Annotated in this window: 76 protein-coding genes and 3 pseudogenes (1 of these 79 running past the window's edge); 30 read left to right on the top strand and 49 right to left on the bottom strand. The window is 41.5% G+C overall.

Annotation, left to right across the window (positions count from 1 at the left end; genetic code table 11):
- The 14 genes and pseudogenes from BN2628_RS03830 to BN2628_RS17720 form a co-directional block, all read right to left on the bottom strand.
- Positions 1-1,724: glycoside hydrolase family 2 TIM barrel-domain containing protein (locus tag BN2628_RS03830; protein WP_317614738.1), on the bottom strand; the 1,724-nt coding region annotated here is incomplete at its 3' end.
- Positions 1,725-1,735: 11 nt separating this feature from the next.
- Complete coding sequence (locus BN2628_RS03835) at positions 1,736-2,497, bottom strand: HpcH/HpaI aldolase family protein (protein WP_052431572.1); 762 nt, start codon at positions 2,495-2,497, stop codon at positions 1,736-1,738.
- Positions 2,494-4,059 carry a putative Ig domain-containing protein gene (locus tag BN2628_RS03840; RefSeq protein ID WP_052431573.1) on the bottom strand — a complete coding sequence of 522 codons (1,566 nt, stop codon included), beginning with the start codon at positions 4,057-4,059 and terminating at the stop codon, positions 2,494-2,496. Before BN2628_RS03840 ends, BN2628_RS03835 begins: the two co-directional genes overlap by 4 nt.
- A 10-nt stretch (positions 4,060-4,069) precedes the next feature.
- Positions 4,070-5,932 carry a T9SS type A sorting domain-containing protein gene (locus BN2628_RS03845; RefSeq protein WP_052431574.1) on the bottom strand — a complete coding sequence of 621 codons (1,863 nt, stop codon included), beginning with the start codon at positions 5,930-5,932 and terminating at the stop codon, positions 4,070-4,072.
- Positions 5,933-5,957: 25 nt separating this feature from the next.
- Positions 5,958-7,892: an exo-alpha-sialidase gene (locus BN2628_RS03850; protein ID WP_257606382.1), complete on the bottom strand. Its 1,935-nt coding sequence runs from the start codon at positions 7,890-7,892 to the stop codon at positions 5,958-5,960.
- A gap of 105 nt (positions 7,893-7,997) precedes the next feature.
- Positions 7,998-9,272 carry a bile acid:sodium symporter family protein gene (locus BN2628_RS03855; protein WP_044229886.1) on the bottom strand — a complete coding sequence of 425 codons (1,275 nt, stop codon included), beginning with the start codon at positions 9,270-9,272 and terminating at the stop codon, positions 7,998-8,000.
- Positions 9,273-9,283: 11 nt separating this feature from the next.
- Positions 9,284-10,897, bottom strand: coding sequence for a beta-N-acetylhexosaminidase (locus BN2628_RS03860; RefSeq protein WP_055096078.1), 1,614 nt, complete (start codon positions 10,895-10,897; stop codon positions 9,284-9,286).
- A gap of 10 nt (positions 10,898-10,907) precedes the next feature.
- Positions 10,908-12,671: a sialidase family protein gene (locus BN2628_RS03865; RefSeq protein ID WP_044229889.1), complete on the bottom strand. Its 1,764-nt coding sequence runs from the start codon at positions 12,669-12,671 to the stop codon at positions 10,908-10,910.
- 41 nt (positions 12,672-12,712) lie between these two features.
- A complete protein-coding gene (locus BN2628_RS03870; RefSeq protein ID WP_044229891.1) occupies positions 12,713-14,494 on the bottom strand; it encodes a glycoside hydrolase domain-containing protein in 1,782 nt (593 codons plus the stop codon).
- Positions 14,495-14,502: 8 nt separating this feature from the next.
- A complete protein-coding gene (locus BN2628_RS03875) occupies positions 14,503-16,236 on the bottom strand; it encodes an SGNH/GDSL hydrolase family protein (protein WP_257606383.1) in 1,734 nt (577 codons plus the stop codon).
- A gap of 19 nt (positions 16,237-16,255) precedes the next feature.
- Positions 16,256-17,848 carry a RagB/SusD family nutrient uptake outer membrane protein gene (locus BN2628_RS03880; protein ID WP_044229893.1) on the bottom strand — a complete coding sequence of 531 codons (1,593 nt, stop codon included), beginning with the start codon at positions 17,846-17,848 and terminating at the stop codon, positions 16,256-16,258.
- 12 nt (positions 17,849-17,860) lie between these two features.
- Complete coding sequence (locus tag BN2628_RS03885; RefSeq protein WP_074023934.1) at positions 17,861-21,076, bottom strand: SusC/RagA family TonB-linked outer membrane protein; 3,216 nt, start codon at positions 21,074-21,076, stop codon at positions 17,861-17,863.
- A 70-nt stretch (positions 21,077-21,146) separates the two neighbouring features.
- A complete protein-coding gene (locus BN2628_RS03890; protein ID WP_044229897.1) occupies positions 21,147-22,157 on the bottom strand; it encodes a LacI family DNA-binding transcriptional regulator in 1,011 nt (336 codons plus the stop codon).
- Between the two features lie 209 nt (positions 22,158-22,366).
- A pseudogene (locus tag BN2628_RS17720) lies at positions 22,367-22,625 on the bottom strand (ABC transporter ATP-binding protein); the annotation flags it as partial.
- Positions 22,626-23,139: 514 nt separating this feature from the next.
- Here BN2628_RS17720 and BN2628_RS03895 point away from each other — a divergent pair.
- A complete protein-coding gene (locus tag BN2628_RS03895; protein ID WP_055096082.1) occupies positions 23,140-24,693 on the top strand; it encodes a sensor histidine kinase in 1,554 nt (517 codons plus the stop codon).
- A 393-nt stretch (positions 24,694-25,086) separates the two neighbouring features.
- Positions 25,087-26,337: a hypothetical protein gene (locus BN2628_RS03905; protein WP_055096304.1), complete on the top strand. Its 1,251-nt coding sequence runs from the start codon at positions 25,087-25,089 to the stop codon at positions 26,335-26,337.
- 78 nt (positions 26,338-26,415) lie between these two features.
- Here the strand turns inward: BN2628_RS03905 and BN2628_RS03910 are convergent, their stop codons facing one another.
- Positions 26,416-27,462 (bottom strand): linear amide C-N hydrolase, encoded by a 1,047-nt coding sequence (locus tag BN2628_RS03910; protein ID WP_055096306.1) that lies wholly within the window; start codon positions 27,460-27,462, stop codon positions 26,416-26,418.
- Positions 27,463-27,809: 347 nt separating this feature from the next.
- Here BN2628_RS03910 and BN2628_RS03915 point away from each other — a divergent pair, with 347 nt between their 5' ends.
- From BN2628_RS03915 to BN2628_RS03925, 3 genes are all read left to right on the top strand, one after another.
- Positions 27,810-29,210 (top strand): arylsulfatase, encoded by a 1,401-nt coding sequence (locus tag BN2628_RS03915; RefSeq protein WP_082430136.1) that lies wholly within the window; start codon positions 27,810-27,812, stop codon positions 29,208-29,210.
- 255 nt (positions 29,211-29,465) lie between these two features.
- The gene (locus BN2628_RS03920; RefSeq protein WP_044229905.1) at positions 29,466-31,148 is read left to right on the top strand and encodes a putative transporter; all 1,683 of its coding nucleotides are present in this window, start codon (positions 29,466-29,468) and stop codon (positions 31,146-31,148) included.
- A 158-nt stretch (positions 31,149-31,306) separates the two neighbouring features.
- On the top strand, positions 31,307-32,236 hold the full coding sequence (locus tag BN2628_RS03925; RefSeq protein WP_044229908.1) for a DMT family transporter: 930 nt from the start codon (positions 31,307-31,309) through the stop codon (positions 32,234-32,236).
- Between the two features lie 54 nt (positions 32,237-32,290).
- Here the strand turns inward: BN2628_RS03925 and BN2628_RS03930 are convergent, their stop codons facing one another.
- The 3 genes from BN2628_RS03930 to tilS form a co-directional block, all read right to left on the bottom strand.
- Positions 32,291-33,805, bottom strand: a complete 1,515-nt coding sequence (locus tag BN2628_RS03930) for a WG repeat-containing protein (RefSeq protein ID WP_154668392.1) — start codon at positions 33,803-33,805, stop codon at positions 32,291-32,293.
- Between the two features lie 541 nt (positions 33,806-34,346).
- On the bottom strand, positions 34,347-36,467 hold the full coding sequence (gene rho, locus BN2628_RS03935; RefSeq protein ID WP_055096085.1) for a transcription termination factor Rho: 2,121 nt from the start codon (positions 36,465-36,467) through the stop codon (positions 34,347-34,349).
- 234 nt (positions 36,468-36,701) lie between these two features.
- Positions 36,702-38,042, bottom strand: a complete 1,341-nt coding sequence (gene tilS, locus BN2628_RS03940; RefSeq protein WP_055096088.1) for a tRNA lysidine(34) synthetase TilS — start codon at positions 38,040-38,042, stop codon at positions 36,702-36,704.
- 209 nt (positions 38,043-38,251) lie between these two features.
- On the opposite strand from tilS, the gene BN2628_RS03945 reads away from it, so the two are divergent.
- Positions 38,252-38,650 carry a hypothetical protein gene (locus tag BN2628_RS03945; protein ID WP_055096090.1) on the top strand — a complete coding sequence of 133 codons (399 nt, stop codon included), beginning with the start codon at positions 38,252-38,254 and terminating at the stop codon, positions 38,648-38,650.
- A gap of 421 nt (positions 38,651-39,071) precedes the next feature.
- Here the strand turns inward: BN2628_RS03945 and BN2628_RS03950 are convergent, their stop codons facing one another.
- Positions 39,072-39,314 carry a hypothetical protein gene (locus BN2628_RS03950; protein WP_044229919.1) on the bottom strand — a complete coding sequence of 81 codons (243 nt, stop codon included), beginning with the start codon at positions 39,312-39,314 and terminating at the stop codon, positions 39,072-39,074.
- Positions 39,315-39,632: 318 nt separating this feature from the next.
- On the opposite strand from BN2628_RS03950, the gene pheS reads away from it, so the two are divergent.
- The 3 genes from pheS (at position 39,633) to BN2628_RS03965 (ending at position 41,968) form a co-directional block, all read left to right on the top strand.
- Complete coding sequence (gene pheS, locus BN2628_RS03955; protein ID WP_044229921.1) at positions 39,633-40,652, top strand: phenylalanine--tRNA ligase subunit alpha; 1,020 nt, start codon at positions 39,633-39,635, stop codon at positions 40,650-40,652.
- Positions 40,653-40,758: 106 nt separating this feature from the next.
- Entirely contained in the window at positions 40,759-41,406 is a 648-nt protein-coding gene (gene nth, locus BN2628_RS03960) for an endonuclease III (protein WP_044229924.1), read from the top strand.
- Positions 41,407-41,410: 4 nt separating this feature from the next.
- Entirely contained in the window at positions 41,411-41,968 is a 558-nt protein-coding gene (locus tag BN2628_RS03965) for a pentapeptide repeat-containing protein (protein WP_044229927.1), read from the top strand.
- Positions 41,969-41,984: 16 nt separating this feature from the next.
- On the opposite strand, the gene ybaK is transcribed toward BN2628_RS03965, so the two are convergent.
- The 6 genes from ybaK to BN2628_RS03995 form a co-directional block, all read right to left on the bottom strand.
- The gene (gene ybaK / locus BN2628_RS03970) at positions 41,985-42,476 is read right to left on the bottom strand and encodes a Cys-tRNA(Pro) deacylase (protein WP_044230009.1); all 492 of its coding nucleotides are present in this window, start codon (positions 42,474-42,476) and stop codon (positions 41,985-41,987) included.
- A 296-nt stretch (positions 42,477-42,772) separates the two neighbouring features.
- Positions 42,773-43,462 carry a 2,3-diphosphoglycerate-dependent phosphoglycerate mutase gene (gene gpmA, locus BN2628_RS03975; protein WP_044229929.1) on the bottom strand — a complete coding sequence of 230 codons (690 nt, stop codon included), beginning with the start codon at positions 43,460-43,462 and terminating at the stop codon, positions 42,773-42,775.
- A gap of 497 nt (positions 43,463-43,959) precedes the next feature.
- Positions 43,960-44,733, bottom strand: coding sequence for a LytR/AlgR family response regulator transcription factor (locus tag BN2628_RS03980; protein ID WP_044229931.1), 774 nt, complete (start codon positions 44,731-44,733; stop codon positions 43,960-43,962).
- Positions 44,734-44,750: 17 nt separating this feature from the next.
- On the bottom strand, positions 44,751-45,812 hold the full coding sequence (locus BN2628_RS03985; protein WP_055096092.1) for a sensor histidine kinase: 1,062 nt from the start codon (positions 45,810-45,812) through the stop codon (positions 44,751-44,753).
- Between the two features lie 50 nt (positions 45,813-45,862).
- The gene (locus tag BN2628_RS03990) at positions 45,863-46,768 is read right to left on the bottom strand and encodes an efflux RND transporter periplasmic adaptor subunit (RefSeq protein WP_044229938.1); all 906 of its coding nucleotides are present in this window, start codon (positions 46,766-46,768) and stop codon (positions 45,863-45,865) included.
- A gap of 18 nt (positions 46,769-46,786) precedes the next feature.
- A complete protein-coding gene (locus tag BN2628_RS03995; protein WP_044229940.1) occupies positions 46,787-51,121 on the bottom strand; it encodes a CusA/CzcA family heavy metal efflux RND transporter in 4,335 nt (1,444 codons plus the stop codon).
- 432 nt (positions 51,122-51,553) lie between these two features.
- On the opposite strand from BN2628_RS03995, the gene BN2628_RS04000 reads away from it, so the two are divergent.
- The 3 genes from BN2628_RS04000 (at position 51,554) to BN2628_RS04010 (ending at position 54,488) form a co-directional block, all read left to right on the top strand.
- The gene (locus tag BN2628_RS04000; protein WP_044229942.1) at positions 51,554-52,315 is read left to right on the top strand and encodes an exodeoxyribonuclease III; all 762 of its coding nucleotides are present in this window, start codon (positions 51,554-51,556) and stop codon (positions 52,313-52,315) included.
- 6 nt (positions 52,316-52,321) lie between these two features.
- The gene (gene dinB / locus BN2628_RS04005; RefSeq protein ID WP_044229943.1) at positions 52,322-53,398 is read left to right on the top strand and encodes a DNA polymerase IV; all 1,077 of its coding nucleotides are present in this window, start codon (positions 52,322-52,324) and stop codon (positions 53,396-53,398) included.
- A gap of 547 nt (positions 53,399-53,945) precedes the next feature.
- Positions 53,946-54,488, top strand: a complete 543-nt coding sequence (locus BN2628_RS04010; RefSeq protein ID WP_021930736.1) for a recombinase family protein — start codon at positions 53,946-53,948, stop codon at positions 54,486-54,488.
- Positions 54,489-55,001: 513 nt separating this feature from the next.
- Here BN2628_RS04010 and BN2628_RS04015 read toward each other — a convergent pair.
- The 5 genes from BN2628_RS04015 to BN2628_RS04035 all read right to left on the bottom strand — a co-directional run bounded on the left by BN2628_RS04015 (position 55,002) and on the right by BN2628_RS04035 (position 59,670).
- On the bottom strand, positions 55,002-56,123 hold the full coding sequence (locus BN2628_RS04015; RefSeq protein ID WP_044229946.1) for a glycosyltransferase family protein: 1,122 nt from the start codon (positions 56,121-56,123) through the stop codon (positions 55,002-55,004).
- Positions 56,124-56,196: 73 nt separating this feature from the next.
- Positions 56,197-56,985 (bottom strand): UDP-2,3-diacylglucosamine diphosphatase, encoded by a 789-nt coding sequence (locus BN2628_RS04020; protein WP_044229949.1) that lies wholly within the window; start codon positions 56,983-56,985, stop codon positions 56,197-56,199.
- A 152-nt stretch (positions 56,986-57,137) separates the two neighbouring features.
- Complete coding sequence (locus BN2628_RS04025) at positions 57,138-58,418, bottom strand: ammonium transporter (RefSeq protein WP_270569028.1); 1,281 nt, start codon at positions 58,416-58,418, stop codon at positions 57,138-57,140.
- Between the two features lie 193 nt (positions 58,419-58,611).
- On the bottom strand, positions 58,612-58,959 hold the full coding sequence (locus tag BN2628_RS04030; RefSeq protein WP_055096094.1) for a P-II family nitrogen regulator: 348 nt from the start codon (positions 58,957-58,959) through the stop codon (positions 58,612-58,614).
- Between the two features lie 12 nt (positions 58,960-58,971).
- Entirely contained in the window at positions 58,972-59,670 is a 699-nt protein-coding gene (locus tag BN2628_RS04035) for a hypothetical protein (protein ID WP_074023961.1), read from the bottom strand.
- Between the two features lie 523 nt (positions 59,671-60,193).
- Here BN2628_RS04035 and mutA point away from each other — a divergent pair.
- The 8 genes and pseudogenes from mutA (at position 60,194) to BN2628_RS04075 (ending at position 73,364) form a co-directional block, all read left to right on the top strand.
- The gene (gene mutA, locus BN2628_RS04040; RefSeq protein ID WP_055096098.1) at positions 60,194-62,059 is read left to right on the top strand and encodes a methylmalonyl-CoA mutase small subunit; all 1,866 of its coding nucleotides are present in this window, start codon (positions 60,194-60,196) and stop codon (positions 62,057-62,059) included.
- Between the two features lie 18 nt (positions 62,060-62,077).
- Positions 62,078-64,219, top strand: a complete 2,142-nt coding sequence (scpA, locus tag BN2628_RS04045; RefSeq protein ID WP_021930743.1) for a methylmalonyl-CoA mutase — start codon at positions 62,078-62,080, stop codon at positions 64,217-64,219.
- Positions 64,209-64,571 (top strand): N-6 DNA methylase, encoded by a 363-nt coding sequence (locus BN2628_RS04050; protein WP_055096100.1) that lies wholly within the window; start codon positions 64,209-64,211, stop codon positions 64,569-64,571. Before scpA ends, BN2628_RS04050 begins: the two co-directional genes overlap by 11 nt.
- 66 nt (positions 64,572-64,637) lie before the next feature.
- Positions 64,638-65,414: pseudogene (rhuM, locus tag BN2628_RS04055) on the top strand (RhuM family protein); the annotation flags it as partial.
- 1,156 nt (positions 65,415-66,570) lie between these two features.
- Positions 66,571-68,820 carry a BACON domain-containing protein gene (locus BN2628_RS04060; RefSeq protein WP_055096102.1) on the top strand — a complete coding sequence of 750 codons (2,250 nt, stop codon included), beginning with the start codon at positions 66,571-66,573 and terminating at the stop codon, positions 68,818-68,820.
- 369 nt (positions 68,821-69,189) lie between these two features.
- The gene (locus tag BN2628_RS17200; RefSeq protein ID WP_154668394.1) at positions 69,190-69,579 is read left to right on the top strand and encodes a hypothetical protein; all 390 of its coding nucleotides are present in this window, start codon (positions 69,190-69,192) and stop codon (positions 69,577-69,579) included.
- A gap of 448 nt (positions 69,580-70,027) precedes the next feature.
- Positions 70,028-72,349: a translocation and assembly module lipoprotein TamL gene (locus tag BN2628_RS04070; protein WP_055096106.1), complete on the top strand. Its 2,322-nt coding sequence runs from the start codon at positions 70,028-70,030 to the stop codon at positions 72,347-72,349.
- 97 nt (positions 72,350-72,446) lie between these two features.
- Complete coding sequence (locus tag BN2628_RS04075; protein WP_055096108.1) at positions 72,447-73,364, top strand: hypothetical protein; 918 nt, start codon at positions 72,447-72,449, stop codon at positions 73,362-73,364.
- Positions 73,365-73,817: 453 nt separating this feature from the next.
- Here the strand turns inward: BN2628_RS04075 and BN2628_RS04080 are convergent, their stop codons facing one another.
- Positions 73,818-74,627 (bottom strand): Fic family protein, encoded by an 810-nt coding sequence (locus BN2628_RS04080; RefSeq protein WP_055096110.1) that lies wholly within the window; start codon positions 74,625-74,627, stop codon positions 73,818-73,820.
- 595 nt (positions 74,628-75,222) lie between these two features.
- On the opposite strand from BN2628_RS04080, the gene BN2628_RS04085 reads away from it, so the two are divergent.
- The 6 genes and pseudogenes from BN2628_RS04085 (at position 75,223) to mnmA (ending at position 85,009) form a co-directional block, all read left to right on the top strand.
- Positions 75,223-77,238: a TonB-dependent receptor domain-containing protein gene (locus BN2628_RS04085; protein ID WP_055096112.1), complete on the top strand. Its 2,016-nt coding sequence runs from the start codon at positions 75,223-75,225 to the stop codon at positions 77,236-77,238.
- A gap of 39 nt (positions 77,239-77,277) precedes the next feature.
- Positions 77,278-79,443, top strand: coding sequence for a S46 family peptidase (locus BN2628_RS04090; RefSeq protein ID WP_055096114.1), 2,166 nt, complete (start codon positions 77,278-77,280; stop codon positions 79,441-79,443).
- Between the two features lie 223 nt (positions 79,444-79,666).
- The gene (locus BN2628_RS04095) at positions 79,667-80,479 is read left to right on the top strand and encodes a helix-turn-helix transcriptional regulator (RefSeq protein ID WP_055096116.1); all 813 of its coding nucleotides are present in this window, start codon (positions 79,667-79,669) and stop codon (positions 80,477-80,479) included.
- A 512-nt stretch (positions 80,480-80,991) separates the two neighbouring features.
- A complete protein-coding gene (locus BN2628_RS04100) occupies positions 80,992-81,585 on the top strand; it encodes a sugar O-acetyltransferase (RefSeq protein ID WP_055096309.1) in 594 nt (197 codons plus the stop codon).
- A 49-nt stretch (positions 81,586-81,634) separates the two neighbouring features.
- Positions 81,635-82,794, top strand: a pseudogene (locus BN2628_RS04105) (aldo/keto reductase).
- 1,141 nt (positions 82,795-83,935) lie between these two features.
- The gene (mnmA, locus tag BN2628_RS04110; RefSeq protein ID WP_055096117.1) at positions 83,936-85,009 is read left to right on the top strand and encodes a tRNA 2-thiouridine(34) synthase MnmA; all 1,074 of its coding nucleotides are present in this window, start codon (positions 83,936-83,938) and stop codon (positions 85,007-85,009) included.
- A gap of 10 nt (positions 85,010-85,019) precedes the next feature.
- Here the strand turns inward: mnmA and BN2628_RS04115 are convergent, their stop codons facing one another.
- From BN2628_RS04115 to ilvD, 6 genes are all read right to left on the bottom strand, one after another.
- Positions 85,020-86,084, bottom strand: a complete 1,065-nt coding sequence (locus BN2628_RS04115) for a L,D-transpeptidase (protein ID WP_055096119.1) — start codon at positions 86,082-86,084, stop codon at positions 85,020-85,022.
- A gap of 691 nt (positions 86,085-86,775) precedes the next feature.
- Complete coding sequence (ilvC, locus tag BN2628_RS04120; protein ID WP_055096121.1) at positions 86,776-87,822, bottom strand: ketol-acid reductoisomerase; 1,047 nt, start codon at positions 87,820-87,822, stop codon at positions 86,776-86,778.
- 45 nt (positions 87,823-87,867) lie between these two features.
- Entirely contained in the window at positions 87,868-88,629 is a 762-nt protein-coding gene (locus BN2628_RS04125) for an acyl-[acyl-carrier-protein] thioesterase (RefSeq protein WP_055096123.1), read from the bottom strand.
- Entirely contained in the window at positions 88,613-89,167 is a 555-nt protein-coding gene (gene ilvN, locus BN2628_RS04130) for an acetolactate synthase small subunit (RefSeq protein ID WP_087880369.1), read from the bottom strand. The genes BN2628_RS04125 and ilvN overlap by 17 nt, the downstream gene beginning before the upstream one ends.
- A 5-nt stretch (positions 89,168-89,172) precedes the next feature.
- The gene (ilvB, locus tag BN2628_RS04135) at positions 89,173-90,882 is read right to left on the bottom strand and encodes a biosynthetic-type acetolactate synthase large subunit (protein ID WP_021930783.1); all 1,710 of its coding nucleotides are present in this window, start codon (positions 90,880-90,882) and stop codon (positions 89,173-89,175) included.
- A gap of 43 nt (positions 90,883-90,925) precedes the next feature.
- On the bottom strand, positions 90,926-92,752 hold the full coding sequence (gene ilvD / locus BN2628_RS04140; RefSeq protein WP_044230940.1) for a dihydroxy-acid dehydratase: 1,827 nt from the start codon (positions 92,750-92,752) through the stop codon (positions 90,926-90,928).
- A gap of 587 nt (positions 92,753-93,339) precedes the next feature.
- Between ilvD and BN2628_RS04145 the strand changes: the two genes are divergently transcribed.
- Positions 93,340-94,380: a helix-turn-helix domain-containing protein gene (locus BN2628_RS04145; RefSeq protein WP_055096124.1), complete on the top strand. Its 1,041-nt coding sequence runs from the start codon at positions 93,340-93,342 to the stop codon at positions 94,378-94,380.
- Positions 94,381-94,493: 113 nt separating this feature from the next.
- Here BN2628_RS04145 and BN2628_RS04150 read toward each other — a convergent pair whose 3' ends face one another.
- From BN2628_RS04150 to thrS, 7 genes are all read right to left on the bottom strand, one after another.
- Positions 94,494-95,012 carry a methylated-DNA--[protein]-cysteine S-methyltransferase gene (locus BN2628_RS04150; RefSeq protein WP_055096126.1) on the bottom strand — a complete coding sequence of 173 codons (519 nt, stop codon included), beginning with the start codon at positions 95,010-95,012 and terminating at the stop codon, positions 94,494-94,496.
- A gap of 942 nt (positions 95,013-95,954) precedes the next feature.
- The gene (locus tag BN2628_RS04155) at positions 95,955-96,404 is read right to left on the bottom strand and encodes a cupin domain-containing protein (protein WP_055096128.1); all 450 of its coding nucleotides are present in this window, start codon (positions 96,402-96,404) and stop codon (positions 95,955-95,957) included.
- Between the two features lie 526 nt (positions 96,405-96,930).
- The gene (locus tag BN2628_RS04160; protein ID WP_021930777.1) at positions 96,931-97,398 is read right to left on the bottom strand and encodes a copper resistance protein NlpE; all 468 of its coding nucleotides are present in this window, start codon (positions 97,396-97,398) and stop codon (positions 96,931-96,933) included.
- A gap of 651 nt (positions 97,399-98,049) precedes the next feature.
- On the bottom strand, positions 98,050-98,394 hold the full coding sequence (gene rplT, locus BN2628_RS04170; protein ID WP_021929317.1) for a 50S ribosomal protein L20: 345 nt from the start codon (positions 98,392-98,394) through the stop codon (positions 98,050-98,052).
- 112 nt (positions 98,395-98,506) lie between these two features.
- Positions 98,507-98,707 carry a 50S ribosomal protein L35 gene (rpmI, locus tag BN2628_RS04175; RefSeq protein WP_055096129.1) on the bottom strand — a complete coding sequence of 67 codons (201 nt, stop codon included), beginning with the start codon at positions 98,705-98,707 and terminating at the stop codon, positions 98,507-98,509.
- The gene (infC, locus tag BN2628_RS04180) at positions 98,704-99,204 is read right to left on the bottom strand and encodes a translation initiation factor IF-3 (RefSeq protein WP_246469199.1); all 501 of its coding nucleotides are present in this window, start codon (positions 99,202-99,204) and stop codon (positions 98,704-98,706) included. Before infC ends, rpmI begins: the two co-directional genes overlap by 4 nt.
- An 83-nt stretch (positions 99,205-99,287) precedes the next feature.
- Positions 99,288-101,228 carry a threonine--tRNA ligase gene (gene thrS / locus BN2628_RS04185; RefSeq protein WP_021929314.1) on the bottom strand — a complete coding sequence of 647 codons (1,941 nt, stop codon included), beginning with the start codon at positions 101,226-101,228 and terminating at the stop codon, positions 99,288-99,290.
- Positions 101,229-101,690: 462 nt separating this feature from the next.
- Between thrS and BN2628_RS04190 the strand changes: the two genes are divergently transcribed.
- Entirely contained in the window at positions 101,691-101,945 is a 255-nt protein-coding gene (locus BN2628_RS04190) for a hypothetical protein (RefSeq protein WP_154668395.1), read from the top strand.
- Between the two features lie 73 nt (positions 101,946-102,018).
- Positions 102,019-102,876: a SecDF P1 head subdomain-containing protein gene (locus BN2628_RS16995; protein WP_154668396.1), complete on the top strand. Its 858-nt coding sequence runs from the start codon at positions 102,019-102,021 to the stop codon at positions 102,874-102,876.
- 655 nt (positions 102,877-103,531) lie between these two features.
- Here BN2628_RS16995 and BN2628_RS04200 read toward each other — a convergent pair.
- The gene (locus BN2628_RS04200; protein ID WP_044230934.1) at positions 103,532-105,643 is read right to left on the bottom strand and encodes a tetratricopeptide repeat protein; all 2,112 of its coding nucleotides are present in this window, start codon (positions 105,641-105,643) and stop codon (positions 103,532-103,534) included.
- A 474-nt stretch (positions 105,644-106,117) separates the two neighbouring features.
- Between BN2628_RS04200 and BN2628_RS04205 the strand changes: the two genes are divergently transcribed.
- Entirely contained in the window at positions 106,118-107,182 is a 1,065-nt protein-coding gene (locus BN2628_RS04205; RefSeq protein ID WP_246469162.1) for a metallophosphoesterase, read from the top strand.
- A gap of 103 nt (positions 107,183-107,285) precedes the next feature.
- On the opposite strand, the gene BN2628_RS04210 is transcribed toward BN2628_RS04205, so the two are convergent.
- The 4 genes from BN2628_RS04210 to BN2628_RS04225 form a co-directional block, all read right to left on the bottom strand.
- Positions 107,286-109,736 (bottom strand): alpha-galactosidase, encoded by a 2,451-nt coding sequence (locus BN2628_RS04210; RefSeq protein ID WP_021929264.1) that lies wholly within the window; start codon positions 109,734-109,736, stop codon positions 107,286-107,288.
- 211 nt (positions 109,737-109,947) lie between these two features.
- Positions 109,948-112,002, bottom strand: coding sequence for an FG-GAP-like repeat-containing protein (locus BN2628_RS04215; RefSeq protein ID WP_055096133.1), 2,055 nt, complete (start codon positions 112,000-112,002; stop codon positions 109,948-109,950).
- A 204-nt stretch (positions 112,003-112,206) separates the two neighbouring features.
- Entirely contained in the window at positions 112,207-113,904 is a 1,698-nt protein-coding gene (locus BN2628_RS04220; RefSeq protein ID WP_021929262.1) for a RagB/SusD family nutrient uptake outer membrane protein, read from the bottom strand.
- Positions 113,905-113,924: 20 nt separating this feature from the next.
- Positions 113,925-115,343 carry the end of a SusC/RagA family TonB-linked outer membrane protein gene (locus BN2628_RS04225; protein ID WP_055096135.1) on the bottom strand. It continues 1,776 nt past the right edge of the window, so 1,419 of the gene's 3,195 nt are visible here — the last part of the coding sequence; its start codon lies off the right edge, out of view; the stop codon is at positions 113,925-113,927.

A 115,343-nucleotide genomic window follows, 5' to 3' on the forward strand; every position in this document is an offset into this window, starting at 1 on the left:
TGATGTATCAAATCCCAATATTCTTTCATGTTCCCAGTCGAATTTCCCATAGAATGCGCATACTCGCACATAAAGACGGGTTTATTCCCTGTCTCAGGAGCGGAGAGGCTATCTATTGTTGAAATATCAGGATACATACGGCTAACAAAATCTTGAAAATCGTAAGGATCATGTCCTATTATGCCACTGCATCCTTCATAATGTACAAGACGAGTAGGATCGTATACTTTTATCCATCCTGCCGCTGATGCAAGATTGGCTCCGTATCCAGATTCATTACCTAACGACCAACTAAATATAGACGCATGATTTTTGTCTCGTTCTACCATATTGATAATACGAGACATAAAAGCAGAGTTCCACTCCGGTTTCAATATCAATGTCCCCGTCCATTTACCATGATTTTCTATATTTGCCTCGTCCATTACATAAAGTCCGTATTTGTCACAAAGTTCATACCAATATGTATCATTCGGATAATGGCTTGTTCGTACGCAATTGATATTGAATTGTTTCATCAACTTGGCATCCTGCTCCATTTCTTCTCTCGAAACATATTTTCCGGTATACGGACTATGTTCATGTCGATTCACGCCATATAGTTTTGTAGGTTGTCCGTTTACCAAAAATTCACCATCAGAATTTATTCGATACTCTCTGAATCCTATCTGAGCGGAACGACATTCCACAATCTTACCATACCGGTCTCTAAGAGTGAGGACCAAGGTGTATAAATACGGGGTTTCTGCACTCCATTTTATAGGTTTCTCAATTTTCTTGCTCATTAATGCAAATGGTTGTGCATAGCGCACTTGGGATAAAGGATTCATCGCCATACGTCCACCAACCGAGAATGTATCAGTCACCGCCACACCTTCTTTATTATACAATTGAGCTACCACAGACCACTTCCATAGATTTGCATTATCAGTTGAATATAGTTCGGGACGAATTTCCAATATTGCATCGTTATATTTATCATCAAATACAGTCCGTACAAAAAAATCATATATTCCTGTTTTGGGAGTGGCCTCTATATATACATTCCGAGTAATTCCGCTAAGCCTCCAATGGTCTTGATCTTCAAGATACGACCCATCACTATAACGAAACACTTGTATTGAAATGCTATTTTTCCCTACATGTGCCACTGATGAAATATCAAATTCTCCAGGGAGACAACTATCTTCTTTATAACCAACAAACTTTCCATTAACCCAAACATAATAGGCCGAATATGCACCACCGATATGTAATACAAGTCGTTTGTTTTTATAAGAATCGGGCAAGTCAAATGTACGTTTATAAGAACCTACATTGTTATTGTTGATTTTATGAGAGATATACGGAGGGTTAAAGTCAAACGGATAGGCTGTATTTGTATAAATAGGTTGTCCATACCCTGCCCTTTCCCAATTACATGGGACTTGAATAAGTTTCCAGTTAGAGATATCAAATGTATCACAATAAAAATTTGCAGGTCGAAGTTCAGGCTTCTCTGAGTACATAAAACGCCACTCTCCGTTCAACGATTTTACAGTCGAAGGGACATTTCTTTCCAAGGCTTGTTTTATATTAGGGTAAGAGTATGTTATCACTCGTGCCGGCAACACATTTATATAATTTATCTGCTCGTTTTCCCAATATTTACTATCCTCATTTTTAGCATGTGATAATACAAAAGCCATACTTAAGAGCAAAGCCATAAACTTCATTGATTTCATATCTTTTACGGTTAATCAATAATCGAGGTAAATTCTTTTGATTTTTCCAGCAAAAAAATAGTATCCATACCACAAGCAATAAAACGCATGCCACTATGTATTAGATTTTTTATTTTTTCCTGCGTAGGATGTACCTCATGATACCCCATGGTTACATTATGTTGGACCGCTTTCTCTTGTATCAGGTTTATAACCTTTTTAAATTCCGGATTATCAAATTGCCCGGGGATATTCATAGAACCAGACAAGTCATAAGGACCAACAAAAACAGCATGGATATCTTTGCAAGAAAATATCTTATCTAAATCCAATATTGCATCGATGTGTTCTATCATTATAGCTATAAAGATCTCTTGGTTTGCTGTTTCAAAATAGTCTTGCGACCACTCGCCATATCCCGTACATCGAGGTAAAGCAAAAGATCTATTCCCTTTAGGAGAATATTTGATATAAGAAATGGCTTTTTCTACATCTTCATAAGATTTTATCATGGGAATAATTATTCCCCGCACTCCCATATCCAAAAACTTTTTTATCTCTACACCATCATTACTACTGATGCGGACAAATGGTTCTGCTCCATACATTTGAATACTTCTGGTCATGTTGAGAGCTGTTTCTTTAGAAATTTGAGAATGTTCAGCATCAACACATATCCAATCAAATCCTGCTTGAGCCATGATTTCAGCTGCAGTTATACTATTTGACATAACCCACCCACCAAGAGAGGGCTTTTGTTCTGCCAATTTTACCAATACTTTATTTTTTTTCATTCTTTAATAAACGTTTTTGAACCTACCCCTTCGACTTTAACGATATACACATTCGATGTTAATTCCTGATTTATATCTACTTTATCATCTTTTATCTGATGTATATTGGTATATATTATTTTTCCTGAGGTATCGGCTATTGTTATTTTCTTTTTCTCTAAATTATGGTTGGGGATAGATATTGTAATCCTATTGTTTTTTGAATGGGCAGAAACATAAAATAAATTATTCAAAGTCAAATTATCCACTGAAGTTACTTTATGTATCTCCATGGTAAACTTGGCTTTATCACACCCATATTTATTATAAGCGGTTACACAATACTCTTTGCTTTCCGATTCAAACAGCGGTTTTCCTGAAATCATTCCGGTCGACGAGTCAAATACTAATCCTTCGGGCAATTGAGGATGTATGGTATAACCGGTAGTCGTAATCTTACGTATTTTATGATTCCCGTAATCGGTTACATATACATAACCTTCACCATCCACAGCAACATCTGTCGGGGAATTGAAAAGAGCTTTTGATCCTATTTCATCTTTACACCCACTCTCTCCTGAGCCGGCCAAAGTGGTTACATCTCCTAACGAATTGATACGACGTATTCGATGTCCTCCATAATCTGCTACAAAAACATCTCCATCTATCCCATAAGCCACTCCATAAGGACTACGAAATCCGGCCATAATCCCAGTCTCATCATCATCCCCTCCACAAAAACATCCGGCTAAAGTCCGCACATATTGTTGGGTTCCAATTATACGTATTAAATTATTACCATAGTCTGCCACCGCAATTTCTCCATTTGAAGATACTGCAACACCTGTTGGCAAATGGAATGTCGCCATTTCTCCTTGGGAGTTGATTCCGGAGGCCTCACTATTCCCTGCAACAGTTGATACATCACCTTCCGGTGTTATTTTTCTTATCCGATTATTATACCGATCTCCGACATAGAGATTATCCGCTGAATCGATAACTATCGATATGGGGAAATTAAATTTGGCTTGATCTCCCTTTCCATTTACATATCCGACAGTGCCCACTCCGGCAAATGTACTTACATTCCCATCTGGAGTAATTTTACGGATAGCATGATTTCTAATCTCAACGACATATAAATTTCCATTTGAATCCATAACCACATCCCCCGGCTCATTAAACTTAGCAGAATCAGAATTTCCATTAACGAACCCGATTCCACTACCACCGGCAATAGAGATCACTTCCCTATCCGGAGTAATTTTACATATTCGGTGGTTATTACGGTCTGCCACATAAATTATTCCATTCTGATCGACAGTAAGTCCTTGAGGAAATTGGAATTTTGCCTTATCTCCTTGTCCATCCGCCATTCCTCTGGTACTTCCTGCAACCGTAACTGTGGTACCATATGCCTCTACCGGGATATCTCCTCCTACATTTTGAGGGATTATCGGCTCTATCATTTCTCCACAGCTCAAATTATAATGTTCACTGTAGATTATTTGAGGAGTTTGAGCTTTTATTCCGGCAAAAGCCGGAACAAAAGCCAGACAGAATATTTTGAATAATTTATTCATGTTTTTTATTTTACTTCTTAATGATTTTGCAGCAATCCACCCCTTCCGCTTTTACGAAATAGATTCCAGCCGGAAGATGAGCGACTGAAATAGCAGAACTATCCATAACATTACGAGTTATGACTACATTCCCGGCTATATCATAAATATTTACAACAACCGAATTTCCTTCACCAAGTTCTACGTTGATTACGTCCGTCGCATAAGTCGGGAAAACTCGAACCGGAAGAAGTTCTTTTTTAGATAATCCTGTACTTAACGATTCGAATGTTACCTCAATCGTATGATCTGCGGTTATATTTTCAAATGTATATGTATCTCCTTCAACAGCTGTTACAGTACCATCTACTTTTACTTCATTAACAGCAAATCCTTCATTGGGTGTGATTTTAAAGGTTGCATCTTTTCCGCTTACAACCTCTTTTGAACGAGTTATCTTCCCATTTTCTCCTGCCGTAGAAGTAATCGTATATACATCTGTGGTAGCTTCCACTACCTCTATATTCAGAATAGTAGAGTTAGTTGCATCAAAATTGAATCCTTTAATCAAATAATCGGTTGCCGGAGATACTGCTGTCGGAGTTCCATATATTTCGGCATTAAACATATTCATACCGATACCTGCCGGGAATTGCGGAGAATTGTTAAACCCGGTCAAATTGATTTTACGAATGGCATGGTTGTTAAAATCAGCTACATATAAACAACGATTTTTAGTATCATAGGCTAAATTTGCCGGTTGTTTAAAAAATGCTGCTGTACCAAGGGTGTTGTCAACAAAACTTCCACCGCTTTTTCCCGCTAAAGTAAACACAATGTTTTCGGGTGATATTCTACGAACATTATGTTTATTGAAATCAGCTACGTAAATTTCTCCATATTGGTCACAAGCCACACCGATAGGCATGGTAAATCTGGCCAACAGCGGGTCTCCATCCTTAGATCCCTCTTCTCCTGCTGCTGCAGAATTATCTCCGGCTACAAGCGATACTGTACTGGCTGTAAGATCTACTTTACGTACACGGTTTCCTCCTGCTTCTGTAATAATAAGATTTCCATCTTTATCTATAGCAATTCCTGCCGGATTATTAAATGTTGCCTGCGTCAAGGCATCCCCATCTACTGCAGAAGCACCTCCTCTTCCGGCAATAGTCGTAACCGTTCCGGTCGGAGTCACTTTACGTATACGATGATTACCCCGATCGGTTACATATAAATTATCTTCCGCATCTATAGCCAAGCCAAATGGGTTATTGAATTGGGCGTCGGCCAAATCACCATCGGCATACCCTTTAGTTCCACCCACAAATGTGGTTACCGTTCCCTCCGGAGTAATCTTACGTATACAGTTATTTCCCGATTCAGCTACATAAAGATTACCTTTGCTATCGACGGCAATATCCATCGGATTATTAAACCTGGCCTCTGTCCCGGTACCATTTACCAACCCGGCTGCTCCTGCAACGGCCGATATGTCTCCAGCTATAGTAGACACTTTACCGGTCTCGAAATCGACCTTTCTGACACGATTTCCATAACGTTCTGTTACATATAAATTCCCGTTATTATCTATACATATACCATGAGGAGAATTGAATTTTGCTTGCGCTATATCTCCATCCTCATAACCCGCAGCTGACGAAGTTGATGCGGGTTTATAAGTCACAGTCGTTACGGTAGAATAACGGTTCGTACTGGTAGCGGGTATCTCTTCCGGGTTATATATCGGTCTGAAATTTGTCATTTTCACTCCTTTCTTGAATACTCTTGCAGAAAAGCCGAATTCAAAGTCTGATATTTGAGCCTTCACACCATGTATAACTCCAAAAGAAAGAATAGCATAACAAATGCCACTTAGGATAATTTTTTTCATATTAGTATAATTTAAAAATGGTTAATTAGTTCATATCAAAAAATGTCTCATATCTATAATGTCCAATAGCTTCCGAGGTCGTCAGATAGCGATTGTATATCTTAAATTTTATAATTTCTCCTGAAAATGAAGGAGACAATACTATTTTTCGAGAGGAATTCAGATCGCCAAAATGTTTATCAAACCGGCACCATCCCCATTTACGGGTGATACCTCCGTCACAAAACTTTCCATTTACTACAGAAGTAATAATATTAGATATTCCATCAATAATAAATACGATATGTTGAGGTGTATTTGTTTTCAATAAACCGGAATCTATATCCCATTCTTTCAGTAACCGGCCTTGTCTCATAGAGAATCGAACAGTCTGTCCCGATGTAACCGATATCCAAAATCCATCACCGTTTTCATCTCTATTATCGGCAATGATATCTCCCCCATTCCACTTTTCTGACCGAATTAACATCTCTATTGAGAATGCACCGCATCCTAATTCGGGAAGATTTTTCAAATGCCAAACTTTATGATTATAAATCAAACTATCATTCATAATAATACCATTATCTGAACGCAAATAGTTAGTGTGCTGATTCCATATACCTTGTAATAATTTTTCAGAAACTTTATGTACCCCACAAACTGTCTTTTGTGTCTCGGTCATCCAATAATTACCATTTTGTTTTATCAAATCCGGATAACTAATTTTTTCGGTTGTATCATTTGAATAAAATAGAATTTCAGGATAAGACCATTCTATTTTATTACCAACCGCAATGCCTCCTATTATCCATACAGGATTTCGATAATTCCACCATTCAATTTTATCGGTATTATGTATCCACATCAGATAACGCCCATTGTCACATTGAAACAACCGCGGGCATGCTCTTGGGTTTTTTATTTTACTCCCATCCCGATAACAAGCATATTGAGGAGAACTCCAAGTATGCCCTCCATCATGGCTATAACAACATCCTACATATCCGTTGTTTGTACGAAAAGACATATATAAACTACCGTTTGGTAAGCTAACCAAAGTATGTTCTTCTTGCACTTTTCCTAAAGTATCATTACGGATGCCCTCATCTCCATCCGGCAACATTTCCCATATTATTTTATCAGGATTAGAAATCGTATCAATATTCGGGGAACGCAACAGCCAACCTTCTCCGAAATCCATATTTTTAAAGGCATACTTGGAAAAAGATAGATAAAGACAACCATTTAAAGAAATAGGCTTGCAAACACTCCAAAAGTATTGTTGCTTACCAGGAAGGTCATTTCTCTTATCTACGTCTGTATACCGTATTGGTATTTCATACCTGTTTTTACTCCAAGTAAGACCTCCATCATCACTATATTTAAAACAAAATTTCCTGTTTCTATTATAAAATACATATATTCTTCCTGCCGGTGTAATATAAGGTATAGCCCAAGCTGTACTTAAAGTCTTATTATCTACAGGTTGCATAGATGTCCAACTTTTACCTAAATCACAGCTAACAGATGATACAATATATTTAAATCCGCTCTCGGAACCTGGTCCTGTAGTCATGACTGATACCCATTTCCCGGTCGGTGTCACTACGACATATCCTTGGTCACAATAATTATCATCAGGAATTGTACCTATCGAATTATCAATATCTCGACTATCAACAATCTTAAAATTCATTATCCCAATACTCTTTTTTCCATTTCCTCTATCAGCTATAACCGTATAATTATCAGACTCGGCAATACAAAGCGGAGTTCCACTTATTATACCGGTAATACTATCCAATACCAAACCTGCCGGCAATTGAGGACTTATCGTATATCGAGTTATATTATCAGTAAAATACGTTTTACTTTCCGAGGCTATTACAGCAGGTTCATACTGTAAAATGTTTTTTCCTGTGTTTACAGGTATGAAAGCCTGTATCGGCTCACCTACATTGAAAACCCAATTCTTCACACTTCCATCTTTAATGGAAGTGTGAAAGCTATATGCCTGTGAGACATAGCATACAGTTAAAATCAATAATTTTATTTTTCGTAATTTCATCAAAGAGAAAAATAGTTATTCTTTTACAGGTCTTTTTTTGAATATATTCACCAATGCCGAACCCGTCAAATTTTGCAACGGACCAAAAATAGCCGAAGCTAAACCTACCGTTGCAACTTTACCCATCGCTAACGCCAATCCTGTAGCTACACCTCCATTTTGCATACCTACTTCAAAAGCGATAGTACGTCTGTCTTTTTCCGGTAATTTGGCCAATTTGGCGGCAGTATACCCCACAGTATAGCCAATAATATTATGCAAGAAACAACTGAGTATCAACAAAAGACCTACCTGCCTCAAACTCTCTTGTCCCGACGCGGTAATAATGACTGTATTGATAACAATACCCATCATGGCGATAAATGCTAAAGCCGAACTGATGGTTGAATAGGATATAGACTTCATGTGACGTAAAATAATAGCCACAATCATAGGTGCTAAATAGAACCATGTAGTAGCCATAAGCAAAGAGTACAAACTGTCACTCAATGTATTTTCCTCTGATGAAAAATGAAGGATAAGATTTGTGACTAATATAATGGAAAAGAATGATCCCATTTGCACCAATTTGCTCCGCGTCGATTTTTCATTAAAATAGAACAAATTAAAGATAAATCCGGCGATAATAGGTACAATAATCATATTGGTAATATCTACCATCATCCCGACAACATCAACTTCAACATATTGTCCACCTAACAACTTCATCAATTGCGGTGTCAAAAACGGAGCAAGTAATGTTGCTGTAGCACCAATGGTAACGGCAAGGGCAAGATTGGCCTTTGCCAAATATGACATCACATTAGAAGCCGATGCACTGGGAACACACCCTATCAGTACAACTCCTCCGGCTATCTCCGGCGGGAAATGAAAAACCTTAGATAGAATAAAACCCACTAAAGGCATTACGGTAAACTGACAGAATACACCGGTAATGACCCCCTTAGGCATTTTTATAACCCCCTTGAAATCATCTAATTTCATTTGTGCACCCATTCCCAACATGGTTACTTGTACAAAAGGAACAATAAGTCTTTTTAGTTCAAAATCTCCCCATTGGATAAAACTATGAGGATAAAGCATACCCAAAGATATGGCTACAAGAATCCACATGGTATAGGCAAATCCTTTCAATTGGACAAATCCATTGAAAGAGATAGCCAATGCAGCCATTCCTGCAGTAAAAAAGAATGCACTATAACCTTGCTCTCCTTTTACTAAGTTTATAATCATTAGCAAAAAGAATACTCCTGCTATATAAGCAAAAGATCGAAAAATCTTTTGTATCATAATTACATTTTTTATTTGTAGTTAATAAATAATCTCGAATAATTTACACCCCATCGGTCGAGGAATTTGATGTTTGTCATGAGTCTACGATAAAAATCATCATAATTTTTACGTGATGACGGAGTCCATGCAACTTCAGCAACCGCACATAATCTCGGATATGTGAGCGACTCTGCTTGTGCCGGAGTTTTACAATATTCGGTCCATAAAGATCCTTGTAAACCAATAATATGTTTTTTTTCTTTATCATTTAAAGATTTAGGGAAAGGCGTATACTCATATACCTTGCGCAGGGGCAATGCATGCGTATTGGCCAAAGGCTCCAATTTGTCTTTTTGATCGGTATTATAAAAATTAAGATACATATATGCGCTGGGTGTCATAATAACATCATTTCCCAAGCGAGCGCCTTTTATTCCTCCTCGTTCTCCCCGCCATGACATAACGATGGCATCAGAAGGGAGACCACATTCCAAAATTTCATCCCAACCAATCATACGACGCCCTTTTTGAGCCAGATAATCGCGCATAAACTGACTAAAATATCTGAGTATCCCTTTTTCATCGCCCAAATTATTTTTCTGAATAAAATCCTGACAGAGCGAAGATGATTTCCATCGGTCCATTTGAACCTCATCCCCTCCAATATGGATAAATGAGTCTGGGAATATCGTCAAAACTTCATCAAATAAATTTTTTAAGAATTCGAATGTCTCTTCTTTAGGACATAATATATTATTGTCATATCCCCAAATTCCGGATACGGTATAGGTTGTATCTTCTACACACCCCAATTGAGGATAAGCAGCCAATAAAGCATGAGTATGCCCCGGCAAATCTATTTCAGGAATAATACGAATAAATTTCTTTTTTGCATATTCTACCAATTCTGAAAGTTCTTTTTGAGTATAATATCCACCGTGCCTTTCTCCATCAAACTTATGGGGGACATCTGTTCTGTGTCCTATTTGCGTTTCACTTCTCCAAGCCCCGACCTTATGAAGTTTCGGGTATTTTTTACTTTCAAAACGCCATCCTTGGTCATCGGTCAGATGTAGATGCAATACGTTAAGTTTGTAAAAGGCCATTCGATCTATGGTTTGCTTCAAATATTCAAAAGGCATAAAATGACGTGCAACATCTATCAAATGAGCCCGATAACCCAATGTCGGATAATCTGAAATTTCAACTGCAGGAATTACTATTCTGTCAGTCTCCTTTTCTATAGGGAAAAGTTGCCTGAGAGTTTGTACCGCATTAAATGCTCCGTGAGGAGTGATATAACGTATTTCTATATTCTCCCTTCCGATAGATAATTTATACCCTTCCGGATGAGAAATCGCTCGATCTACATAAAACGATATTACATTTTCCCTTTTCTTTTTGCTCTCTTTAAGCACTATCCCTGATTGACTTTTAACGGCCTTTTTTAATTCTGTTAAAACGTCAGTTATTTTCATCGTATTGTCAGCGACCAATATGGTCGTAGCTTTATTTATCTTTACTTCCCCCTCTTTAGGAGTCAATTCTGCCGGTAAAGGGATAAGCGGATAGCGGCATGTATCTGCTATTCCATTCCAAAACAAACTACAGAAGAAGCATATTACTATAAGTTTTTGTTTCATGATTCCTATTTTACTTATTAGACAAAAAACGGTAGTTTGCAATACATTCTGAAGTTCTAAGATATCGTCCGTATATGCGCAACGTCTCTATAGAAGCATCACATTGGGATAAAATATGTAATTTCCCAAGAGAATTTATATTTCCCAAAGAATGTGAATATTTCCCCCAACCGTATTGTCTATCTTTCCCACCATCACACAAACGTCCATCGATAATCGTAGATAGGACATGTGCCTTCCCATCGACGACGATTGATATATAATGTTCTTTTTGGATAGTCAACATATTTTTATCCGTTATCCACGAGTAAGAGTTACCAGCATTATCGATTAATGTTATCTGTAATGCATTATTTTCTGCAGTAGCTATGTATATGCCTTGATTATTTTCGGAACGAGAATCCAACAATACTTGTCCGGGAGCCAATGATTCGAACTTGACTTTCATTTCTATAGTCATTCCATTGTCCGAGATAAGAGGCAATCGCGGCAATCGAACCGACATTTTTTTCCGGATATTTGACTTTGACCATATCAAACCTTTCGACGTCAACGTATTATTATCCGGTTGTCTCCAGAGTCCTTCCAACAAGGAAGGGTCAATCATATGAGTACGAGCTGTTTTTTTCTGAGTCTCCGTAATCCAAAAGTTCCCATCTTTTTCAATCAAATCGGGATAACTCATACCATTCACATCGGTATCATGTGTATATAGTAATATTTCCGGCTGCATCCATTCGATGGTTCCGTTCTTTTCAACACCTCCGGCTATCCACACCGGCGATCTTTCTTTAAAGTCTTTTCCTCCATGATTGTGATACCACAAAAGATATTTTCCATTACTGCATTTGAAGAGTCGAGGACATGCTCTGGGATTTTTTATTATATTGGGAGCATCTGCCGCATAGCGTAACGTATCAGGATGAGTCCAACTTTCTCCATTGTCACGACTGACAGTATATCCCAAAAAACCTAATGCCGTACGAAATACACAATAGATAGAACCATCTTCCAACACTACCGTATTATGCTCTTCCTGAACGGAATAGAAATCAGCATTACGTATACCATATTCTCCATCGGGCAACATTTCCCAATTTACTTTCGAAGGGTCACTCTCTGTATCAAGATTATCTGATTTTAACAACCAACCTTCTCCTTTTCCTTGAGGAAATTCTCCCAGTTTGGAAAAAGCAAAATATACAGCTCCATTGAAATAATGGGGCTTATCTATTCCCCAAAACATCTGTACCTTGCCGTAAAATTCATTATATATATCGGCCGCAGTCACACGAATAGGAATTCGGTATCTTTGATTGCTCCAAGTATTGCCATTATCATCAGAATATTTATAACAATACCATCCCAACAACCCGGCTTGTTTTATGCTTTTACCTCTCACAGTAGATACATTATCTCCGTTGTAATTATAGAACACATAGATACGACCATGGCTCGTTCTATACGGAATGGCCCAAGAAGATATAGGGCCCGTATTTTGTTCTATCTTTACCGGATTGCTCCATGTCTTCCCGTGATCAAAACTTTTGATTGCAACAATATGCTGACCGGGGCGACTTTCACTTTCAGCCCCTGTTGTAAACACACACAACCAGGAATCATCGGGCAATTGTAATACATAAGGCTGGTCTATATAAGAATTTTTATATATGACATCCCCTAAATTTACGTTTCGCAAATCAATACTATCTTGTGCTATTCCTACCTTTACAACAAAAAATAAAGCAAAAACAATAAGGATTCTAAACTTCATACTTTCTATTTTTATATTTAAAATAAAATTTCATTTCAAGGCTATTGTTTTATTTGATCCAACATTTCAAGAGTCTCTTTCCGATTATGATGATAATTACTTGAAATTAATTCATATCCCCGTTGTACATCATCCGCTATATAGGGATAATCTTTCCAAGGTCTGTCTTGTCCTTCTTCTATTTGCGGCCATATCAGCTTATCCAACTGTTCTTTCGTTTTGTCCGGATAAACTTCAGACAATTCTTTCAATAAAGCAACATCAATAAGCCCCTCTTTAAAGCTTAACATTCGCATAGATCCTATCAGGCCATTCGTTACACGATAGTAAAACCAAGCATCTCCCGGACAATGTTTCTGCGTACCATCCGGCAATGGGCCTAACGAAGTGGCATATTCATCGGGAACTCCTCTATATGTATTGACAGCCCAAAATAGATATCCCGAAGCATTGTATTTAAGAGCGAGTAATGGCCATAACCTATTTTCCGGCAAATATCTATCTAAATGACGATTGGGATAAGGTGGAAAAGGGCTGGTTGTATTATACAACCACACCGGTCGACCCGACTCGATTCGACTTTTTACTTCACCATTTTTATTCCTTATTATACCATTCAGATTATATACCTGAAAATCGACCATCGGACTGAATTGTTGTGGCGAAGAATTAGTAGCATCTATAGTCTTTATCCCGGGCATAAATCTATTTACCATACCCTGATAATGTTTGTATTCATCAAGATATCGGGGATAAGAGGGTTCATCTATTACATGCATGAGAAATTTATTCTCCCAACCCTGTTCTACTAAATGACTATATAAATCTTTCAAAAATTTTTCAAGGAAACATCCGGTATTGGGACTAACCTGCAATATGGTTTTAGTAGTATTCGTAGATTCATCTATGATTTTTGTATTAAAAGTCAAACTTCTCAAATGGCTTCCTGCAAAATACCGGAATCCTATATTTGAAAATGAAGTTATCCACTTATCAAACAGAGAATAATCAAATCTCAAATTTCCATTTTTATAATATGTTTGTATCAACGGATGATCTCCTCCGCATAAAGGAGTAAACATCATATTATTTCCATCATCATATAGACGTTTTGCGGCCTGTTCGAGTAACTGCCAATGCTCTTCTCCCCACCATTGTACCGTGCTACCGTTTCTGCATAAATCCTCGGGAAAATAAGAAAGCCAATGTGCACAATCGATAAAATTTTCTCTCTTGACAGAAGTCTTGTGCAGATGTACAGTAAATGGCAACACTACCGGTGCAAGATTATTCTCGACAAATTCTATTTCAACACGTCCATTATATGTCCCCGGAATACAGCCCTCAGGCCAATCGATACGAATAAGAGTTCCTGCCGTTATATCAGGAGAGACCGTAAATATATGATTGTTGCTTACCGGCATCAGTGCTTCCAATATCTGAAAAGGGGCTTTTCTTACTAAATAAGGAGTCCACGATTCTGGAAAAGATCCACCAGGAACATTTATCATAGAACCTTGCGTATTACCTTCGACAGTTACCGGCAAGATTGAAAAAAAATTCATCTCGTTTTCAATCTTATTCCCATCTTTTTCAATCAGTACCTTTACCTTATAAGAACATTCTGTATCATGCCTTACAGCAATAGGAAAAGAAAGTTGATAGTTCCGAGGAATATCAAATGTTGCATTATATTCACCGACAGGAAAACTGTCGGTGAATATTCTTTCATATAAATCTATAATCTTTGCTTGTTGAGATTGAACCGATACAGACAAAGACTGCAATAAGATGGCGATGATTGTCAAACAGACAGTTTTCATGTAAACTCTTATTTACGGTTACAACATAAAGCTTTGGCAATAGTAGGTTCTACTGCAACAGCATAACGGTACATACCCAAATCTGAAGGATGCGATCCATCGACCGTAGCTTCAGTATCTTCTCCTAACAGAGATTCGCCTTCTATGTAGTAAAGATTGGGAATCTCTTTAACTAAAATATCATACGCTTTTTTCATCGCAATACGACGTTCGTTAACAACCGGAACTCCTGAAAGATTAGCATATGCATGAGTTCTGTCTTCTATAAGAACAATAGGGACATCAGGTCTCTTTTTATGCAATTCCCTTGTTAAATAGAGCGTGCGATTAGTAATTTCCGTAGAGGAGAATATAGCCATATTGGCAAGACAGTCAATCACATATACCGAAGCATCTATCTCGCTTAAAATATCTACAAAGACAGAGTCCATCAGGCCATTCCCGGAAAATCCAAGATTAACGACCGGAATATCGAATCGTCTGCCAAGTATTGATGTAAATGCCATTCCCGCACGGGAAGCACTGCATCCATGAGTAATAGAAGTACCATAAAATACCAACGGTTTTTTTACCGAAGGTTGAGCTGCTTCTACTTTTGCACCTGGAGAGAATCCTAATTTTAAAGATGTTATCCCCGAATACAACGGCAGATATACCATACATTCATACGTTTTAGCTTGAGAAAAGCCACCCTTAAGAGAGTTAACTTGTTGCAATCCATCTTTAGTAGGTTTACCGACACCGGCCCATACCCATTTGCCATCCAGTTTCACATATAAATCAAGGCCATTTACCCCTTGAGGTGTCATGTGTGCCATATACCCATTACCTCTCAAATTCCAATCGGCATTGATAAATGCAGTTCCACTAACAGTAAAGCGGACAGATACTCCTGCAGAATGTCTACTTAGAGCCCATATCTTAGAGCCTACACCATCTCTATATTTCTCAGGAATACGGGTATAATCCTCTATACCCTCTTTCCAACCGATACCTTCAATAGTCAAATCTTTGGCATCTACCCATAAAGTGGAATTGTCTACCTCTTTTTTCAAAGCCAATTCTTTATCTAAAGTCTCTAAAGATTGTACGAGATCATTCTTTTGCAGCTTTCCCTTATAAACAAAATTCTTTAGCTCACCTTTAAAAGGAACGGTTTTGGCATTATCAAGCAAGGGTTGTGCTCCTATGTAAAATATGCGGCCCGATTGTTGATCCATTTTATTGTCATAAGTCGTTGTATATCGGTATTTGTCGATAATCAACTCCATTTGATTTCCTTGAGGATTCCAAGACACTTTAAAACGATGTTCTTGACCATCGTCAAATTCACGAGTAGCACTTAACAATTGTTTGCTTTTCCCATAGCTGTCAGATACATAAAAACGCATTACTCCATTTCGTAGCATGGTTACATCCCAACCAGAATAAGCCGATTTTTTTGACCGGGTACCGGCAAGTACCATAACACTGTTTGCCTCTCCATTTGTCTTAAAGACACCTTCTAACGACCAAGGTGAATTCCATTCGTCAAAGGTTTTCCAATAACTTTGAGCCCAGCCCGAATAACACCCATTTGTAAATGCGACATATTGGGTCAAATTAAATTTTTTCTGAGTATCTGAAATTACCTGTTGGCCGGGAGTATCTCCCATAGGCCATTGAGCGATAATTTCCTGAGCCTTCACACTCACAAGGCTCACCAGTAATAAAGCAATGATTATCAAATTTTTCCTATTCATTTTTTTATATTTTTTTGAGTTACCATCCATTATTTTGTTTCAGATTTTTGTTAAATCCTCGTTCTTTTTCCGGAATAGGCCAAAGCGTATCTCTCGCTGAGGCATTTGTAAAATACGCTCTGCGGGCATTTGTTCCCCAGCCCGGAGCACGCGACATCTCTTCGGCTGTAAAAGCCATACGTTCGGTAAAAATTCCCCAACGTACAATATCTCCTTTTCGAAGAGCTTCATAACATAATTCCCGAGGTCGTTCATCTCTAATTTCTTGTCGTAACTCCTCTTGCGACTTTCCTTTAGGGATATCTACAAATGCATCATCTTGATCTACCGGTATGCTCATTCCTCTTCGACGAACCATGTTCAAACACATCAACGTGGAATCTTCATTTCCTCCGATTTCATTATTTGCTTCGGCAAACATCAATAAAACATCAGAATAACGAAGTATCGGGAAATTCTGTGGACTGAAAACACGTACCCTACTGGTTGCCGACTCGTCCCTACGATCCCACTTACGGGCAGCCCGTCCGTATGGAGTAATATTACTTCTATCGATAAGTTCTCCGGTCTTTGTATTAAATGCATAATTTGCTATGTTTCTATCTCGACGGACATCCCCTTCAGTATAAGAATTATGTAACCAAGCAACCCCATATACCCAACCATACGAAACTCCATATGTCGCAGATTGGTCCTTATGATATAAAGGTCCTCCTACATTGAGACCGACTTTTCCTCCACTTGTATAAGGAGGCTCATTGTTCCCATAAAATTCCACTTCAAAAATGCTCTCTTTATAATCATATTTATCTTGTGCATAATTTCTAAACACCTGTTCATAATCCGGATTCAGCTCGTGAAGATGGCTATCTATTACTTTTTGAGCCCATAATTTAGCCTCTTTCCATTTGCTCTGATCCTGCAACGGATGACCGGCCATAAACAATGAAACCCGGGCCAAAATGCCCTGTACAGCCGATTTACTTACACGTCCTCCATAACCTACTTCATCAATTGGGCTCACCAAAGCCTCTGCATTAATCAAATCTTCTCTAATCTGAGCATATACATCCGCAATAGGAGATTGGAGTTCATAACCATCGTCTGCAGTCTTACTGGATTCTAATTTCAAAGGAATCTCGCCAAAATGCTGGACCAATAGAAAATAGAAATACCCTCGCAGAAATAATGTTTCTCCTTTAATTTCATTCCTACGTTTCTCATCCATATCCTTTGGCCGATGAATATTTTCAAGCAATACATTCGCCATATCAATACCTTTATACAATGTTTGCCAAAAATTATAAATATCTTTATCACTTGCTGACACGTTATAATGGCGCACATTTCCCATAGGTGAAGCATTGTAGTTGAATCCTTCATCGGCTTGTAAAGCAAGCTCCGATTGCATTCTGTCTCCATATAAAGAATAAGAAGCGAGAATTTGATACACCGAACGTAAAGCTGCATCAAGCTGGTCTTCTGTTTCATAAAAAGTTTCCGGACTCAAAAAATCCTTAGGATATGTCTCTAAAAAGTCTTCACATGATCCCCAAAACAAAGCGGATATAGAGACAAAGAATATTTTTATATATTTATATATCTTTTTCATGGGTAATGTTTTTTATAACGTTAATTTCAGATTTAAAACAAAAGTCATGGCCCTTGGATAAGACGAATAATCAAATCCGGGAGTAAGTAAAGTATTACGCACCGACACCTCAGGGTCAAGACCCGAATATTTGCTCCAAGTAAATAAATTTTGTGCCGATACCCCGACAGTGAGACCTTTCAAATAGATTTTCTTAATCTTTGAATATGGAATCTTATAATCTAACGATACAGTTTTTAACCGCAAATACGATCCGTCTTCAATATACATAGATGAGTAAATGCCATTAGGTCCTGCACCTGATTCAGACCCACCCTTACCGGCACGGAACATTTTGTTAGTTTGATTTTCCGGAGTCCATCTGTTTTCATATGAAGCAAATTGGTTCTGTAAAGGTCTTATATTATATCCTCCTTCAAAGAAAAGACGATTAGCGTTGAATATATCATTGCCATAAGACCATTGGAAAAATATATTTAAAGAGAAATTTTTATATTTAAAATTATTACCAAATCCACCAGTATGTTTCGGTATAGGATTACCTATAACTGTCCTATCTTCACTTGTAATATTTAAATCCCCTGTAATATCTTTATATTTAATGTCTCCGGGCTGTATCTTTTCCCGAGGATTTCCGTTTGCCGCAATATTTTCTTTCAATACATATTTATCTCCAACTTTATCGAAATCACTATATTGATAAATTCCGTCCCATATAATACCCCAAAATTGGGTAATCGGTTCTCCAACAGCAGTTCTATATAAAGGCGTTTTATTATAATTAGCATCCCAATTTACGTCACTATACCGATATGGTTCTTCTCCGTTTAATGCCAACACTTCATTACGATTAAAACTTATATTAAAATCAGTGGTCCAACTAAAATCTTTAGTCAAAATATTGGTTGTCGAGAGAGAAAGTTCCAAGCCATCGTTACGTATAGATCCAATATTTTTGTATGCCGATGCAAATCCACTAACAGCCGGGAGATCAGCATTCATTAAAAGATCGACAGTTTTTCTTCTATACAGATCAAGTGTAAAATTGAGTCGTCCTTTGAACAACATCAAATCCAATCCCAAATCGGTCTGAATAGAGGTTTCCCACTTCAAATCCCGATTTCCTAAAGAAGTCCGGTTCGCACCTCTTTTCGGAGTCTCATTCTCAAAAGAATAATATCCCTCATATGGAGAAGAAACAGAAGCAAAATAGCTAAAATCTCCTACCCGATTGTTTCCGGACAATCCATAACTTGCCCTAATTTTTGCATCATCAATAAATTTTGCTCTCTTCAAAAAGGGTTCATCACTGATGCGCCAAGCAAATGCTGCCGATGGGAAATATCCCCAACGATTTCCTTTAGCAAATTTAGAAGATCCATCAGCTCTGAATGTGGCCGTAAATAAATATCGAGAAAGTAGGTTATAATTGACCCGACCAAAATAAGATGCTGATTTCGATTCACTTAACACAGAAGATGAGGGAACCGGTACACCCAAATCTATACCACTTAATCCCAACTCTTCATAAGGTATTTCTTGATATTTAAGTCCATGAGCACTCGTGTTTATTCCTTGAACACTCATTCCCAACTGAGCTTCCAATTTATGTTTTGAGTTAAATGTTTTTTTATAAGTAAGAATATTTTCATTATTCCACATACGATATTTATTGAAATTTACACCTCCTTGTACTCCTGCATAAATAATACCGGGGCGTTCTATACCGATACGGGTTTTAGTATTATAAAAATAATTATATTCTCTTACCCGAACATCAGCTCCTCCTCTAAGCAACAATGACCAATTCTTATTGAAATTAATTGACAATGTCATCGATGGTACAAAAATGGAAGTGATCGTATTCTTTTCTTCATTTTCAGCCATTATTTTGGGATTTAACCTATAATCGGTACCCAAGTTAATATTAGGATTATCATCTATAACACTATTTTCCAATTCCCAATTTGCTTGAGGATTAAGTCCGGCTGTAGGTCTATATCCATAAGCGCTAAAAAACAGCGAGCTACTTGCCGTACTATTAAGAGAAGCATCTGTAGGAACAATTCCAGAAGAATGGTCTTGCGTGTACATAGCACTAAGTTTCAAATTCACCTTTTTATTGATTGCCTGGTCAAGTACCATACGTCCCTGCAACTTATTATATTGAGTATGTATAATAATTCCTTCTTGCTTAAAATAAGAAAGTGATGCAAAATATTTAGAATTAGCCGTTCCTCCATTTATCGAAACATTATGAGTATGATTAAATCCCGAGCGCAAAATCTTATCTTGCCAATCTATAGTGGGGGCATTACGATATACCTCCGGATCCATAGGTTCGTTTGGAGCCAAATCAGGGAAAAAAGCATATCGTGCAGATTCAGGGAATCGTTCTACTTGCAATTTAACGAACTCATAAGAATCCATCAATTCCATACGCTTTGTTGTAACATTAAGCCCGAACGTGGCATTGTAATTTATTGTAGGTTTACCTATTTTCCCGGCTTTGGTTGTTATCACAATAACCCCATTTGCCCCTCTTGCTCCATATAATGCTGTAGAAGAAGCATCTTTTAAGACATTGATCGACACAATATCTTGAGGGCTAATAGACGCCGGATCAAAATCGTCAAAAACAAATCCGTCTACAACATACACAGGAGCCACTGATTGAGTAAGAGATCCGACACCTCTGATAACTATATTCGATGCTGCTCCCGGTTGTCCGTCCGGAGTAGATACCTGCACTCCGGCAACCCTTCCAGCCAAAGCCTGATCAAAAGAGGCCACAGGAGCTTTCTGCATATCTTCTACACGAACCGATCCTATAGCTCCGGTCAAATCTCCACGTCGGATATTAGAGTACCCTGTAACAATAACTTCATCAAGATTTTCGGTTTTTTCCCGTAAAGTTACGATAAAATGTTTTTGTGTTCCAACGGCAAGATTTATAGTTTCATAACCCAAATAAGAGATAATAATAGTAGATTTTTCAGAAGCTTTTATCGAAAATTTTCCATTCTCATCGGTAATTGTTCCTGCTGTTGTTCCTTTTACCGAAATGTTGGCCCCAATAATCGGTGTTCCTGAATTATCTTGTACAATCCCCGAAACACTTCGGGTTTCAGACTGAGCCCAAATCTCTTTCGGTATCCCTGTCATAACAATTAGCGCCATTACACTAATAACCTTATGCGATAGCCAATAATTTATTTTTTTTATCATAGCATTATATATATATGTATTATAATCAGAGTATTAAATAGAATAAACGTTTTAGCAAAATCAAAAAAAATTATGAGCTTTCTCGAACAATCAATTTTGATGTCAAATAAACTTGTTTTACTGACTTTTGAACTTCTTCTCTCATATTTTGCAATAGAATATGAGCACATTCTTTGCCCATCTCCTCTATCGGTTGACATAATACTGTAATAGAAGGTTTTAACAAGCTAAAAAATTCGTTATCATGAAAACAAACAACGCTCACTTGCCCAGGAATATCATATCCCAAATCAAAAATAGCTTGCATGCCGGGGATTGCCGTTTGATTGGTCTGAAAAAAAATGGCATCGGCCTGGATTGTTTCGATTAAATATTTTATATTTTCTTTTACAACAGTCTTATCTATTCCTGAAAATGGGATCAAGGGTGTAAGTCTTTTACTATATCGTATTCCATTGTCTTTCAAAGCAGCTTTATAGCCATCAAACCGGTCCAACATATGCTGCATATTGGTTTCATATCTAAATGTTGCAATCTTCCTATGTCCCCGTTTTATAAGATGGTCTACGGCCTCGTATGATGACCTGTAATTATCCATGACCACCATATTGGCACTAACCTTTTTAAAGTAACGGTCTAATAAAACAAAAGGAATCTGTTGTTCTATCAGATGTTTTATCTTCTCCTTTACACCTTCACTAACGGCAAGAATCATACCATCCACTTTAAAATTTAAAAAACTGTCGATCATCTGAATACATTTTTCATCATTTTCATCAGAACCTACAACCATAACACGATATCCATAACCGGCAACTTCTTGTTCTATAACTCGAGCCACTTTCATGAAAAAGGGATTAGATATATCAGATATGACCATTCCTATGATATTAGTAAATCCTCGTCTAAGGCTACTTGCCAACAAATTCGGCTTATATTGCAATTTTTCTTTTGCTTCTCTCACCCTAATCGCAGTTTCTTCACTAATACGATTTTTTGAAGCTTTCCCATTCAAAACAATGGATACAGTAGAAATGGAAAGTCCTGTATATGAGGCAATATCTTTAATCGTGACATTCATGATATTCTATTCAAGTCAAGCAATACATCGCAAATATGAAAATTTTTTTTTATAAAACCAATTTTTTTCGTAAAAAATTGCATATTAAACTATTAATATGCTAAAACGTTTATTTAATTTCTAAACGATAAAGAAACGAATGGGAATATTTTTCTACACGACACACATCGATAATATAAAGGAAGAACGACATTCTCCATTGCATTTTAAAAGATATTAAATGATTGAATACAGTATTCAGCAGTTTTAGCCTCTGACAAATTTTTGACAAGTCCATCATTCAAATAATAATTACCCGAATCATAATCATCCAAGATACCAATATATTCAATAATGTGGACTTTCCAGATACGGACGTTCCCATTATCGAAACCAACTTCCTCTTACCACTCTCCTAATCAGTACTTTTTAACTCGTGCGACGAAGAACCATTATGATAATTTTGTGGATTTGCTCAAAGTGTATCATAGTCAAATATTCTATGCCACTTTAATTTTAGACGTACATTACAGTTCATCGTCTAATCTTAGAATAAAAATATTATCCGGTCTTTTTTTATTTATCAGATAGCCTATTATTCTCCTCATAAAAAATATCCTCGAAAAAACTCACTAAACTGACTTGTACAAAATTTGGATGGGTCCTAAGAGCAAAGACATTTCTCTTTATTATATAACAGTGTATGAAATGTTCATCAATTCTATACAATAAGGAGAGTATATAAAAAAGAAAAGGTTGTCTCACGACAACCAATCTTCGTTAACCTTAAATCTAATACCATGAAAAACACAATGCAAATATAAGCGGTTTTATGTTATAAAACATAATTTCATAGCATAAAATTTCTTCGTTTAACATCATTTAAATTTTCAAGGAGTTTACTCTGGGATGATGAAAGATTTTTCTTCTGAAAAATTGCCGATATAAGATAATTATCATTGCAAATAAATATTAACTTTGTTACAGTTAAAATTTCTTTGTTATGAAAATACAGTTTTTTATATTCTCGGTTTTTCTATATATATGCACTATCTCATATAGCCAAAATACAGCAAATAATGCCAATGAATGGGTAAAACAGGCTGAAAGCAGCTTAAGCCAAAAGGAATATATCAAAGCTCGTTATTTGTTCAAACTGGCTTACGGGGCTTTTGCCAATCAGGGGAACTATACGAAGGCCATCGAATGCGGAATCAAAGCTAACTCGTTATTTACACGTGAGAATTTATATAAAGAGGCTTTTGATTTGTGCCGGGACATGGACCAACGTATCCGGGAGGGTGAGCAAAAACAGAATAAGGCGTTTCCTGATTTGAAATTTCTGGTCACTAAAGAACGTTTCCTGATGTATATATCTCTTAAGAACGCAGCTCAAGCCAAGGTGCAACTGGATAGGCTGGAAGAGATTGCCCAAGCTTCACAAAGCTCTGAATTAAATAGAGCTCTGCTGTACGCTAAAGCTAATTATTATTATACATTCGGGCAAAATACCCAGGGGGATACTTATTTTAAACAGCTTATTTCTGAGTACAAGTCTCAAAAAGAGTACGAAAAAATAAATGATTGCTACAGAAATCTGATATCTATTGCCCGAAAGGCTAACAATGTCTCTTTTATGGACCGTACGTACCGGAATTTTATGGTATGGGCCGATTCGGTAAAAATACTTACGGCTCAGGATGAACTGAATGTTCTCAAACAAAAATATGACAAGAGTTTAGAGACCATACAAGAAAAAGATAGTTCGCTCAAAAACCGGCAATATACAATTATCGGGCTATGTACTGTCATTGCCATTCTTTCGGCCGCATTGGTTGTCATCATTTTTGTTTTATTGCGATTTGTTCTGAGCAACAAAAAGCTCAAAAAGAACATCTCTATAGCCAATGACCATAATGAATTGAAAACAAAATTTATCCAAAATATTTCTGCTCAGATGGGCCCTACACTGGATAGCTTGTCGGCGAGTGCAGAGTCATTGTCGGATATTGCCGAAACTCAATCGATACAAATGCAGAGACAGATAAATGCCTTGAAAAAATTCAGTGATGATATACAGGAGCTCTCATCACTGGAAAATTCATTATCCGATATTTACGAAATGGAAATGATAAATGCCAACCGCTTTTGCGAATCGGTAATGAACAGTGTAAGAGATAAAGTACAACCGGGTGTTTCGGTTATGGTAAACGCCATAAATATGCAGGTAAAGACCAACCCTGTCCAACTCGAAAAAATACTTTCTCACTTGTTGGCAAATGCGGCAATACATACTCAATCGGGCAAAATAATGCTCGATTATAAAAAGAGAGGTGCTCATACACATCAATTTATTGTGACGGATAACGGCCCCGGTATTCCTGCAGAACGTCAGGAAAATTTGTTCAAACCGTTTGCCGAAATAAAGGATTTGACTCAGGGCGACGGGCTGGGTTTGCCTATATGTTCTCTAATCGCCGTAAAGATGAATGGCAGCCTTACTCTTGATACTTCGTATACACGGGGATGTCGTTTTGTCCTGGAGCTGCATGTATAAAAAAGCAAGTGATAATATCTTTTATTTTGTGCACGTTTAAGATTGTCACAAAATCATCTATCCAAATTCTTGGTAAAAGAGACGGGGTATTTTGTTTTATAAAAAGCAGTCGTAACCGATTGGTATATTGTTATTTATTGCATAATATCCAGTGTTCTCCATATCTGAGCAATACGGGGTCTCTTTTGAGGTCACCGCTGTCTAATAACTTTATCGCTAATTTGAGACAGACATAGTACAACCCATCGGTTTTTGAGGTATTTATAAGCCTAAAGAGCACGTTTTGTAAAAATATTTCTATAAAATATGGATAAGCTCTAAGCTTATACTGCAAAATTATGTCTACCTTTGCAGCCGAAAAATAAAAGGACATTTTATCATCCATATATGATTATGAAACGGGGGTTATTGCTTTTTTTTAGTGCGGTATTTTGTATTCCGGCGTTTACTCAAAGAAAAAATTTTACGTATAATTTTTATGGCTTTGTAAGGGCCGACTTATTCTATGATACTCGGAATAATGAGACTACGGTATCTGACAACTTTTATCTTTTTCCCAAAAATACGGTTTATGATGCGGACGGAAAGGATTTGAATGCAAAGCCCAGCGGCTCATTCTACACATTCTGTACTCGTCTGGGCTTAGATGTCACCGGCCCACGGATATGGGGTGCCGAAACTTCGGCTAAAATAGAGACTGACTTTGGAGGTTTCTCGTCCAGTACTACCATGTTGCGTATACGACAAGCGTATATCAATCTGGCCTGGTCTCATTCTTCATTGCTTATCGGGCAAACATGGCACCCGCTTTTCGGAGAGGTATCGCCTACTGTGCTGAATCTTTCTACCGGGGCTCCGTTCCAGCCGTTCAACCGCAGCCCGCAATTGCGATATCGGTATAACCATACATATTTTACAGCAACTGCCTCGGCTATTTACCAATTGATATACCAGTCGACCGGTCCCAAAGGGAAAAATGCCGAATATTTGAAAAACGGAATGATACCGGAATTGTTTGCGGGAATCGATTTTCATAAGAATAAATTTCTGGCCGGAGTGGGTGTCGAAATGATTTCTCTAAAACCTCGTACAGAAGCGACCGTAACGCAAAACGTAGGAGGAGAAGAGGTATCCAAGACATTCAAGGTAAATGAGCGCATTACGACGACTTCGTTTGTCGCTCAGATAAAATATACCGAATCTAAATACCGACTGGCAGCCAAAACGGTATATGGGAAAAACCTTTGCCACTTATCTGTTCCCGGTGGTTATGGTGTAACTTCGGAAGATCCCACTAACGGAAGCCGTAAATATACTCCTTACAGGACTTCTTCAACATGGGTAAATGCTGTATACGGGACTAAATACCAGGTAGGCATTTATGGCGGATATGCCAAGAATCTGGGAACGTCACAATCTCTTGCCAACGTCGACAACGGTCGTTACGGGAGTGCTCTGGATGTAGACCAGATGGTATGCGGTGCCGCGCATTTTGCATACGTTCTCCCTCACTGGAAAGCCGGTATCGAACTGAATTGTACAACGGCTTATTATGGCGATATAAATATGTCGACAGGAAGGGTCGGCAATACGCATGCCGTTACCAACTTGCGAATCTTGGGTCTGGCTATTTACTATTTTTAAGCGGCTCTACTCACGACATACCCCGCCTCCTTTTTCGGGAAACGGGGTATGTCGTGTAAAAATTTCTCCAAACCAGTCTTAAATTCCGAATAAAAAAGTCAGGGATTTACTGTCTTTAAAGTCTTTTGCCGTATTTCCTGCATAGATTTCTCCTTGTGTCAAGGATAATTTTTTTACCGGACTGCCCGGAGCAAAATTCATATCTTTCAAATCGACCCAAAATATATCGGGGCTTAATGTAGATTCGAAATAATAGACTTTGTTTCTTTGGTCTGATACCGTACGCCAACGTGTCGAGGCAATATTGGGCTGTTCGGGGACGGATATCCCCAACGGGACGGAAACGTTCCGCATTACACTAAATACCCCGGCTACTGCCAAGCGAAAGTCCGGAGTGAGCGGCAAGGCATTGATATAAAACGATGCCCGGACAAAACGGTCGGATGCGCGATTTGTCCCCGGCAACATCACCATACCTCCTATTTGTTTCCAATAATCATTTAACGTCAGTTGCTTGTCATATGTAGGTGAATTGGTCATCACCTGACATTCCTTACCTTGATGTATTATCAGATTGCCGTCAATATATTCAAAAATCGCACTATTCCCTGATGCATCGGAAACGGACAAGTGCAAAGTAGATTTGTAACCATTGGGCAGGTCGGGTGCATCGATTCTGAACAGCTCTTTTTTTAATTCAGCAACTGTTTCTTCTACTGTGGAAAAATTATCCAGCACATACTGGGTCCATATGCTCAGTCCCATTATGGGGCGATTATCGTTTTCTTTCTTATATGAAGATTCTGTCAGAAAGAGCAAATTGGCAACCAATCCTTTTTCGTTCATTCCGTCACATACTCCTATATCGTATCCGGCAGTCACGACGCTTCCGTACTTGGAGGTCCATTTTATTGTATTCTCCGTTATTGCGCCTCTTTTTTGCATTCCTCTCGGAAACATATATATGTTTGACTGGGGATCTTCTTTCCAATCCATGGTTCGTCCGGTTACTATCATATGATCCGGGCCCAAATAAACGGCTCGTGTACAAGCTTGAGATTGTTCTACACAGATAGCCAAGCCAATACCCAACATAAGGAACGGTATAGTTTTTTTTGTTTTCATAGATGTATTTTTTATAATGACTTTATTCTCATAGTTATATAACAAATGTTCTCGCTGCATTGTTTCTAAGGCCCTGTCTAAATTTTCCGATAAGAGTAACTTCTGCCAAGTTCTTTTTGTCCTTTCTTTTGAGGGTGTCTTTTTCGTCCGTATTTACCAAACGGCCTGCTATCATCTTTTTAAATTCAGAAAAATATTCTTGAAAAGAACTCTCAATGCTGACCCGGTCAAAATTTAGACAAACTCTTGGAATACTCAGGGGTTTATCACATAAAATGATTATATTCGTGGCGGAAAAACTTCAGAGTCTGTTTAAGCCGGCTCTTCATAATTCAGTATTTAATATCATGCGGAAAGAATTTTTTTTTATCGGTAGTGCTTTAATCGCAAATGCTACACTTCTCAAAGCTGAGAAACATCGTGAAAACCCGGTCAATGTCATTTATATTCTTGCCGACGACCTCGGTTACGGAGATATAGGCTGTTATGGACAAGATAAAATAAAGACTCCCCACATAGACCGAATGGCACAAGAGGGTATGTTGTTTACCCAGCACTATGCCGGATGCACGGTAAGTGCGCCGTCCCGTTGTTCTCTTATGACGGGATTGCATACAGGACACTCACAAATACGAGGTAATAAAGAGATAAAGCCTGAGGGACAACAGCCCATGGAGGCAACGACATATACATTGGGCCGGCTTATGAAATCGGCAGGATATGCAACTGGCATCTTCGGTAAATGGGGATTGGGGTATCCGGGTTCTATGTCGACTCCCAACAAAATGGGATTTGACGAATTTTATGGGTATAACTGCCAGAGGCAGGCCCACAGTTATTATCAAGACCATTTATGGCACAATGAAAATAAAGTCATATTTGACGGGAACAGGAACAATGAACGGAAGGTCTATGTACAGGATTCTATCCATGCACATGCATTACAATTTATACAAGAAAATAAGGACAGGCCTTTTTTCGCCATGCTGACATATACTTTACCTCACGCCGAGTTGAACTTACCTCACGATTCCATTTATAGAATGTATGAGAATGCCTTCGAAGAGATTCCGTACAACGGCCAAAGAGGTTATTATCCTTCGGAAAAGCCATATGCTTCCTTTGCAGCCATGGTTACCCGTCTCGACATGTATGTAGGGGAGGTAATAACTCAGTTGAAAGAGCTGGGTATCGATAAAAATACAATCGTTATCTTTACCAGTGACAACGGCCCTCATCAGGAGGGCGGGGCTAATCCCGATTATTTTAAAAGCTACGGTCCGCTTAAAGGCCTCAAACGAGATGTATATGAAGGGGGTATCCGGGTTCCGATGGTTGCATGGTGTCCCGGTCTGATAAAACCGGAAACCAGAACCGACCATATTTCGGCTTTCTGGGATGTAATGCCGACGCTGGCCGAACTTACTGGTACCAAACTGCCTCAATCGGGAGATGGTATATCATTTCTTCCTACTCTATTGTCAAAGGATGGGCAGAAAAAACATGATTATCTCTACTGGGAATTTCATGAGCAAAACGGCAGGGTGGCTCTCAGAAAAGATAACTGGAAGTTGATAAAACAGCCTATCGTCGGAAAGACGGTTATTGAGTTATATGACTTGAGCAATGATATACATGAGGACCATAACCTGGCTGAACAATATCCTCAAAAGGTAAAAGAACTCGAAAAAATTCTGGACCAAGCCCGAGTGCCCTCTCCTATTTTCAACTTCGGCAGACCGGAGTGAGTTCCCAACCGGTAATTTGCTCTTATTTTTGCCATAAAGGATTTAGGGAAACTATAATAATATTGGTATTGTCAAAGATTCATTATTAATTATATTGTCTTATTAATTAAATATAATTACCTTTGCACGCTGTTATGCAAAGGTAATTTTTCATAGAGAGGTATGTGAATTATCGGATTTCAAGTATAGTAGAGACGGAAAATTATAAAATTTTCGAGAGGTGTACCTGAACTTAATTTATACAATAATATAAAAATGACTTGGATTGAAAATCTTCTGTTTACCACTGAGTCGGTCGCGCATACCGTATTTCTATACGCGTTTGTGATAGCTTTAGGGGTATATTTGGGGAAAATAAAATTTTTTGGAATTTCCCTGGGTGTTACATTTGTGTTATTTGTCGGTATTGTCGCCGGGCATTTCGGATTTGTCGGAGAGAAGAATATCATGCACTTTTTGCAGGAGTTCGGACTTATTCTTTTCGTTTATTCCATCGGTTTACAGGTGGGACCCGGATTTTTCTCGTCTTTCAAAAAAGGAGGTATGCGACTGAATATGCTGGCAGCCGGCATCGTGTTGCTTAATATCGTCGTGGCATTTGCCATCTATCTTATAGCTAATGGTCGTATAGAAATGCCTATGTTGGTAGGTATCCTTTCGGGTGCGGTAACCAATACACCGGGACTCGGTGCTGCACAACAAACATTGGCGCAATTACATTTTGACGGAAAGTTGGATGTCGTACCGGAAATCGCTTCGGGATATGCGGCCGCGTATCCGTTAGGTGTTGTGGGCATCATTGGCTCTATGTTGATAATCAGAGCTTTATTTAAGGTAAAACTGGATAAAGAAACGAAAGAGATAGAGGAAGAAAATAAAGAAAGTCTGCTCACCCCTCATCTGGTGACTTATAAAGTGGAAAATCCTCTTATTTTCGGCCGTACAGTGCTGGATATGGCACATATTATCGAACGTAACTTTGTCATTTCGCGTATTAAGAAAAAGAATGACGAGGTTATCATCCCCAAATCGGATACGGTTATCGAAGAGGGAGACCTCTTGCTGACTGTCTTGTCGGTACAGGATGAAGATGCTTTGAAAGCTTTTATCGGGAAACCGGTAGAGATGGACTGGAAAGCGATTCCCGCTCCGGTCGTTTCTCGTCGTATATTGGTCACCAAGCCGGAATTTAACGGCCGCAAAATCGGTTCGCTCCGTTTGCGCATGGGTTACGGCCTAAACGTCACCCGCCTCAACCGTGCCGGTGTAGACCTTGTTGCCAATCCTAATCTGACTTTACAGGTAGGTGACCGGTTGACGGCAGTAGGAAAGATTGAAGACATCAACCGCTTGGCCGAGAGACTGGGTAACTCCATGAAACGTCTGAACGAACCTAATATGATTACTTTGTTCGTAGGTATCTTGTTGGGTATCGTCTTAGGAAGTATACCTCTTGCCATACCGGGTATGTCCTCATCCATGAAATTAGGATTGGCAGGCGGCCCTCTGGTCGTGGCTATTCTTATCGGTCGTTTCGGATACAAATTCAAACTGGTCACTTATACCTCGACCAGCGCCAGCCTCATGATACGTGAAATCGGTATCTGCCTTTTCCTTGCCAGTGTAGGGTTGACTGCCGGTGGCGGTTTTGTGGATACGGTAGTGAATGGAGACGGTCTGTTATGGGTATTGTGGGGATTTCTTATTACAATCATACCTCTGTTGATTATCGGAACCATCGGCCGCTGGCATTACAAGCTCAATTATTTTACTTTAATGGGACTGATTGCCGGCAGCAATACAGACCCTCCCGCATTGGCATATGCCAATAAGGTAGCCAGCAATGATGCTCCGGCCGTAGCTTATTCGACAGTGTATCCTCTGACGATGTTTTTAAGGGTACTGACTGCCCAGCTCATGATATTGGCTTTTGCTTAAAAGTACAATTACATCAATAATAAAAGCCAAACGACCTGGTCACGTTATTGTGAGCAGGTCGTTTTTTTATTATAGCCATGTACTGTTTTTTGGGAATACTATGACGGAACAAAGCCTGAAGTTTATTTGTTCTAATGAAAAAATAAATTTTTTAGACTGTGAAAAATAAGAAAACCGAGGCCAACATCTGCATGGTCATTTCGAAAACATTCAGCGGGTTGAATATGAATGCGCTGAAATATCTGTTACCTTTATGGATAAGTCCTCTAACGGGGGTTACACTAAGGTGTACTTTTGCCGCTATCGCATTTTGGATAATCGGCTTCTTTGTACCTAAAGAAAATACGACCCGTAAAGAAAAAGGCATATTGTTCCTTCTGGGGGCATTGGGAATATATGGATTCATGTTTTTCTACCTTACAGGTCTCAGCAAGACAACTCCGGTTTCGAGTTCCATATTTTCTTCATTGCAGCCGATATGGGTCTTTGCCATAGCGGTTCTTTTTTTGGGGGAACGTATCACCAAGATGAAGATTATCGGAATTCTGATAGGATTGGGGGGTGCTCTGCTTTGTATCTCCACTCAAAAGAGCGATGACTTGGCATCTGACGCGTTTACGGGAAACCTTCTATGCCTGCTCAGCTCTATGGTATATGCTGTTTATCTGGTTTTAAGCAACCGGCTGCTCAAGTCGTCCGGAACATTTACGTTATTGAAATATACATTTACCGGAGCTGCCGTTTCGAGTTTGATAGTCACAGTCATTACCGGTTTCGACGCCCCTATCTTGGACCAACCTATACATTGGCTGCCTCTCGGGATACTGTTGTTTGTACTTATATTCCCTACTGTCGTCAGCTACATGTTGATTCCGATAGGGCTCAAATATTTATCTACTACTCTCGTGGCAATTTACGGTTATCTTATACTTATCGTAGCTACGATAGTCTCTCTTTCTATCGGGCAAGACCGGTTCAGCTGGACACAGATGATTGCTATCTTTGCGATTTGTATCGGTGTATATCTGGTGGAAATTGCAGAGAACAAAGATAAGAAAGACTCTGCCCCGGCAAATCAACAGGTATAATTTGCCGTCCGAGACAGAGCTTCTCTACCTTCTAATAAATACGAATCAAAAAAACTATCTGATACTCGGTGTATATCCCTTACCTCCACATGAGGGACAGCGGTCATGGCTATGCGATTGGGGTACTTCTCTACGGCATTCGTCACACCAATATGTACCCATATTGCCATATGTAGGAGTCTTGGAACCGGCAATCCAACCTTTGCCCCCACACAAACTACATCTGTTCTGCGTAACAGAAGAGCCGCTATTATTACCGTTGTTTATCGGTGCATTGTTATTGTAATTGATATTTCCATTGCCTGCCATAGCTGATTTTAACTGGAGCATAAGTTTTGCACCTTCATGCCCCTTGGATGCGGCGAGTGCAAGCAATTGTATTTGCAATGTGTTGGCTTCATTAGTATTGAAGGTATTTGACATGGATGCGGCCAGATTCATAGAGGCAACTGCTCCCAAACCTTCTTTTCCCAATCCGACAATTATATCCTGCATCAACGTGGCATATCCAAACTGGGTATCGGCATCGGACGGGTAATTACTTTTCAAAACTTCTTTCAAATATCCTAATGCCGCACTGCTGTTTCCCTGGTTTATATAATTTTTCACGATTTGCCCATCATTTTTCAGCGTATTTTTCGACGGTTTAGCAGATGACGACCGGGAGGAGGAAGCTAAACCATTACCTTCTTGAGAGGTCAGATATTCCTGATAGGTCATTACATTTTCACTGTCTTCTGCCACCATGATACGCTTATATTTTGAGGAATATCCGGCCCAATAAAACAGGCATGGAATAATTTCTTTTCCGCTTGTGTCACATACTCCACATTTGGCTACATGATTGACAAATTTTTGCACTGAAAAATAGTTTCCTTTTTTATGATAACCGATAAAATCGTACTTACCGGGCGATATGATTGTCTTGCCGTCGGTATCGCGGACACTGCACGTTTTCGTCTTGGTCTCCGGAGACTTTTTTTCTATTATTATGTATGGACCGGAAATGGATACATATTCATATTCATCACAGGGCAGTATCACTTTACCGTCTGCACGATAAATGCATTTTTTTGTATAAGTAGGGTCAGTGCACTCGAAACATAACCAATTGCCAGCCACTTCTCCTGTTACCATACTGTATTTCGGAGCAATTATTTCTTTCCCATCGGAACCACATGCTCCCATCTTCTCTCCTACTGTAATTTCATACCAAGAATAATCGTCTTTGGTCTGATAGCTTACCTTATCGGCATTATACTTTTCTTTAAGAGATGCCGACATCTTTATGGGAGCCATAAAGTCATCTAATTCCGAAAAATCGGAAGTACTCTTTGCGGTTTCTTTTTCCTCTGCCGCAATGATTTTATCCAACTCTTTCCGGAGCGCATCCCTTTGTATAACCAGTGACTTTTTCGAGGCTTCGTCTTTTGTCGTGTTTATCTGCTCATCCAATTGCCGGACTTTATTTTCCAGCATCAATTTCCTGGTTGTGACAACGCCATATCCAAAACTTGCTTCACATAAGCAGAAAAGAAAAAAAAGAAGGATTGTACACGTACGTTTCATAATAAATTATATTGACTTGTTATATGCTTAGGACCCGCTTAAATCTAATAAAAGTGTTCGGTTAGTTCTCCATTTTCTTTCGTCAAACAGATTGTATTCTCTTTGCAAAAAACTGAAAAAACATCCTTAAAGAATTGAAACGGGGTGTTGCTCTGAAGAACAAATATAGTATTAATTATATATACATTGTACTCGATTTTCGTGAAATCTTCTTTACATTTTAATTTTCCGATACAAGGGATTTTATCAGGCCTTCTTTGTATTTTCCTTCGTCAAATAACCCGCTATTATCTTTCAAATCCTCAAAATTGACTCCGGTTCTAAGTCACATTTCACAACCTTTGGCAGCATCTCGCTCAGACCTATTTAAGTCACGCATCTCATCATAACACACCCCTTTAATCCCCTCTCAAGAGGGGAAGTTGCTCATTCAAATATCTTATTATCAATAAGAAAGCTATATACATTTCTCCAGATAAGATAAAAAAAGAGCCTGAACCCGATTAACGGTCAGACTCTTTCCCATATATTTATTTACCAATTAGTCGTTCATAGACAACAGCAATTCTTGGTTCGATGAGGTCTTTTCCATCTTGTCTTTAATAAATTCCATCGCTTCCAAAGAATTCATATCCGAGAGGTATTTGCGTAATATCCACATCCTATTCAATGTGTCTTTGTCGAGCAACAAATCGTCACGACGAGTACTGGAGGCTGTAATATCTACTGCCGGGAAAATACGCTTATTGGACAATTTACGGTCTAACTGCAACTCCATATTGCCGGTACCTTTGAACTCTTCAAAAATCACATCGTCCATCTTAGAGCCTGTATCGGTAAGGGCTGTTGCAATAATAGTCAAACTACCTCCGTTCTCGATATTACGTGCTGCACCGAAAAAACGTTTGGGCTTGTGCAATGCATTGGCATCGACACCTCCCGACAAGACCTTACCCGATGCCGGAGAAACTGTATTATAAGCTCGAGCCAAACGTGTGATGGAATCTAACAATATCACGACATCGTGCCCGCACTCAACCATACGTTTTGCTTTTTCGAGAACAATGCTGGCTACTTTTACGTGCCGTTCGGCCGGCTCATCGAAAGTAGAAGATATAACCTCGGCTTTCACACTCCGTGCCATATCGGTCACCTCCTCGGGTCGTTCGTCGATAAGCAGTATTATCATGAAAACTTCGGGATGATTTTCCGAAATAGCATTCGCGATGTCTTTCAACAACATCGTTTTACCGGTTTTGGGTTGTGCTACGATAAGTCCCCGCTGACCTTTACCTATGGGAGAGAACATATCTACTACACGGGTAGAAATGTTTCCGTAACGCCCTGAAGTCAAATCGAACTTTTCTTCGGGGAACAATGGTGTCAGATGGTCAAAGGGGACACGGTCACGTACATATTCGGGTGAGCGTCCGTTGATTTTCTCCACTTTTACCAACGGGAAATATTTCTCTCCTTCTTTCGGCGGTCTAATAGGGCCGTCTACAACATCTCCGGTCTTCAAACCAAAGAGTTTGATTTGGGATTGAGAAACATATATATCATCAGGGGATGTCAGGTAATTGTAATCGGAAGAACGTAAAAATCCGTAACCATCGGGCATCATTTCGAGAACTCCGCTTCCGGTAAGTATTCCTTCGAATTCGTAAGATTTCTCCACCACTTTAGGTTCAACGGTAACATTGTTGTTCTGATTATTAGCCTGCGCCTGATTGTTTTGAGGTTGTTGAACCGGAACAGACTGTTCGTTTGTATTGGCCTGGTTGTTATTGTTGTTATTATTATTATTGTACCGTTGTTGTTGATTGCGAGGTACAAAGCGCTGGCGTTCGCTTCTGGGGAAGAAAGTTTGCAAATGTGAAGTACCCGGAGTCGGGATATTCAAGTCATATTGTCTACGTTCACGCGGTTGGAAATCGTTATTTTGAGCCGGTGTTGCCGATTGGTCCGACGCGGTTTGCTGGTCAGCGTTCTGAGCATTTGCAGGTTTCTGTTCGGAAACGACTTTACGTATAATTGTTTTCTTTACTTTCTGTATAACAGGGCGAGCGGGTTCACTCTTTTCTTCTACGGCAGGTTCTTGTGCGGGAGCTTCTTCTTTTTTTACAAGGTCGGCAGAGGCGGGTTCTTCGTTCAAAGGCAATTGCAGTTCCACCTGATCTTTCAATGCCGGATGAGCAAAATGTGTCTTTTTAACTTTCGTCGGCTCAGCTTTTTTTTCTACCGCCGACTGTTCTTGGGCAGGATTCTGTACTTCATCAGCTACAGGTACCGGCGAGGCTTCGAGGGTTTTGTCCTTTTGGACGGACTTACTGCTGCGAGCTTTCTTTACAGGTTTAGCTTTTGCCTCTTCTACTACTTCAGCAGCCGTTTCTTTAACAACGTCCTGCACCGGTTGCCCGACTGCCGCTTCTTTTTCAGGAGCTTTTTTAGTCTCTGCCCGGGTTGTCTTTTTCTTTTTAGGAGCTGCCTCCTCAGCTTTTGCCGCCATTTTTTTGCCAGCAATGTCTATGGCTTGCTGATCCAAAATTTTATAAATCAAGTCTTCTTTTTTCAGGGCGTCGACTTTTTTCAAGCCCATTTCTTTTGCAATGACCTTAAGCTCTGCCAAGAGCTTGTCGTTTAATTCCACAATGTTATACATGAATGCTTATACTATTGCTAGTGATAATTAAATTTTTCAAATAATATTCATCTATCTACGAACCTCTTCTGCTTTAAGACATAAGTGTAGAAAATAAATTTTGTTTTTTGTTTGGATTTATTGTCAGAAAATGTGTTTTTACACACGAACCTTGTAGGTTTTTTATTCACGACAAAAGTAGATTGTTTTTTCGATATTACAACAAAAAGCGTTAACGTTTAGTTTAATTATTAACTATTTTTCACAAATAATTTGAAATATCAACTTCGTTTCACATTTAACCCGGACTTTTTCACTGATACGCTCACCCATTAACCAAATTATTTCATCACCTGAACATAACAACCATGCTTTTTCCTTATCTATACTTGAGTATTTATGGTCGTTAAAATAATCACTTAGTTTTTTACTTCCTTTCATTCCGAAAGGTGTGAAACGGTCACCCTTTTTCCAATGCCGGACAATCAATGGGAACTTAAGTTTTGCAGCATCAAAGCAGGCAATATTCCGGTCGCGGGGAATTTCATAGTGCTCCTCATTGGATATAAAAGCAAATTTCAGTGCGACCGGTACATTTATCCTCGACATGTTTTCTGTTATTTCGAAGGAAACATCAGCTTCTTTTTTTTTCGAGGTAAGAATCATCCTATTCCGGTCTTTTATCAACCGATAATCGGTCGACAAAAATTCTTTCCCTGAATGAGCTTCCAGTGATTCCCATATATCATCGACCTGTGACGAAAGAAAGCCATATTCCCGGACCATTTCGAATAACAATGCCTTTGGTGAGGGCTGTTGCAGCAACTCTTCGATTTTAATATAAGTCTCTTCTCCCGTTTTTATGAGTACTTTGTTTTTTTGTTCTGCAATGGAATGCCGATAGACGGTGGCTACTTCCTTCAGATGGTTCATCGTACGTACTATTGTTTCCGGCACAGCAGGATTGACAGACTGCAACAGAGGTAACACATGCAGCCGTATTTTATTGCGGGTGTAATTATCTTCCCTATTGGTACTGTCCACCACATACGGCAGTTGCCTGAATGCCAAATAGTCTTCTATATCTTTGCGGGAGAGCGATAGCAGAGGCCTTATCACTCTGCCATATACCGGTTGTATGCCGCACAATCCGGTGATACCCGTACCTCGTATCAAATTCATCAACATTGTCTCCACAGAGTCGTCCCGATGGTGAGCTACGGCAATCCAGCGGGCTTCGAGTTCGCACCGAAGTTTTTCGAACCATTCATAGCGTAACTCCCGGCAGGCCATTTCGATAGAAACTTTCTTTTCGGCAGCGTACTTATTCGTATCGAAAACCGTTTCATAAAAAGCCACTCCTAACTTCTGCGCCATTTCATAAGCAAAATTGCGGTCGCGAACTGCTTCGTTTCCTCTTAACTGAAAATTACAATGACATGCAATGCAATCGTATCCCAACTGCAACAAAATATCTAACAGGGATACAGAATCGGCCCCGCCACTCACCCCGACCAGTATCTTGTCTGTACCGGAGAGCGGAATATTTTCCGAGATATATGATTTTACTGTTTTTACTATTTTCTCTTTGTCCATGAGAAAGGATAAGTTTGTATACAAACGTACAACTTTTTCGCGGTATATAAAAGCAAAAGGTGCAATTATAGCATTCCCAGCAAAAGTTAATAAACGAAAAAATGAAAATGTGCATTTAACTTCGTACGCCACCAAACATCTAATTAAACAGAAATGTTTTATAGAGGGAGCTTTCCCCTATTTATGTTTAATATTTAAATTTGAAAATTATGAAGACAAAAATCGGTATTTTATTAGTTACCATCTGTTTCTCTACTGTAGCTTTTGCCCAAAAACCTAAAGAAAGAAAAGAATTCTCTCCCGAACAAATGGCTCTGAAACAAGCAGAAATGCTCAAAACCCGCTTACAGCTGAACGAGACTCAAAAGAAAAAAGTCTATGAGTTAAACTTGAAGTACAACAAAGAAAACAAAATGTTGATGGAGCAAATGCAAGAACTGAGAAAGAAAATGCAAGAGCTGAACCAAAACAAAGAGGCCGAACTGAAAGGAATGCTGACTCCGGAACAGAATGCAGCTTATGACTTGTGGAAGCAGGACCGGAAACGGGAAATGAAGAAAAATTTCAAAACCGAAAAGAGACCGGGTACCGCACAGCCCCGCAAATAATATTATACTTGCAACAGCTGTCCTATATCGACAAAAGAACTGCTCCCAAAAGTTAGGCACAAAACTTTTGGGGGCAGTTCTTTTTAGTCAGGAACTCTTTTCAAAGGCTTCCAATTTATCTTTAAGCCTTTCTTGAAAAATATCCTCTCCATCATCGTCACTCTTTCTTCTAAGCATCGTATAATTTATTCTTCCAATAACAAAATTGGACTTTTTCGAGCGAATAACATACAACTAACTACACTTTTTCAAACGAATCAAATGTTTCACTCAAAACTACAATACAAACCACAGAAATCCCCCCAAAAAAGCTCTACCATTATACTCAACGTCCGACCACACAAAAGGATTAACTATCAAATGATTATATGGAATCTAAAAAGTAATAAAGATTCATTCTGGTAGTTGTTATATGAACTCATCAGACCGAAAAATAGACGGCAGCAATGTAGGTTATTGAATAACATATCAATTCTATTTCAGCTATTCTTCGCTGAGAGTATATCAAAACAGACAACCAACGTATGAATCTCGCACTGCTGAGTTGCTGTACGTATCCTGAAGAAAAGAAACGATTGAGAAAAAGTATTGTTTTTAATGCAATAAAAGAATGTAGAGCAGTAACCTGTACGATATAGAATGTTGCATAATCAAATTTTTCCATATTCTGCTTGTACGGGTTACTTTAAAGCTTATTAGCATTTTGCCCGGGTAGAAGCTTTGTGGATTATTTTTATTGACGGGAAAAAACGGGAAAAACGACCGGATAATATATTGGAAAATTCAGACAAGCTCTTGGACATAAGTCATCAAGATTAGCTATATAATATCGAAATAAAGTGATGTATCGTTTGCAAAACAATGCTTACCCGGCTTTGTTTTTTATGGGAAATAACTTTCTTCCGATAATTTTTGCGCATTATTATGAAACAAAGCAGTTTCTTATTAAATTTGCATCTGAAAAACAGAAAACAAGATCATCATGCTTGATAAAATCAATCATCTTAAAGCAGAAATAGAGTCTCTGAAGGCTTCTAAAGCTGACGAGATAGAAACTCTGCGTATAAAATACCTGAGTAAAAAGGGCGAAATATCACAGCTTTTCAATGACTTCAGGAATGTAGCGGCTGAGCATAAAAAGGAAGTAGGAAAGTTGTTGAATGAACTGAAAGAACAGGCTCTGACCAAAATAAATGACCTGAAAAATGAATTGGGCAGCGAAGAACAGGATGCTAATCTGATAGACCTAAGCCGTACATCGTATCCGATAGAGCTAGGTACACGCCATCCCATATCTCTCGTAAAGAATGAAATTTGCGAAATTTTCGGGAGATTAGGTTTCTCTATTGCCGAGGGTCCCGAAGTGGAAGATGACTGGCATGTATTCTCGGCACTGAATTTTGCCGAAGACCATCCTGCCCGCGATATGCAAGATACATTTTTCATACAGCGTAGCCCGGATGTACTGTTACGTACACACACCTCATCGGTACAAACCCGCATCATGGAGCACAATCAGCCTCCTATCCGCATCATTTGTCCGGGACGGGTTTATCGTAATGAAGCTATCTCGTATCGGGCACACTGCTTTTTCCATCAGGTAGAGGCTCTGTATGTAGACAAAAATGTATCGTTTGCCGACTTGAAACAGGCTTTGTTGTTCTTTGCCAAAGAAATGTTCGGCCCGGAAACCAAGATACGGTTGCGCCCGTCTTATTTCCCATTTACCGAACCATCGGCAGAAATGGATATATCTTGCAACTTATGCGGGGGTAAAGGTTGTGCATTCTGTAAACATACCGGCTGGGTAGAGATTCTGGGTTGCGGTATGGTAGACCCGAATGTACTCGATGCCTGCGGAATAGACAGCAAAGTATATACCGGTTATGCCCTGGGTATGGGTATAGAACGTATAACGAACTTGAAATATCAGGTAAAAGATTTGCGCATGTTCTCGGAAAATGACCAACGATTCTTACAGGAATTCGTGTCGGCTCATTGAGCATCGGTGTACAATCTAATCTAACTTTATACAAAAGGCGCTGGGGACGAAGGGGGCATGAATACCCGGTCGGTACTGCGTCTTTTGCCGTCTAATTGTTATACTCATGAGAATACAGGAAAGATATGACAAAGTTATAGAATGGTTCTCGACGAACGTTCCGATAGCCGAAACAGAGTTACAATATAAAGACCCGTTCCAGTTGCTTATAGCTGTCATCTTGTCGGCTCAATGTACTGACAAAAGGGTAAACATGATAACTCCTCCCCTGTTCGAGGCTTTTCCTACTCCGGAGGCTCTTGCCGCCACGACTCCGGAAGTCGTATATGAATATATCAAAAGTGTCTCTTACCCCAACAACAAATCGAAACATCTGGTAGGAATGGCGAAAAAACTTCTCAGTGACTTCAACGGGGTCATCCCCTCGGATGTAGACGAACTGCAAAAGCTGCCTGGTGTCGGTCGCAAAACGGCTAACGTAATCGCTTCGGTGGTTTTCAAAAAAGAGGCTATGGCTGTAGATACTCATGTGTTCAGGGTATCGAACAGAATAGGTCTCACCAACCAATCAAAGACTCCTCTCGAAACGGAGAAAACTCTTGTCAAGCATATACCCGGCCACTTGCTGCCTATCGCCCACCACTGGCTAATCTTGCATGGACGTTATATCTGCGTAGCTCGCAAGCCTAAATGCCTCGAATGCGGAATACGGGAATATTGCAAATATTTCAATGGACCGGACAAAAGCAAATAAATAAATGGACAACTTGACATTCGATAAATATACTTTTGCTACGGACGAGCTTTCGGGAAAAGAATTTTCGGAATGCACTTTTTCCAATTGCAATTTTAGCGGAATGCGCCTTTCGGGAAGTGTATTTATGGAATGCCGTTTTGAAAATTGTAATCTGTCGCTTTGCCAAGTCGTGGGGACAGGATTCCAACAGGTTCACTTTTCAGATTGCAAATTATCCGGTGTGGACTTTACCGCCAGCAGGGATTTTCTTTTTTCGGTACAATTCAACCGTTGCATTATCGAATATGTCCTATTTTCCCGTAAAAAGATGAAAAAGACACATTTCTCGGAATGCCGTATTTGCGAATGCGACTTTGCCGACTGTGATCTCACCGAAGCGGTATTCTCTCATTGCGACCTGAGCCGAACGGCATTTTACCACACCACGCTGTCAAAAGCCGACATGAGAACAGCTTTTAATTTCCATATCGACCCTGAAGAAAATAACCTGAAGCAAGCTCTGTTTTCTCCGGAAGGTGCCATTGCCCTTTTACAAAAATACAAATTGGTTATCGGCTGAACCGATTGCCGACCGGCTATACTCCGTCATGGGCTATCTCTCCCGAACGGGCATCGACGAATGCCATCAGCTCTTGAGGGGCTATCTTTATCTGCAATCCCCGGATACCGGCACTTATATATATGTAGTCGAAAAGCGATGCGCTGGCATCGATATATGTAGGGAAATGTTTTTTCATCCCTATCGGTGAACATCCTCCTCTTATATAACCGGTTATGGGCAACAGTTCTTTCATCGCTATCATCTCGGCACTTTTATTACCTGAAATTTTAGCCGCGGCTTTTAAATCGACCTCTTTATCACCGGGTATCACACATACAAAAATGCCATTGCGATCGCCCCGTAGTACTAAAGTCTTGAACACTTGCCGTATATCTTCTCCCAACTGTTCGGCAACGTGCGTAGCTGCCAGATTGTTCTCATCCACTTCGTAAGGAATGAGCTCATAAGAGATTCCGGCTTTGTCCAATAATCGGGCGGCATTGGTCTTGTTTATCTTCATACTCATCGTCTTTATCCTTAAAAGCTTGTTTAAATTCCACCACAAAAATAACCTATTCAGAACTTCTTTGTATCTTTTTCCGGTCCGGTTTCCCATTTTCATTCGTCAAGCTATCGGTTATCTTTCTCACAAAAACAAAAAGATATCCTCGAATAAAGATTTACAAAGCTGAACCAGCGAATTTTAAACCGCTCTAACAACAAGGCAAATTTAATGAATAATGCAATTATATTTACTTATAACTTGTTTTTTCTGCTTTTGCCCGTCAAACCACCTGCTATTATGGGTGTTGGAAAAGTATTTCACCCGAGGAAATAATATTTAAGTGTTTTCAACTCTTTGTCCAGTTCAAATATTACAGGTTTCCCGACCGGTATCTCAACCTTGACAATTTCTTCCGGAGTGAGTTGCAAGAGATGCATTTCCAATGCACGCAAACTATTCCCATGGGCTACAATCAACACCGTTTTTCCTTGCTTGACAACAGGTGCAACATCGAGTTCCCAACAAGGCAATACTCGATTTACCGTATCTTGTAATGACTCTCCATGTGATAACAAAGAGGCATCTATACCTTCATAGCGTATATCATGTGCCGGGAAACGGGGGTCAAAGTCCGATATCTGAGGCGGTCTCGCATCATAGCTTCTGCGCCATATCATTACTTGCTCTTCACCGTATTTCTCGGTTGTCTCCGTTTTACTCAATCCTTGTAGTGCTCCGTAATGCCGTTCATTCAGTCTCCAGTTTTTTATCACCGGAACCCATAGCAACCCCATTTCTTCGGCTATTATATACTGAGTTTTTATGGCTCTCTGCAAATAGGAAGTATAACATGTATCGAACCGAAAGTGAAATGATTTCAAAAGGTCTCCGGCATGCCGTGCTTCTTCTTTTCCTTTTTCCGATAAATCCGGGTCGGACCAACCCGTAAAACGGTTCTCCTGCTCCCATATACTTTCACCATGCCTCAGTAGTATCAATTTATACATTTTATAGTGTATTATTGGTTTGTCTTTCGTTTACCAATAAACGCTTCGAATAGTAAAATCGTTCATCCGGTGACAAACCCTGTCTAAATTTTATTTTATGACACACCGACTATGCTTACCGGCAATCATCTATATATAAATCGACTATTCGCATTATTTACTTACAAAGGGGCTGAGAAATAAGTGGGGTTATCCAGTTTTCAACAACTCTTTGCCGCTTTTTGCCTTTTGAAAGAAGAAAACATGAAATTACCCCTATATTAAAAGCAATAATTCCAAGTTTCTCGAATGATATTTTTTTGTAGGCTTACGAACCATGTAATAAAAAGCAAGAAGCGGGCTTTTGAGAACCTCTTGTCCAATGCAGTACGAATCCTGGGAATTTAGAGATTACGATGCTCATTAAGGTATTTGTTGGATTTCATCCGACGTTTTTGTGCCATGACATAGCTCGAACTAATCCGGCTCTGCCCGTTTGGCTGAATCAAAACGCTCTTTTAATATGAAGTACTACTTCCGGTCAGCCACTCCTTGAACTCTCCTACCCGGTTCTTGCTGACTACAATCTTCTCGGGCGTGGCAACCTGCAAATTGACAATCACACGTTTATTGAACCATAGACTGATATCTTTCACTGCTTCTCTGGCTACAAGGTACTGGCGATTGGCCCGAAAGAATCGCTTCGGCTCCAGACAATCAGCAAGTTCATCCAAAGTCCGGTTGATAACATACTCCCCGCCTTGCATCGTGACTGCTTTCACAATACCATCTGCAATGTAGAAACAGCAAACGGTATTTACTGCGAGAGGCAGGAGCTTATCGCCCTTGACAGGCACCAATAAATGTGTCTTGTAATTCTCTTCCCGTTTTAAGGCACGCATCAATGTCCGGAGGTCCGGTTCGGCCGGACGAACAGTACGAAGTTGCTTCAGTTTGGCAAGCGCGGCACGCATCTCCTCCTCTCCGATAGGCTTGAGCAGGTAATCAATGCTGTTGACCTTGAAAGCCCGCAACGCATATTCATCATAAGCGGTAGTAAAGATAATGGGGCAAGTGATGTCTGTGTGTTCGAATATCTCGAATGCCGACCCGTCTGCCAAATGTATATCCATGAAAACCAGTTCGGGCATAGGATGCGCACGGAACCAATCAATAGCGTCCTCCACACAGTCCAGCACATCAATCACTTCAATATCGGGGGCTACCAGTCCTAACACAGCTTTCACGTTGCGAACAGCCGCTTTTTCGTCTTCGATAATCAGAGTTTTCATTGCAATCTATAAGTTTTTCAGGGTTTCATAAGAGGAATACAAACGCGGAAACGGCCATCCGCCTCCGTTATCTTGATTTCTTTGCCCAATAACAGTTCGTAACGCTTGGCAAGGTTGACTAATCCTATGCCCGTTCCAGAAGAGACTGTGCGGCGGGGCTGCAAAACATTCTCCACAAAGAGAGAAAATGTACTGTCGGCAGGGCTTCTTATTATCCCGATTTCGATAACAAAAGGTTTCCGGCTGCTGATTTCGTTATGCTTTACAGCATTTTCCACCAATGTTTGTATGGAAAGTGGCGGCAGTACATAATCCAAACAGCGAGAATCTACCTCAACTATGAAATGCAGGTTATCTTCATAACGCATCTTCATCAGGTAGATATATGCCTCTACGAAATCCATTTCTTCGCGGAGGGTGACGACATGCGTATCGTTCTCTTTCAAAGTGTAGCGCAGCACGTGAGAAAGTTGGCAGATATAATCCTGTGCCCGTTCAGGCCCCTCTCGTACCAACGACTGCAAGGTATTGAGCGAATTGAACAGCATGTGAGGATTCAGCTGGTTCTTCAGTGCCTGGTATTGGTTGCGTACATTCTCAGCCTGCAACTCCCCGTTCTGCAACAACATGGCCTGCCACTGAGCGGTCAGGTAATAGATATAACAAGTGCCTGTGACAACAATACTCATCATAAAATCACGTACCGGATGCAAGTAATGGTGTACAGTAGCATCGATAGCGGGAATGCTGAAATGATGGTGCAGGAAAACGAATGCTCCCCCTAATGCCTTGCTCAGCAACCATACAAGGATAAAAGAAAGTGCTACTTTCCACCATGTCATGCGGTTATTCGGACGATTGAACTTGAAAAAGACAGTGTTCACGACAAAAAGTGCCAGAAGAGAAAGAAAGGCGTAGCCTACTTCAAAAAGCACATCGGCCAATGACATATCCGGGAAAAGCGTACGTTGCTCCTGCGCATCTGAGAGCGATACCAATTCCGGGAAATGGATAAGAAAACTGACAGCTAGCGACACTACCACCGTCAACTGGACGTATTTCCTGTTTGTCACGCACATAGTTGTCTTTATCTGGGTTCCGACATAGGAACAAAGGTACAAAATCCTTTTCATTCTCCTGTCATCCGAGCAGAAACATACATACCCGGACGGAAGAGCGGACTGGCATCTGCCACCTCGGCATAGAGCTCGATAGACCTATTGGTATTGTCCACCTGCTGCCCTATGGATACTATCCTTCCGTGAAAAACCGTATCCCCCAGTCCGTTAACACGGAACTGTATGGAACTACCGGTCTTCACTGCCTCCAAATCTTTCTCATAAGCAATCAGGCGTATCATAATCTTTCTTTTATCTATGATGTCACAAAGAGAAGTTCCGGCTTCAAGATACTTGCCAAGATTGGCTTGCACGTTGCAGACATAACCACTGATGGGCGCTATAACCTCCATATAAGGCGATATGCCATTGGCAACCAACTTTTCAGGGTCGATATCCAGCAAGCGGAGTTGAGCATCGGCAGCTTGCAGGCGGCTCTTCATCGACAAATAATCGGCTTTGCTCTGCTGTAGCTTTTTCTGCGAGGCAGCCTCTTCCCGCGATAGATTCTGTTGCCGGCGATACTCAGCTTCTAAATATTCCAATTGCGCCCGGCTATCCAGATAGGTCTGCTGTAACATGATAAAATCCGGATTTTCTAAAATACCTATAAGCGTGCCTTTACGGACATAAGTACCGGGCAGTGGCAGAAGTTTACTTACCACTCCTCCCATTGTGAGTGTGACGGAGACAAAGTTCTGGGGAGGAATAACCAAAGTGCCATTGAATGATGCCGGATTGGCTTTGGCAGTGGCCCCAGTTGTCCCATCTACATGCAAAGAATCCTCAGGCCGAGCTGTTTCGACCATCGTGTCCACAGAATGGACAGAAAGGCTTGTCGTGCCTTCATTCTGTTTATCGGAAGCGTTGCAAGATGCCAGTAACAGGGCTGCAACCGAGAAAATCATCTTTTTCATTTCGATGCGTAATTTTTTTTATTGGTGATACAATTCATATTCAAGTGCCGCAACGTTATATTGGTAGACGGTTTCGACATATCCTTTCCTGATTTCCAATGCGGCATTCATACTCTGGACATACTCGCTGATATCCGTTTCGCTCTCGCGAAATTGCAAGTCGGCGGTCTTCATCAGGTTATCTGCTTCGACCAATGCACTTGCTGTATAGTAACGTATGCTCTCACCATATCGCCGAAGGCTGGCACGCAGTTCCGACACTTTCAACTCCAGATTGCGACGGTCAGCCTCAGCTTGCATCTGTGCTTTGTCCATTTCGAACCTTGCCTGGCGGACTTTGCTACGTTGCGGCAGAAACCACACGGGAAAAGAGACGCCCACCATCCAGGAATCCAATCCCTTATCGGGCAAAATATTTTGTCTTACATATCCTACGGACAGTTCCGGGAAAAAACGGCTGCGCTCCACATTCAACATCGCCCTCTTTTCCTCGGTCTGACTTTGGATATAGTTCAAGTGAGCTTCGGATAGCGAACACGTATCCAAATCAACCGGATAAAGCTGAAGCTCCATATCGGCTGGCACAAGCGGCATATCGGCATAGCAGATCCATTGAAAACGAGAAGCGGCCAATTTGAGCTCCTCTTCCGCCTGAAAGAGCTTGTTGCGCATATCAGAGGCAACAGTAGCGGACATACTCTTTTCGAGCCGGGTGATTTCGCCCTGTTTATAACGCAATTCTCCCGCCCTTTGCAATCTGTCTGCCAGACGACTTTGTTCACTGTACATATCCTTCAAATTCCAAGCATACAGGTAATAGGCCCACGCACGCTTCACCTCTGCTTTCACTTCTTTCTCCACCATCTGCTTGTAGAATGAGCCAGTGGCCACCTGCTTGTTGACAAGGACATTCTTGTAGAAAGGCACGAGCAGCGAACCGAGCGGTTGCGAGACAGCAGTCTCCTTGTCTTTTCGCTCAACCCCGTTCAGTTGTCCCCAAGAATAGGAAAACTCAGTAGCGCCCAATTCCATCACTTCACCCCGAACGGCCCGAAGGCGTTTGATGTCGCTGTCAGCGATGCGCAAACGTGGGTTGTTTTGCAAAGCCATTTCCAATGCTTGTTTCAAAGTGACGGTTCTTGCCGTACCTTCTTGTGCCTGAACAGGCAATGTGACCGCGGTCAACAACAACAGATAGCTGCCGAAACCGAACCACTTTCTCATTTTGCTATATCGTAACATAACTGTAGAATTTACTATGTGATAAAATACCGGAATAATGAGCAACGTCAGTGTAGTAGAGACAATAAGCCCGCCAATTACTACTGTAGCCAATGGCCTCTGCACCTCGGCTCCGGCAGAAGTGGCTATAGCCATCGGCACAAACCCAAGTGAGGCAACCAGCCCTGTAAGGAATACCGGACGAAGCAAGTGCGGGCAGCTCTTGCGGATTATACGCGAGGTACACAGCGGGTAATGGGTGCTCTTACGGACTTCCTTGAAATGGTTTATCATCAGGATGCCGTTGAGTACCGCCACACCGAAAAGCGCAATGAACCCTACACCGGCCGATATACTGAACGGCAACCCGCGTAACCAAAGAGCCACAATGCCTCCGATAAGCGACAAAGGTACCGTACTGAACACTATCAGCGTATAGGTAACAGACTTGAAAGCGAAGAAAAGTAACAACAAGATGAGCATCAAGGCAATCGGAATAACTACGAGCAGTGTATCAATGGCGTTTTGCAGATTTTCAAATTGTCCGCCATAAGAAAAGTAGTAACCGGGCTTCAGCTTGATATTTTTTTCCAACGTTGCCTGTATGCCCTGCACTACCTGCTGTATGTCAGCATCACGCACGTTCACTCCGATAACGATACGCCGTTTCGTAGCATCACGGTTTATCTGCAAAGGGCCGTTGACCAAATCGATGGTTGCCACTTCACTCATCGGTATCTGTATGCCTTCAGCAGTGCGCACAAAGAGCTTATCCAAGTTCAGGTCTTTCACTTTGTCATAATCCAAGCGGAGTACAAGGTCAAAACGACGTTCGTTTTCGAATACCACACCGGCGGCTTCACCTGCATAGGCTGTGCGCACGATAGTATTCAGTTCCTCGATGTTGATGCCATAACGGGCTATTTTTGCCCGGTTATAATTTACCACTAATTGCGGAAGCCCCATCGCCTGCTCTACGATAACGTCAGAGGCTCCCGGAATCTTTTCAATGTAAGCGGCTGCCTCCTTTGCTTTATCATAAAGTTCCGCCATGTCCTCGCCATAAAGCTTGACAGCGATGTCGGCTTTGGCTCCCGTCATCAGCTCATTGAAACGAAGCTGGATGGGCTGGGAAAAGTTAAACTCGGCACGGCCAGCCAATGGTTCTAAAGCAGCTTTCATCTTTTCCACCATCTCTGCACGGTCGGAGGCACTGGTCCACTCCTTGAAAGGCTTCATCACAATCATCACGTCGGCATCTTCTACCGCCATCGGGTCAGTAGGAACTTCTGCTGTACCGATTTTGGCTACTACATGCTTTATCTCAGGAAAGCGTTCTTTCAAAATCTTCTCCGCCTGGCAGGATACTTCTATGCTTTCGGTCAGCGAACTGCCTGCAGGGAGCGTCATCTGCATGGCAAAGTCGCCTTCGTCAAGCGTAGGAATAAACTCCGCCCCTAATTTTGTAAATAAGGCCATGCTGCCTGCCAAAGCCAAAAATGCAATGAAAACCGTCAGACGGACATGGTGCATACAGACTGCCAGAATCTTCATATAGACAAGGTTCAACTTATCAAAGAAACGGTCGGCAAACACTCGTTTTCCTTTTACCTCCCGTTTCAGGAAGAGGGAAGCCATCATCGGGACATAGGTAAGCGACAGCAACAAGGCTCCGATGATGCAGAACACCAATGTCTTTGCCATCGGTGTGAAGTATTTCCCTTCGATGCCCGTCAGCGTCAGGATAGGGAAAAACACAATCAAGATAATCAGTACGGCAAAAGTGGCCGAACGCGCCACTTTGCTTGCGCCTTTTTCTATTTCGGCATCCATCTCTGCTTGCGTAAACTTGCGTCCTATGAATTGCCGCCCGTAAATATGAGCCAGTATGCCTTCCAGAATAACAATGGAACCGTCCACCACAATTCCAAAGTCTATCGCCCCCAAGCTCATCAAGTTGGCAGAAACTCCAAACACGCGCATCAAAATAAAGGCAAACAGCATGGCAAGCGGAATGACAGAAGCTACAATCAACCCGGCACGCACATTGCCGAGAAACACAATCAGTACCAAAAATACGATGACCGCACCTTCTATCAGGTTACGGATAACGGTGGAGATATTCCGGTCCACCAATTCCGAACGGTTCAGGTAAGGCTCAATGCTGATGCCCTCGGGCAACATCTTTTGTACTTGTTCTACCCGTTTCCCAAGTTCGGAAGTGACAACATTGGCATTAGCCCCTTTCAGCATCATGGCAATGCCACCCACACACTCCCCTTTCCCATCGATGGTCATGGCTCCAAAGCGCTTGGCACTTCCGAAACGTACATCAGCCACATCACTTACGTGTACGGGGATACCGTTACGGTTTGCCACTACAATGTGTTCTACATCCTGCAAGCTGCTTATCATTCCTTCCGAACGGATATAATAGGCTCGGTTCACTTTCTCGATGTAACTGCCACCCGTATTCTGATTGTTACTATTCAACGCTTCGAACACTTCCCCGATGGTGATATTGAGCGAGTAGAGTGCATCCGGATCCACTGCTACCTCATATTGCTTCAGGTTACCACCGAAACTATTAATTTCCACGATACCGGGAATACCGGACAACTGCCGTTTCACGATCCAATCCTGAATGGTGCGCAGCTCCATCGCATCGTATTTGTCCTCATAGCCGGGTGCCACCTGCAACGTATATTGGTAAATTTCACCCAGCCCAGTGGTAACAGGCATCAACTCCGGAGTACCTAATTCCGGAGGAATCTCACTTATCACGGTCTGTATCTGTTCGTTGACAAGCTGTCGCGCCTGTAAGGTAGGAACACTTTCTTTGAATACTACTGTCACCAAGGAGAGCCCGAAGCGACTGACTGACCGGATTTCCTCTACGTTCATGATATTACTCATGGCTATCTCGACAGGGAAGGTAATCAACTGCTCCACCTCTTGCGGTGCCAATGTGGGTGACACGGTGACAATCTGCACCTGATTGTTTGTAATGTCCGGCACTGCGTCGATGGGCAATGTCAGCATGGCATAAATACCTCCGATAAGGAGAAAAATCGTCGTCAGGCCGACAAAAAGTTTCTTCCTGACAGAGAAATGTACTATTGCATCAAACATCTTATAGCATTGTTTTCATTTATATATCGATTGATGATACAAATGTAGAAAAGCATAAAGAGATCAGCTATAAAGAATAAAGTGAAATGGAACAAACGGGTAGTGAATGGAAAGAAACAGGCAGTGAAATAACTATTCGGGAGATTGTCTCTTGGCTTACTTTATTGTATTTATATTGTAGGATCATACTCTGGCTCTTCCCCAGAATATCTGCGTGTGTAAGTACATCTAAAATTCCTCGTACTACCGGTTCAACACTATCCTTGCTTAAGAGCTTGTCTAACTTTTCCGATAAGAAAATTCCAAATCTAACCCGAGCAAAATTCAGACAGACTCTAAGGGGAACAATCGTATTTATACATTTTTTAGGCTCAATAATTGCGTATATGTTTATTGCTAATTACTTTTACTTTTAAAAAACATAAATGGTATATGAAAATCATCACGTATAATGTAAATGGCATACGGAGTGCCTTGTCCAAAGGGTTGACAGACTGGCTGGCCGAGGAATTGCCCGACGTACTGTGCCTGCAAGAGACCAAAGCCCAACCCGAACAAATCCCGACCGAAGTATTCGAGGCTATCGGATATAAATGTTATTTTTATTCGGCAAAGAAAAAAGGATATAGCGGTGTCGCTTTACTCTCCCGCAAGGAGCCCGACCTTGTAGCTTATGGAATGGGTATGCCTCAATATGATGACGAAGGCCGTTTTCTCCGCGCAGATTTCGGAGACCTATCTGTCGTCAGCGTATATCATCCGTCCGGGACATCGGGCGACGAACGCCAAGCCTTCAAGATGGTATGGCTCGAAGATTTCCAACGGTATGTTCTCGAACTGCAAAAAAGCTGTCCCAACCTTATTTTATGCGGTGATTATAACATTTGCCATGAGGCCATAGACATTCATGATCCGATACGTAATGCAAAGAACAGCGGTTTCTTACCGGAGGAACGGGAGTGGATGAGCCGTTTCTTGTCGTCCGGATTTACCGATAGTTTCCGCTTTTTACATCCCGACTCCCAGGAATATACCTGGTGGAGTTTCCGATTCAATGCCCGTGCCAATAATAAGGGGTGGCGCATAGATTATTGCATGGTAAGCGACTGTATGCGACAAAGGCTCTTGGATGCTTCTATCTTACCGCACGTAAAGCATTCGGATCATTGTCCCGCAGTTCTGGTTATCAAATGACGTAATATGGAAAGTCTTCCTGTTCGGAAAATTATCCATATCGACATGGACGCTTTCTATGCTTCGGTGGAACAACGCGACCATCCTGAATACCGGGGCAAAGCGATTGCGGTGGGACGGGATGAATCGCGAGGAGTGGTGTCTACAGCCAGCTATGAGGCTCGTAAATACGGTGTGCGTTCGGCCATGCCTTCGACTCGTGCGCGGGAATTGTGCCCCAACCTGATATTCGTCCCCGGCAGAATGGCTGTATATAAGGAAATATCGGCCCAGATTCATGAAATATTCAGGGAATATACCGATATTATAGAACCGTTGTCTATCGATGAGGCTTTTTTGGATGTTACTCATAATAAAAAAAATATCGAGCTGGCTTCGGACATCGCCCGGGAAATAAAGGAGAAGATAAAGGTGCGTACTCAGCTGACGGCCTCGGCCGGAATTTCGTTCAATAAATTTCTGGCCAAGATAGCTTCCGATTACCGAAAGCCTGACGGATTGTACGTCATTCACCCGCAAAAGGCTCTTGACTTCATTGCCAAACTCCCTATTGAATCTTTCTGGGGTGTGGGGAAAGTTACTGCCCAGAAAATGCATAAATTGGGTATCCACAATGGGCTGCAACTGCGACAATGCTCTCTGGAGTACCTTACGCGCCAGTTCGGAAAGGCCGGTCAACTGTACTTCGACTTCTCTCATGGTATAGATAACCGTACGGTAAATCCTGAGCGCGAAAGGAAATCGGCAGGTTGTGAAAGGACATACGAAAAAGACCTGACAGAAAAGATGTCGGTCATCATCGAATTGTATCACATTGCCGTAGAACTGAGCGAGCGCCTGAAGAAATCAGAATTCAAAGGTAACACTCTCACTTTAAAGATACGTTTTTCGGACTTTTCGACTCTAAGTAAAAGTATCACCATCGGTCAGGCTTTTACTTCTCTCGAAGAGATACTGCCCCATGCCAAAAATCTGCTCAAAGAAACACATTACGAAAATCGACCGATACGCTTACTCGGGCTCTCGGTATCGCATCCATTAAGCGACGAACGCTTTCCCCGACAGTTGCGCATACCTTTTTAGAAGGAACAGGTGGAAAATAATTTCCGGAGATGATGACTTGTTCAAATTTTCGCAATAAAAAAGTATGTCTGACCCTTTTGTAAGGAAATAAAACTTTCACAGATATTCAATATTTTCCGTTCAATTTATATTTTTAATAAACAATTTTATTTCGAAATAATCAAAATATTTTGCCCTCTGATGTATTGCATCACAAATATTTTATATCTTTACCTGCGAAATCCAAACAAACTTTAGTAAAAAATAATACTTAATATAATAACATTCTTAACAAACGGAATAGGACAATAATATGAGAATCCTAAAATATTTATATTGTCGCAATGCTTATTATTCATATATTTTAGTTCAAGGAAATTATCTTTGATTTCACACTCTGCTAATATAATAATATCATATCTTTATAAAAAAACAATCCGGCTTTCCGATTAGAAAGAAAAAAGGTAATTTTAATTTATATATTAAGGATTCATTTTTTACTATTCTAAAAAAGCGGATATTCACATTAACCCCAAATATATAAACAGGAATTTTAATATATCATATTATGAAAAAGGGCTTCATCAGGGTGTCAAAGAATGCTGAGCAACTGCAACAGGAAATAAAAAAACTAAACCAGCACGGAGTACCTTCTGATTCTATTTTTTTGGAACGCAACCTTTCTCTGGTATTACCGCAATTAGAAAAGGGTGACACGATTGTAGTCTGTTCTTTGGCCCATATTTGCACGGGGATGAAAGACTTGTTATCCATCATATGCGAAATACTGAAGAAAGGGATAGGGTTTGAATCGGTCGATGAATATAAACTGCAAATCTCGCCTGAAGATACCCAAATCATAGATTTGCTCTCGAGCCTGAACCGCTTCAGACAGGATATTGCAGGATTGCGTATCACCGAAGGACTGGACAAAGCGATAAATGAAGGGAAAAAACTGGGACGGCCTTCCGGCATGACTTCTCAAATGGCTCATAAAATAAAACTGGCCAAACATATGTATGAGATGAATCAAATGTCTATTTCCCAAATATGCCGCCAGTTGAAACTTAACCAAGGTTCTTTCTACCGTTATATCAAATATAACAAATAAGCTTACTTGAATTTTTTTTGATAAAAGTAATTTCGGGCTGTTTTCCCGTTTGCATTCGTCAAATAGCCCGCTATTATCTTTATAAAAATGGAAAAACAGCTTCAAAGAAATTGCCCCAATTGGTTCGGGCTCCAAGTTATATTTTACATCGCTCGGCAGCATCTTGTATAGAGCTGCTTAAGTCACGCATCTCTCCGCAACATACCTCTTAGTCCCTTCTCAAGAGGTGAAACAAATACTATAACACTCTCATTTACAATAAAACTTCCCAAGCTCACCTCTGGAGAGGGGTCGGGTGTGTGTGACGCCCGAGCATAGCTTCTTCAAATCAAAAAACTCTTACTAAAGACTAACAAATATTGGCTCGCAGCACTAATACCAACTGCCCGAAATAGTTCAGCCTTGTCGCACTTCTCTCCGTAACACACTCCTTAGTCCCCTCTCAAGAGGGGAAATAGACACTATAAAAGATATTCTCAAACGGACACGAACAAAAGCTAAACAGGGGAGTTATTACCGATTGTTTAACGAAAACGGTATATTTGCAGGATACAACATCGTATCGTATAGTGCCTGCAATTCGGCGAAAATCAATGAGTCGGCATTGGCAACCCATCTTCTGAAGGCTGTATTTTTCTTATAATCAGGTATGTAATCGAGAAGCTTGTTCAGGTCGAAAGTATCGGATACGATACCGGCTCCTACTTTCATCGCGTCGAAGGCGTTACACTCCTGTTCTATATGGACAGGTACCATCAGTACAGGTTTCTGCAAATAGAGGGCTTCACAAACCGACTCAAAGCCGGCCGTAGTCGAGTATGCCTTACATCCTGCCATATAATAAAGGAACTTTTTATCGTCGATACGGTGTAGGGAAAGGTTAGCGTCTACAGTCATATCAGAGGGTGCATCCTGCTTGTCCCAAAAGAAATCGAGTTTCGTATCGGGATGGGCCTGATGCCATTTTTTTATTTCTTCTATATATCCGCTATTGAGTACATATCCATGTATGTAGTCTCCATCGGCAATCTGTAACTGCATCACTTCTTTTCTCAACAGAGGCGGCACAACGATAATACCCCGCTTATAATCATCGGGCATCGGGTAGAATGATAACGCCAGTTTCTTAGAGGCTCCTAAAGAGGTCATCCGAGTGAAAAAGCGAAGAGAAAACATAGGGATGGAAAAAGTCTTCTTGAAGCGGAATTTACGGTGCAAAAACATGTATTGATGCCCGACACAGACCATCGGGACTTGAGGGGAAATAAAGAAATAGGTAAGGCCTGTGAGCAGTTCGTAAAAATTGACGACTATATCGGGTTGGTATTCGCGTATTTTACCTCTTATGAACTTCATCCCCGAAACATAACGGGGCAACCGAAGCAGATTATATAATGTACTTTTCACCAGATTGGGGCGCTTGTTCTGCGCTGTAGGCAAGAAATTGGGACTTACGAAAGATTCAACAGGAGTCTTCATCTTCGAGAGAAAATATTCCGGTAAGCGGCGGTGTTCGCTCTTCCCTACCAGGCACGCTACCACTTCGTCTCCTCTACTGCGAGCCAGTTCTTGCATCACCAATGCTTGTGTAAAATGGCCTCTACCCTCTCCCTGAATTATAAATAATAGTTTCATATTGTCATTTACATTTGACTTATATCCAAAAAACAAGTTACCATATGTCCTTGTTCACTCTCCTGTCCGGGTTTTATGATGCTACCACCCACTGTTCGGCGGAGTCATTGTTCAGAAGGCACTCTTCATATCGCCATATTTCCCAACAGCCATCGGTATGCTCTATCAATGCACTTAACGATTCGACCCAATCTCCTGAGTTCAAATAGCGAATATTTCCGTACCAACGGTCTGCCGGCTGATGAATGTGTCCGCATATAATGCCATCGAAGTGGCGGCTTGCAGCAATGGTCGCCAACTCTTTTTCGAAATCGGAAATATAGGATACGGCCGATTTTACTTTATGCTTTATCGATTGTGAAAAGGAGTAATAGGGCTTGCCGTTTTTTTGCCGGTAGTGATTTACGATTTTGTTCATCCACAGGAGCAATGTATATCCGTAATCGCCCAACTTGGCGAGCCAGACCATCCTGGTGCATATATTGTCGAATATATCACCATGAGTCACATAATATCGTTTACCGTGAGAACAATGTATATAATCGTTTACAAATGAAACCGAGGAGAGTGTCAACGGCAATATCCTGTCCAGGAAACTATCATGATTGCCTCGGACATAGATGACTTGTGTACCGTGATTTTCCATCATTTTCATGATAACTTTTACCAGCTCGGTATATTCTCTTTTCCATCGTCCGAAGGGATTGCGTTGTAACTTCCAGCCATCCAGTATATCCCCGTTGAGGATGAGTTTGTCACAGTCTACATTTTTAAGAAACGATGTCAGTTCTTTGACTTTGGCATGCTCCGAGCCGATATGTACATCTGACAGGATAACGGTAGAAACTTTTGTTCTCATCATAGTATATCTATTTTACTGATACAAAGAAAGGGGGGATATATTGCTTCAGCATGACAGACCGATGTTGTTTTCATGTCGTATCCATTTCAAAACTATGAAAAGAGGAGCAATTTCTCCCGAAACAGCTCCTCTGCTTGCCAAAAATCGGCTATTTAGTTATATGCAGTCTCTCCATGTTCATAAATATCAAGTCCTTCTTCTTCGATACGGGCAGGGACTCGTATTCCATAAATTTTGTCTAATCCTTTAAAAACTATATACCCCATAAGTGCTGCCCAGGCTCCGACAGTGACAGAGCCAAAACACTGTGCCAAGAAAAAGTTCGGTCCGGCTCCATAAAGCCAACCATCCGCCGTAGCAAATAGTCCAGTCAAAATAGTTCCCAAAAAACCGCAGACTCCATGTACCGATGAAGCGCCCACAGGATCATCAATCTTTAACACATGGTCGATAAATTCGACAGCATAGACCATGACAACACCGCAAATAATGCCGATTGCCACAGATCCGAAAGGCGAGACCAAATCGCATCCTGCCGTAATTCCGACCAACCCTGCCAAAACTCCGTTCAATGTCAAAGATAAGGAGGGTTTTCCGTACTTAAACCAACTGGTAAACAAAGCGAACAGGCCTCCAGCACATGCGGCTAAATTTGTTGTCAAAAATACATGTGATATAGCAGTCCGGTTTTCGATTCCTGCAGCAGCCAATTGAGAGCCGGGATTGAACCCGAACCATCCGAACCATAATATAAAAACGCCTAATGCGGCTAATGTCAGACTATGTCCCGGAATTGCTCTCGATTTTTTACTTTTATCGTATTTCCCGATGCGTGGACCAAGAATCGCAGCTCCGACCAGGGCTACAACTCCTCCGACCAGATGTACCACTGTGGAGCCAGCGAAGTCATGAAACGGAACGCCAAATGCCGTCATCATAAAACTCCCTTCGTCAGCGTTCATCAACCAGCCTCCACCCCACGTCCAATGCCCGGAAATCGGATAGATAAACACGCTGATAAACACCGTATATACCAGATACATAGAAAATTTTGTGCGCTCGGCCATTGCCCCGGAAACAATTGTTGCCGATGTAGCACAAAAGACTGTCTGAAAAATCAAGAACCCTTCTATCGGCAAACCATTGGCAATAATCTCATCCATAATTTCCAAATCGAAGAAATGCGGTGTCCCGACAAATTTTCCGATTCCAAACATCAATCCGAAACCGATAAACCAAAACAAAATCGAGCCGAACATAAAATCAATACAGTTTTTCATCAAAATGTTAGTCGTGTTTTTGGTGCGGGTAAATCCGGCTTCGACTAATGCAAAACCCGGCTGCATAAAAAATACCAACATAGCAGCCAGCAACATCCAAACCGTGTCAATGGATGCATTCGTATCTGCAATCATTTCCATAATATTGGTCATACGGACACTTTCTTCCATATCCGGCACTTCTGCCCGAAGAGTAGCCATCGGGAAAATACTCAATACTGCCATCATCCAGATATATCTTCTATTCCGGATTTTCTTATCTTTACTTTTCATAACTTTTACTTTAAAAAAAAGATACCTAAAAACTAATCTTCTTCACCTTAAAATTGATAACCTGACTATTTTTTTATTGGGCATTATAGAGAGCGATATCTCCATGCTCGCCTGTACGTATACGGACAGCATCGTCTATGGGTATTACGAAAATACGTCCATCTCCGACTTCGCCGGTCCATGCCGCCAGTTGTACAGCCTGTACCGTTTTTTCGACATTAATATCCCGGACAATGATAGAGACAAGTGTACGCTCTATACAACTCGTGTCATAAATAACTCCTCGGTATATGCGTTCTTCCCGAGCCTTTCCTACACCTCTGACATCATAATAAGAAAACCATTCAATATCAGCAGCCAATAAGGCTTCCTTCACATCTTCGAATTTGGTTTTTCGAATAATAGCTTCAATCTTTTTCATATTTTACAAAAATTAGAATGAGACGCCTGCAATCAGATAAGCTTTATCTGTCGTCGGATTAAATACAATTCCCGCAAATAACGGTAAAGAGAAGGACTGCGTTATCGGTATGGATTTCTCTCCTCTCATCGATATATCCACGACATTAAACTTATCAGCATAGATTCCTCTCCAAGGAGTGATGCCTACCCCGGCTGTCATATCGATACTCCAAAGCCTAAAGGGATAAGATAACTGTACATAGGTAGAATAAGTACGTTTCTTGTCGTACGAGGCATCTGCTCCGGCAAAATAGGTGTTCCAACTCAAGGACAAAGGAAATTTTTCATTAAAAGTATACCCGAGTGTGGCCTCGAATGTATGGGATGTCTTGCCGTTTCTATACTTAAAATAATTATACTCCACCCCGTCAATTTCATTAAAATAATAATCGGTTATGGCTACTTCAAAACCTTTGAATACATAGCCCAAGGCCAAATCCAATTCCAAATCGGGAGATGTCAAATCTGTAGACCCCCATGCTCCGAATGTCAAACCTTTGTACTCTATTCCCAAAGAAGGCTGAATACTAACAGATCCACAATAGGACCCGCGCCAGATATAACTGCTTACACAATCGGCTCCTACTGTAATTGATTGAGATTTTGCCTCCGAGAAGAATACACCAACCCATGATAATATGACCCACACAATCACTTTTTGTCTTTTCATTTTTTCCAAGTTTAAGTTACCAGCATCAAGAAACATACTTATAACATAATGTCGACATATATCTAAATAATAAATCTTTTTGCTATAAATACACAGCAAAAATAATCAATATGAAATAGTATAATTAATATATATAACTTTTTGTTTTGTTGTATATAATAATAAAAGAAATATGAAAATATTTTCGCCAAAAAGATGTCATTTTGAAATATATACTATATTTTATGTAACAATTTATTATACCGGAGAAAAGAAAAAGGTTATCAGCAATCTTTTGTACATAAAATTTTACATAAGAAGATGGGTCTAAAATCTACATCATTCGTTAAAATTAATTAGAGAAACCAGCAGAAAGGGATGTTTTTATTATGGAAAATTTTCTTTATTGAAAAGTATTATTGTACATTTGTGTTTATCTTTCGTTTATCTATGGAATTGCGAAGGGTTGAATAGGACCTCCTTTCGTAAGAACGGGAGATATGTTGTACTTTAAATCACTAATAAAAAAGAGAACGAAAACACTATGGCAGATTGTAAAGAAAAGCTGTTCGACCAGTTTCCTCCGGTTTCTACGGAAGAATGGATGGAAAAAGTGACAGCAGACCTGAAAGGCGCAGACTTCAACAAAAAGCTCGTGTGGCGCACGAATGAGGGCTTCAATGTAAAACCGATGTATCGTGCCGAAGATACGGAAAATCTGAAAACCACCGATTCCCGTCCGGGCGAATATCCTTATATCCGAGGGACGAAAAGCGATAATAACTGGCTCATCCGCCAGGAAATCATCGTAGACGACGTAACGGTTGCTAACAAAAAGGCAAACGATATTCTGACAAAGGGTGTCAACTCTCTGGGATTCCACGTCGAAGAGACTCATATCACTCCTGAAAATATGGCTGCCTTGTTGAAAGATATCGATGTGGAAAATATCGAAATCAACTTCCATACTTGTATAAAAAATGCAGCCAAGCTTATCGAAACCACAGGGGCTTATTACAAATCTATACATGTAGATACGACTAAGGCTAAAGGTTCGTTTAACTATGACCCCTTCAAGCGGATGTTGAAACGGGGACGCGACTTTGCCAACTATGCGACACAAGCCGCATCGCTTATCAAATCGGCATCGGAGTTGTTACCTAAATTCAGAGTCGTTTCGGTAGATGCTGTCATGTTCAACAACGCCGGGTCATATATTTCCCAAGAGCTGGGATATGCGCTGGCCTGGGGTAATGAGTGGTTGTCAGCCTTGACCGAAGCAGGATTGAGTGTGGATGAAGCAGCCAAGCAAATCAAATTCAATTTCGGTATTTCCTCGAATTATTTTATGGAAATTGCGAAATTCAGGGCTGCCCGTATGTTGTGGGCCCAGATTGTGACGGCTTACAAACCGGAATGCAACTGCTCTACCAAAATGAAAACTCATGCGCAAACGTCGGAATTCAACATGACGGTGTATGATGCTCATGTCAATCTTTTACGTTCGCAGACCGAAACGATGTCGGCTGCACTGTCGGGCGTGGATTCGATTACGGTAACTCCGTTCGATATCACGTACAAGACACCGGACGACTTCTCTGAGCGTATCGCACGCAACCAACAACTCTTATTGAAAGAAGAGTCCCATTTCGACAAAATCGTAGACCCGGGCGCAGGCTCTTATTATGTTGAGAACCTGACTATCTCCATTGCAGAACAGGCTTGGAAACTGTTCCTTGAAACGGAGGATAAAGGCGGATTCTACCAAGCAGTAAAAGACGGCTATATACAAGACCAGATAAATGCTTCTTCCGTAGCCCGCCATGCTGCCATAGCTCGCAGAAAAGAGATATTATTGGGTTCGAACCAATATCCGAATTTCAACGAGACTGCTGCCGGAAAAATCGAGAAACAGGATTCTTGCGGATGCGGGTGCAACCACAATCATACATGTGAACCGGAATTTGCAACCCTGAAATTTGACCGGGGTGCCAGTGATTTCGAGGCATTACGTCTGGCAACAGAGCGTTCGGGCAAACGTCCCAACGTATTTATGCTGACTATCGGCAATCTGGCTATGCGTCTGGCCCGTTCTCAATTCTCAAGTAACTTCTTTGCTTGTGCGGGATATAAAATCATCGATAACTTAGGCTTCGATACGGTACAAGCCGGTGTAGATGCAGCTCTTGAAGCAAAAGCCGATATTGTAGTATTGTGCTCAAGCGATGACGAATACGCAACGCTGGCTCCTGAAGCTAAAAAGGCTCTCGGGGACAAAGCTATCTTAGTGGTTGCGGGTGCTCCTGAATGCATGGACGAATTGAAGGCTCAGGGTATCGACCAGTTTATCAACGTCCGCAGCAACGTATTGGAAACATTACAAGCATTTAATGCCAAGTTATCTATTTAAAAAGAAAAGCACGAAGTTATGAGACCAAATTTTAAAAATATAAATATTACTTCTGATGCTTTCGCTGCCAAAGGTTGCACCGAAGCATCATGCCAGAGTCAAGAGACATGGATGACTCCTGAACTGATTCCCGTAAAACCGATTTATACCAAAGAAGACCTGGAGGGAATGGAGCACCTCAACTATGTAGCCGGTATCCCCCCGTTCCTTCGTGGCCCGTACAGCGGAATGTATGCCATGAGACCGTGGACGATACGCCAATATGCGGGATTCTCCACAGCTGAAGAATCGAATGCTTTCTATCGTCGTAACCTGGCTTCGGGGCAAAAGGGTCTGTCTGTCGCTTTCGACCTGGCTACTCACCGCGGATATGATGCCGACCATGAACGTGTTGTAGGAGATGTAGGTAAGGCGGGTGTATCTATATGCAGCCTTGAGGATATGAAAGTACTGTTCGAGGGTATACCTTTGAACAAGATGTCTGTCTCCATGACCATGAACGGTGCCGTATTGCCTATCATGGCCTTTTATATCAATGCCGGCCTGGAGCAGGGGGCCAAACTGGAAGAGATGGCCGGGACTATCCAGAATGACATTCTAAAGGAATTCATGGTGCGCAATACTTATATATATCCGCCTGAATTCTCGATGCGTATCATTGCGGATATCTTCGAATTCACTTCCCAGTTCATGCCCAAATTCAACTCTATATCCATATCGGGTTACCATATGCAGGAGGCCGGAGCTACCGCCGATATCGAGCTGGCCTATACATTGGCCGACGGGTTGGAATATCTCCGTGCAGGAGTGAATGCGGGTATGGACATCGATGCTTTCGCTCCGCGGCTGTCGTTCTTCTGGGCTATCGGCATGAACTATTTCATGGAGATTGCCAAGATGCGTGCTGCTCGTATGTTATGGGCAAAAATCGTAAAACAATTCAATCCGAAAAATCCGAAATCTCTGGCTCTGCGCACGCACTCCCAGACTTCGGGGTGGTCACTTACCGAACAAGACCCCTTCAATAATGTGGGTCGTACTTGTATAGAAGCCATGGGCGCTGCTCAGGGACATACACAATCATTGCATACGAATGCTCTCGACGAGGCTATCGCATTGCCTACGGACTTCTCGGCCCGTATTGCCCGTAATACTCAGATTTACATTCAGGAAGAGACGTATGTCACCAAAGAGGTAGACCCGTGGGCAGGTTCCTACTACGTAGAGTCACTGACCAACGAGCTGGCTCACAAAGCTTGGGAGCATATACAGGAAATAGAGAAGTTAGGCGGTATGGCCAAAGCTATCGAAACCGGACTGCCCAAGCTCCGTATCGAAGAGGCGGCAGCCCGTACACAAGCCCGTATCGACTCGGGAAAACAGACTATCGTGGGTGTAAACAAATATCGTCTTGCACATGAAGACCCGATAGATATTCTTGAGGTAGATAATACATCGGTGCGTAAACAGCAAATCGCCCGCTTGAACGACCTCAAGGCCCATCGGGATGAAGCGGCTGTAAAAGAGGCTCTGGCAGCTATCACCGAATGCGTGAAAACGAAAAAAGGCAACTTGCTCGACTTGGCGGTGAAAGCAGCCAAAGTACGGGCTACACTGGGTGAAATTTCTGAAGCTTGCGAAGTTGTCGTAGGCCGTTATAAAGCTATCATTAGAACTATATCAGGCGTGTATTCATCAGAAACTAAACGAGATGCGGACTTTATACGTGCTACCGAACTGGCCGAAAAGTTTGCGAAAAAAGAGGGTCGTCAACCCCGTATCATGATTGCTAAAATGGGTCAGGACGGACACGACCGCGGTGCAAAAGTGGTTGCAACGGGCTATGCCGATTGCGGTTTTGACGTCGATATGGGACCTTTGTTCCAGACGCCGGCTGAAGCTGCCCGTCAGGCTGTCGAAAACGACGTTCATGTCATGGGTGTTTCATCCTTGGCTGCCGGACACAAGACTCTGATACCTCAGGTCTTCGAAGAGTTGAAGAAACTCGGGCGTGAGGATATTATCGTCATTGCCGGCGGTGTGATTCCGGCCCAGGATTATGATTTCTTATATAAGGCTGGAGTGGCTGCTATTTTCGGTCCGGGAACATCGGTTGCCAAATCGGCATGCCAGATATTGGAAATCTTACTTGACGAATAAAAAGGTTTTCTCAAACAGTAATAGAAAAGGGGGCTATTCGACTTTTTGGATAGCCCTCCTGCATTCTTGCATTGAAGAAGAGCCACAAAAGGAAGATAACAATATCTCATTCATTGATACCTGCAAGGAGCTTGGAAAACAAAGACACAGAATCACCACCAGACAGAAGATTGTCGAAACTTACCGTGACCACGAGAAAATAGAAAAATTCAGTCACTTTACCACGCTGCAAAAAATCGCAGACAATAACTATAATTTGAATGTCCTTCGCTATATTGAGACGTTTGAGAAAGAAGAATCGATAGACATTAAGGCGGTTATGGTAGAATCAAGAAACCGAGAGCCAACATAACAAACTGGATAAAGAGATTGAGATGTATCTGAAAGAATTGGGAATAGCGGAATAATATGATTATAAATGGCGAAGCAATTTGAAATAAGAAATAGCACAGCTGAATTTCTGACCTTTATTATTGAAGGAAAAGAGGATGGCATACAAGTTGTGTATAAGAATGAAACCATATGGGCGACACAGAAAGCAATGGCAACATTGTTTGATGTAGGAGTTCCTGCAATCAGCAAGCACTTGAAAAATATCTTTGAAAGTGGGGAACTTGATAAAACAATGACTATTTCCAAAATGGAAACAGTCGTGAACAGAGGGTTTCGCGGAGAATCAAAAGAAGAAGTCGAGTTTTACAATCTCGATGCCATAATCTCCGTGGGTTATCGCGTCAATTCTGTCCGTGCAACCCAATTCAGGCAATGGTGTACTTACGTACTTCGCCAATTCGCTATTCGTGGATATGTCATAGATAAGAAACGAATGGAAAACGGCTCTTTCATTGGAGAAAACTATTTCGAACATTTGCTTGCCGAAATCAGGGAAATTCGGTTGAGCGAACGTCAATTCTATCAGAAACTCACTGACATATATATAACAAGTATTGACTATAACCTTAATGCACCTACAACTCGTACATTTTTCAAAAAAGTACAGAACAAGATGCACTACGCTGTTCACGGACATACTGCCGCTGAGTTAATTGTAGATAGGGCTAATGCGGAGCGTGAACACATGGGGCTAACCACGTGGGAAAAGGCTCCTCACGGAAAGATTGTGAAAATAGATGTTTCTATCGCAAAGAATTATTTGAAAGAAAACGAATTGGAAGCAATGAATATACAGACCAACTTATAATCACTCTCGTTCTAAAATATGGTATATTTGCTATTGTAATAGGCATCTATCAGATTTTATTGTTAGTGTTGTACTGTCTCGATAGTGAACAGTTTGAAAATAAATATGGTACATCGCCTAAATATGTCGATGATACAAATCTTTAAAAGGAATGATTTTGACAACAGATAAAACAAATTCGATCTGACTCCAACCGGAAGTTTTTTGGTAATCGACCAGTGTAGTAATATTCCTAAAGGAGAAACAATCATAAGCGGAACACGTTATTCAGATGGAAAACAAATAATATGTACAATAAAAATCGATACCGGGGAAATGACATGGCAGGAAAATAACAATCCGTTACCCATAACAGAACTTATTCCATTGAATTGACAATAATCTTATAAATTCAAGATAGAAGGGTCATCCGGCAATACAAAAAATAAAAGGGAATCCGTTACCTCCCCAAAAATCAATTAATTTTGTAAAAGAACTTTCTCAAACAGTAACAGAAAAGGGGGCTATTCGACTTTTTGGATAGCTCCCTTATTGTTTCCTTTCCGTTTAGGAATAAAAGGTATGAAATTATCCTCATCTCCAGATAGGAAAAGTATTATTGGCGTTAAGCAGCTGTACACAAACGTAACATATCCCTGCCCCCTCTCCGAAGATGGGGATTGCGGTTTCTTTTTCTTCCGAGACAGGGAGTATACATATGGAAAGGCTTTTGTCAAATAGCTTGTTATCACATCTTCATGCAAACAGAAAATATCCTTAAAAGATATTCTAAAAGCTGCCTTAAGAATAATTTAATCAGCCTCTACGTTTTTCCAAATAATATTTCTTAAAGTATAGATTAAAAAATGAAAAGCAGACCTTTGGGGCACTTTTACGTCTATCAAAAGTCATCCGACAATACATGACTTTTTTCGAAGAACCATTATTTTCGTCCAACTCGTAACGAAGATATTATCCCCCTCCTATCCGCCTTCAGAAAACAAAATATGCATTGAGGGTAATTGTAGAGCTAAAATAAATAATCTTTGTCTTAAATTGGACAAAATTCAGGCCGGAACCGGACAAATTTTATATATTTATATTATAGATATAGTGAAATTTTTGTACGACAAATATGTATATTTGCAGGCGTTATTAAAGGTAATGAGGCATGAAAAATATTTATTCTTTTTTTATTTGTTTTATTTTAATATTTTCGGTCGGTTGTGATGATGACAACAATGATAACGGCCTTCCACAAGATAAATCTATAACATTGTCTCAAGAGAGACTAAGCGTATTGTACTTAGAATCGACAGAGGAAATCGCATTGTCTGCAAATATAGACTGGGAAGTCAGCAACAGTTCAGACTGGATAGATGTCTCGCCTTTGTCGGGCAAAGCTTCCGATGAACAACAAATCTTAACGTTGAGTATCGCCCGTAATGATTCGTATGACAGCCGCAGCACGCAAATCGTAATCAAAAGCATTGATGGGCAAACGGCCGATACACTGACGATAGAACAATGGGGAATAACCGATTACGTCCCTGTGGACTGGTCAACGACGACCATCACCCATCTGGACCTAAAAGGCGGAAAAGTGGTACTGGACTTTGATGGGAAAATGCCTTCTTTTACCGACAACAAATCGGTCATCGTACTGCAAAATGATACCGGCTGTTTTATCCGAAAAATTCAGGGGCACACTGTCAATGGAAATACTGCAACGTTGCAAACCTCACAGGGCAATATGACCGATGTATTCATAGACCAGAGTCTCAAATTATCGACTGACCCGTCAACCCAATCAAGTCTGACCAATGGAAGACTCTTAACGGCAATACCGAACCGGAAGGATGTGTTACGCCCATCTAAAATCATACAACAAAATCCGGACGGGAGCTATCAGGTCATCTACGATGTAAACAATGCTGCGACAAAGAGCTCAATAAATATTCCATTTTTCAATTACAGCCAATCTTTTGCAGGAAAGACTTTGTGGAAAGGCCTCCAATGGGAGAAATGCCTGGTCAGCAGCGGACTGGGAGTCAACGTGTACATAAAATTCAACAGTACAGTGACAGGTGATGTGCCGGGTGCCGATGCTCCCAAAGGTGCAATGGAAGAATTTGAAATAACATTTGACGGGTCCATGGGTATGGATTTGTTATTGAAATATATCGCTGAAACAGGAATAAAGTATGATGAAGATCCTATCAAACTGCTACCATTGCCTAAAAGGGTTTTCTTTTTTACTCCTCCGATGACTCCTATACCTTTTTCTATAACTTTGGAGTCGGATATTATGATGGAATGTCTTATGGAAGCCAGCGCCAAAGTTGAAATGACGGCCGGTTTCCGATTCGAACCACAGGTATCCGTGGGCATGCGATACAGAACGGGTGATTCTAACTTTACACCGATACACACGTTCGACCCGAATTTCGAGGTTTATAAGCCTACGATAAGCGGAAATGCGGAATATTCAATCTACACTTCGGTATACCCTCATATAAAAGTGAAATTGTATGATTTCGTCGGTCCGATTATAGACCCTTGCTTTTATCTTGCGGATGATTTTAAAGGGGGATTTTCTCAGGAGCTATTCGGTACGGAGAGTACTTGCGGGTGGACAAACAGGCTCTATTCGGGTCTGAACTTGAATATGGGCCTTTCCTTGGGATTTGCCGGGTTGACATGGGATAAATATTTACCTACAAAATCCATAGGTGAAACCACTCTGGTAAAGTCTCCTTGTAAAATCGTGAAAACTTCACCTTCGGATGATGCGGAATATAACCTGAAAGATTTGAAAACGAATCCTCTGGTTGTCGCATTTAAAGTCACAGATGAGAAACTGGGACAGGAGGATGCTTGCTGGGCTGCCGTAGTAAAATTTGTACAGAGCGGTGGTAGCATAACTCGCCAATATGCTCTCTCAGATACTCAGGGCAGAGTCAACGTACAATGGGTTCCTGAAAAGAAAGGGGATAAACTTACCGCCATGATTTTAGACTCGGAAGGGAACACTATATCCCAGGTTACCTATACTCCCAAAATAAAAGTAGAAAAATCTATAATAGGTGAATGGCTGGCTATCAGGGATGAAGGGTATATAAAAGAAAACGGTATAGTCACAGATAAATGGGATGACGAGATAGCCGAGCAAAAAATGACTTATATATTCTATGATAACGGGGTATATCATTTTTATGACTCGAACTGGATAGATATGGGGAAATCACCGGAAAATGGTACATATACGTACGATGAAACTACGGGTAAGTATACGGAAATCGACTCGGACAGCGGAGAATTGAGCGTCTATACCATTACCCTGACAGATGATGATCATATGATTCTGGAATATAAAGATAGTAGCAGTTATGAAAAAATCACATTCAGAAGGCAGTCTTAAATCATCTATCCAATAACAACAGAATCCGAGGATGTCTAAAAAGGCTCCAGTATGGGTTATTCAAGTTTTTACCAACCAGAACCAAGATATGGAAACCGTATCGCACAAATTGGAAGATATGGTAAAGATTGTCTGCACTGCAATCATTTAGTTATCCATGTATCTACATATTGTTTCTGAAAAACAATAATCACAAGGGAAGCTGCAAGACTTCCCTATTTTAGTGAAATGCTATGGTTGGAGAACCTCTACCACCTTTCGGGGATTCAGCGACAAGCAGAAGAAGTAGTCAGACCTCCCCGAAAAAGTCCGGTTAGCTACCGGACATCATCCTATTAAAATGTACGGGCACAATACCTTAAAAACGGCATGAAACTCAGACTTAATGTATTCCTAATTGATTATGTATGGTATATCGGAGAGCGGTTTTACCGGCAAGAGAAAAGTCCGGGTGATGGGAACATGCTGATTGCCATGTGCTGGTATTGCACTTTTTTTCTTCCCTTATCATCTGTTATAAACAGATTGAAAATACCTGCTGTAATACAAATAGCAGGAACTGTTTTTCTTCTTATCATTCCATTTATATTTTGTCGCATCAGATATAATCCAAAGCGCAAAGAGTCGATAAGATTACGATACAAAAACAAAAGGAATTGGGGACGTCGCTTGCTTGTGGTATGGGGTTTCTTCATCATGATAGTTGCTATGGAATGTATTGTTCTGATTAAAACTGGATTATGGCATATTGGGACATAAAGCCCAATGGCTCTCATCTTGTGGAATGGACAAGGGACGGCAAACCGGATGTAACCCCAATATACCGACGGGGAGAAATCGGGTGTATCAGAAACAATTAACGCTACCGATGACATAATCCGCAAAGGGGACGAATGATTTTCTTTTATTCTGTAAAACTGTTGCTGATAATTCGGACTTTCGGAGGGCATAATATGTTTGCAAATGAAAGAGTTATTTGACAATATAGTGCCGTAAATAACTGAAATTCAAATAATTGATAAATTATCACTGTTGTCTCTCGAATAAACCGCTAAAAGTTTATTCCTCAATCGGTTGTGTCACACCGATAAAAATATAAAATACAAAAATTAACGACGTTCTTCATCCGCATTCTTGTAAATCAGCTATTAATTGAGTACGTTTGCATGTCAGAATAAAAAGTTACGGCACATGATGGTGCTCGGGTATGAGATTATCTGGGAAAAAATATAATTATATACTAATATGTCTCGTTGTTACTGTATTGGCTTCATGCAGCACGACCCGTCATGTGGGTCCCAATCAATATTTGCTAAACCGGGTAAGCGTGACGACGGACAACAGTGCTGTCAAAGCCGGAGAACTCAAGCCTTATATAAAACAGGAGCCCAACCATAAGACTTTCGGTATCATAGGACTCCCGTTGTTTTTTTATAACTTGTCAGGCCAGGATACAAGCAAATGGTTCAACCGCTGGTTACGGAAAATAGGTACTCCACCCGTTATCTACGACAGTACTCTGACGATAAAATCCCAAAATGAAATAAGGAAGGCCCTGAACAACAAAGGATATATCAATGCCGTAGTAAATGTGGATACTATCGCTCATAAAAAGAAAATGAAGGTGCGTTATAAAGTAACGACCAATAAGCCTTATCACATTGAAAGCATGTCTTATAACATACCGAATGCCGATATCGAAAAAATCATCATGAAAGATACGGCTTCTTTGTTATTGAAACCGGGCATACTATTCGACCGAAACGTCCTGGAGGAGGAACGGCAACGCATTTCCAATCTGCTGAGAAACAACGGTTACTATGCGTTCAATAAAGAATACATTACTTACACGGCCGATACTTCTTTAAGGAACAACGGCGTGGAACTGGAATTGAACTTGATGCCGATACCGGTAGAAAATAAAAATAATGAACTGATTTACCGCAAACACGATATATACCTTATCAATGATGTCTATTTCGTAACGAACTATAACCCGATGAGTCTGGAACAGGACAAACGTTTCAATGTAAAGGATACGGTGGAATACAAGGGTTATTATATATTGTACGGGGACAAACAGTATTTGAAAAAAGAGGTTCTCATCAATAACTGTTTTTTACAACCGGGGGCTCTCTTCAACAACCGGGATGTAGACCGTACTTATGCGGCCTTCGGACGGCTAAAGATATTGAAATATGTAAATATCCGATTTGTTCCGGTGAAGATTGGAGAGCAGGACATGCTCAACTGCTATATACTGCTGACCGAAGGTAAAGGACAAACTATATCGGTCGATGTGGAGGGAACAAACTCCGCGGGTGACTTGGGTTTTGCTTTGGGGCTTACTCACCAGCACCGCAACATCTTCAGAGGGGCGCAGACTCTCACGACCAAATTCAGGGCGGCATACGAGAGTATGTCGGGCAACCTGAGCGGAATCATCAATGACAACTATACCGAACTCGGTGGCGAAATGGGTATCACTTTGCCTGAATTCCTGTTTCCATTTATCCAGTCGTCGGTACGTAAGAGGTTACGTGCTACGACAGAATTCGCCGTAAATATCAATTATCAGCGTCGGCCGGAATATACCCGGGTCATCGCTGGTGGCGGATGGAACTACAAGTGGTACACTCACCAAAACATTTACCGGCATCACCTCGATTTGGTAGATATCAGTTATATATACCTGCCTAAGACATCGAACGATTTTTTGAATAATCTGCCATCGGATAATCCTCTGTTGAGAAACAGCTATGAGAACCACTTTATCATGCGCTCGTCATATGTATTTTACCGTTCCAACCTGAATCCTGTCGTAAAGAGCAACCACAACATTTATACGTTGCGCGTTGCTGGGGAGATTGCCGGTAATGTGCTCTATGGTATATCCAAACTTACTAAAATGAAACAGGGTGAGTACGGAGAGTATTCGATACTGGGTATCCGTTATGCCCAGTATGCCAAATTCGATATGGACTATGCTTATACATTTGTGTTCAATGAGCGTAATTCTCTGGCGCTGCATGCCGGTGCAGGTATAGAGATACCGTATGGAAACTCCGAAATACTGCCTTTCGAGAAACGTTATTTTTCCGGTGGGGCCAACAGCGTGAGAGGATGGTCGGTGCGGACTCTCGGCCCAGGCCGCTATAAAGGGATAAACCAGACCATCGATTTTATGAACCAATGTGGTGATATACGGCTCGACCTCAATGCCGAATATCGAAGCAAGCTTATCTGGAAACTCGAAATGGCAGCTTTTATCGATGCCGGAAATATATGGACGATAAAAAACTACGAGAGCCAGCCGGGAGGCCAGTTCAAGATAAACTCGTTTTACAAAGAAATAGCCCTGGCATACGGCTTGGGGATACGATTTGACTTCAATTACTTCCTGCTCCGTTTCGACTTGGGTATGAAGGCTTTCGACCCGGGCATGCCTGACAGCAAACAATGGGTGCTCATCAAGCCCCGTTTCAGCCGTGACGCGACGTTCCATTTTGCCGTAGGTTATCCTTTCTAAGCGGTATTTTAGTGGTACATTTTTTCAATTATCTTTTGTTTCCTGTAAACATTCATGACCGAACGTTTGTTGGTATGTAAACGGAATCTCAATTGATATGAAATATTTACCTTTATTGCTCCTGTTTGCCTTACCATGTACGGGACAGAATCCCATAGCGGATACAGATACGGAACCGGCTACCGAATCGGCATCGGGGTTATACGGTCCTGTGGCTGCCGTACATACCACTTTCTTATTTTCCGCTCCTCAAAAGCGTGATGCATCGGCACAAGAGAGTTATATTACAGTCGTAAAATATGGACGTGACGGCCAACGAATCGGGAAAAAAATGTACAGTCGGGACAGCACCCTCATCGGTTCGGTCACTTTCCAATTTTCGCCCAGCCATCGATTGGCCGAAACCGATTACTTGGATATGTATGGCAATCTGGTTACACGAGTGGTTTATTATTATAATAAAGCCGGACAAAAGACATCGGCTGTCGTATATCGGGGAGCATTTTACCCTAAAGAGCAAATATATTACAGTTATAATGCAAAGGGCGAAGTTTCGGATATCGTCAAGAACAACTCTTTCAGTATACCGGTGGAAAAGGAAAAGCTTTTCTATAATTGTCAGGGACAAGATTCGGTAAAAATATTCTATGACGGGCGCAATCGTCTGAAATCGTTCGTACGGTTCCAGTATTACCCGAACGGCCAACCTATGGGATATGACCAGGCAGGGCCTACCGGTGAAATAAACAAAAGATACCGTATTACTTATCGTCCGGACGGAAGTATACTCTCATCCGAAATGAGGGAATATTATCCGGGGTATACTGTCTTTACCCGTACGGAATATGATGCGTGGGAAAATCCGGTGAAGGAAACCCAGATACTGCCTGGAGGTTCTACGCAAACGACTGTAATGAAATACCGTTACGACAAGCATAACAACTGGATATTTAAAAGTATCGATACCGACAGTATCCCTACGGCATCGGCACAAAGGGAAATCAGCTATTACTAATTTTGAACAAGTTCTTCCTGAATCAACCCTCTACGCACTCTTGATTTCCGAATCAATGTGCCTATTTTATTAATTTCAATATCCATAAAGACCTCCTTCAATACAAAAACAACCAATAGTTTCCAATTTAGGAAACTTTGTAATGATAATTTCACTATCCACATCCCATTAGAGCCTGCTCAAATTTTCCGATAAAAGCAATAATATGTCAGAATTACTTGGTAGCATCTCGCCCACACTTGTTTAAGCCACATATCTCACTGTAACATATCTTTTAATCCTCTCTGCAAAGGAGAAAATGTAATTTCGGTGTCCTCTCCCAGAAGGGAGATAAAACAAGAAACTATCTTTAATTATATATTAAGAAGTTACATTAAGAATATCTATAATTCTCTCGTTCTCATCATAGGCATAATGATATTCGGCCTTACTCATATCACAATCTTTTTATCTTTAAAACATAAAGTTGAGTCCTTTTTTCTGAGAAGCCTCGAATCGCTCTATTTCCAAAGCAAGCGATTTTTTCAGTTGTTTTGCCATGAAGTCCAAGAATGGCCGATTGGTTTCTTCTTCCTGAGACTGCCGTAAGGAAAGGATATACTCTTCCCGGTCTTCCTTGAATATTTTCGCAGGAAAAAGATGATAGCAGAACTGGATATAATTCATCAACAAACGGGCTGTCCTGCCATTACCATCCACCCACGGATGGATAGTTACCAAATTGAGGTGTGCATTGAAGCTTAATTCGTACTGTTCCCGAAATGTTACTGCCAACTTTTGTTGGCCCTGCAAAATGGTACACAGTTCTTCTACTTTGGCGGGCACTTTCTGATAACTTATATAGGAACGTCCACCGATACCGGCCGTAACACCGCACAAACGATATTCTCCCCTGGAAGAATCGAAGGAACCAGCCATTACACTATGCACATTTCCCGTGGTACACATTAAGGTTGCATTCAAACCTTGCAAAAATACCGGAGTGACCGATACATTGTGTTGTGCATCTTTCTTGGCAAGTTCGTATGCCTTTTTCAAATCTTCATTCATCAGATGATGAACTAACGGTTTTCCTTTGGCAGTCACTCCTTCATCAAACAGCAATTGGTTATCTATTTCGGTAAGTGTAGAACCTTCGATAGCTGTGGAGTGGGTAATGAGCGAATAGAGGTAATACTTTTCATAGTCTACCGCTTCACTAATACCCAATTTTTGAAACTTTCGGTATAGTTGTTCTATTTCCTGCCAAATATCTGTTTCCATTATCAAACCATATTGCTTTCTCAAAAATACGCTGATTTTGTATTCTTGCAAAGCAAAATGAAATGTTTTTGAACTCAGAACTATTTATTTTAGAATGATCGAAAATTATTTGAAAACTTTTCTTTAAAAAAGTAAAACCAAACATATAATAATCAAGTATTTGTTTCTTATTTCGCATACAGTCCCAGTCCTGTCTTTCTCAACAAAGCATCTGTTGTCAGGTTCTCAATGAGAATGCCGGAACCTCTTTCCTCTGATTTATTTCCGTCCAAGTCATAGTAACGGATATATTCCTTGGAGGTTATTTAAACTCTCCGATAAAAGCAATAATATGTCAGGATTACTTGGCAGCATCTCGCCCACACTTGTTTAAGCCACATATCTCACTGTAACATATCTTTTAATCCTCTCTGCAAAGGAGAAAATGTAATTTCGGTGTCCTCTCCCAGAAGGGAGATAAAACAAGAAACTGCCTCTAAAGAAATTTCTAAACAGACCTAAGCAAAATTTAAACCGGCTCTTTGCGCTTACTTGCCTATACTTTCATTTTTTCTTCCTATCTTTGCACGTTTTGAAATCAAAAGATAATTTTTGAATGGCTCGAAAACTCTTATCAGCTTTTTTTATTACGGTATTGTTTTTCTCTGCTGAGTTATATGCCAACGATTCTATATATATACAAAAGAATATCCGGGAAATAGAGGTTACCGGAAAAGGTACAGGGACAAAGTGCATCATCCCGTCTGACGTACTCATTGCTCCCAACCAGAGTGTGCTCAATAATATCCTTGAGCTGATTCCTTCTTTCGAAACTGACCTTGAGGGTAATGTACGGTTACGGGGCTCAGACAAAATGACGATTCTCATCAACGGTAAACCGACTGCTTTGCTGGGCGACTACCGGAGCGAGGTGCTCATACAATATCCGGCTTCAGCCATAGAAAGGATAGAGGTAAATTATATTCCGGATGCGACCCGGCTCTCTGACGGAAGTGCGGGTATCATAGACATTATACTCAAACAAAGTTATAATGGCAAAATGTCGGGTTCAGTGCATGCCGATGTTGCCAATAACGACCGGTACAGTGCCGGTGGTACGTGGGGGGCTTCTCTCGGCAAGGTATCGGTGAACGTTAATGCGGCTTACAAGAAAGAAATGCGCCAACGGGCTTTTAAAAGGTATGACAGGGACGGTAATTTGTTGCTGGATAATACGGCCAAGGCCAGACCTCAAACTGTAACGGGCCATATCGGTGTAAATTACAGCATCAATTCTGCAAACCGCCTGGGTGGCGAGGCTTCGTATTTCTATCTGAACTTTGACCGTATAGGGAATATCATCAATCCGAAAGCTCAAGTAAGACGGGATAACGAACAGTCTCAAAAGGACGGTAGCGGATCTTTATTCTACGAGCATACTTTTTCTCTAAAAGGACGAATCAGAATTGAGGGTACGTACCGTAAATCAGTATATCGGGAGGACAATCAGAATACCCGAATTTCTACTAACCCCCATGCTTTGATGTTCACTCATATCATAGACCAATCGGTCGATGAATATGATGCCAACTTGTCTTACCTGCAACGGTTGGCAGACGGGCAGGTACTGAAAGCCGGATATAACGGCCGCTGGCAGAGTGCTGATAATGAATATAACAAGGACAATCGCCTCCCCCGCCCCTCCATATTGGCTTACAACACGGATTTTTGCCAAAATATACAGTCTCTATATGCGCAATATGAAATAAACCGCGCTGACTGGGAAGCACGTGCAGGCCTACGAGGAGAGTATTATCATCGTCATCTGTCGCTATCAGAGGCGGAAAACAAGTCCCGGACTGACTGGTATCTGTTGCCATTTGCGTCTCTTTCTTATCGCATCAACGGCAGCAACAGCGTCTCTATCGACTACGGAAGACGTGTCAACAGGCCTGTGTTTTCCCAACTGAATCCTACTCCTATTCCTTCGGCTGAGGATGAGACATATAATGTGGTCGGAAATCCTGATGTAAAACCTGAATTTATCGATAATTTATCTCTTTCGTATGAGTTCAGGCATCCGATTATCAGTATTGTACCTTCACTTTACTACCGTCACCGGGACAATGGCATCGCCGAAATCATACAGGAGAATGCCGACTCCAAAACGATAGGTATTGTAAATATATTCGATACGAATACGACCGGGCTCGACCTTTCGCTACGTATATCTCCTCTGTCATGGCTCAACTTGAATATAGCGGGGAATGTGTATCATGACGAAATACAGGCGGACAAACGGGGCGGGATAAAAAAGGATTGGGCTCAGAGTGTACGTGGTACTGCCGATATAAAATTGTCTCCCAATACGCTTCTGCAATGCACCGGATTATGGTACTCCGACATTATGACTGTACAGGGTTGTATCAAATCGCACTACCGCATAGATACGGGTATCACCCAACAGGTATTCGCCCGCCGGGGAGAGGTAAGCCTATCCGTTACCGACTGGCTCAACTCGGCTCGGGAAACGATTGTCATAGATACTCCTGACCTGTATCAGAAAAATGTCAAAACCAGAGATTCCCGTATTGTGAGGTTGGGTTTTGCTTGGAATTTTCACTCTAAATAGAACAATGGAATATTATAAACAACTTAAACCAAATAGCTTATGAAACAAAAGAAATGGATTGCGAGTTTAGCTTTGGCTATTGTTTTCGCTCCGGCAAAGGCTGATGAAGGAATGTGGCTGTTGCCTTTCTTGAAACAGCAGAACACTGAAACTTTGAAAGAGTTGGGATTGAAACTTGATGTAGACGACATCTACAGTCCGGATACAACATCCTTGAAAGATGCGGTCGTTATTTTCGGCGGAGGGTGTACCGGTGAGATTATTTCTCCGGAGGGGCTCCTGCTTACTAACCACCATTGCGGATACAGCTCGATACAGCAGCATAGCACCGTAGAGCACAATTATTTGCAGGATGGTTTCTGGGCCATGAACCGCGATGAGGAGCTTCCTACTCCGGGATTGCAGGTACGCTTTATCGACAAGATAGAAGAAGTTACTGATTTTGTGAAAGCCGAACTTTCCGATGATGTGGAAAAGGATGCGATGAAAGCATTTAAAGCGAGTGTACTGGACAGCCTCGCCAAAAAGAAAATAGGACAAGAGTATCTTGAGGAACATCCTTGGGTAGAGGTTTCGATAAAACCGTTTTATGGAGGTAACCGGTACTTCATGTTCACCATGAATGTATATGATGATGTTCGTATGGTAGGTGCTCCTCCTTCGTCTATCGGAAAATTCGGTGCTGATACCGATAACTGGATGTGGCCCCGCCATACCGGAGACTTCTCGCTATTCAGAGTATACACCGATAAAAACGGTAATCCGGCCAAATATTCTCCAGAGAATATACCGTTGAAGCCCAAGCGTTACTTCAATATCTCGCTGAAGGGTATCGACAAGGGCGACTATGCCATGATTATGGGCTTCCCCGGAACGACCAACCGTTATTATACTTCTTGGGAGGTAAAGCAACGCCGTGACATCGAGAATGCCATCCGCATAAAAATGAGGGGTGTAAGGCAGGAGGTATTGCTGGCCGAAATGCTGGCCGACCCTAAGGTACAGATACAGTATGCCAGCAAATATGCCAGCTCAAGCAACTACTGGAAAAATGCTATCGGCATGAACCGGGGTATCGACAAGTTGGATGTCATCGGACAGAAAGAAAAGAGAGAGGCCGATTTCAGAGCTTGGGCTGAAAAAAACAATCATCCGGAATATGTCGAGGCTTTGGAAAAGATAAAGAATGCCGTAGAAGCTCAAAATGGTATCTTGTCTCAATATTATCTTCTCAGTGAAGGTTTGCTGCGGGGTGTGGAATTTTCGCGAGTACCGACTTCTTTGGGCAAGCTCAAGGAGGCCTTGGAACAAAAAAATCAGGATATTGTAAAACAGGAGCTGGAACAGTTGCAGAAGGCTTACAAGACGTTTGCCAACCAGGATTATAACCGGACAGTCGACAATCGTGTATCGAAAGCCATGCTTAAAGCTTATATGAAAGAGGTAAAACCGGAGGACCGTCCTGATATATTCGAACTGATAGAAAAGAAATATAAGGGGAATGTAGACAAATTTGTTGACGATGCTTTTGCCAAATCTATCTACGGAAGTGATGCCAACTTTGAAAAGTTTGTCAAAAAACCATCGGTCAAAGCTATTGATAATGACTTGATGATCCGTTTTGCCTCTTCTGTAAGTAAAAAACAAAGGGAACTGCTGAAAGACAGGAAGTCTTATAACCAAGATTTCACTTTGGCTAATGAAACTTATATCAAAGGTCTGCTCGAAATGCAAAAGGGACAGCCGACTTATCCGGATGCCAATTTTACGATACGTATGACATACGGGCAGGTATTGCCCTACTCTCCTGCCGACGGTGTGGAATATAATTATTTCACGACTTTGAAAGGTGTTATGGAAAAGGAAGATCCCGATAACTGGGAGTTCGTCGTACCGGCTAAACTGAAAGAGCTTTACGAGAAGAAGGATTTCGGTGAATATGCAATGAAAAACGGGGAGGTGCCTACCTGCTTCCTTTCGAATAACGATATTACGGGCGGCAACTCGGGCAGCCCGGTCATCAATGCCAACGGAGAACTGATAGGTGCGGCTTTTGACGGCAATTGGGAGGCCATGAGCGGTGATATTGTCTTTGAAAAAGACTTGCAACGTACTATCAGTGTAGATATACGTTATATTCTCTTTATCATCGATAAGTATGCCGGTGCCCGCCACTTGATAGATGAAATGACGATTATCAAATAATTGTCTGAGGGACAAGAAAACAAAAAAGCCGCTGCAAGTAACTGTGCAGCGGCTTTTTTGTTTGGAACAGCCCGTCCGATTTTTATTTTCCAGATATCCAGTAGCGTTTATCATCATGTACCGGTCTTACGAAAGTTTTCGTTTCCGGCATAAAAATTGAGCTTTACAACAAACATTTTGTAGAAAAAACCTGCTATGTTTGTAAAAATAAAAGCCTGATAATATGGAACAATTAGATGTCTTCGATTGCTCAAATGTATTTATCGCGAGTTATTTTACGGATGACCGGGGATGTGCTCACGAGAACCGGGAACATACGCTTATCTATTTGTGTTCCGGGAAACTAGAAATTGAAGAGCGCGGAAAGAAAACTGTCTTGAAACCGGGAGATTGTGCCTTTATGCGACGGGATAACCGGATGTGGCTACAGAAAAAAGTAGAGGACGGTAGGCCGTATCGTTCTGTCGTACTGAAATTTTCGAAAGCCTTCTTGAAAGAATTTTATCAGACTCTCAACCGACAGGAACTCCCGACCAATTCCAAACGTGAGAGGGCAAGCCTGCGTATACTACCGGACAACAGACCTGACATACGGTCATTGTTCGAGTCGGTCATTCCTTATTTCGATGCCGGGAAAAAGCCTTCGGAAGAGGTACTGAGGCTGAAAATGATTGAGGGCATCTATGTACTGCTCCATACAGACAAGGCTCTCTATGCTTCGCTGTTCGATTTTGTGGAACCATGGAAAATCGATATTCTCGATTATCTGAACGAAAACTATATGTGCGACTTATCAATGGACGAAATTGCAAGTTATACGGGGCGTAGCCTGGCCACCTTCAAACGGGATTTCGCCAAAGTAAGTAACTTGACACCGCAGAAATGGATTATCAAACGTCGCCTCGAAGCTGCACACGACCTGATAAAGTCGGGTAAGAAAAAAGTGACGGAGGCTTGTTTCGATGTGGGATTCAAAAATCTTTCGCACTTCTCTAAAGTATATAAAGAGGCTTACGGAGTCGCTCCCTCACAATAATATAGATTTCAGGGATAAAAAGGGAGGGGCCTGTACCAACAAATATCCAGAGCCCGTCACATGCGATTTGTAGTGCTTAGCCAAGGTGGAGTTATTATGTTTCGGAGGGGTATGTGTTATCAATGATACGTATCTTATTTTTTATCTCCTTTCCAGAGAGGATACCGCTACTCCTAATCTCCTTGTCCTCCAATGAAGAACTGTATCCCAACTTCCCCCCCCCTCTCGGAGACGAAAAGAGCAACCTTCCTCTCCGAAAAAGGGAGATAAAATAAAAACGTCTTGCGCAATTCAGACTATTTGTCGAAATAAAAAAACGAATGTTTTCCCCTGTCCCGATACGGGCTTCAAGCGACTGCTCTTTTCCTCCTCCCCCCAATATACAAAAAAATGCAGCAATCTCCGCTATGTCCGGTCAAATGAACTCCAGAGCAAACAAAATTGAGCTTCATAACAAAGTGGTCGAAAGGCTCTATTTATACCTTTGTATCACAGCATTAAAGGGAATTACTATGAATAATATTTTTGAAAGAGACCTGAAGGGTGAGATGGTTTCACCGTCAGATACAGGATACGATGAGTTGATAAACAGTATCTGGAAGACGATGAAAACAGCGGCCGAACTCAATGACGGTTACCACACGCCGACTGAAGTCCGCCGAATATTGGGAGAGATTATCGGGCAAAAAGTGGATGAATCGGTTACTTTACTGCCTCCATTCTACGTAGACTATGGCAAGCACATCAAAATAGGCAAAGGTTGTTTTATACAACAGTGTTGCACATTTTTCGGGCGTGGTGGCATCACACTCGGTGAAAATGTTCTGGTCGGTCCGAAAGTAAACATCATCACCATTAACCATGATCCCGACCCGGAAAACCGCAGTGCTACTTACGGCCGTCCCATTGTTATCGAAGACAAAGTCTGGATCGGTATCAATGCTACGATTCTTCCCGGTGTCAAAATCGGATATGGGGCCATCATCGGAGCCAACAGCGTGGTGACAAAGGATGTACCTCCCATGACTGTCGTTGCGGGTAACCCGGCAAGAATAATCAAAAAATTACCTTATCAATCCGGAAACAGTGAAACTTGTTCCGATTGATGAAGTAAAAAATAGTTGCACGAAATGTAATTGAAAAAATAAGAGCATGATGAAAAAAGAAAATGGAACAGGAATCAGCCGTCGCGGATTTCTCAAATCGGCAGCATTAACAGGTGCAGCATTGGCTATGCCTTCAGGATTGGACAAAATGTTTGCAGCCCAAAACAACAAACCGAAGAAAATAACAAAAAGGCACGACGATACCGCCCATATTACGGAACATCGTATACTGGGTACCGGCAAGGCAGCTTTCGAGGTATCGACTCTCGGGTTCGGTATGATGGGTATGACTTATAACCGCAGCCAGCACCCGGACAAAAAGCAATGTATCCGCCTTCTGCATGAAGCAGTAGACCGCGGAATAACGCTTTTCGATACGGCCATCATTTACGGACCGCTGAACAACGAAGAACTGGCTGGAGAAGCATTGTCAGAGTTCAAAAACCGGATAAATGTAACGACTAAATTCGGACACGAGGTCATCGGAGGAAAGGGTACCGGCCGCCAAGATAGCCGTCCGGTAACTATCCGCCGTTACTGCGAGGACTCGCTCCGTCGGCTCAAACTGGACTCGTTACCGATGTTCTACCAGCACCGTGCCGACCCTAATACACCGGCTGAAGAAGTGGCGTCGACCATCGCTGACTTGATGAAAGAGGGCAAGGTACAACACTGGGGCATGTGCGAGGTCAGTGCCGAAACCATCCGTAAGGCTCATGCCGTATGTCCGCTCACTGCCATCCAGAGCGAATACCACCTGATGCACCGCCTCGTGGAAGAGAACGGGGTACTTGCCAAGAACTGGGCATAGGATTTGTTCCGTACAGCCCAATCAACCGGGGTTTTCTGGGCGGTTGCATTAACGAATATACGATTTTCGACTCAAACAACGATAACCGTCAAACCTTGCCGCGTTTCCAACCGGAAGCGATGCGTATGAATACTCGTATCGTAAATGTATTACAAACTTTCGGTCATACGCGGGGTATGACCTCGGCTCAGGTAGCTCTCGGCTGGTTGCTTCAGAAAGCTCCGTGGATTGTACCGATTCCGGGAACGACAAAATTGTCACATCTGGAAGAAAACCTGCGTACCCAAGGATTTGCTCTTCTACCCGAAGAATGGAAAGAACTGGAAAATGCCGTTGCTTCTATCCCAGTTGTCGGAGACCGTTATAATGCCGAACAGCAACGACAGGTAGGGCACTAATGGCCTTAAAGACTGTGCCGAACAGATATTTTATTTATTTACATTCTACGATTTTTAGGTAGTTGTATTTAAGTACAGTGAGGGTTATTGTATCTAAAAGGGGTGTGTTGGTCAATGGTATGTATTTTATCTTTTATGCCCGGGGTATGTTGTAATCTCCTAAAGCGTAATAAATGCCTCTGCCCTCAACTGCTCTTTTCAATATCTCAGCCCATACCGCACGGCTCATCATAACACACCCCTTTATCCCCTCTCAAGAGGGGAATTTGAATACTATAAACTACTCATTATCAAATAAAAAACAGTATCTAAATCTCCCCTCTCATTAGTGGCGTGTGTATGTGACGCTCAAGCTCAGCTTCCTGAAATCAAAAATTCTCACTAATGATTGACGGATAACTCCTCTCAACACCAAACACAACTTCCTACAACGTTTCTGCCTATGCCGTGCTGCTCATCGTAACACACCCCTTGGTCCCCTCTCAAGAGGGGAAACTGAATACACTAAACCACTCATTATCAAATAAAAACAGTATCTAAATCTCCCCTTTCATTAGTGGCGGAGGTGTGTGACGCCTGTGCATAGCTTCCTAAAATCAAAAATTCTCACTGATAATCGACGGATAACTCCTCTCAACACCAAACACAACTTCCTGCAACGTTTCTGCCCATGCCGCACGGCTCATCGTAACACACCCCTTGGTCCACTCTCAAGAGGGGAATTTGAATACCATAAACTACTCATTATCAAATAAAAAACAGTATCTAAATCTCCCCTTTCATTAATGGCGGGGGTGTGTGACGCTCAAGCTCAGCTTCCTGAAATCAAAAATTCTTACTGATAATCGACGGATAACTCCTCTCAACACCAAACACAACTTCCTGCACGTTTCTGCCTATGCCGCGCAACTCATCGTAACACACCCCTTAATCCCCTCTCAAGAGGGGAGATATTACTACTCAAACACTGCATTAACAAGAAGAAGATAACTTTTTAACCTCCCCTCTCGAAAGGGGAAGTTTTCATTATAACTAATTAATTTTCAGAAATTATCAAAACTGACCCGAGTAAAATTTAGACAGGCTTTTAGAGTTTTTGTAATTTTTATTGTAGATTTGAAGCCCAATAAAAAATAGAGAAATGAATATAGCAGCTTTGGTTTCGGGTGGTGTAGACAGTGCCGTTGTCGTACACAGATTGAAAGAGAGAGGTGAAGACCCGACATTATTTTATATACGTATCGGCATGGAAGGAGACGGTGGTGACTGCTCGTTTGAGGAAGATATCGAGATAGTAACTTGGCTGGCTCATAAATACGGCTGCCGATTCGAGGAGGTATCGCTGCATAAGGAATATTGGGAGCATGTGATAGAATATACTATCGATTCTGTCAAAAGAGGCCTGACGCCAAATCCGGATATGATGTGCAATAAATTGATTAAATTCGGTTTTTTTGAAAAATATTGGGGTAAGGACTTTGACAAAATTGCTACGGGGCATTATGCCAATACCACAATAGGGCCTGATAATCGCATATATTTGTCTACGGCAGCTGATAAACAGAAGGACCAGACTTATTTTCTGGGACAGATAAATGCCTTGCAGGTGTCTAAGCTGCTCTTTCCTATCGGTGACTTGCAAAAAAGCGAGGTACGACAAATTGCCATAGAGGCCAAACTGCCTAACGCCCGACGCAGGGATAGCCAAGGGATATGTTTTCTGGGAAAAATAAATTATAATGATTTTATCAAACGTTATTTAGGGGAAAAGAAAGGGCCTATCATCGAGCTGGAAACCGGTCGGAAAATCGGGGAACATAACGGGTTCTGGTTCCATACCATCGGACAGAGAAAAGGCTTGGGCTTGAGCGGCGGTCCCTGGTATGTGACCGGTAAGAACACGGATGAAAATATCATTTATGTATCGAACGGATATGAAATAGAGAAGCAATATGGCAGAGTGCTTCCACTCGACGGGATGCACTTCATCTCGGGAACTCCTTGGAATGAACATGATTATCCGGTCGAAGTCGCGTTTAAAAACCGGCATACTCCTGAATTTTGCCTGGGTACTTTATCTCGCCATGAACTTACAGGGGCTTATTCTTTACATTCTGAATCTCCGATACAGGGTATCGCCCCCGGACAGTTTGCCGTCATTTATGACCGGGAACAGCGTTTATGCCTGGGAAGCGGTGTCATCACAACGGAATAGAAGCCACTCTTTAATCGATAACGAAAACCAGAGATTCTAAAGGCGATGCCCACTCGTATATAAACCGGGCATGGGAGGTTGCATTGCGTACGCACATATGGGAACGGGGTGTTGTCCCCAATGAGGGACTGTATTCTATCATTTCGGTATGGGGTACATTGACCGGAACACCATGGATATATCCGCCATTGGTAAACCGGCTGGCGTATGGGGCAAAGCCTCCGTGTTTGGGCTTGCCATCCTGTAAATATATCATCTTGGGTTTGTGTTCTTGTATGACGAAAAGTCCGAGCGGAGTTTCCTGCATATACGGAGGTTTGTGCATCCCAGTTGTTGCGGGGTTCATGCTCCGCACAAGCCATACGGAGTCTTTCTTTTCAAGGGTGGTTATATTCTGATTGGTAACATCGACAAAAACTGTTTTATAAAATACTACGGTATCGGCAATGTGCTTTACATAACGTACCGGAACAGACCAATTGCCATCGAAACTGACTCCGGTAATCCTGACAAATGCGGAATCGGTATCTATGACTTTTACTAATGAACCGTCTCTACCGTAAAGTTCAGGAGCCAGGGAATCTCTGTCTGAATATAGGGGAACCGACTGGTAACGTTCTACTTCCAACGAATCGGAAATACGGTGGTAGGCATTCCGGTGAAAATTTTTTACCAACGGGGCTTCTCCGTTCCGGTTTTTGTAGTTTTGCAATACTCCCCACCGTTGCGGATGTGATTGCAAAGAATCTATTCTGGCCAAATGTTCTTTAATTTTTGTCCACTGAAAAATGCGTACTGTGTCTTTATATGGATAAGTGTCGCCTAAGGAATGGTTATCGTACAGATATTCTTTTTTTATCTTGACTTTTTCTGCCCATGTCTTGTGTAATACCACCGTATCGGTGAATACTGTATCGACTGTCGCAGTGTCGGCTATATCCAACTCATACAGGGTATCGGCTGTTGCTGCTTCTATTTGTTCTTTTCTGTCCGGGCGGTGTGTACATGATACTAATCCATATAGATAGATAAGTATATATACAGGAAGCTGTTTAAATAGCGTATTATGTTTCATTAAATACAATGTTTCTTTATGACTATATATTCAATAACAATTTTGGGCGCTAAATTCCTTTTGTCATTTCCATATCCAATATGGTGCAATTTAAAAATTTATTTTGGTATTTGCACTATCCGAGAGATTAAGTGCCTATCTGAATTTTCCAAATAGAAGTAATAACTGCATCTCGCAGTATTTCATCCTATGCCGCATTGCTCACCGTAACACACCCCTTGATCCCCTCTCGAGAGGGGAATATTGCATCATAACTGTTTTATTTTCTAACAGAAAATATGTTTTTCGAACATCTTCTATTAACTGCATCTCGCAGTATTTCATCCTATGCTGCGCTGCTCACCGTAACACACCCCTTGATCCCCTCTCAAGAGGGGAATATTCATGCCATAAATACCTTGTTATCAAACAGAAAAACTGAATCAAAGACTCTCCTCCGGAGAGGGGAAACTGTCACTTCATCTTTCGCCTGCTCCAAAAGGGGGAATATAACTTTTTCGTTTCCGGAGAGGGAAGATAAAATAGAGATTTAATCTATCATACAAAAATAAAGAGGCACGATTTGCTACGTAATACAAATCGTGCCTCTTTTTGCCCGAAGGCTATTTTAGAGCTGGTTCAAATTTTTCGATAAAAGTAATTCTCAAAATCGAGCCGAGTGAAATTTAAACGGGCTCTTATTGTGTCCATATCAGTTATTTTCGGGACGAAGTTTGCGTACCATAACTCCGGCTTGCCACATTTCGCTATCGCGCAATTCTTTCAACTCGGCTTCGAGGCCTTTGCGATAGTCGGGCTTACTGTTGGTATCGATAGAGCGTTGTGCTTCGTTTCCTTTGGCTACTTCGCTGTACAATTCTTCGAACACGGGTTTTGTGGCATCCCTGAATTTCTTCCACCAGTCCAAGGCTCCCCGTTGTGCAGTGGTAGAACAGTTGGCATACATCCAATCCATTCCGTTTTCCGCTACAAGGGGCATCAATGATTGTGTAAGCTCTTCGATGGTTTCATTGAATGCTTCCGAAGGTGAATGTCCGTTGGCACGTAATACGTCGTACTGTGCGGCAAACAAGCCTTGAATAGCTCCCATCAGGGTACCGCGTTCACCGGTAAGGTCTGAATAAACTTCGCGTTTAAAGGTCGTCTCGAACAGATAACCCGAACCTACGCCTATACCCAAAGCTATCACTTTTTCTTTTGCCTTACCAGAAGCATCTTGGAATACAGCGTAACTGGAATTCAATCCCCGTCCCTGAAGGAACATGCGACGCAGGCTCGTACCTGACCCTTTGGGTGCTACAAGGATTACATCCACATCGGCAGGAGGAATGATTCCTGTACGTTCTTTATATGTAATGGCGAAACCATGTGAGAAATAGAGTGTCTTGCCGGCTGTAAGGTGTTTTTTTACGGTAGGCCAAACTTCGATTTGGGCTGCATCGGAAAGCAGGTATTGTATAATTGTACCTCTTTCGCAAGCTTCTTCTATCTCGAAGAGTGTTTCACCGGGTACCCACCCGTCGGCCACGGCTTTGTCCCAGGTTTTGGAGTTTTTACGCTGTCCGACAATTACATTGAATCCGTTATCGCGCAAATTAAGGCTCTGTCCGGGTCCTTGTACTCCATAACCGATTACAGCAATGGTCTCATTTTTCAATACTTCTCTCGCTTTTTCCAAAGGAAACTCTTCACGGGTAACTACATTTTCGTCAACACCGCCAAAATTCATAATTGCCATTTTTCTTTTTAATTTATAAAAGGTTTATACTTATACTATCTTCGCTTATCGCCGGGGAATAAAGGTAACTTTACCCCTGCAAACAGCCTCATCTTCATTATTTTTGATGTCAATTGCAAAAATATCCGCATCTAACTCGTTGCGATATATTTTAAAGTCCATACCATATCGAGCTTCACTGATATAGTTTATCTCAAAACGCTTTATATATTTTTCATCATATTGCTGCAAAGTGAAGCTGTCGAGCATGTGTTCTATATATTTCACACTGTTTACATGCCGATTGAGGTCGATATCGCTGTATTGTACGGGATAGGCAAGCAATGGTTCTCCCTGTACGGGTTTCAGCTTCGACTGCCGCTCGATAGGGCACTCCTTGTCCGATATGCGTTCTGCCAGATATTCGAACGTGGTCAAGTCGGCTGATGTGCGGGTTTGCATGTCTATCACTGACCATATAGAACGGGCATATCCATAAATGCGCCCGTCTTTTCCGGCAAACTCAAAATTACGTGCCGAGAAATGCTTATTGTATCCTTCTATCCAAGTAGAAATAACATAGGTATCTCCTATCCGCGGATACGCCTGCATCTCTATTGCCAACCGCGCCAGTACCCATGCCTGGTTGTTTTGTATCAGGGTACTATATCCTACGGCCCACGATTCGGCATGGAATGTTGCCGTCTCCAGTATCCGCTGTGCCAAAACCGTCAGAGGAAGCTCGCCTTGTGCATTGACTTCTGCCGGCTCTACAGCGTATGTGTACGATGCTACTTTCTGAAGTTCCATTTTACCTACTCTCTCCATTATTGCGTCGGCCTTCTTGTTCTTCCAAAAAGATGCTGACGTGTTCTACTGTCGATTTTGTTATGGCCACACGTCCGGAACGGACAAATTGCATAACGCCATACTTACTGAGTTCTTCGAAAAGCTGCTGGGTCTCTTCAGGATGTCCGGACTTTTCTATTACGGTATAGGTACGGTTCACTTCCAGTATACGGGCATTATGCCGGCGTACCAGTTCTTCGATACTGCTATCGTCGAGTAATTTATCGGTAGCTACTTTATAAAGGGCTACTTCCTGATATACGATTTCGTCGTCTGTATAATAGAATGCTTTGAGTACATCAATCTTTTTTTCTATCTGCTTTACGACTTTGATCATCGTATCCAAATCGCTCCAAGTGGTTATGGTAAATTTATGTACTCCTTCGATGGCTGACGCCGATACGGAGAGACTTTCGATATTTAACCGTCGCCGGGTAAAGATAATCGAAATCTGGTTGAGCAACCCGACTTGGTTTTCGGAGTAAACGGTTACGGTATATAGTGTCTTATCCATGATGTTTCTCAGTATTTTTCGTTTACATTCAACATAATATTGGTGACGCATGAACCAGCCGGAGTCATCGGGAAGACCATTCCTTTTTCTTCTACTGCAACATTGAGCAGATAGGCTCCTTTATGGGACAACATTTCTGCAATGGCATCGTCGAGCTGCTCGCGACGTTCGACATCACGGCCTTTTATCCCGTAGGATGCTGCCAAGGCCACGAAATCGGGATTGAGCATAGGGGTTTCGGAATAGCGTTCGTGGAAAAACAGTTGTTGCCACTGCCGCACCATACCCAAAAAGTTATTGTTCAACAGTATTATTTTTACATCGACTCCGTACTGCATGATAACGCCCAATTCTTCTATGGTCATCTGCAATCCTCCATCACCGACAAAAAGGCAAACGGTACGTTCCGGTGCTCCGATTTTCGCTCCGATAGCAGCAGGAAGGCCGAAGCCCATCGTCCCTAATCCGCCGGAGGTAACAATGCTTCGTGTCTGGGTAAACTTGAAATACCGGGCTCCGAACATCTGGTTCTGCCCGACATCGGTTACTAATATGGCCTTATTGGCGGTGGCTTCGGAAACTTTCCTTACCACTTCACCCATCTGTATCGGACCATCTGCCGGAAAGAGTTCTTTAGAAATTACTTTATCATATTCTTTTTCTTCACATACGGTAAAGCTCTCTATCCATGCTGTATGTTTTTTCTTCTCCAATAAAGGTATCAGGCTCGACAGGGTCGCTTTGGCATCACCCAGAACCGAGACTTCTGTCTTGACATTTTTGTCAAACTCAGAGGCGTCTATGTCAAAATGAATCACTTTGGCTTGTCTGGCATAGGTATTCAAGTCACCGGTAACTCGGTCGTCGAACCGCATGCCTACGGCAATCAACACATCGCATTCGTTGGTTTTGATATTGGGACCTACATTACCATGCATTCCCAGCATCCCTTTATTCAAGGGATGGTCAGTAGGCATAGCCGACAATCCCAGTAATGTGCAGCCTACCGGAATATCGGCTTTCTCGACCATCTCCATCAACTCTTGCTCGGCATGGCTCAACACTACTCCCTGCCCCAATAACAGAAAGGGTTTCTGAGCCGCATTTATGAGCTCGGCAGCTTTTTTTATCTCTTCATCGTTTATTTCGGGATAAGGGATATAGCTACGGATATAATTACATTCTTTGTATTCGAACTCTGTCATTCCTTGTTGTGCATCTTTGGCCAAGTCGAGCACGACAGGTCCCGGACGTCCGGTACGCGCAATATAAAATGCTCTGGCTACTGCTCCGGCTATATCGTCGGCATGTCGTATCTGGTAACTCCATTTGGTCACTGGCTGTGTGATACCTACAACATCGGTTTCCTGAAAGGCATCGGTTCCCAACAGGGACGACGATACTTGTCCGGTAATCACAACAAGGGGGGTACTGTCTATCATCGCATCTGTCACCCCGGTTATAATATTGGTCGCTGCCGGACCGGAGGTCACCAACACGACACCTACTTCTCCCGATACACGAGCATGTCCTTGTGCTGCATGGGTAGCCCCCTGCTCGTGCCGTACCAAAATGTGCCGAATCCGGTCTTTATAATCGTACAGGCAGTCGAATACCGGCATTATCGCACCGCCGGGATAACCGTATATAGTTTTTACATTTTCGGCCAGAAGTGAGCGTATCAATGCTTCTGAACCTGATATTTTTTCTTTTGCCATACTGTTTCGTCAGTAAAATAATTGTATAAAGATACTCTATTGATCAAATCATTCTCACGCCACCTTTATCGGCCGAACTTACCATAGCAGCGTAAGCACGAAGAGCTTTGGATATTTCCCGATTACGGCTGCGTGGTGTAAAGGCCTCGCGTCCGCGGGCTTCTTCTTGTGCCCGGCGTTCGGCCAGTTCGGCCTCACTGACTCGTACGTTTATCGTACGTTCCGGTATATTGATATCGATTATGTCTCCATCTCTTACCAATCCGATATTGCCGCCTGCTGCGGCTTCCGGAGAAACATGCCCAATAGAGAGTCCCGAAGTTCCCCCAGAGAAACGTCCGTCGGTAATCAAGGCACACTCTTTTCCCAAATGCCGCGATTTGATATAGGATGTCGGGTACAACATCTCCTGCATTCCCGGCCCGCCTTTGGGCCCTTCGTGCGTGATGACCACCACATCCCCGCTCTGGACTTTACCACCCAAAATTCCTTCGCAGGCTTCTTCTTGTGACTGAAAGACTTTGGCTTTGCCCACAAAATGGAAAATGCTTTCATCAACTCCGGCTGTTTTTACAACACATCCGTCCTGGGCAATATTTCCCTTCAACACAGCCAGACCTCCGTCTTTTACATAGGCATGGTCAAAATCTCGGATACACCCGGATACACGGTCGGTATCGAGTTCTTTATATGTGCTGCTCTGGGAAGCCATTTTCAAGTTGAATTTGTTGGCCGGAGCACTCTTCCAAAGTGCTTCGGCTTCTTCACCGAACTGTGCTCCGTCTATTGCATAACGGTCTATCGCCTCATCTAATGTCATACCGTCGACACGCTTTACCGAAGTATCCAATAGTCCTTGTTTTCTCAATATACTCAATATAGAGAGAATACCCCCTGCCCTATTTACGTCCTGAATATGATAGTGTGAGTTAGGGGCTACCTTGCACAATACGGGCGACTTGCGGGAAAGCATATCTATGTCGTCCATCGAAAAGTCTACTTCTGCTTCATGTGCTATTGCCAACAGGTGTAATACGGTATTGGTGGAACCTCCCATCGCTATATCCATAGTCATGGCATTGAGAAACGCGGGACGCGTGGCTATGCTCCGGGGCAATACGGAGTCGTCGCCGTCACGATAATATTTGTAACAGTTATCGACTATGATTTTGGCTGCTTTTACGAACAATTGTTCGCGATTGCGGTGTGTAGCGACAATCGTACCGTTTCCCGGCAACGCCAGCCCCAGAGCTTCGTTGAGGCTGTTCATCGAATTGGCGGTGAACATCCCCGAACAAGAGCCGCATGTAGGGCAAGCCGAGTGTTCTACCTCTTCTACCTGTTTATCGCTCACCGAGTCATCACCTGCCTCTATCATCACATCTATCAGGTCAAGGGCCCGGCCATCGAGATGTCCGGCTTCCATGGGTCCTCCCGATACAAAAATCGCCGGTATATTGAGCCGCATGGCTGCCATCAACATGCCCGGCGTGATTTTGTCACAATTGCTAATACATACCATTGCATCGGCTTTATGGGCATTTACCATATATTCGACACTATCGGCTATAAGGTCTCGCGAAGGGAGCGAATAGAGCATACCATCATGTCCCATTGCAATACCATCGTCGATGGCTATCGTATTGAATTCAGCGGCGAAGCAACCCAGCTTTTCGATTTCGGCCTTTACTTTTTGCCCGATTTCGTGCAAATGCACATGTCCGGGTACAAACTGTGTAAAAGAATTGACTATAGCGATAACCGGTTTTCCCAGTTGTTCTTCTTTCATTCCGTTGGCGCGCCAAAGAGCTCTTGCTCCTGCCATCCGGCGGCCTTGTGTGCTGGTTGCACTGCGTAACTGATGTTTCATCCTCGTTTCCATTTTCTATATAATAAAAAAGCCTCTCTGATGTTAGAAAGGCTTTATTACTTTATTTTTAGTTTATGTTTCCACATAAAGCAACTACATACCTTTCTCATTTCTCCTCGCGCACGACGACACTGAGTAGAGATAAACCTAATAGGTTAATGAGATGTATTGTAGTTTGGCTAATCATTACATATTGTTTTAAAATCACAATGCAAATGTATAGGGTTTAGTTCTATTATCCAAATAATATGTCAAAAAAAATGCAGGTTAATTAAAAAAATATCAGAATTGATTCGGGTTTTATTTCAATTTATCATAAATAATTCTCAAAAAATAATAAAGTAATACCTATTTTTCAATCATTTACATCCTGTGCTCTTCCCAACGAAGCTCCAGTCTCTTATCGGCAACATCTATCCAGTTACCGAGACTTACCTTGAAAGAAATTTAGACAGCTTCTTAGAGACGGCTGTTGTCATCGGCATTCTGTACGGTATCGATAATATTGTCCGGTTGTTTGGCTTTGCACAATCTATACTTTATGTCTATATTTGTGAAAGAGTAACTTTCAAGTAAATGAATGCACCATGGAAAAACTGACTTATTTTGCCAACGGAGCGGCGTGCATGTTGTTTATGCTGGCTTCTTTGCACTTCAGACGCAAACCTCAAAATAAGACATTTAATCTCGTTCTATATCATGTATTGTTGTTTTGGGCAATTTTATTCTGGAAAGATATCTTACTGATGCTGCCGGCTATACGTCGATCCGAATATGCCGAGACGTTATTAATGTCTATCGACATGTGGGCTGTGGCAGCCTGTGCTTTCTATCTGATGGCCCTACTCCGTCCTCTGGCACTTACCCGAAAATTTGTCGCATCGAACCTCCTACCTTACATATTGTTTACTGTCTTCTATATTATTACCGGGAATTATCGAATTTTTGTCGCCAATACCGTGTATGCCATATTGTACGGGATTGTTGCCTTTTTTTACTTTGTCAGAGAGATAAAACGATATAATCGTTTATTGCAAAATAATTATTCGAATTTGGATTATATAAACGTAAGATGGCTCAAGCAGGCTTTAGGGCTTCTTGTATGTTGCCTTGTCGTCTGGATTTATAACTGCTTTTTTCCTTCTCCCCCGGTCGATTTTGCTTATTATACTACATCGATTGTTTTATGGTCTGTCATCTGCTATTATAGCGACAGACAAGAAATCGTATCGGAGCTGGAGGAGGCAAACCGACCGGAAGAGACCGACAATCTAAAATCGAATTATACCTTTGTTCCTCTGTTACAAAAGCTACTGACGCCGGAATTCTTGTCGGATAATCCCCAGTTGACTGTGAAGGAACTGGCCAGTCTATTGGGAACCAACAGGACTTACTTATCTGAATATCTTAATAATGAATTGAATACAAACTTTTTTGACTTTATCAACTCTTACCGGCTGCAACAGGCAGAGGTTTTCCTCTCAGATTCTAATTGCCGGTATACTTTGGAGGAAATAGCTGAAAAGACCGGATTCAATTCTATATCGACATTCCGCCGGGCATTTTATAAAAAACATAATTGTACTCCCTCACAATTTAAAAAGTTGCAATCAAAGTCTTTTTTTTAGAATTTTGCTATTACGGGATATTCGGACGGTACAGTCCTTACCGGTGACCCTGTTACACCAAATCGAAATTTTCTTCTTGTCGGGGTATGTGCGAATCTGCTATTTTTTACTTTTCATATCGCCAGTCCGGCGGGAGATTCCAATTCCAGTAAAAATTTCTTAGCCGGCAAACCGCCTCCATATCCTGTAAGTGTATGGTTACTGCCGATAACCCGATGGCAAGGTACAAACAAGGATATGGGATTTTGACCGTTTGCATTGGCTACAGCCCGCACAGCTTTCGGGTCACCTACACGGACAGCCAGTTTTCCATAGGATATGGTAGTCCCATAGGGAATCTTCAATAACTCACTCCATACGTATTGTTGAAAGCCGGTTCCGGTAAAAAGTAAAGGTATGTCGAATACAGTTCTTTTACGGGCAAAATATTCGTTCAACTGGCTGATGGCTTCCGCTATCACTCCTGATTCTCTTTCTCTGTAAGTAGCTCGCAGCTTCTTCTGCATTTTCTTATCGATAGTCTGCCTGCGACGTTCTATCAGCCAATCGCAAAGACAAAGTTTTCCGTCAAATGAGCCGAGAATCATCTCTCCGCATGGAGAATCATAATGCTGTATACAAATTGTTTCCATAGGACTTTATTCCGGTTTTATTTCAGATAATATGTTATTAACTATAAATAAACTATTCAAAGTATATTCATCACTCATCTGTCGCTAAGATAATGATTAATAATCAATGTTTTTTGATAAATATTCGTTTATTTTTGATTTGTATTGTAAAATCATCGTCTATATTTTCCGATATTATAGTAATGTGTATGACGCTTTGTCATAGTCACCTCCCCAAGACGGGATTAACATCAATAGTCCTTGCTCCAAAGACAGCGCCAAATATCTCAACTTGAACTGATTACTATACCATAATGCAGCTGAACAAAAACAACTTCGAATAACTGATAATGAGCTTATTGCTCATATCTCACCCTATACCGAGCGGCTCACCGTAACACACCCCTTCATTCCCTCTCAAGAGGGGAATTTGAATACCATAAACTTCTCATTATCAAATAAAATAGCATTCTAATCTCCTCTCTTGAGAGGGGAATATTGCATCATAACTATCTTATTTTCTATTAGAAAATATGTTTATCGAACATCTTCTATTAACTGCATCTCGCAGTATTTCATCTTATGCCACATTGCTCACCGTAACACACCCCTTGGTCCCCTCTCAAGAGGGGAAACTGATACATTAAATACTCATTTTCAAACAGAAAAGTAGTATCCTAATCTTCCCTCTCGAGAGGGGAATATTGCATTATAACTGTCTTATTTTCAAAAGAAGAGACATGATTTGCAATATGATACAAATCGTGTCTCTTCCGCCCAAAAACGGCTTATTTTAGAGCGTATTCAAATTTTCCGATGAAACGTTTTCTTTCGGTTTGTTTTCTCATTTGTACGCATCAAACAGCCTCCACTATCATCCTCATAAAATCAGGAGCAAACAGTCTCTAACGAAATTCTGTAAGCCGGTCCGAGCAAAAGCCAAACCGACTCTTATTCTTTATTTTACCATTTAACGGGAGTATCCAATATATTTCCGTCTGCGGCATCTTCTGCTGTAAATGTATCTCCTCGATATTGTACACAGAGCATAATAAGAGGTTCTTCTCCATTATTACGTACGGAACGCTTGCCGTCCGGGGCTACGCGAACAATGCTCCCTTCTGATACCGGAAATATTTGTCCGTCTACTTGAAATTCTCCTTTTCCTTTGAGAAAGAAATAAAGTTCTTCATGTTTTTTATGTGTGTGCAAAAATCCGGTTTCTGTTCCCGGACGGAATATCTGAAATGAAAATTCACCTCCTGTTGCCCCCACGGCTACACCACCGAATACTTTTCCCGGAATTTTCACATCGGGTCCCAACTCCAACAGATAATCACCCAGTTCGTCCAATTTACCTACATTTACTGCGCTAAAATTTTTTGCAGCTGCAATTTTTTCAATTTGTTTCATTTTCGTAATTTTTTCAGCGACCTTATCGTTTAAAGGGAATCGCTATGTTTCACTTCGTTTTGTTTACTATGCAAATATATATGTTAAAAATCGAAATATCAATAAGTTATAATTTTGTCACATAGTTACTTTTTTCTCGGTTTTGCAGAGAATCAACCGATTGTCCATTAAAAAAAATGTATTTTAAATTTCTAATCTACTATAAACGCTACACCTCGGCAAGGATAAACCCAATTTATCTCTACACTCAGCTTGCTGTTTATTTTAACAAATAAGCTAACAAGTATGCAAAATGTTAATTTTAAAGGATAAAATTGTTAATCAAAATCCTGATTTAACAAATCATGTTAAATGAAATGCAATTTGTTAAGATAAAAATAGCATGAAATAAAACATATTTCTATATTTGAATCAAGATTTTCATGGAATTAAGGTTTAGGTTAATTAAGAACAAGAAAAAAGGTTGTCGGGAGACAACCTTCTCTTGTATAATAGGGTACTTTATTTTTATATGATAGTTTACGGTTTATTTTTTCTTTAATGAATAATTCAGTTTGGACTGTGGCAATTTCATATCTTGGCCTAACATAATGATGCTATCATTCATATCGAGGAAATTGAACACGACGCCTGCGGAATCATTCAGCTGGAATATGGAAGAGGATTTAGGGCTTATCTTCCCATTTTTTATAATACCCCATTGCCCTTCTTGTATAAAGGTGGTATCTTTACCTTTATTGGCTCCCAGGTATGTCATAGACAACTGGTAGACACTGTCTCCATTGGCGGTCTGCCCCAATTCCAATACATATTGTATTCCTGCGACATCGGCTCCCGGTAGTATACCTTCGTATACGGCTATTGTCGCCGTATCGGGAACTAAGGAATCTGTCACCATTACTACTTCTGTCGTAGAGGCATTATTAGATTTGCCTGAACAAGATGCCATACTGACGATACCCAGCAAAGCAAAGAAATAAATCAATTTTTTCATACTACAATTTTTTTTATTTTCTATATCAAAAAGCCTGTTTCAATATTATATAACTCGACATCGGTCTTAAAGTCTGTCCAAATTTTCCCATAAAAATAATTAATTCAAGTCTTCTTTCCTTTTTTCTTTCGGTCTGTTTAGCTGTCTTCACTTGTCTAATAGCCTGATATCCTCGCAAAAACCGGAAAACAGTCTCAAAAGAAATTCCCAAAGCCGACCCGTGTAAAATCCAGACAGCCTCTTACAGCATATCCAAAACGGGCTTTACTTGTACCCACGTTTATAACAAACAAAAAGCCGATAAGTTTATTACTTACCGGCTTTTTTATATCTTAAAAAAAAGTCGCACCGAAGGATGTGATGAAACTCCGAATAACAGGATTTGAGTGCCCCCCTCCTTTGTAATCCACCGTGCTAAAAGCATACCTAAAGGCGTGGCCCGCCATTGGAGAAGAAAGCTTGTCTCGGCATTTCATATCAATTGATGAGTTTCCCAATCAACTGCGATGCGACTCTTTGCTTTTTTCCTTCTTTCGTATTACAAATATACAGAAATAAAGAATAAATGTCAAGTTTTTTCAAGAAAAAAAATGGGCTTTTTATCGGATAAAAAGCCCATTTTCATATATCTCGCTAATTGTAAGGTTCTTATTACTTTACCTTTTTTACAATAGCTTGGAAAGCTTCAGGATTGTTCATAGCCAAATCGGCGAGAACTTTACGATTGATTTCGATACCTGCTTTATGAAGAGCCCCCATCAATTTGGAATAAGACATTCCTTCGAGACGAGCGGCAGCATTGATACGCTGTATCCACAAAGCTCTGAAATTACGTTTTTTAGCCTTACGGTCACGATAAGCATAGGTAAGACCTTTTTCCCATGTATTTTTGGCTACGGTCCAAACATTTTTTCTTGCACCGAAATAACCTCTGGTTAATTTTAAAATTTTCTTTCTACGTGCTCTTGAAGCAACATGATTTACTGATCTTGGCATAGTTCTTTTTGTTTTGAATGTTAGCGTTACCGTCTCAGCGGTAATCTTTAAGCTAAAGTCATTCGGTTAATAAATCTTTAAAACTCGCTTTGTTTATTTTCGGCAATAAATTTTATCTTATGCACAAAAGTTCTTTTACATTTTTCACGTCAGCAGACGATACAACTGTGAAATGCGTAAGATTACGTTTTTGCTTTTTCGTTTTTTTAGTCAGAATGTGACTTTTAAAAGCGTGTTTTCTTTTAATTTTTCCTGATCCGGTAAGGGCGAACCTCTTTTTGGCACCGGAATTAGTTTTCAGTTTTGGCNTCATTTCTTTTTGGGTGACAGCATGATAATCATGCGTTTTCCCTCGAGTACAGGCAATTGCTCTACTTTACCATAATCTTCAAGATCATTTGCAAACCTAAGCAACAGTACTTCTCCTTGTTCCTTGAACAGTATCGAACGACCTTTAAAGAAGACATAGGCTTTCACCTTCGCTCCTTCTTCGAGGAAGCCTTTGGCGTGTTTCAGTTTAAAGTTGTAATCATGGTCATCGGTCTGAGGTCCGAAACGGATTTCCTTTACTACAACTTTAGTCGATTTCGCTTTCTGTTCTTTTAATCTTTTCTTTTGTTGGTACAGAAATTTCTGATAATCGGTAATCCGGCAAACTGGAGGTGCCGCATTTGGTGAAATTTCAACAAGGTCTAATCCTTGTTCGTCAGCAATACGTATAGCTTCCTGAATCGAATATATTCCCTGCTCTACGTTTTCACCGACCAAACGGACTTCTTTTGCTCTAATCCGTTCATTGATACGATACATGTCTTTCACCCCTTCTCCTTTTTTTACGGGTGCATTCTTTTTTACATCGTTTCCACTAAATGTGTTTTTTTTCTCCATTCAAATTACCATTGGTTTATCATTTTTTCTACCTCTTCGGTCAAAATCTCGGCAAAGGTAGTAATTTTCATCGAACCTTTATCACCTTCGCCCTGTTTTCTTACCGAAACTTCATTATTTTCTGCTTCCTTTTCACCGACAATCAGCAAATAAGGGATTCTCTTGAGCTCATTATCACGAATTTTACGTCCGATTTTCTCGTTCCGGTTGTCGATTGTCGTACGAATGTCTCTCATCTCAAGTTCTTGTGCAACTTTCTCGGCATAATCGTTGTATTTTTCGCTGATAGGCATGATTACCACCTGCTCGGGTGTGAGCCACAAAGGAAATTTTCCAGCAGTATGTTCTATCAATACGGCAACGAAGCGTTCCATAGAACCAAAGGGGGCACGGTGTATCATCACCGGGCGATGTTTCTGGTTGTCGCTACCCGTATATTCGAGTTCAAACCGCTCTGGCAAGTTATAGTCTACTTGTATCGTACCCAACTGCCAACGGCGTCCGATAGCATCTTTCACCATGAAGTCGAGTTTAGGTCCGTAGAAAGCTGCCTCTCCCAATTCTACTCGGGCATTCAGGCCTTTTTCTTTACAAGCTTCTACAATCGCCTGTTCTGCTTTTTCCCAGTTCTCATCCGAACCGATATACTTCTCTTTATTATTGGGGTCACGCAAAGATATTTGCGCTTCAAAATTTTTAAAGTCCAGTGCTTTGAAAATAATGAATATGATATCCATTACTTTCAAAAACTCGTCTTTTACCTGGTCGGGACGACAGAAGATATGCGCATCGTCCTGCGTAAAACTACGCACACGTGTGAGACCGTGCAACTCACCGCTTTGCTCGTAACGATACACCGTACCGAACTCTGCAAATCTCAAAGGCAGGTCTTTATATGACCGGGGTTGCCACTTGTATATCTCGCAGTGATGGGGACAATTCATGGGTTTGAGCAAATACTCTTCGTCTTCTTCCGGTGTATGTATGGGCTGGAAAGAGTCTTTTCCATATTTGGCATAGTGTCCTGAAGTGACATACAGCAGTTTGTTTCCGATATGCGGAGTCATTACTTGCTGGTATCCAAAACGGCGCTGTATTTTTTTCAAGAAATCTTCGAGACGCAAACGGAGAGCCGTCCCCTTAGGCAACCACATAGGCAAACCTTTGCCTACAGTTTCGGAGAACATAAACAGCTCCATTTCTTTTCCTATTTTACGATGGTCTCTTTTCTTGGCTTCTTCCAACAATGCCAGATATTCGTCAAGCATTTTTTTCTTGGGGAAGGTAATACCGTATACACGTGTCAACTGATGACGCTTCTCATCGCCTCTCCAATAGGCTCCGGCCAGAGAGGTTATCTTTACGGCTTTGATAGCAGAGGTGTTGGGCAAGTGCGGTCCACGACAAAGGTCGGTAAAGCTGCCTTGTGTATAGGTGGTTATGGTGCCGTCTTCAAGTTCACTGATAAGCTCTACTTTATATTCTTCTTTACGGTCTCCGAACATCTTCAAGGCATCGGCTTTGGATATTTCTTTCCGTACTATTTCTTCTTTTTTGGCAGCCAGCTCCATCATCTTGGCTTCTATGGCAGCGAAATCGCCTTCTTTAATAGGTGTTTCACCGGGATCTACGTCATAATAAAATCCGTTTTCTATTGCCGGACCGATACCAAACTTTATTCCGGGATAGAGTTCCTGCAAGGCTTCTGCCAAGAGGTGCGCCGATGAATGCCAAAAGGCATGTTTTCCTTCGGCATCGTCCCATTTAAACAGCTTTATCGCCGCGTCTTTTTCGATAGGACGCGACAGATCCCATTCGTTTCCATCGACAGTAGCAGCCAATACTTCCTGAGCTAAACGAGGACTGATACTTTCGGCTATCTGCATCGGAGTGGTTCCGGCTGCAAATTCTTTTACCGACTGGTCGGGAAAGGTTATTTTAATCATAACTTTAGTCTCCTTATATAATTTCCTTGTTTAGCAACAAAGAAACAAATCAAATAAGGGGATTGTTTCCCGTTGCTGTTAAAAATATTATAGTTTTCCTTTTACAAGGCTACAAATGTAGTAATTATTTTAAAGCTTGTCTAAATTTTCTAATAAAAAAGATTATACAACGGAACTTTTTGCTCCTTTTTCCGGTCTGCTTTTTTCGGTTACAGAGGGTGGTTGTTTTTTCTTTCCCTCTGTTGGAAATCTTTATTTCGCTGTTATATTAGCATAAGAAGACATCTTATTTTACTTATAAATGAAATATTAATTGTACCTTTGTACTGAAAAGAAATAGAGAATACGAGTAAAGCTAAATTGAGATTGGTAAAGGCAGCCGGAAGCTGAACGATATATTCCATTCGATTCTTGTCGGAAAACGAGAGCGAATTTGAATGTTTCTTCCGTCCGGGAAGAAAAATGAGCGACAGGGTATGCACCTTGCCTGTCTTGAAACCACGTCTGCGCCCCTATTGCATGAGGTTGTCAGATAAGATTTTCATATTTAGTAACGGTAGAGTAAAAGCCACGCAAACTTACAACGAAGATGACACGCTGAAAGGTTACGTTATTACCCTTCAATATTTTGACAGGCCCATAACAGAGGGTGTTAAAAACGGGTCTATATTGGTAACGGAGAGTACAATAGAGACAGAAAATACCTTTGATATATGAAAACGATAAAGGCTTTTTTTGATGATTACTCAAGATAATAGGGGAAATAAAAATCAATACAGAACTATAACTTATGAAAAATAAAGTCCTATTTATTCTGCTATCCTTCCCTCTGTGCTTTTCTATGATTGCAATATCCCAACATGTACATAGAGAAAACGGTTGGTATCATGTAATAGACAAAGATAGCCTATCAATAGAGCCTATTTTGGCTGTCAATGATTTTGCTACTTTAAGGTTAGATACAAGTAATTTAGGGCAATATGTTATTTTCGGACAAATAAGCCAACATAAAATCAAGAAATGGGCTTCTGAAACAGAAAAAGCTATCGGTAAACAAATTGCATTTGTTTTCAATGATTCTATAATAACTACACCTCAAGTAAACGCCAAGATTGAGAGTGGTGCTTTCGTAATAACATCTCCATTTGACAAAAAATTACCCCAACTATACAAACAGATTATTGAGAATACAAATAAGAACAGGCATATCAGTGAAACTAAAAGTGCTACAGAAATAAGTATTGTATCTCCCCCAAATGATAGTATAGTTCAAAAAGTAAAGGTTAAGACTATCAAAGAATATGTGAATGATAATGACTTTATTGAAATAATTCCAGATGTATATGCAAATCAGACATCACATTCTTCTGTTTCGACAGAAGAACAAAAGAATTTGGAAAATCAAATGGTTGCTGCTACTTATCGTTTTTATAAACATTGTACTCAAGACGATAAAGGACGTATTTTTTGCAATTTAACTTGTGGTAAGGATATAAACATATCAGAAGAGTTGTTTCAAAGAAAAATGAAAGATATTGAGGAAACTAATAAATTTGTAGAAAAACATCTAAAGGCTGGCACTAAATATCGTGTAGGGATTATAGATGAAAAGTATTTGAATAGTCTTTTAAATTATGAAGCAAAATGAACCCTATATGAACTAAAGGCATAGATATTTTTTTTGTAGTATCTTTTGGCTTTATTACTCCCTATTATCAGAATTTCAATATATCATTTAATTCGCAGATAATTATGGAAACTCTCACTAATGATTGACTGATACCTCCTTGATGTACTAAGCTCGTCTTCTATAATCTGCACCTCGCAATATTTCATCTCAAGCCGCGCGACTCATCGTAACACACCCCTTGGTCCCCTCTCGAGAGGGGAATTCCAATACACTAAACTACTAATTATCAAATAAAAATAGCATCTAAATCTCCCCTCTAGAGAGGGGCGGGGGTGTGTGACGCCCAAACACAGATTCCTAAAATCAAAAACTCCCTCTAATGATTGACTGATACCTCCTCGATGTACTAAGCTCGTCTTCTATAATCTGCATCTTACAATATTTCATCTCAAGCCACGCGACTCATCGTAACACACCCCTTAATCCCCTCTCGAGAGGGGAAATATTATTAAACATTTCATTACCAAGAAGAAAAAAAATCTCAACCTCCCCTCTCAAGAGGAGAATATTCCATTATAACTATCTCATTTTCTAAAAAAATGAGTTAAGTAACATTTATAATTTCTAAAGAAATTTTCCAAGTCGCTGCCTTGAGGTAAATTCAGACCGGGTCTCAATCGCTCAGGCGTTTTATAATGTTATAGGAGGACACAATTCCCAGCTCTCCGGCTTTGCTCAAATCGTCTATTCCTTTTTGGGTTTCACCCAAGAAGACGTAAACTAATCCGCGGTTGAAATAGGCATCGGCAAAATCGGGTTTGAGGCGTATGGCTTCGTTGTAATCGGTCAATGCAGCCCGGAAGTCTTTTTGTGCACAGCGTACATTGGCCCGGTTAAAGTAGGCATATACGAATGTGGGCGACATCTCGATAACCTTATCGTAGTCGCGCAGCACCATTTCGTATTCCATAGAAAGGGCTTTGCTTTGTTTTCCGGGTGCCATAGAAGTCCCCATTTCCATACCGGGCAAGGGCTTCGGGGCTGAAAATCCGGAGGCAGGCGAGGTTATGGAGAGGTCGGACTGCGTCGCTGCTTCGCTCGACATGTTATATTCGATTTGCTTAAACCGTACTGCTGCCCGGTTGAAATAGGCGAACATAAAGTTATCACTCAACATAACCACACGGTTCAGGTCTTCGATAGAGCTGGCAAAATCCTGTACAAGCATATAGTCGAGGGCGCGACAGAAATAGGGAACCGGATTTTGAGGGTTTATTTCTATCAGTTTGGAATAGTCGTTCAACGAATTGAAGTGTTTTTCGATTTGGTCGGTTGTCAGGGATACTTCCGAGTTGGTTATCAACAGCTTCATTGGTAAAATACCGGTACGGTTGAGCTCGTCAAGTTCTTTGGAATAACGGACATTGGAGCGTACCTTGTCTTCTTTTTCATAATAAGAGAAGACAAAGGAGGGTTCTATTTCTATCTTTATGTTTTTATCTTGTACGCGACCTCGTATTTCGTCTTTGTACTTGCTTTTGATATCGGTATTGTCAGCCACCAAGAGCCGGTCGAATTTGTTTATGTTCTTGTCCGATTCTTTTCGGGTCTTGTCATTGTCTTCGGCCGTTTGGGTATCTTCTTCGTCATCTCCACCGCTATGTTTGCCCAACCCTACCCCGGTTTTCTTCTGCTGCTCATACAGGGCAATGGCTTTTTTATAGTCTTTTTCACCTCCTGCGGTGTCGTTTATTTTGCGTTTGGCTTCGGAACGGGCAAAATATCCGCTTGAGAAATCGGGATAGTGAGCAAGCACTTTATCGTAATCTCTGATGGCTGCCCTGTAATTTCCCAACTGGTCATAGAGTATGGCTCTGTTATATATGGCAAAGAAGTTGTCGGGCTCGTACTTCAATACGAACGAGAAATCTTCTATCGCTTTGTTACGCTCTCCGACTTGCATCCTCAGCAATCCGCGGTTGTAATGTGCCATCAGGTTATTGGCGTCGAGTTCTATTACGCGGTCGTAATCGTCCATTGTTCCTCTCAAGTCGTCCATATAGTAACGTATGATACCGCGATTGAGATAGTAGGATGTCATATTGGGGTCGAGTTTCAGTGCCTGATTCATATCGTCCAGTGCGCTCTGATAGTCTTTTCCGTACTGGAATTTTATAATCGCCCTCTGTGCATAGGCATACGAGAGGTGCTTGTCGAGCTCTATCGCCTTATCCATATCGGCCAATGCCTTCAGTGTGTCCTTTTTTTCCAGCCAGAACTGGGAACGGCTCAAATAGGCGTTGTAATATGAGGGATGCTTCTTTATCAGCTCGGCAAAGCTGGCTTCGGCATCGTCATACTTCTTTAACTGGACTTCTGCAATCGCCTTATTTCCCAAGAAAGTACGGTCTTCGGGGGCATATTTCAAGCCTTCGTTATAGTCATCGATGGCACCTTGATAGTTTCCCAGGTTTTGGCGGGCTATGCCTCTTACCTGATAGGCTCCTATGATAAAGGGATTGCGTTCTATACATTTGTCACAGTCTTCTTCGGCTCCTTTATAGTCTTCGAGGCTGAGTTTGGCAACGGCTCTATAAAAATAGGGGTCGGCCAGATAGGGCTTCACTTTGATTACTTGATTGAAGTACTGTATCGATAGTATATAATCTTCAAAATAGAGAGCATTGCGTCCGATATTCATCACTCTATCGGTGTTTATCTGTGCCGACACTCCGGTAATCGACAAAATGAGCAGTACCAGACTCAAAAATATTTTTTTATACATAAATGCCTTGAAATTCCTGATTCTTATAGTGAATGCACAAAAGTAAAGAATTTATGCTATATAGTTTCATTCTGTAATTATATTTTATAAGTTTTTCTTTCTTATAACGAAAAAAGAGGGGTAATAAAGGGATTTTATTTCCTTTTTACCGGAGAAAGTTTTCTTTTTTTATTCTCTTTTGTATTATAAGATTTCCTTAAAAAAGGGAATTTGCAGATTATCTCCGTTATTTGGCTTTCCATAAAGGCATTCTCTTTCCAACAAATTATCGAGTATTTGTCAATCACAGAGCTCTTCTCCTGAATTTTATTTATATTTATAGGATGGGCTTGGCAGAGGCAAACTTTAAAAACTGTGTTTTTCGTTTGCCTCTGCGCTCGCCTTTCGCTATATTTGTCCTCCGGACTCTACAACGAATAAAAAAACAGGGGCATAATCCTTTAACAACAATATATGATGAAAAACAAAATTTTTATGTGTTTTATATGGATAACGGCAATTTCTACCGGTATCTCTTCATTGCATGCACAAGTATATCCCGTACGGCCAAAATTGTCTGACCCAAATTCTTTTTCTATCATTGTACTTCCGGATCCTCAAAGTTATAATAAATATGATGCCAACCAGCCTTTGTTTGAATTACAAACGGCCTGGATAGCTAATAACATCGATAACCTGCAGATTAAGAGTGCACTTTGTACCGGTGATCTTGTAGAGCAAAACGACTGTCTTATTCCTAACGGGATAAACGGAAACCAGACAAGTACCGAACAATGGGAAGCCGCATCAAGGGCATTCCGCCGTCTTGACAATAAACTTCCGTATGTGCTTTGTACCGGTAACCATGATTATGGCTATGTTTCGGCTGAGTGCCGACGTAGTTACTTCCACGATTATTTTCCTGTCGAGAGAAACAGTTGCTGGAGAAAATCTTTAGTCTCTGTCGGGCTAAACGCAGACAGTATTCCTACGTTGGAGAATGCGGCTTATGAGCTGGATACGGATACTTGGGGAAAACTTTTAGTCATTTCCATCGAGTTTGCTCCTCGTGATGAAGCTATTGTATGGGCAAAGTCTATTGCCAATGATGAGAGGTACAAAAATCATAAAGTGATTTTGCTCACACATTCATATCTTACTGCTAATGCCAAACGACGCGAAAAAGAGAAATATAAAATAGCTCCGGCCAATTATGGGAAAGCTATATGGGAAAAACTGGTTTATCCTTCCCCAAATATCGGAATGGTGATATGCGGACATGCTTGTGCCATTGTCGACTATGAAAATCAGGTCAGTTTCCGCACGGATAAGAATATTGCCGGTAAAAATGTCGCACAGATGATGTTCAACGCCCAGACCGCAGACGGTGAGTGGTGTGGCAATGGAGGAGATGGATGGCTCCGTATCCTAGAATTTCTTCCGGACGGAAAGACAATTAAGGTACGTACCTTTTCTCCCCTGTTTGCTCTTTCCAAGTTGACATCCGACAAGGCCTGGAGAAATGCTCCTTACGACCAATTCGATATTACTTTCGAATAATTATATTGCGATTACGAATATACTATATATAGAGACAAGGAGGACATCGGGATATATTCGGATGTCCTCCTATCATTAAAGGGCCTAACATCTATATACCTAATCACACACCTATGCTCACCAGTTTTTTAGCGATTATCTCCCCGTTCTTCAAAACGACTCTAACGATATAGACGCCCGATGTATAGGAAGCCGTGTCTATTTCCGCTTCGCAATCCGATACTTTATTTACTGATAATATTCCTCCTGACAAGGAATACAATGCAACGGTGTCTATTTCCGTTTCCGAGGAGATATGTACTTTGTTTCCTATCCGAGCAATGGCAAGCGCATCTGTCCCGACCGTTGTTTCTTCAATCGACACGTCTACTTTTTTTTTAGATATGCGATAGACTCTTACGTCTTGTTTGGGGACATCATAGGTAAATCCCGTGCTTGTGAAGGAGACGGTTTTGCCTTCCCATAATTCTTTTATTTCCGATACATTGTCGGGGTGTACTCCTATACGGGCGAAATCGATGGTTGCGTTCTGGGCGTCTTTGTATGCAAATACGGCTACGTATACCGAGGCGGATGTCTCATACATGAACAGCTTCTCGGAACCGTCTTCAGCATACTTGTCGGCATATACATAATCTGCTCCCAACACGCTGGCTGTCGTCCCTTCATGTCCGTTTATGGGATAAAAGGCACCACAGAGTCTTACCATTTCATTGATGTCCGTATTCGTCAAGAGTTTCAATGCTCTTTCTCTCGATAGTCCGGGATTTCCCACGACAGTCCCATTACCGTCTTTACAATTGTCGCTGAAGTTATCACCTACCATATAGGCTCCTGTAATGGCTCCCGAAGTCAGGCGTATGCGATTGGTTCCTTCTGAGAACTCTACTACCGATTTTACATTCTGGTTACTATCGTAATCTACTCCAATCATCACCAAATGGTCGGGGTCATTGACGGTGTACAACTTGTCTGTCCACCAGCCATAAGAGGTAGCATTGAGCACATACTGGGCATTGGGTACGCTCCCCCATGCGTCACAAGTGGTGCGACGGCCTGTGGTGTACTGGTAAGGGAACATCGGAGACATCGCCAGTACGGTATAGGCTCCCGGCATCTTTTGCTGGATGTATTCGTACATTTGTTTCATAAAGTAGTTATAGGCTTGCACTCCGGTAGTAATGTCTTGTACATAGTAACTGTCTCCCTCACAGATACCGCAGTCCATAAAATCAATCTTGATGTAATTGAACCCTAATTTGGCATAGTTGATAATCGAATATTTCATGGCGGCTATCGTCCCCGGATGGGTGGGGTCTACACATAAAGCTCCGTTTGCCGGATTTTTGTATTCTTCACCGTTGACTTTCAGCAATATGTCTTTTACTTTATAGGGGCAATTGGGGTACAGCGGACTTTCCCGATTTTCCCAGTCCCAACGGCATAGAAAACCGGCATAGGCTCCGATAAGCCCGTTTTTTTCTTTGCAATGTGTGGCCAGAGAGCTCAGTTCTTCATTATTCATATTGTCATTGTACCATGCGTCAAGGCTGAGTATGGTACGTCCTTTTTCGTCCACGAATCCGGCGTTTTTGAAGACATCTTGCGAGAGAAAATCGGCTACGTCCATACATCCCTGATAGTTGATTCGTGTCTGCATAGCACCCCAACTGCTCCAACCGAAAGGGTCGCCTCCTTCCCACGGGGCCGGCGGGGCAACCAATGTATTGGCATGGGCAAAAGCGTCCATTCCTTTACGCCAGTCATCGTAGAGCCCTATCATAAAAAGTGCCGAGCGGACTTCTGCCCCTGTTACTTTTCCATGCGGAAGGGCATCGCGCGTGGTAGACTGATTGGTATATCCCGACAGGCATTTGAAATAGTCGACTGTTCCGGTCGCCAGAGCATGCACGACAACAGCGCTTTTCCATGTGTCGTGTTCTACCGAACCGGCTATCAATCCTTTACGCGACTGGGCGGAATAGATGGCTGTGGCTTCGTGCGATGAGGTGGTCTCCCCTCCGAATTTGCGGGCTGCATAACGGGAAAATCCGTCATTGTCCCAAGGTACATATAATATACGGTTACTGTCGTCTTTGGCGAGGAATGTCGAGGACGACTGGCTCATCAAGGGTATGAGCTGGTTACTGGATACGGCTTCTGTATCCTTGATTGTAACGCGCACCAAGAAATAGGGATAGTTGTCATAAAAATAAAAGTCTTGTATCAGATGTGTGTTTCCTGAGAAGGAATAGTCCAGAGAGACTTTCTCGCCTGAACCGAAATTGTCCGAAAGGTCTGACCGTACAAGCTCTACACCGGTACAGTCATCGGTATTCAGCGTTGTCTCTTCTGTTCCGGACGCTTTGTTGTACTTGACCGATGCGTATGTGCCGGTGAGTACTGTTGCATCATTGCAGGCGATATCTATCTTTTTCGTATCTTCTTTCAGTATCATTTTCCAATCGCCACCGGAAAATTCGATGTCGCCTGCATAGGACGATATTCCCAAGCTACAGCTTAATAATAGTAAAAAAAGTTTTTTCCTGTTCATTTTTTTTCTTTGTTTTTATGGCTTTCGTTTCTCATTTTGCGCTTTCGTCCCCCCACCTGCTTTTCCCAGCAAAGGCGCGTAACTAAAGTAAATTGCCCGACCGAATAGCAAATCGGTCGGGCAACCTTAAAAACTGTCTGAATCGATTCTCATTATTGTAAAAAACTTATCAAACAGTCAATTCCACACATATATGGGTTAATGCCTATTTTTAAAGTTTTACGACCTTATACGTTTTTCCGGCCACTTTTACCAGATAGATACCGTTTGCATTCACGGGCAACAACTGATTGGTGACTCCGGTTGCAACGGACTGTCCTCCTATGGTATATACGTCTACTTCCATTTCATCCGTACTGCTTACCAATATTCCATTTCCCAAGGCTTTTACAACGATGTTTCCGGCTACTGTTTTTTCAACGCCCACTTCATCTGAAACAGTAGCATTGACAGTGGCAAATTCGCTGGATTGATAGGTATGGTTTACGGCCGATACTTTTACGGTATATTCACCTTTAGGTAATGCCATAGAGTATGAATGTGAACGTACCAATGTCGCAAACTCGGGATATGAGGTCAGTTTTCCGTTATCCAATGCCGAAGTCGTGAATGCAACCAGCTTTCCGTCGGCATCGGTGATATGTATATTGTAATATGTCAGATATTCTTCGTTGTTGTCGTCGTTCCAGGTGATTGTCAATACCCCATTGCTTACGCTTGTTGCCAAGTCGGTAGGTGCAACCGGGGCTTCAGACACGTCTTCTCCCCTCTCGTTCAGCCAAACATTGGTGTGGTCAGGGTATCCTCCTTCTATCATATCGAACTGTCCGTCTCCATTGAAATCACCTACTGCAAAGTTTCCGAAATCGAAACCGGCACCGGTCGTAATGTCACCTGTACCTTGATGAGAGAATTCGTCATCTATAACAAATTGGCTTTGAGACCTTTTGTAAGTTGCCAAGAATGTGTTCCAACCACAATCATTGTTCCAACCGTGATAGAGCAAATCGGCATATCCGTCTCCGTTAAAATCGGCCATAAAGACTTGTGCTGCCGATACGGGAGCCAAACCTGTCTCGGATTCTAATTTCTCGGTAAACGTGAAGGGGGCTTCTGCTCCATTGTTTATCAGTATAGAGGCCAGCTTGCGTCCTCCTGCTTCTCCCCTGTCATCGGCATTGGGTGTACCCAAATTGATAATATCCAGATAACCGTCTTTGTTGATGTCGACCAGTTTCAATTGATTTTCATATATCCGGTATATATTGGATTTGGCATAGTCTTCGGTTACATCCTGAAATTCTCCGTTCTGCAAGTTGCGGTAAGTACGGAATTCGATTCCTCTGTCATCGGAATAACCGGTGCAAATAATATCGAGCCAGCCGTCGTTGTCAAGGTCGGCAAAAGCTACCGAGCCATGCGACATGGGCTTGAATTGTTTGCTGGGTACCTCGGTAGGCAATCCTAACTCATCCATAACATACAGTCCCAAATCATAGGTGTCGCCCTCTTTCATGTTGGCCACCAACTGTTTCTCGAATCCTTGCCCTGCCAGATTTTTATACAGGTAGACAAAGCGCTTGTGTCCGTCTTCCATACCTGTCATGAGTATGTCTATGTACCCGTCCTTGTCGTAGTCACCAAAAGCTACAGACCCTTTTTGGCCTTCATTTACTTTTTGCTTGCAACTCTCGTCACCACAAGGAACAGGCAAGTCAAGACCTTCCATTCTCTTGAACTTATAATCTCCGTCAGGTCCTAAATTGATATATACTTCCGTGGCTTTACGATTTTCTTCGGGGTTATAGAAGGCAGCCGAAGGCATCCATCCATAGTCGCTTTCGTAAGGCCGTACAATAAAGAGGTCGAGATAACCATCGTTGTTGAAATCTACAAAAGAGGCCTCCGAATATACGGCACTGGGTACTCCCGAGAGCATAATGTACTGCTCGTCTCTGTCGGTCGACGGCTTTTCGAACGATTCATTGTTTATATTCTTATACAAGAATCCGTAAGGCCAGTATCCGTCCTGATTGCCCGAACCGTCTTCCTTGGGGACAAATCCTGTATTGGAAAGCCCGCAATTGTAAAAATCCATAAACCCGTCGTTATTATAATCTCCCAGACAATAACCGGGACGGTCGAGCTGGTATAGACTTGAGCTCCATTCTGCTTTGGCAAAGCCCGGAACGGTTTGTGCCGAGGCCTCTGCACCCGCAAATAATGCCGATGCTAAAATAAGGGCTTTCGGTGTAAAGTTTTTCATGTTTGTCAGTGTTTTTAAGTTAAAAAAATCCTATAATTTGTTTGTTGTCTTTTTTGAAAAGTTTTTGCGAATTCACATAAGCAAAATTAGACGAGTTGTCGCATTCTCAATAATACGAATACGTCAAATACTGGTGCAAATGTCGCAATTGTACTTTTGTAAGTCCGGGAAACGACATTTTTGTCATTTCCCGGACAGTTTCGATTATTTCATGTACCAGTTGTCTATGGTCATCAGCCGGGCTTTGGCCGCTGCCGGGTCGGGGAAGCGCACAGATACTTTATCTGCCATCAGTTCGGGATGGTTGCTGCGATGGTGCGATATGCGCAAGAGGTCAAAGAACCGGTTTCCTTCGAATGATGTCTCGGCTGCCAGTTCGTCGAGAATACAGTCTTCGACAAACAGTATAGAGTCTTCGCGGGTAGGAAGTGCGGGAATTACATATTCGGTCTTATCCAGATTTACGCCCTGTCCGCGTCCGCGCATAGCTGTAGGGATATTCGAGTCGAACGTGCTGTTGAATTGTATGTATGTTTCTTTTGCTGCTACTTCGGCCGGATTCACAATAGTTGCCGAGTCTACGACTTCTTGCCTGAGCCCGTGTTTGAGTACGGCGAATGCAAGGGAGGGTTTTCCTGCGCGGTTTACGGCTTCGGCATATCTCAGGTAAAGATGGGGTATGCGGTATATGGGTATGGCTATCGGGTAATAGAGCATACCCACTTCTTCATTCTCAGGATCCCAACCCGACTCCGAGGAGGTAATGGCCCGGCTGTATTTCACAATGATATTTTTCACACCGGTAGTTCCAAAAACCAGAGGGCCGAAACTGCCCGGACTCGATACACTGGGAGATTTGGCTACGCCCCGCAAGTCTCCGCTCAAGTAAGCATCTATCTTGGTAGAGCCTTTGTTTATGTCTGAGAAGAAATACATGGATGCGTTCATTTTCTCGACAAATGATTCTTCAGGAACCAATACCGGCCGGGCATTGTACGAGAGACGGAAAAGCGAGGTATGATAGTCACGAGCATCGGTACTATAAGCTATCATAGACATTATTTCCCCGATGTAGGTCGAAGTATGTCCTGTCGTGGCGGAGGAACGATTGCGGTCGTCCCAGAAGGTGCAGTAAATCTTGTTCAGCGTGTAGTATTGTTTTTCCATCAGGTCATGATACATGACAGCGGCTTGTGTATAGTTGTTCTGATAGAGGTACATGTCCCCCAAAAGCATCCTGACCGGGATAAAAAAGCATCTTGAATTCCAGCCATCGATGCTTCCGTAATCGAGGGGGCGGACATCAATATAGGGTAATAAATCGGGTATCAGCTTGTCTATCAACTGCTCCATATTTAATGCCGGATATTGCTGCATGGATGTTTCGAGATTTAAAATGGGTTCGGTATAGTAATATGCCGTTCCGAATATCTGGGCTATCTGCAAGTATGTCCATGCCCGGATCGTCTTGATTGCGGCAAACTCGGGCAACATAATCTTGTCCTGATAGTTTGTCAAGGTAGTATCCATACGGGCTATTGCATAATTACAGTTGTTTATGATGCTGTAATAGTCTACTTTGTCAGCGTATTCGTTGTCGGCTGTAAATTGCAGCTGAGATATTTCTTTCAACGATACGGAGGCTTTGTCTGTCAGTGCCATCAAATCGCCCCGCAGTTCTCCTAAAAGTACGTACCTCTCTCCTATTTTTTGTAATTGGGAGAGTATGCCCATTACCGAGTACAAGGAATCGTTGGGGTTTTTAAGATTTCCTTCCCTGTCAAAGGCATAGTCGGTGGATTCTGTATCGAGCATATCTTCACATGAGGTGGAAGATATTGCCAACAAGGATACCAGAAATATATATATGAAAGCTCGTATGTTATTTGTCCTTATTTTCATAATTACTTTTATTTATGTGTTTACAAATTGATTTTCACTCCTAAATTGAACGAGCGGGACAGAGGTATCATACCGGCATCTATACCTTGATAGAGTACCGACGAACTATATGAGAACTCGGGGTCACTACCCAGATATTTGGTCAGGGTGCATACGTTGTTTACCGAAGCCCAGACGGACAGTCCTTGTATAAATGTGGTTCTTACAGGGATTTTGTAAGATACGGACAAGGATTTGAAACGCAGATAAGAGGCGTCTTCTATCCATCTGTCCGAGAACCGGGCATTTCCCATGGGATCGCCATAGGTAGCTTTCGGGATATCTGTTTCTTGCCCGTTTACAACCCAGCGGTTCTGCATTGCTGTAGACTGGTTTATCAGGCTGCTTCCGGATTCCAGATTTGCACGCAAGGCATTGTAAGCGTCGTTTCCGTAAGAATAGGTAAACAGGGCTCCTATCGTAAGGCCTTTATAGGAGAAGTTGAAATTGAAATTACCATAAAAATCGGGATTAGGGTCACCGATTATCTGACGGTCTTTGCTGTCGATAATGTGGTCTCCGTTTACATCTTCGAAGTGCATATCTCCAGCTTCAAAGGGGATTAGTTCACCGGTATTGGATTTCACGGAAAGCCCGGCTTCTTTTGCTTGGGCTACGTCCTTGAACACTCCTTTTGTCTTGTATCCGTAGAATACTCCGGCGGGCTGTCCTACTGCCGTCAATATTTCTCCTCCTGCGATAGAGGTGGTATACGAGCCGTTTGCCAAGGAGGTTACTTTATTTTTATATTTCCCAATCATGGCTCCAAAGTCGAGTTTCCAATCTTTGCGGTCTATGATACGAAGGTTGGTTGTTATTTCGAATCCTTTGTTTTCGAGCTCTCCGTCATTGCTCCAGAAATATTTCACTCCGGCTACGTCGTCCAATTGTTTACGGGTGAGCAGGTCTTGGGTTCTGGAGGTGTAAAAATCGGCATTTACTGACCAACGGTTGTCGAACATGCAGAAGTCTAACCCGACTTTTGCCATGGAGGTGCTCTCCCACTTCAGTTTCTCATTTCCGATATTGGCCAAGGTAAGCCCGTAGGCATTTCCGAAAAAATGAGTGGACTGGAAATATGAATTGCGGGCGTAGTCGATAATATTGTCATTGCCTGAAAGAGTATAGTTCAGCCGCAGTTTCAGGAAGTTGATGAAATCTACATTTTTCATAAATGATTCCGATGATATTATCCATGCGGCAGAGACGGAGGGGAAGAGTCCCCAGGGTACCCCTCCGATTTTCAAGGCGTCGGCCTTGCGCCCGAAACGGGATGATGATTCCATAGCTGCCGAGACATTGAATATGTAGCGGTTATAGAGGGCATAATCTCCGTTCAGATACCAGGATATGGTACGCTGGTGCAGATTCTGCCCGCTCATATAACGCAAGGACGAGGA

Origin of the sequence: Gabonia massiliensis (genome assembly GCF_001403595.1) — a bacterium.
Lineage (GTDB): Bacteria > Bacteroidota > Bacteroidia > Bacteroidales > Coprobacteraceae > Coprobacter > Coprobacter secundus.

Excerpts from the sequence above, each read along its gene's own strand:
- BN2628_RS03870 (WP_044229891.1), bottom strand. The coding sequence starts at position 14,494 with ATGAAAACTGTCTGTTTGACAATCATCGCCATCTTATTGCAGTCTTTG.
- BN2628_RS04020 (WP_044229949.1), bottom strand. The coding sequence starts at position 56,985 with ATGATGAGAACAAAAGTTTCTACCGTTATCCTGTCAGATGTACATATC.
- mutA (WP_055096098.1), top strand. The coding sequence starts at position 60,194 with ATGGCAGATTGTAAAGAAAAGCTGTTCGACCAGTTTCCTCCGGTTTCT.
- BN2628_RS03930 (WP_154668392.1), bottom strand. The coding sequence starts at position 33,805 with ATGAAACGTACGTGTACAATCCTTCTTTTTTTTCTTTTCTGCTTATGT.
- mnmA (WP_055096117.1), top strand. The coding sequence starts at position 83,936 with ATGAATATAGCAGCTTTGGTTTCGGGTGGTGTAGACAGTGCCGTTGTC.
- pheS (WP_044229921.1), top strand. The coding sequence starts at position 39,633 with ATGCTTGATAAAATCAATCATCTTAAAGCAGAAATAGAGTCTCTGAAG.
- BN2628_RS04100 (WP_055096309.1), top strand. The coding sequence starts at position 80,992 with ATGAATAATATTTTTGAAAGAGACCTGAAGGGTGAGATGGTTTCACCG.
- ilvB (WP_021930783.1), bottom strand. The coding sequence starts at position 90,882 with ATGGCAAAAGAAAAAATATCAGGTTCAGAAGCATTGATACGCTCACTT.
- BN2628_RS04090 (WP_055096114.1), top strand. The coding sequence starts at position 77,278 with ATGAAACAAAAGAAATGGATTGCGAGTTTAGCTTTGGCTATTGTTTTC.
- BN2628_RS04070 (WP_055096106.1), top strand. The coding sequence starts at position 70,028 with ATGAGATTATCTGGGAAAAAATATAATTATATACTAATATGTCTCGTT.
- BN2628_RS04150 (WP_055096126.1), bottom strand. The coding sequence starts at position 95,012 with ATGGAAACAATTTGTATACAGCATTATGATTCTCCATGCGGAGAGATG.
- BN2628_RS03910 (WP_055096306.1), bottom strand. The coding sequence starts at position 27,462 with ATGAAAACAAAAAAAACTATACCGTTCCTTATGTTGGGTATTGGCTTG.
- BN2628_RS04075 (WP_055096108.1), top strand. The coding sequence starts at position 72,447 with ATGAAATATTTACCTTTATTGCTCCTGTTTGCCTTACCATGTACGGGA.
- rplT (WP_021929317.1), bottom strand. The coding sequence starts at position 98,394 with ATGCCAAGATCAGTAAATCATGTTGCTTCAAGAGCACGTAGAAAGAAA.
- BN2628_RS03945 (WP_055096090.1), top strand. The coding sequence starts at position 38,252 with ATGAAGACAAAAATCGGTATTTTATTAGTTACCATCTGTTTCTCTACT.
- BN2628_RS17200 (WP_154668394.1), top strand. The coding sequence starts at position 69,190 with ATGAAACTCAGACTTAATGTATTCCTAATTGATTATGTATGGTATATC.
- BN2628_RS04035 (WP_074023961.1), bottom strand. The coding sequence starts at position 59,670 with ATGAAAAGACAAAAAGTGATTGTGTGGGTCATATTATCATGGGTTGGT.
- BN2628_RS03845 (WP_052431574.1), bottom strand. The coding sequence starts at position 5,932 with ATGAAAAAAATTATCCTAAGTGGCATTTGTTATGCTATTCTTTCTTTT.
- BN2628_RS03980 (WP_044229931.1), bottom strand. The coding sequence starts at position 44,733 with ATGAAAACTCTGATTATCGAAGACGAAAAAGCGGCTGTTCGCAACGTG.
- BN2628_RS04210 (WP_021929264.1), bottom strand. The coding sequence starts at position 109,736 with ATGAACAGGAAAAAACTTTTTTTACTATTATTAAGCTGTAGCTTGGGA.
- BN2628_RS04215 (WP_055096133.1), bottom strand. The coding sequence starts at position 112,002 with ATGAAAAACTTTACACCGAAAGCCCTTATTTTAGCATCGGCATTATTT.
- BN2628_RS03885 (WP_074023934.1), bottom strand. The coding sequence starts at position 21,076 with ATGATAAAAAAAATAAATTATTGGCTATCGCATAAGGTTATTAGTGTA.
- BN2628_RS04115 (WP_055096119.1), bottom strand. The coding sequence starts at position 86,084 with ATGAAACATAATACGCTATTTAAACAGCTTCCTGTATATATACTTATC.
- BN2628_RS03985 (WP_055096092.1), bottom strand. The coding sequence starts at position 45,812 with ATGTGCGTGACAAACAGGAAATACGTCCAGTTGACGGTGGTAGTGTCG.
- BN2628_RS04000 (WP_044229942.1), top strand. The coding sequence starts at position 51,554 with ATGAAAATCATCACGTATAATGTAAATGGCATACGGAGTGCCTTGTCC.
- BN2628_RS04030 (WP_055096094.1), bottom strand. The coding sequence starts at position 58,959 with ATGAAAAAGATTGAAGCTATTATTCGAAAAACCAAATTCGAAGATGTG.
- ybaK (WP_044230009.1), bottom strand. The coding sequence starts at position 42,476 with ATGAGTATGAAGATAAACAAGACCAATGCCGCCCGATTATTGGACAAA.
- BN2628_RS04200 (WP_044230934.1), bottom strand. The coding sequence starts at position 105,643 with ATGTATAAAAAAATATTTTTGAGTCTGGTACTGCTCATTTTGTCGATT.
- BN2628_RS03840 (WP_052431573.1), bottom strand. The coding sequence starts at position 4,059 with ATGAATAAATTATTCAAAATATTCTGTCTGGCTTTTGTTCCGGCTTTT.
- BN2628_RS04155 (WP_055096128.1), bottom strand. The coding sequence starts at position 96,404 with ATGAAACAAATTGAAAAAATTGCAGCTGCAAAAAATTTTAGCGCAGTA.
- BN2628_RS04125 (WP_055096123.1), bottom strand. The coding sequence starts at position 88,629 with ATGGAGAGAGTAGGTAAAATGGAACTTCAGAAAGTAGCATCGTACACA.
- dinB (WP_044229943.1), top strand. The coding sequence starts at position 52,322 with ATGGAAAGTCTTCCTGTTCGGAAAATTATCCATATCGACATGGACGCT.
- BN2628_RS03915 (WP_082430136.1), top strand. The coding sequence starts at position 27,810 with ATGCGGAAAGAATTTTTTTTTATCGGTAGTGCTTTAATCGCAAATGCT.
- BN2628_RS03875 (WP_257606383.1), bottom strand. The coding sequence starts at position 16,236 with ATGAATAGGAAAAATTTGATAATCATTGCTTTATTACTGGTGAGCCTT.
- BN2628_RS04080 (WP_055096110.1), bottom strand. The coding sequence starts at position 74,627 with ATGGAAACAGATATTTGGCAGGAAATAGAACAACTATACCGAAAGTTT.
- BN2628_RS03890 (WP_044229897.1), bottom strand. The coding sequence starts at position 22,157 with ATGAATGTCACGATTAAAGATATTGCCTCATATACAGGACTTTCCATT.
- scpA (WP_021930743.1), top strand. The coding sequence starts at position 62,078 with ATGAGACCAAATTTTAAAAATATAAATATTACTTCTGATGCTTTCGCT.
- BN2628_RS04025 (WP_270569028.1), bottom strand. The coding sequence starts at position 58,418 with ATGACCAATATTATGGAAATGATTGCAGATACGAATGCATCCATTGAC.
- BN2628_RS03920 (WP_044229905.1), top strand. The coding sequence starts at position 29,466 with ATGACTTGGATTGAAAATCTTCTGTTTACCACTGAGTCGGTCGCGCAT.
- ilvC (WP_055096121.1), bottom strand. The coding sequence starts at position 87,822 with ATGGCAATTATGAATTTTGGCGGTGTTGACGAAAATGTAGTTACCCGT.
- BN2628_RS03860 (WP_055096078.1), bottom strand. The coding sequence starts at position 10,897 with ATGAAACAAAAACTTATAGTAATATGCTTCTTCTGTAGTTTGTTTTGG.
- BN2628_RS03895 (WP_055096082.1), top strand. The coding sequence starts at position 23,140 with ATGAAAATACAGTTTTTTATATTCTCGGTTTTTCTATATATATGCACT.
- BN2628_RS04145 (WP_055096124.1), top strand. The coding sequence starts at position 93,340 with ATGGAAAAACTGACTTATTTTGCCAACGGAGCGGCGTGCATGTTGTTT.
- BN2628_RS04095 (WP_055096116.1), top strand. The coding sequence starts at position 79,667 with ATGGAACAATTAGATGTCTTCGATTGCTCAAATGTATTTATCGCGAGT.
- BN2628_RS03855 (WP_044229886.1), bottom strand. The coding sequence starts at position 9,272 with ATGATACAAAAGATTTTTCGATCTTTTGCTTATATAGCAGGAGTATTC.
- nth (WP_044229924.1), top strand. The coding sequence starts at position 40,759 with ATGAGAATACAGGAAAGATATGACAAAGTTATAGAATGGTTCTCGACG.
- BN2628_RS04190 (WP_154668395.1), top strand. The coding sequence starts at position 101,691 with ATGAGCGACAGGGTATGCACCTTGCCTGTCTTGAAACCACGTCTGCGC.
- BN2628_RS04015 (WP_044229946.1), bottom strand. The coding sequence starts at position 56,123 with ATGAAACTATTATTTATAATTCAGGGAGAGGGTAGAGGCCATTTTACA.
- ilvD (WP_044230940.1), bottom strand. The coding sequence starts at position 92,752 with ATGAAACATCAGTTACGCAGTGCAACCAGCACACAAGGCCGCCGGATG.
- BN2628_RS03835 (WP_052431572.1), bottom strand. The coding sequence starts at position 2,497 with ATGAAAAAAAATAAAGTATTGGTAAAATTGGCAGAACAAAAGCCCTCT.
- infC (WP_246469199.1), bottom strand. The coding sequence starts at position 99,204 with ATGTATCGTATCAATGAACGGATTAGAGCAAAAGAAGTCCGTTTGGTC.
- BN2628_RS04085 (WP_055096112.1), top strand. The coding sequence starts at position 75,223 with ATGGCTCGAAAACTCTTATCAGCTTTTTTTATTACGGTATTGTTTTTC.
- tilS (WP_055096088.1), bottom strand. The coding sequence starts at position 38,042 with ATGGACAAAGAGAAAATAGTAAAAACAGTAAAATCATATATCTCGGAA.
- BN2628_RS04205 (WP_246469162.1), top strand. The coding sequence starts at position 106,118 with ATGTGTTTTATATGGATAACGGCAATTTCTACCGGTATCTCTTCATTG.
- BN2628_RS04060 (WP_055096102.1), top strand. The coding sequence starts at position 66,571 with ATGAAAAATATTTATTCTTTTTTTATTTGTTTTATTTTAATATTTTCG.
- BN2628_RS04160 (WP_021930777.1), bottom strand. The coding sequence starts at position 97,398 with ATGAAAAAATTGATTTATTTCTTTGCTTTGCTGGGTATCGTCAGTATG.
- BN2628_RS03905 (WP_055096304.1), top strand. The coding sequence starts at position 25,087 with ATGAAACGGGGGTTATTGCTTTTTTTTAGTGCGGTATTTTGTATTCCG.
- BN2628_RS03995 (WP_044229940.1), bottom strand. The coding sequence starts at position 51,121 with ATGTTTGATGCAATAGTACATTTCTCTGTCAGGAAGAAACTTTTTGTC.
- BN2628_RS03880 (WP_044229893.1), bottom strand. The coding sequence starts at position 17,848 with ATGAAAAAGATATATAAATATATAAAAATATTCTTTGTCTCTATATCC.
- BN2628_RS03865 (WP_044229889.1), bottom strand. The coding sequence starts at position 12,671 with ATGAAGTTTAGAATCCTTATTGTTTTTGCTTTATTTTTTGTTGTAAAG.
- rho (WP_055096085.1), bottom strand. The coding sequence starts at position 36,467 with ATGTATAACATTGTGGAATTAAACGACAAGCTCTTGGCAGAGCTTAAG.
- gpmA (WP_044229929.1), bottom strand. The coding sequence starts at position 43,462 with ATGTATAAATTGATACTACTGAGGCATGGTGAAAGTATATGGGAGCAG.
- BN2628_RS04010 (WP_021930736.1), top strand. The coding sequence starts at position 53,946 with ATGAAAAAGGGCTTCATCAGGGTGTCAAAGAATGCTGAGCAACTGCAA.
- thrS (WP_021929314.1), bottom strand. The coding sequence starts at position 101,228 with ATGATTAAAATAACCTTTCCCGACCAGTCGGTAAAAGAATTTGCAGCC.
- BN2628_RS03990 (WP_044229938.1), bottom strand. The coding sequence starts at position 46,768 with ATGAAAAAGATGATTTTCTCGGTTGCAGCCCTGTTACTGGCATCTTGC.
- BN2628_RS16995 (WP_154668396.1), top strand. The coding sequence starts at position 102,019 with ATGAAAAATAAAGTCCTATTTATTCTGCTATCCTTCCCTCTGTGCTTT.
- BN2628_RS03965 (WP_044229927.1), top strand. The coding sequence starts at position 41,411 with ATGGACAACTTGACATTCGATAAATATACTTTTGCTACGGACGAGCTT.
- BN2628_RS03950 (WP_044229919.1), bottom strand. The coding sequence starts at position 39,314 with ATGGAAAAATTTGATTATGCAACATTCTATATCGTACAGGTTACTGCT.
- BN2628_RS04220 (WP_021929262.1), bottom strand. The coding sequence starts at position 113,904 with ATGAAAATAAGGACAAATAACATACGAGCTTTCATATATATATTTCTG.